Origin of the sequence: Haloferax massiliensis (assembly GCF_001368915.1) — an archaeon.
Classification (GTDB): Archaea; Halobacteriota; Halobacteria; order Halobacteriales; family Haloferacaceae; genus Haloferax; species Haloferax massiliensis.
Window position 1 is genome coordinate 389049 of the sequence record NZ_CSTE01000002.1, and the last position, 114244, is coordinate 503292.

The window sequence follows — 114244 nt, forward strand, 5'->3', positions numbered from 1 at the left end:
CGGTCGAGTACGTCTATCTCGACGGCGTCCGGACCCTCGAAGAGTTCCCCGAGTTCCTCACCGTCGACGACGACTTCCGGGCCGTCTTCGACCGGATGGCTCCGGCGCGGTCGAGCACGTCTCGATAACGTCGGGTCGACGCAGAACCGCTTCGAGAAATCGAGTCGCGTCCTCTCGGTTCCTCGCTCGCTCCCGTCGAAGCCCACCTGCTCTCACCCGCGACGAGCGGGTTTCCCCGCCCATCTCACGGCTCCCGGTGTCGCAAGCCGTTTCCCCGTCGCGGCCGTACTCGCGTTCGATGACTGCCGAGGACGAGGACCCCGGTCCTCCCGACGGAGACGGCGACGGGGACGGCACGTCCCGAGACGTACTCGACCGATTGGCCGGTGCGGCCGACGTATCCGAAGCGCTCGACGTACCCGAGACGTCTCCGGCCGATGCGGACCACCCGAGCGACGCGGCGGACGGCGTCTCGCTCGCGTCGTTCTACGGGGCGCTCGAATCCGAGGGTCGTCCCGTCGCGACCGCCCAGCAGGTCGCGCGCCGTCTCGGGGTCTCGCAGGCGGACGCAATGGACGGACTCGACGCCCTCGCCGACGCGGGGCGGGTCCAGCGGGTGAACGTCGAGACCGACCCGGTCGTCTGGTACCCGACCGAGTGGGGCGAACTCGCCTCGCGCGAGCGGGTCGTCCTCTTTCCGAAGCGCCGCGAGGTCGTCGTCGACAACCCGACCCAGTACACGCGGGCGAGACTCTCGCAGTTCGCGCACCTCGTCGACACCACCGGTGACCGCGAGGGTCGCGGCCGAGGCTACCTCTACCGAATCCGGCAGGAAGACGTGTGGCAGGCCCCCTTCGACGAGGTCGAGTCACTGCTCTCGATGCTCCGGTCGGTCCTCCCCGAGCGGTCGCCGCACCTCGAAGCGTGGGTCGAAGACCAGTGGAAGCGCGCCCACCAGTTCCGCCTCTACTCGCACGAGGAGGGGTACACCGTCCTCGCAGCCGCCACCGAGAGCCTCATGGGCAACGTCGCGCTCCAGAAACTCGACGACGACCACGTCTACGCGCCCATCTCGGACACCGAGGCGTGGGTCAGAGACGAGGAAATCGCGGCGATAAAGCGCATCCTCTACGACGCGGGCTACCCCGTCGAGGACGACCGCGACCTCGAAGAGGGCGAGGAACTCGACGTCGCGCTCGGCGTCGACCTCCGCGACTACCAGCGAGACTGGGTCGACCGCTTCGTCGACCAGCGCGCCGGCGTCCTCGTCGGCCCGCCCGGCGCGGGGAAGACCATCGCCGGTATCGGCGCGCTCGCCGCGGTCGGCGGCGAGACGCTAATTCTCGTTCCGAGCCGCGAACTCGCCCGCCAGTGGCGCGAGGAACTGCGCTCGACGACCGACCTCGACGCCGACCAAATCGGCGAGTACCACGGCGGCGCAAAGGAGATTCGCCCGGTCACCATCGCCACCTACCAGACCGCGGGGATGGACCGCCATCGCTCGCTTTTCGACTCGCGTCGCTGGGGGCTCATCATCTACGACGAGGCCCACCACATCCCGAGTCGCGTCTTCCAACGGAGCGCCGACCTCCAGTCCAAACACCGCCTCGGGCTGTCGGCGACGCCCATCCGCGAGGACGACAAGGAAGCCGAGATTTTCACGCTCATCGGCCCGCCCATCGGCACCGACTGGGACAAACTGTTCGACGCCGGCCACGTTCAGGAGCCGGAAGTCGAGATTCGCTACGTGGGCTGGGGAAGCGACATGGCCAGAAACGAGTGGGCCTCAAGCGACGGCCGCGAGCGGCACATGCTCGCCGCGATGAACCCCGGGAAGATATTCGAGATCCGTCGGCTCCGCGCCCGCCACGCCGACTCGAAGACGCTCGTCTTCGTTGACTACCTCGACCAGGGTGAGGCGATTTCCGAGGCGCTTGAGGTCCCCTTCGTCAGCGGCGAGACCCGCCACCACCGCCGCGAGGCGTACTTCGAGGCGTTCCGCGACGGCGACCTCGACACGCTCGTCATCTCCCGCATCGGCGACGAGGGCATCGACCTCCCGAACGCCGGCCTCGCAATTGTCGCCTCCGGCCTCGGCGGCTCCCGCCGGCAGGGCTCTCAGCGGGCCGGCCGAACCATGCGACCGACGGGGAGCGCGCTCGTCTACGTGCTCGCCACCCGCGGGACCAGCGAGGAGGACTTCGCCCAGCGTCAGATGCAACACCTCGCCGGAAAGGGTATCCGCGTCCGTGAGGTCAGTGCTGACGACCTCGACACTGAGTCGGATGACGGGGTCCCCGACTCAAGCGACGGCGATACTGACCCCGAAGGCGACGAGTCGGCGTCTGCGGACGGCTCCGACTCGGCGACGCCCGACGAGTAACCGAGCCGTCGTCGGGCGCTTCGCCGCCCGGAATGAGAATTCTTAAGTCTACCCGTAGATTGAGATTCTCTTGACCGCTCTTAGCTCAGCCTGGCAGAGCAGCCGACTGTAGATCGGCTTGTCCCCCGTTCAAATCGGGGAGAGCGGATTTCGCTTGCAAAATCCGGTCGAGCCGGTTCGAGTAGCGAGCAACGCGAACGTTGCGAGTGAGTTCAAATCGGGGAGAGCGGATTTCGCTTGCAAAATCCGGTCGAGCCGGTTCGAGTAGCGAGCAACGCGAACGTTGCGAGTGAGTTCAAATCGGGGAGAGCGGATCGCCTTCTTTCGTACTGGTCGGTTCGCTCCCTTAGTCTCGCCCCACAGCGCCCTCTACTCCCGGCCGCCCCACACCGCTTTCTCGACCAGTTCGACGGTCATCGGTCCGTCGACGCGAAGCTGACAGGAGAGCCGCGGATAGCCGAATCTCGCCGCGAGGTCGTCGTGCCAGTGGTCGGCCGTCGGTTCGCCCGAGCGAACCCGGACGCCGCACGTCGCACAGAGACCGCGGCCGCCGCAGTTCACTCGCTTCGTGAGCCGCGCGTACGGCGAGAGTCCGGCGTCGAGAAGCGCGTCGCGGAGGACGGTCCCGCGTTCGACGTCGAGGTCGGTGACGCGGTCGCCGTCGGCGTCTTCATCTCTGGCGTCACAGGCGCGGACCGTGACGGTCGAGCCGGCCGGGTCGCGCTCGGGTCGAGACTCGCGGTCGCTCATCGGTCGGTCGTTCGGGCCGACTCGGCATGGATGTGCCCCTCCGGTCGGTTCCTCGCCCGGCGACTCACTGACGGCTCTTCGGTGAGAACCCGGTCACCTATGTAGAGTCCATACCCGAAGATATCAGTATTATAACGGCTTATGACGGGCGAATCCGTAGGTGAGCGTGATGGTGACCCCCGCGTCCGCTCCGGTGTTGGTGAACGTCCGCGTCGAGATGAACGACCACGAGACGATGACGGTGGAGCTGCACGAGACGAACGAAACGCGCCACCTCGTGGCCTACGAGTCCGAGCGCATCCGCGACACGCTCGCGTCTCTCCCCGAGGGCGCTCGCGTCCCCGTCGAGATGGTGCGCGCCGGCTCGCGCTCGAACGTCTGGAAAGCCGTCGCGCTGCACGGCCGACAGACTTCCCCCGCTGACCAGTCCGCGCGGACGGCCAACTGAGTCGTCCGCGGCCCCCTCTCTGACTGCGCCCTGTTCACCGGAGACGAACCGTCGGTGCTATACTCCTCGCGCGTGTCCCGCACCGCAATGAGCTTCGTCGCCGAGGTGGAAGTCCGGTTCCGCGACCACGACTCGTTCGGACACGTGAACAACGCCGTCTACGCGACCTACTGCGAACAGGCCCGCGTCCGCTTCTTCGAGGAGGTGTTGGGGACGCCGCTTTCCGACCCGCACATCGTCGTCGCGCACCTCGAACTCGACTACCGCGCGCCCATCGAGGGCGTCGGCACCGTCGAGGTGGAAATCGAGGCCGGCGAGCCCGGCGGGAAGAGCTTCCCCATCTACTACACGCTCTCCTACGAGGGCGAGACCGTCGCCACCGGCGAGACGGTCCAAGTCGCCATGGACGACGAGGGCCGCCCGACCCGCGTCCCCGACCAGTGGCGCGAGGCAATCGCCGACCAACCGTAACGCGCGGCTGCGCCACTTCCCTTCTCGCCTCTCGACACGGGCCGCGACCGCTGGGACCCTCGATTCGACCGACGGAGCCGAGACAGGAGAATTAAATACTCTCATGATAATCCTCGGATATGCCTCGGGGAACACTAGAACACGCACGGTCGGCGGACACCGACGACGAGACCCCGCTGTCCCGAGCGGGCGAGCGCGTCCTCCACATCGGGCGCGACCGGCCGATTCGCATCAGCGCCGGCCATCGCCTCCTCCACCACGACGGCAAGTGTAGCCGCCCGCACGGGCACAACTACGAGATTTCGGTCCGCGTCGTCGGCGACCTGACCGACGAGGGCTGGGTCGTCGACAAGGGCGTCGTCACCGACGTCATCGACGAGTGGGACCACCGATTTCTCGTCGAGTCGGGTGACCCGCTCGTCGAGGCGTTCGAGCGCTCTGGCGACGCCGACGGGACAGTTGTCCTCGACGCGCCGCCGACGGCCGAGGTGATGGCCGTCGTCCTCGAAGAGAAACTGCTCGCGGCGCTGCCCGACACCGTCTCCGAGGTATCGGTCTCGGTCAGCGAAACGTCGGAACTCTGCGCCGGCTTCTGATGCCCGTCTCCGACACCGTCGCCCGCGACGACACCGACGCCGAGGGCGACCGCCTCCCGATAAACGAGCTGTTCGCGTCGCTCCAGGGCGAGGGCAAACTCGCCGGCGTTCCGAGCACGTTCGTCCGCACCAGCGGCTGTAACCTCCGCTGTTGGTTCTGCGACTCGTTTCACACCTCGTGGGAGCCGACCCACGCGTGGATGGGCCTCGACGAAATCGTCGCCGAGGTCGAGTCGCTGTCCCCCGAACACGTGGTCGTCACCGGCGGCGAACCCCTCGTCCACGACGAGACCGACGCGCTCCTGTCGGCGCTCGCCGACGACTACCACCTGACCGTCGAGACGAACGGGACGCTCGAAACCGACGCCCCGGTCGACCTCGCGAGCGTCAGCCCCAAACTCGCGTCGTCGACGCCGACGCCCGAGAACGCCCCGGCCGACGTGGACCCCGGCGTCTGGACCGAGCGCCACGAGAACGCCCGCGTCGACCTCGACGCGCTCGCCTCGCTGGTCGAACGCGCGGCGGAGTTCCAACTGAAGTTCGTCGTCACCGGCCGCGGCGACCTCGACGAAATCGAGTCGCTCGTCGCCGACGTGCGCGGCGTCGCCGACCGCGAAGTCCGCGACAGCGACGTGTTGCTCATGCCCGAGGGACAGACCCGCGAGCAACTCGCCCGGACTCGGACCGAGGTCGCCGACCTCGCCGCGGCGTTCGGCTACCGCTACACGCCGCGACTCCACGTCGACCTCTGGAACGACGCGCCCGAGACGTGAGGCACGCCGACCACCCCCGAACCGACTCCGAACGACCTCCGAACGACCTCCGAACTATTCCACGACAACGATGACCTCCGATACCGACACCGACACCGACACCACGTCCGACGAGAAGCGCGCCGTCGTCCTCCTCTCCGGCGGCATGGACAGCGCGACGACCGCCTACGAGGCCAAAGAACGCGGCTACGAACTCTACGCGCTCCACACGTCCTACGGCCAGAAGACCGAGTCGAAAGAGTACGACTGCGCCCGCGCGCTCGCCGACGAACTCGACGCCCGCGACTTCCTCCACATCGAGACGAGCCACCTGAAGCAAATCGGCGCGTCGTCGCTCACCGACGACTCGATGGCCGTCGCCGACGCCGACATGGACGCCGACGAGATTCCGACCTCGTACGTCCCCTTCCGCAACGCCAACCTCCTGTCGATGGCCGTCTCGTACGCCGAGGCGAACGACTGCGACGCCGTCTTCGTCGGCGCGCACTCCGAGGACTACTCGGGCTATCCCGACTGCCGCCCCGAGTTCTTCGACGCCTTCGAGGCCATGGTCGACGTCGGCACGAAGCCCGACACGACCATCTCGCTGGAAGTCCCGTTCGTCCACGACTCCAAGACCGACATCGCCCGCCGCGGCCTCGAACTCGACGTCCCCTTCGAGCACACGTGGTCCTGCTACCGCGCCGAGGAACCGGCCTGCGGCACCTGCGACTCCTGTGCGTTCCGCCTGCAGGCGTTCCAGAACCTCGGCGAGCGCGACCCGATTCCGTACGCCGAGCGACCCGACTACGTGGACGCTGACGCGGACGCGTCGTAGCGCCCCTCTGCCCGCCGCCGACGCGGATTGCGGATTGCGGATTGTCCCCGCCTGTCTCCTCGCGTCCCTTTTTCACCGACCTGCGCGAACTCCGCGCCATGAGCGACGAGAAACGCCGGACTGCCGCCCAGTTCGGAAGCGCCGCCGAGTCGTACTTCGACAGCGAGGTCCACCGTCTCGGCGAGGACCGCGAGACGCTCGCGTCGTGGTGCCGCGGCGCGACCCGCGCGCTCGACGTGGCCACACCGCGGGCGCGATAGCCGATGTCGGGGTCGAGTCGGTCGTCGCGGCCGACGCCGCCCCGGAGATGGTCGCCACCGCGGTCCGCGAGTACCCCGTCGCGGGCGTCGTCGCCGACGCGGAGCGCCTTCCCTTCGCGGACGCGTCCTTCGACGCGGCCGCCTGCCGCATCGCCGCGCACCACTTCCCCGACCCCGAGTCGTTCGTCGCCGAAGTCGCGCGCGTCCTCGACTCCGGCGGTGTCTTCGCCTTCGAGGACAACGTCGCGCCCGAGGACGCATCCCTCGCGGCGTTCCTCAACGGCGTCGAGGTGCTCCGCGACCCGACCCACGTCGAACTCCGCCCGATTTCGCGGTGGCGCGAGTGGTTCGAGGCCGCGGGCCTGTCGGTCGAGGCGGTCGAGACCGCCGCGATACGCCTCGAATTCGACCCGTGGACCGAGCGGACGAACGTCTCGCCCGCGGACCGAGACGAACTCGAACGTCGCTTCCGCGAGGCGTCCGACGAGGCGAAAGAACTGTTCGACGTGGAGTTCGACGGCGACTCCGTCGTCTCGTTCGCCAATCCGAAGGCGCTGATTCGAGCGCGGAAGGAGTAGGTCCGCCGCGTCGGCCCCGCGGCTGACAGGCTGACGCCGACCGGCGTGGACCCACAAACGGTAAGCGGGCCCCCCGCGACGTGGGGGTGTGTCAACGCCCGACTCCGAGGCCCCAATCTCGCCGCTCGCGGGCCTCGGCATCGCCGTCCTCGCGGTCAGCACGAGCGCCATCCTCGTCCGCTGGAGCGCCGCGCCGAGCCTGATAAAGGCCTTTTACCGGGTCCTGTTCACCGTGGCTCTGCTCGCGCCCGTCGCGCTCGTCCGCCACCGCGACGCGCTGGCGACCATCTCGGGGCGCGACCTGCTGGCGGCCGGGGGCGCGGGCGTCGCGCTCGCGGCCCACTTCGCGTCGTGGTTCGAGAGCCTCAACCACACGACGGTCGCCGCGAGCGTCACGCTCGTGCAGTCCCAACCGCTTTTCGTCGCCGTCGGCGCGTGGGCCGTCCTCGACGAGCGCGTGAGCCGCCGCACCGCAATCGGCATCGGCGTCGCGCTCGCTGGCATGGCGCTCATGTCCGTCTCCGACTTCCTCACCGCCAGCGGCGCGCCGCGGCCACTTCTCGGAAACGGGCTCGCGGTCATCGGAGCCGTGACGGCGGCCGCCTACGTCCTCACGGGCCGGAGCGTCCGAAGCAGGGTCTCGCTTGTCCCCTACGTGGTCGTCGTCTACACGGTCTGTGCCGCCGCGCTCCTCGTCGTCGCGGTCGGCCGGGGCGACCCGCTGACGGGCTATCCGCCCCGCGAGTGGCTCCTGTTTCTCGGGATGGCCGTCGGGCCGGGCGTCTTCGGTCACACCGTCATCAACTGGGCGCTCGCCCACCTCGAATCGAGCGTCGTCTCCGTCTCGCTCCTCGGCGAACCCGTCGGCAGTACGATACTCGCGCTCTTTCTCCTCGGTGAGATTCCCACGCTCCCGACGGTTCTCGGCGGGGCTGTCGTCCTCGGCGGCATCTACGTCAGCGCGTCTTGAACGGTGTTTCGGGGCGTTTACCTCCGATTTCGAACTTCGGACCAGAATCGGAAATTTAGTTATCGGTGGTGATAACCGCGTCACAACGCTCATTACGGTGAGCGGTCGCTACACGGTATGGACGACGGGTCGGGGGCAGACGTACGTGTCCTCCACGTCGACGACGAACCCAGTCTGACCGACCTCGTATCGATTTACCTCGAACGCGAGGCCGGCGACGTCGACCTCTCGGTCTCGACGTCGAACTCGGGGGCCGACGCCCTCGAACGACTCCGACAGGAACGACTCGACTGCGTCGTTTCGGACTACGACATGCCGGATATCGACGGACTGGAGTTCCTCCGCGCGGTCCGCTCCGAACACCCCGACCTCCCTTTCATCCTCTTTACCGGCAAGGGCTCCGAGGAGGTCGCCCGCGACGCCTTCCGCGTCGGCGCGACCGACTACATGCAGAAAGACACCGGCACCGACCAGTACACGGTCCTCGCCAACCGCGTCGTCAACGCCGTCTCGCAGTACCGCGCGAAGGCGGCCTCCGAGCGCTACGGCACCGCCATCGAGGTGCTCGACAGCGGCGTCTACTCGCTCGATTCCGCGGGGCGCTTTACCTCCGCCGACGGCGTCTTCTGCGACCTCACCGGCTACGACCGAGAGGCCGTCATCGGTCGGGAGTTCGCCGACCTCGCCGCCGAGTCCGACGACGAGATTCGCGCCGCCTTCGAGCGGGTCGTCGCCCCTGACGCCCCCGACACGGAGCGCTTCGAAACGGTGCTGTCGCCCGGCCCGGCGTACCCGCACGACGACGGCCTCCTCTGTGAGGGCCACCTCGCGCTCCGCCCCACCGAGGACGACGAACCCGCGGTCATCGGGACGCTCCAGGACGTGACCGAGCGCCGCCGGCGACGGAACCGACTGCGCTACGAGACGCGCCTGAAAGACGCCGTCTTGGACACCTCCACGTCGCTGATGAGCGCCGAGACCGACGAAATCGGCACGAAAATCGAGTGGACGCTCCAGTCGGTCGGCGAGGTGGCCGACCTCGACCGCTGTTCGGTCTACCTCTACGACGACGAGACGAACGTCGCCGCCCGGATGCACGACTGGCGCGGCGGCGACCGGCGCGCCCACCCCGAGCGCGTCGCCCTCGAAGACGCCCGCTGGCTGCTCGAACGACTCCACCGCTTCGAGAACGTCCGCCTCCACCGCGTCTCGGACCTCCCGCCCGAGGCGTCGGACACGAAGCGCGTGCTCACCGACGCCGAGACCGGCGGGTTCGTCGCCGTGCCGATGGTGTCGAAGTGGGCGCTCGTCGGCTTCGTCGTCTTCGACGTGGTCGAGTCGAGTCGCTCGTGGACCGACACCGAGGTCGACCTCCTGCGGTCGGTCGGGAACAACGTCACCCACACGCTGGCCCGCCAGCGACGCGAGTGCGAACTCCAGCGGCAGAACGACCGCCTCGAAGAGTTCGCGTCGGTCGTCTCCCACGACCTCCGGAACCCGCTCAACGTCGCCAAGGGGTTCGTCGAACTCGCCCGCGAGGAAGACGACGTGACCTATCTCGACCGCGCACTCGACGGCGTCACTCGGATGGACACGCTTCTCAACGACGTGCTCACACTCGCCAGACAGGGACGAACGGTCGGCGAGACGCGCTCTATCGCCATCGAGAACGTCGCCGAGCGGGCGTGGAAGGCGGTCGACACCGGCGACGACGCGGTGCTCGTCGTCGAGGACGGCCTCGGGTCCACACAGGCAGACCAAGGGCGACTCCAACAGGCGTTCGAGAACCTGTTTCGGAACGCGGTGGAACACGGCGGCCCCTGTCGCGACCCAGGGGACGCGTCGGCAGACGCGTCGAGAAAAGCGGCGGACGCGGCCGACGAACTCGTCGTCCGCGTCGGCCCCACCGAGACCGGCTTCTACGTCGCCGACGACGGCCCCGGAATCCCGGACGACGAGCGCGACACCGTCTTCGAGCACGGCCACACGACCTCCGAGTCCGGCACGGGCTTCGGCCTCTCTATCGTCGAGAGCATCGTCGAGGCCCACGGCTGGGACATCGAGGTGACCGCCCCGGAACCCGACCTCGGCGGCGCGCGCTTCGAGTTCGACATCGGCGGCGTCCGCTCCGAGGTCGAACCGCGCTTTTCGCTCAGCGACGACTGAGCGTCGATTCCGACTCGACTTCCGCTCCTACTCTTCTAGCAGTCGCTTCGTCTCGGCGTGACGCCCGCGGAACATCCCCTCGAAGCCGACGCCGCCGAAGACGCCCGCGAGGTCGCCGAGCGGGCCGAACGGGAGTCGGTACTCGACGCGGTCTTCGAGTATCGTCTCGTCGCCGTCGGCGACGAACCGGTGGGTGTGGACCCACCGCGGGAAGGGGCCGCCGACCATGTCGTCGCGGAACCACGCCGTCGTCTCTCCGGCCTCGCGGTCGAGGATGCGCGAGGTCCACCGCTGGCGCGGGCCGACCCCGAACGGTCGCATCGACATCTCGATTTCCGTCCCGGAAACGAGTTCGTCGGGGTCGTCCTCGCCGTCGGGGCCGCGGACCGACTCGATTTCGAGGTGCATCCACGCCGGGGTGAGCGCCTCCAGTCCGGACGCGTCCGAGTGGAACTCCCAGACGCGTTCGAGCGGGGCGGCGATGCGGGTTCGACGCTGGTAGACCGGCATACCCGACCCTTCGGCCGGAGACGGAAAAGCGGTGCTGGCGGAGCGGGTCGAAAACGGAAGCGAACCGCCGACCGCGGGGGTCGGGGTCGGCGGCCGGTCGGTCGCGCCGCCTCAGAGCGTGAAGCGCGAGACGGTCGTGCCGGCCTTCGTCAGGTCCTCGTGGGTCGCCGCGGCGACCGTCACTTGGTTTTCGCCGTACTCGATGGCGACTTCGACTTCGAACGATTCGCCGTCGGGTTCGACGAGTCGGGTCTCGCCGGGCGTCTTGACCGCGACGACGGCGGCGTCGGTCTGCCCCGAGACGACGAGCTTGTCGCCCTTGAAGCGCGTGCTCACGCGGAGCGACGGTCCGTCCGGGCGGTCGGACTCGACGTACCGCTCGCGGAGGAACGCGGGCGTCTCGACGGGTTCGCCCGCGTCGACGCCGTGGGCGAGGCGGACGTACTGGGCCATCGACCACGCCAGCGGCGTCGCACTGCCGGTGCCCTCGCCGAACTCCCAGTTGTAGTCGGTCGCGTGCTCGCGGTCCCAGACCTGCTCTGCGAGCATGCGGCCGGAGTTGGCGAAGGCGGCCATCGTCCGAAGTAGGTTGTCCGGCGCGAGGTCGCCCTCCTCGGTTCCCGCGAGAAGTTCGTACTCGCCGCGCTCGCCGGTGAAGATGGGCCACAGCCGGCCTTTCCCCTTCGCGTCGACGGACCACGGCGCGCCCTCCTCGTCGCGCTCGCGCTCGCCGTAGCCGTCGCCGTTGTACCGGTAGAACGCCGGGCCGTGCGGCGTGTCGACGCGGATGGTCTCGTCGACCTCCTTCACCGAGTTGCGGATTATCTCGTCGTCGGCGGGCTTGATGCCGAGGCGGGTCAGTTCGAGGAAGCCCGCGTCGATGATTTCGCGCTCGTCGAGCGTCGGCCCGTTGTTCGCGAGCGTCCGCAGGTGTCCGGCGTCGGGTTCGCCGTCGCGGGTGACGCGGACGTAGTACGGCGTGTGCGTGTTGCGGTCGGTGCCGGTCCGCGTCGCGGTCCAGTCGTCGACGCGCTCGGTCCAGTCGTCGGCCAGCGCCAGCCAGACGAGCGCGTCCTCGGAGTGGTCCTCGTCGAGCGCGATGGCCGCCGCACAGCCGAGGCCGGCGATTTCGGCCGCGATGGACGACGGCGAGTAGCCGGCTTCCTCCTCCCAGCGCTCCTGTGCGGTCGGCGGCCCGTTCCGCGCGACGTAGTCCGCGGAGTGCTTGACGTTCTCGTAGCCGTAGCCCACGTCGTCGAAGGTGACGCCGCGCTCGTGGAGCATGTACGCCATCACCTGCGGGAACGAGATGTTGTCCATCTGCTCGCCGCCCCAGCGGGTCCGCCCGTTGAGGTAGGTGTTCTGCGGGATGAAGCCGCGGTCGTCCTGCTGGTAGGTGTAGATGTACTCCAGCGCGTCGATGGCCGTCTCGACGTCGCCGACGGCCTCGAAGACGGTGAACACCTGATAGAGGTCGCGCGACCAGACGAAGTTGTAGCCGTACCCCTTCGGCTCCTCGGCGGCGACGGCCTCGCCCCACGGGACCGACGGCGAGGCGAGCCCCGCGCCGAGGTAGGTCTTGTCCTCGACCGCCCGCAGGCTCATGAGCGCGGTCTTGTACTGCGCGGCGAGGTCGTCGGCGGCGGCGACGGAGCCGGGGAGTTCCTTGTCGGCGAGGAAGTCGGCCCACGAGTCGACGTAGGCCGACCGGGCCGTCTCGTAGCCGCGGGTGAGCGCGCCGGCCGCCTCGCCGAGCGCGGCGGCGGTGTCGGCGTGTTCGGCGAAGCCGAGCGCCAGCGTCTCGCCGAGCTCGTCGCCCGTGCCGATGCGCCCGACGAGCACGACGTTCTCGTCGTCGACGCGCTCTTGGGCGCTCGGGAGCGCGCCCTTCGAGAAGAAGTCCGCGAGGTACCGCGAGCCGGCGACGCCGACGGTCGCCCACTCGAAGCGGCCGGCGGCGGTGAGCGCGATGGCGACGCTGTACTCCCTGCCGTCCCGGTCGATGAGGAGCGGTTCGTGGCCGTCGCCGGCGTCGAACGCGCCGGCGTCGCGGGCGACGAGGTGGTAGCTCCCGAGCTGGCCGAGGCGGATGCCGCGGTCTTTCGTCCCCGTGTTCGCCAGCGCCGTGTCGGCGATGGTGTACAGCTCGTAGTCGTCGCCGTCGATGGACACGAACTGCACGTCCGCGAGCATCGCGTCGTGTTCGGGGTCGAGGACGTACTCGACGGTGAGCTCCCACTCGTGGCCGCGGCCGTCGCCCGTCTCGGTGACGACGTGCCGGAAGACGAGCGCGTCGTCGTCGACGATTTCGGCCCGGCGCTCGACCGTGTCGGCGTGGTCGTCGCGGCGGGTCTCGTTGTGGGTCCGCGCGGTGTACTCGTCGTCCGGGTCGGCGTCGACGACGAGGAAGTCGAGCGTCCGGAGGTTCATCAGGTCGACCCGCGGGAAGCGGACCTCGGTCAGCGCGCCCTCGGTCAGGGTGAACCAGACGCGCGAGGGGTCGTCGGCGTAGTGGTCCGCGACGGTGCCGATGCCGTACTTCTCGCCGGTCGTCCACCGCGGCCGGTTCTCCGGGCCGGTCGGCGCGGGCTTCGGCGCGGGGAGCGCGTCGATGTCGGCGAGGATGGCGGTCGTCTCCATGCGGATGGCGTGGGGCCACCCCAGCGGCGTCGCGCTGTCGAAGCCCCCGTCGTCGAACACCTGCTCTGCGAGGTAGCCCGCGTCGGTCGTGAAGGGGCCGTCGGGCTGGAGCAGTTCGTAGAGGTTCGTCGCGCGCTCGACGAAGCGGCGGCCGTCCTTCCCGAGGCGGTCACAGAGGACGCCGAACTTCGCGGCGGCGTTCGCGCCCCACGCGGTCGAGACGGACCAGACCTTCTCGCCGTCCTGCCCGTCGGCGCGCCAGTAGTCCTCTTCGAACCGGACCAATCCGGCTACGTCGCCGCGGGGGTTCCGATAGAGCCCCTTCAGCGTCGCGGCCATGTGCTTGACGAGCCGGTCGGCGGTCTTCGAGTCGACCTCTCCGACGTCGGCGTAGGCGTCGACGGCGTCGACGAGGGCGAACGTGGACGAGTCGAGGCGGTCGTCGAGGCCGCCGTTCCCGTCGATTCGGAGGGCGTACACCTCTCGCTCGTCGGACCAGAGCTCGTCGAGCCCCTCGCACACCGCGGTCGCCTGCTCGGCGGCGTGCTCCCGGAGGTCGTCGTTCACGGGCGCGGTGGCGACCGTGGCGTACGCTTGGAGGAACGTCGCGGTCGTGTGCGTGAACCGGCCGCTCATGTTCTCCCACGCGTTCTGACAGGGCTTCGGGAGCCCGTCGGATTCGAGACTGCTATCGAGTCCGGAGACGCCCGCCGCGACGGTCGAGCGGATGCGCCCGACGAGTTCGTCGTCGAGTTCGTCGCGGCGCTCGGCGAGGAGCGACGCGAGCGCGGCGACGACGCTCGCCGTCTGGTCGGCCTGATACTCCTCGTCGCCGGTGCCCTCGACGCGGCCGTGCGCCCAGCCCGGAGCGACGGTCCCGTCGACGGCCCAGACGCGGTGGGGCCACGTGCCGTCTTCGAGTTGCGTCTCGCAGTAGAACTCCGCGCTCGTCGCGAGGCGGTCGCCGAGGCCGAGGTCGAAGGCGTCGTCGGCGTGCGCGAGCGCCTGCGTGACCTCGGCGTCGTCGCGGAACCACGTGTAGCCGTAGCCGCCGGAGTGGGCGTAAAACGGGTCGAACTCGGGGCCGGCGATGCGCGCGCCGCTGGGGGCGGTCAGAAGCGACAGCGCCCGGAGGTCGGCGCGGACGATTCGCTCGCGCGGCGTCCCGTCGGGGACGAACACCTCGGCCTGCTCGCGGGCGGCGTCGCGGAGCGCGTCCGCGGTCGCGTGCTGGACCGAACAGTGTCGGAGATCGGCGAGGGCGTCGGTCCGCGCCATCTCGTTGTGGTCCGAAAGCTGGGTGACGAGGGTGGTCCGCGCGGCGCGGCCCTCCTGTTCGAGCGGGGCGCTGACGACCACGTCGCCCGAGAGGTGGGTGTCCTCGTAGCGGTCGAGGACGGCCTCCCGCGGGAAGTCGAAGACGTCGTCGGAGAGAATCTCGTCGAACCGCTCGGGAATCTGGCCGCGAACGTCTGTCAGCCCGGTCGACGCGGTGACGTAGTCGTGTTCGTTCCGGTGGAACACCTCGACCGCTTGGGTGTCGTTCGGGCCGCCGGCCTCGTGGATGAGGCGGCCGACCCGCGTCTCTCGGCCCTCGGGGGCGAAGGTGAGAAACGCGGTCAGGTGGGCGTCGGTGGGAATCGCACCGCGGAGTTCGACGTGGGTCACGTGGGCGCGGCCGAGGGTCAGGTCGTACTGGTGGACGGTGTACTCCCCGGCGTCGTACTCGGTCTCGACGAGGCTCGTCTCCCGGTAGTAGTGCTGCCGCACGGACTCCAGCTCGTCGAACCAGTGCGTCTCGCCGTCCGTCTCGATGCCGAACCGAGAGCGGTCGATGCCGTAGAGGCCCGAAAGAGAAGCGGAGTAGTCCCGGAGGGAGCCGTCGAGGCCGACGTAGACGAGTCGGTCCCCGTGACCCGAAAACGCGCCGTCCGAGGTCTGGCACTCCTCTGGGAAGCGTCCGCCCCGGTCGCGCTTGTATTCGTTTAACGCGGTCCGAAGTCGCATAGAGGTAGACGAGGGTCCCGAACCATAAGTATTGGCCGCCCGTTTGCCATCATTTATGCCTGTAGACCGACGAATTCGGGAGACGCCGGCGCGACTCGGTAGAACCCGTCTCTCACCGGAACGCCGGTCACTTCAGGGGTAAACTCAAAGTCACCCGGCACGTTGATTGTGAGTATGCAACACCCAGGACCGCCGCAGTTCATGGCTGTCGGCGAGTCAGTACAACTCGCACCTCGCGACCCGGACCCCGACGCAGACTACTCGTGGCGGGTTCGGAGCGCGCCGGTCGCAAGCAGTCTCGAACTCGACGAAGACACCGCAGTCGTGCAGTTCACGCCCGACGCGGCCGGGCGGTACGTGGTCGAACTCGACGCGCCCGACGTGACGTACACGCTCACCGTCCGCGTCTTCCCCGGTTCCTACCTGCCCGCCGGCTCGGTCAGGAGCGGCGCGAGCGGGATGAGCGGGATGAGCGGCTACAGCGGACAGAGCGGCTCCGCGCGCCCGACGGGGTCCAGCGGCGGCGCGTCCGGCTCCGGAAGCGGCGCCGGCGACGCCCAGCGGGGACGGGGCGGTCGGCCGCGCATCAGGCTCGACGCGACCGTCGAGGACGGCGTCGTCGTCGTCCGCGCCGACCCGCACCCGAACCCCGACAGCGACACCGACCGCGACGACCTCGTGGTCGAGTTCGTCGTCGACGACCGCGACGAGGTGGACGACGCGGCCGTCGAGACCGACGGCTGGGAGCTCCGCGTCCCGCTTTCGGCGATTGGCGACCGGCTCCGCGTCCACGCCGTCGCCCTCGACGAGACGTACAGCGTCCCCGACACCGTGACCGTCGAACGCGAGGCCATCGCCGACGGCGGGGTCGCCGAGGCGGAGACGGAGGCGGTACGGGCCGACGTGACGGGCCACACTGACGGCTCCGGCGCGCAGGAGGCGTCCGTCTCCGTCTCCCGGCCGAACGACCCGCCGCAGTGGGCCCAAGAGGTGACGCTCTACGAGATTTACGTCCGCGGCTACGCCTCGGACGTCGAGGACGCCGACAACACCTTCGAGGCGCTCGAAACGCGGCTCGACTACCTCGAATCGCTCGGCGTCGACTGCCTGTGGCTCACGCCCGTTCTGGAGAACGACCACGCGCCCCACGGCTACAACATCGTGGATTTCTACGACGTCGCCGAGGACCTCGGCACCCGCGAGGACTACGAGCGGTTCGTCGAGGCCGCCCACGACCGCGGCATGAAGGTGCTTTTCGACCTCGTGCTCAACCACTCCGCGCGCGCCCACCCCTTCTTCGAGGACGCCTACAAGAACCCCGACTCCGAGTACTACGACTGGTACGAGTGGCAGGAGAACGGCGAGCCGGGCACCTACTTCGACTGGGAGTACATCGCCAACTTCGACCACCGGAACCTCGAAGTCCGGCGCTACCTGCTCGACGCGGTGGACATGTGGGCCGAGGTGGTCGACGGCTTTCGCTGTGACATGGCGTGGGCCGTCCCCGACACGTTCTGGCAGGAGATTCGGGACCGCGTGAAGGCGAAAGACCCCGAGTTCCTGCTTCTGGACGAGACCATCCCCTACATCGCCGACTTCCACGAGGGCATGTTCGACATGCACTTCGACACGACGCTGTACTTCACCCTTCGGCAGGTCGGCCGCGGCGACGAACCCGCAGAGCGCGTCCTCGACGCCATCGAACAGCGGACGCAGGTCGGCTTCCCGGACCACGCGTCGTTCATGCTCTACCTCGAAAACCACGACGAGACGCGCTACATCGTCGAGTGCGGCGAGGACGAGGCGCTGGCCGCCGCGGGCGCGCTGTTTACGCTCCCCGGCGTGCCGATGGTCTACGGCGGGCAGGAAATCGGCCAGCGCGGCCGCCGCGACGCCCTCGCGTGGGACCACGCCCGCGACGACGTCCGCGAGCACTACGAGCGACTCATCGAGGTCCGCGACGAGACGCCCGCGCTCCGGCACGACGGGACGTTCCGCCGCATCGACTACGAGGCCGACTCCGACCGCGCGGTCGCGTTCGTCCGCGACCACGACGACGGCTCGTACCTCTGTGCGCTCAACTTCGCGCCCGGCGCGACCACGGTCGACGTCGGCGACCTCGACGTCGACGCGACCGACGTGGTCTCCGGTGACTCGGTCGCCGCCGAGGGCGGCGTCCGCGTCGACGACGTGGTCGTCTGCCCGCTCGCGTAACGTCCGCATACGTCCCGTTTCAACTTCGCGTAGTCCCCCGATTTCGACTCCACCTCCGATTTCGATTCCGTCCGACCCGACCGACCCGATACACCATGAGCACGAACTCCCCCACGCCGACCCTGCACGCCGACCGAACCGACGACCTCGCCTCGTGGCACGAGTCGGTCGTCGAGAGCCGCGACGACGACTTCTCGGCCGCCAAGACGCTGACGACGAAACTCGGCGCGCACCGCCGCGACGAGGTCGTCGAGTTCGGCTTCTGGACGCCGGACCTCGTCGAGGACGGCGTGCCGGAGGCCGCCGTCGAACTGGAACTGCTGACGCCGCCGGCCGACCTCGACCCCGGCGAGACCGACCACCGGCGCGTGACGTTCGACCGCCACCGCGTCCCGACGCGTCGGGTCGGCGAGTACCACTGGGCGGCCGTCGAGGGCGTCCGCGCCGGCACGCGCGACACCCTCGGCGCGCTCTATCGTCTCGTCTACGAGGGCGACGACGGCGAGGAGCGAACGGTTCAGGACCCCGTCGCGTACTCGGTTCCGTTCGGGGCGTTCGCGCCCGCGGAGGTGTACGACCTCGACAGGCTGGACGAGACCCGCGCCGACCGCGCCTACTTCGAGGCGCTCGGCACCGACGACGAGCGGGTGGCCACGACCGACGACGGCGGCCTCCCGCGTATCGACCCCGCGACGAGCATGCTCGAAATCCACCCCGGAACCGCCACGGAACGCGGGTCGCTCGCCGGCCTCGCCGAGGTGTACGAGGGAATCGCCGCGAAACAGCGCGCCGGCGACGACCTCGCCCCGTGGGAGCGCGCCTTCGCCGGCTACGACGGGATTCAGTTGATGCCCGTCGAGCCGTTGACCGAGAACGAGGCGGAACACGACTTCTGGGCGGTCGCCGACGGCTCGGCCGGCGAGGTGACGGTCGACGTCGCCCGCCCGGAGATGATAAACTGGGGCTACGACATCGTCGTCAGCGCCTTCTCCGCGCCGAATCCGGCCGTCCTCGAAACCGGCCGCCCGGACGAACTCGTCGACTTCATCGCCGCCTGCCACGACCTCCCGCGACCGATAAAGGTCGTCTTCGACATCGCGCTCGGCCACGCCGACAACCGCGGCGCGGAACTCCTCTCGGACCGGTACGTCCTCGGCCCGGGGATGTACGGCAAGCACCTCGACTACACCGAACCGACCGCGCGCGCCGTCTTCTTGGAGATGCAAGAGCGCAAGATGGACTTCGGTGCCGACGGCATCCGGGTCGACGGCGCGCAGGACTTCACCTCCCACGACCCCGAGACGGGCGAGATGTACCACGACGACGACTTCCTCGCGGAGATGGACCGCGTGACGCAGGAGGTCGCCGGCACGGAGTACCGGCCGTGGATGGTTTACGAGGACGGGCGGCCGTGGCCGCGCGAGGACTGGGAACTCGCCTCCTCGTACCGGGCGCTCATCGAACAACACCCCCACTCGTTCCAGTGGTCGCCCATCACCTTCGCCCACAACACCCCCGCGCTTCTCACCTTCTGGGCGACGAAGTGGTGGCGCGTCCGCGAGGTCGGCGAGTTCGGCGGCAACTGGCTGACGGGCGTCGCCAACCACGACACTGTCCGCCGGGGGACGCAGATAGACCCGACGGTCGAGTTCAACCAGTCGCCGGTCAACCCCTACCTCGGCGACGACTACCCCGAGACGCTGAGCGAGGCGTACGACAACGCCGCGTCGTCGATGCTGTTCCACTGCTTCCTGCCGGGCGTCCCGATGGACTTCGTCCACGCCAACATGCGCGCGCCGTGGGGGTTCGTCCGCGACACCGACCCGACGTGGAACGTCAAGGTCGTCTCCGACGAGTCGAAGTTCTGCTACTGGCAGGTGCGCGACGAGGACTTCGAGGACGACCGCTTCTTCCGGCGCGTGAAGGACCTCGGCTTCGACTCCCGCGAGGGACTGTTGACCTTCATGAACGCCCTCTCGTCGGCGGTCGGCGCGACCGACTACGACCTCGACGTGATGGCGGCCATGCTCTCGGCGATGGACCAACCGCTCGGCGACGACCTCTCGGCCGCGGACCTCGAAGCCTACGGCTACGCGTGGATGCGCGACGTGCACGACTTCGCGAACCTCGGCCACTGGCGCGACGAACAGGACGACGAGCGGACCGCCTTCCGCCTCGAAACCCGCGAGTTCCGTCACGACCGCCCGTGGCTCCTCGCCGACCTCGATGCCGACGACGACTACTTCACTTACCGCCACCCGACCGACGGGACGGTCCTCTACTACGGCTTCCGAACCGCGCCGGACAGGGGCGACGCGACCGACTCGACCGGTGGCGAACAACTGCTCTTCGCCGCCAACATGGAGGGCGTCCCCGTCGAGGTGTCGCCCGCGACCCTCGCCGACGACGCGGCCGGGGACGCGAACGCGCCGGCCGTCCCGACCGACGGCTGGGAGCCGGCGCTCGTCGCTCCCGGCGTCGAGGAACCAGACGGTTCGACCGCCGCTTCCAATCCGCTCGCGGTCGAACTCGCCAACGGGGCGGCCGTCGTCTGGCGGCGCGACCCGTAGCCGACGGGAGAGAACTCACCACCAGATTCATACTCTCCGAGTGTTTTTGGACGTATGTCCATAGTGAAACTCGGTATATTATCGGATAATATGGGTAATATACTCCTTATCTAGTTCAATTCTCTAAACACTCGGTAAGTGTTTATGGAGAATTGTGGACAGTACTTTTCTATGATGTCTCTGTGCTATCCGCTACATGATGTTCAAACCAATGCAGAAGAACGGTAGGATTGTACACGATTGTGCTCCTATTTCGGAGGTTGCTGTATGGGTCTCGTAAAGATGACCAAGTGGCGAACGCTCCTTCTCGCCACTATCGGGTTCAACTTCTCCTTTCTCATCTGGTTCTCGTTCGCGCCCTTCACGGGGCCGATGGCGGAGGAGTTCGGGCTTTCGCTCGCCGAAATCGGCATCTTGGCGAGCGCGGCAATCTGGCTCGCGCCCTTCGGCCGCATCCTCACCGGCTGGCTCTCGGATAAGTTCGGCGCGCCGGTGGTGTTCGCCATCGTCCTCGGCTACGTCGGGGTGTTCTCGATGGCGAGCGCCTTCGCCGAGAGCTACACCGTGTTCTTCGTCGAGCGCCTCATCGTCGCCACGGCGGGCATCACGTTCGTCATCGGCATCCAGCACGTCTCGGAGTGGTTCGAAGAGGAGAACCTCGGCATGGCCGAGGGCATCTACGCCGGCATCGGGAACGCCGGGGCCGCCGGCGGTGCGCTCATCCTGCCCCGCGTGTTCGGGGCGGACTGGAGCGGCCCGCTGTTCCAGACCAACTGGCGGGCCGCGTTCTTCTACACCGGCATCGTCTCGATTCTGCTCGCGGTCGCCTACTACCTCCTCGGCGAGGCCGCGGCGAACGACGAGCGCCGGCAGGCGACCGCCGACAACGCGACGCTCAAGCAGTGGGTCCACACCGCCACCCGGTACGGGACCGTCGCCCTCGCGCTCGCCTACGTCATGAGCTTCGGCCTCGAACTCTCGATGAACGGCTGGCTCGCGACCTACTACCGCGAGGCGTTCAACACCAACAACCTCGTGCTCGCGAGCACGTTCGCGGCCACGTTCTCCGTCGCGGCCGGCCTGCTCCGTCCCATCGGCGGCTACGTCAGCGACGTGCTGGCGCGCAGGGAGATGGACATCCTGCCCGTGTTCAAGGGTCGCTACCGCGAACAGTGGACGTTCGTGGCGCTGTCGTTCATCGTCGTCTCCATGCTCGTCATGACGCTCGCCGGCCTCTCGGGGACGGTCCTCATCGCGGTGGCCGCCGGCTTCATGGTCGGCATGGCCTGCGCGTTCGCCGAGGGCGCTATCTTCGCGCAGGTCCCCGCGATGTTCCCCAACAGCTCCGGGGCCGTCGCGGGCGTCGTCGGCGGCGTCGGCACCATCGGCGGCATCACCTACCCGCTCGTCTACTCCTCGGTGCTCCTGCCGAACCTGCACGTCGGCTACGCGCTCGTCGCGGCGACGATGGTTCCCATCGTCCTCCTGAACGCGTGGGTCTACCGCCCGCACATCGCGAAGCGCGCGACCGTGGACGGCTTCCTCGGCTCGTCGGGCTCGACCGGCCCGGCCGACGACTGAGCCGCCGACCGCGACGTTTCATTTTTCACCCGACACTCACCGCCCGCGAGCCGCCGGCTCTCGACGCTCGCCTCAGGCGACGCGCGCGTCGGTCTCGACCGAGACGCCGTCGAGGTAGTCGCCGTCGGGGGCGACCCACTCGCCTTCGGTCCCGCAGTCGGTGGTCAGCCGGCAGACGCGCGTCTCCGGCGGCCAGACGACGCGCACCTCGCCGCCCGAGCGCGCGACCGACACGGTCTGTCGGTACGTGACCGTCTCGCCGAAGTCGCCGACGTAGGTCACCGCGAGGTCGACCTCGCTCGCGCCGGGCGGAATCGACAGTCGCTCGGGACCGGCGGCCAGCGGGCGGTTCGTCACGGCCACGCCGTCGGGCGAAAGCGACCACTCGACGGTCAGGTTCTCGGCCGTCGCGGCGTCGTAGCGGGCGTACCCTTCCTCGGTCTCGACGCGGACCGACGCCGTGTTCGCCCCCGCGGGCGCGCCGAGCGTCGTCGTCGCGTCGACCCGCTCGCCAGCGAGCACGTCGAGGCGGGTCAGTTCCGGTTCGACCGACTCGGTTGCTCCGGTCCACGCTCCCCGATAGGTGAATCGATACGGCGTCCGGTTCGTCGCGTCGAGGACCGCGAAGTCCCGTTCGGCCCCGCCGTCGATGGCGTACACCACCGGGCCGTCGAAGCCGGGGTCGTTGCGGAGCGTCTGGAAGGGATGGGCCGACCAGTCGCCGTAGGGGTCGGGGTGGAAGACGAGAACCTTCGTGTCGTTGCCCGCGGCGGCCGGGTCACCGGCGACGCCAATGCCGTCGTCACCGCTCCCGACACCGCCGGCATCGACGCCCGGCACAGACGGGGTCAGCGGCGGCCGTTCGAAGCCGGCGTCGAGGAGCGGTTCGTAGGTCGCCGCGAGGTTCTCCGTTCGGAGCCGGTTTTCGTCGTAGGGGTCCTCGACTGCTCCGACCGTCACGCCGCCGGCGAACAGCGCCGAGACGAGAAGCACCGAGAAGACGACGCCGCGGGCCTCCGAGGCCGAAAAGCGGCGATGGGCCAGTCGGCGGAGGAGTCGAGCGCCGGCGACGACGCCGGCCGCGCCGAACACCGCGAGCGGGACGAGCGCGTCGAAGTGGTAGAACGGGCCGAGGAGGTCGATGAGGCCGTTTCGGAGGCCGTTGTGCGTCCCCCAGAAGGCGGCGTTGCCGACGAGCACCGAGGCGAACACGCCCGCGACGACGCAGGCGAGGGCGTCGTCTGAGAGTTCGGCGAACGCGCGGTCTCGGCCGCCGAGTCCGTGGTGGCGGCGTCTCGCGCTCCCGCGGAGGTTCCGGCCGGTCTTGTGGCCCCACCAGCGGCGGGCGGTGACGCCGAGACCGAACACCGCGGCGACGGTGCCGAGCCAGCCCATCGGCCCCCAGCGCGTCGCGAGCATGTCGAGCGCTTCGACGGCCGTCTCGACGCCCATGGCGGGCGTATAGACGACCTCGTAGCCGAGGATGGCCCGCTCGCCGAAGCCGATGCCGTCCCGCGGAGCGAAGGCGATGTACGGGAACGTGAGCGGGTCGCCCGTCACGACGGCGTTGTACGCGAGCGTCAGGCCGACGAACGCGAGGCCGGGGAGCGCGATGGCGACGTACCGGCGGAAGACGACCCAGCCGGTCCCCGCGCGCCGGGCGGTCGCCAGCGCCCACAGCGAGTGGGCGATGAAGGGCAGCGCGAACAGGACGGCGGTGTACGGCCGGGCGAAGAACGCCGCGCCGACGAGCGCGCCGGCGACGACGGCGTAACCCGAGGAGTCGCGGCGGGCGGCCCGGACGTAGCAGACGGCGAACCCGAGGTTGAGCATCGTCGTCGGCGCGTACGCGAGGAACGTCGCCGAGGTGAGCAGAAACAGCGGCGAGAGGCCGAGCAGGCCCGACGCGACGACGCCGGTCGTCCGGTCGAACGCGTCGGCCGCGAGGATGTAGACCAGCGCGGCGGACGTCGCGGCGACGGCTCCCAACACGAGGTTCGGAAGCCCGAACGCGAGGCCGACCGCGAACAGCGCCGGCACCGCCGGCGAGTACTTCGAGTAGAGTTGGACGCCGCCGGGCGCGCTCGGCGTCTCCTGCACCACGAAGAACCACGGCCTGACGGCCTCGGTCAGTCCCCCGGGATAGAGAAACAGCTTGCCTTCGAGGAGCATCGCGGCCTGCGTGAGGTAGACGCCCTCGTCGTCGTTGACGGTGTGGTACGGAAAGAGGTCGACCGCGAGCCACGTCACGACGAGGCCGACGCAAAGCGAGACGCAGAGCGCGGCGAGTCGCCGCCGCGTCCGGGTACGGTCGATGTCGACGGTGAAATCGAAATCGAACGCGAGGCGGCGGACGGCGGCTCGAACCCGCCCGCCGAGGGGGAGCGACCAGCCGGTGTTCGAGTTCGAGTCTCGCCGACCCATCCTCAGTCCGAGTAGAGGCCGGTCTCGGGGCGCTGTTCGCGCGGGAACCACGCGAGTTCGTGGCCGGCGTCGAGCGTCACCTCGACGCAGCCGTCGGTCGGGACGGTCTCGTCGTGGTTGTGCATACACAGCAGGTTGTCGCCGCCGTGGAGTTCGACCTCGTAGAGGATGGTCGGGCCGAGGTAGCGCTTGCCGACGACCTCGCCGTGGCCGTCGCCGCCGCCGTCGCAGGGATGCGCCGACACGTCGTCGGGGCGGACGAGGATGTCGATGTCGGTGTCGTCGTACTCGGGCGCGAGGCCGTGAATCTGGTCGCGGCCGACCGTCCCGAGTTCGGTCTCGACCACGTCGCCCGCGATGCGCCCCGGCAGGAACCCCGCGTAGCCGAGGAAGCCGGCGACGAACCGCGATTCGGGGTGTTGGAACACCTGCTCGGGCTCGCCCACCTGTTCGAGGTCGCCGTCGTTCATCACGGCCACGCGGTCGGAGATGGACATCGCCTCCTCCTGGTCGTGGGTGACGGAGACGGCCGTCACGCCCGCCTCCTTGAGGATGCGTCGGACCTCCTCGCGCATCTGGACGCGGAGGTCCACGTCGAGGTTCGAGAAGGGTTCGTCGAGGAGCAGGATGGCGGGTTCGGGCGCGAGCGACCGGGCGAGGGCGACCCGCTGTTGCTGGCCGCCGGAGAGTTCGTCGGGGTAGCTCTCGCCTTGGGTCTCCAGTCCCACGAGGTCGAGGAGGTCGGCGACGCGCTCGTCGCGCTCGGACTCACTGAGGTCCTTCAGCCCGAAGGCGATGTTCTCGGCCGCGGTGAGGTGCGGGAACAGCGCGAACTCCTGGAAGACGACGCCGACGCCGCGCTCCTCGGGCGCGCGGAAGGTGTCGCCACCGGAGACGACGTTCCCGTTCAGTCGGACCTCGCCCCCGTCGGGGCGGTCGAGTCCGGCGATGAGCCGGAGCGTCGTCGTCTTCCCACAGCCCGAGGGACCGAGCAGCGTGAGGATTTCGCCCTCCTCGACGCTGAGCGAGAGGTCGTCGATGACCGACTCGGTGCCGTAGGACTTCGAGACGCCGTCGAGTTCGAGGACGCCGGCGGCGTCGGCGTCGTCGGCCTCAGAGCCGGTGGATTCCGTGCGGTTCGAGCGGTCGGTGGTCGAGAGTGTGCTATTTGACATCGTATCCCTCTTGGGTGATGATAACGAGCATCGAGAGCCCGGAGACGAAAAGCAGGATGAACGCGGGCACGACGGCCTGGCCGAAGTAGCCCTGCTCGTAGGCCGTCCAGATGTGCGTCACGAGCGTGCTGAACCCCGAGGGGCGCAGCAGGAGCGTCGCGGGCAGTTCCTTCATCGTGGTCAGGAAGACGAGCGCCGCGCCGCCGAACAGGCCGGGCGCGACGAGGGGAAGCGTCACGTGACGGAACGCCCCCGACGGGGTCTCGCCGAGCGTCCGCGCCGCCTCCGGGAGCGCGGGGTCGACCCGGAGGAACGACGCCCGGAGCGACCCGATGGCCTGCGGGAGAAAACGGATGACGTAGGCGAACACGAGGAGGTAGAGCGTCTGATAGATGGGCGTCGCGTACGAGCTTCCGAAGAAGACGAGCGCCAGCCCGAGGACGACGCCCGGAACCGCGTAGCCGACGTAGGTCGCGCGCTCGAAGACGGAACTGAGCCGCGAGGGGTGCCGCGCGGCGAGATACGCGACGGGAAGGCCGGCGAGCGTCGCCGCGCCAGCGGTCGCCGCCGCGACGAGGACCGAGTTGAACGCGTACTCGGGCTGGAACGCGAGCGACCCGCTCGTCGCGGCGACGCCCTGCGCGAGCCACGTGAAGAGGATGCCGAGCGGGACGACGAGCGCGACGGTGGCGACGAGCGCCGCGAAGCCGAGCGCCGGGTACTTCCACCGGCCGAGCGGCATCGGGCTTCCGGAGCGCCCGCCGGTCGTCGTGCGCTCGTCGCCCCGAATCTTCGATTCGAGGGTCAAGATGAGGAGCGTCACGGCGATGAGTTGGAGCGACAGGAGCGTCGCGGTGTCGCGGCCGAACGTCCCGAACTCCACGTAGATGACGCGGGTGAAGGCGTCGAACCGCATAATCGCCGGCGTGCCGAAGTCCGAGAGGACGTACAGCGCCGTCAGGAGCGAGCCGGCGGCGACCGCGGGGCGAATCTGCGGAATCGTTACCCGCTTGAACGCCTCCCAGCGGCTGTGGTTCAGCGTCCGCGCGGCGTCGATGAGCGTGGTGTCCATCGACTTCAGCGCGGCCCGGGTGGTGATGAACACGTACGGGTACGTGTAGAGCGTCAGCACCAAAACGGCACCGGGTAACCCGTATATCTCCGGGAGCGACTCGACGCCGAGCGGGGCCAAGAGCCGCTGGAACGCGCCTCGCGGGCCGAACGCCGAGACGAACGCGAACGCGCCGATGTAGCTCGGGATGACCAGCGGGAGCGAGACGACGACGGTCCAAAAGCGCCTGAACGGCAGGTCGGTCCGGACGGTGAGATACGCCAGCGGGACGCCGAGCCCGATGCACGCGGCGGTGACGAGCGTGACGAGCACGGCGCTGTTCAGGAACACTTCGACGGTCGTCGGCCGGGTGACGAGCGACACCGCCTCGGCGAACCCCACGTCGAGCGCGGTCTTGACGAGCCACAACAGCGGGACGACGACGGCGGCGGCGACGGCCCCGCTGGCGACGGTCAGACCGAGCGGTTGCTCGTCGTCTCCCCCACCGGTCCCCGTCTGCTGTTCGGTCGCCATGAGTGAGCTACCTCAGAGGACGCCCACCTCACGCAAGAGTTCCACGGTTCCTTCGAGGTCCGAAAGCTGCGTCAGGTCGAGGCCCTCGGGCGGGCTGAGTTCGTCGATGCTCGGCAGTTCGCCGATGGGGTCGACGCCGGAGACCAGCGGGTACTCGTAGGTGGTCCGCGCGAAGTAGTCCTGCGCTTCGGCCGAAAGCAGGTGGCGAACGAAGTTGCTCGCCAGTTCGGCGTCGTCGGTGCTGTCGAGGACGAGCGCGCCCGCGACGTTGAAAATCGACCCGGCGTCGCCCGCGGTGAAGGCGGTCGAAAGCGGCGCGTTCGGTCGTCCGGCGAGGATGCGCTGGATGTAGTAGTGGTTGGCGAAGCCCGCGCCGATTTCGCCGTCGGCGACGGCCTGCGAGACGAGGAACTCGTCGTTGTACTCCGTGACCCCGAGGTCCTGCATCCCCCGCAGCCACTCTCTCGTGGCGTCTTCGCCTTCGAGGACGCGCATCGCCGTGATGAACGCCTGGAACGACGAGTACGTCGGGGCCCAGCCGATGTTGTCGCGGAACGCCTCCGTGTCGGGGAAGGCCATGATGTCGTCGGGGATGCCCGACTCGTCGAACTGGTCGGTGTTGAACGGGACGGTCCGGGCGCGACCGGAGGTCCCGGTCCACTGCCCGTCAGGGTCGTGGAACTCGTCGCGGACGAGGTCGAGCACCTCGCTCGGGAGCTCCTGCGTGCGACCGGCGTCCTTCAGCGCGCCGAGCGAACCCGCGTTGACCGAGAAGAACACGTCCGCGGGGCTGTTCTGCCCCTCGGTCTGAATCTGGTTGACCAGTTCGGCCGCCGAGTTGTACCGCGGGCGGATGGTGAACTCGTCGTAGTACTCCTCGAAAAAGGAGATGAGTTCGCCGACGAGCGCCTGCCCGCGCCCTGAGTAGAGCGTGAGTTCGCCCGAGAGGTCCGGCATCTCCGTGACGGACACGCCGCCGGTGATTTCGCGGTCGCCGAACGGGGAGCGCCCGGACCCGATCTGTCCGACCGACTCGTTGGTACCGGCTTCGGTCGTCGTCTCCGTCTCCTCGTCGCCGCCGGTACACCCGGCGAGCGCGCCGACCCCGAGGGCCGCCGTCGTCGCGATGAACCGGCGGCGACTGTGGCCGCGAAGCTCTCGGTCGCGTTCGTGCATATATGGATTTAGGTCTCCCTAAATCATTTATACCTACCGATTCGCCGAGCGAGGCGGTCGAATCGCGAGAGGGAGCGACGGTGGGTTGTTCGGCGGCGCGCGCCGTCAGCTAGCCGTCGGCCAATCAGTCGTCGGCCGGCGCGGCGGCCCGCGGCGCGGCGAGCGCGTCGAGGCAGTCCAGCCAGTCGCGCATGTGCTCGCCGACGTAGTTGAAGAAGTCGCCGTTGCGGTACTCGGACCAGTCGCCGTCGGCGAGGGCGTCGGCCATCGCCTCGAAGACGCCGGCGTAGCTGTCGGCGTCGTCGCCGACCGCGTCCACGACTTCCCAGAGGTGTTCGTTGAGTTCGAGCCCCGGAACCTCGTTGTTGAGGTCGTCGAACGTCGGCCGCGCGGCCTTGTTGTGCTCGCACAGCGGGTAGCCCGTCACGATGTCCTTCCCGAGCACGTCGGCGGCGCGCTTGAGGAAGACGCCCGACCAGATGTCGTCGAAGCGGCCGACCTCCCACTCGTTGTCGTCCATCGGGAGCTGGTAGAACGCCGGGACGACCTCGCGCTCGAACGCGAGGTTCATCGAGCAGACGGTGAGGTACTGTCCCGGTTCGGCCACGAAATCACCGTCGAAGTCGCCGAAGTCGGTCCGGGTCTGGGCCTGCCCTTCGAGGTCGCCGTCCATCAGGATGCGGACCGCGTCGAGGTCGGGGACGTTCGTCCACAGCCCCTGCGAGGCGACCACGTCGCGGAGTTCGCGCGTCCCGGTCTCGACGGTCTCGTCCATCGCCGAGTAAGGGTAGCCGCGGGGGTACAGCCCGTGTTCGTCGGCGTTCTGGTAGAGGACGTTCACCCAGCGCTCGTCGCTCGACACCGACTCCACCTCGTCGGTGCGGTCGAGGTTCGCCATGTGGCGGCCGAAGAAGTCCCACTCGTCGTGGGGGAGCGTGTCGTCGTCGATGAAGACGCCGTAGTCGAACTCGGAGTGCGCCCACATGTACAGCAGGCCGAAGCTCGTCTGGGCGTGGCTCGCCGCCGGCACGAGGTGCGAGTACTCGGAGATATCACGTTCGTCGTACCACTCCTCGCGGGCCGCCTCGTCGAAGACCGCGCCCGAAACCCCCTCGTCGTCCAGCATCGACGCCATCCCCTCGGTGTCGCAGAAGTCCTCCGTCACGAGGAGGACGAACAACCGGTCGAGGTCGAAACCGTGTGCGCGCGCGTTATCGAAGTACGCCCGCATGCACTCGTACTCCCGGATGGTCGGGACGACGACGCAGATGTCCGCGTTCATTGCTCCTATAGATTTAGGGTTCCCAAAAATAGCTGTTGGTTCGGAATAGCGGCCCTGAAATGCCGGTATCGTGATATTTCACCCGCCGGGTCGGCGGAGGCTGGCGGTTCGCACCGCCCCGCCGGATTCAGGCCCGCGTCCCCGTCAGCGACTCCAACAGCAGGACCGCCGTGTCCTTCGCCAGCGGGTCGTTCGCGTTGCCGCACTGCGGCGACTGCACGCAGGAGGGACAGCCGTCCTCGCAGTCGCAGTCCGAAATCAGGTCGGCGGTCTGGCGCATCAGCCCCTCCACGATGTCGTAGCCGGCGCGCGTGATGCCGACCCCGCCGGGGTGACCGTCGTAGATGAAGATAGTCGACTGGTCGGTGTGAGCGTGGTACGGCGTCGAGAGGCCGCCGATGTCGCCGCGGTCACAGAGGAGTCGGAGCGGAAACAGCGAAATCATCCCGTGTTCCGCGGCGTGGATGCCGCCGTCGAAGCCGTAGTCGCGGCCCTCCGGGCGGTCGCTCGATAGCTCGCGCATCTCCGATTCCACGTCGCCGGGGACGGTGAAGTACAGCGCCTTCGTCCGCAGACTCGTCTCCGGCAGGTCGAGCAGTTGCTGGCCGACGGTCGTCCCGCGTTTCGGGTCGCGGCGCTCGAAGCCCGTTATCTGCTTGCGCATCGTCACCTCGGCGAACCGGACCTCCACGTCGGACCGCGCCGAAAGCGGCTTCGACAGGATGTCCCGCTCGACCGTGATGTGCTTGTCGTGGAGGACGCGGGTGTAGTAGTCCGCCCACGTGGGTTGGAGCCGGGCGACGTCGCGGTCCAAATCCAACTCGGCGACCTCGTACGTCTGACCCTGATGGTGGTAGACCGCGCCGGGGTGGGCGTCCCGAAGCGCGTCGTCGAACGCCAGCGTGGCGATGGTCTCGTCGTTCCGCGAGTCCATCAACTGTATCTCGCGGTCGGTGATGGTTCGGAGGCTCATCGCGTGCTGCGGGCTCTCGCTCCCGTCGTGGGTCCATCGGAGGCCGTCGTCGGTCTCCCGGCGCGCCAGCGTGCCCTCGGCTTCGAGGTCGGAGACGACGCCGGGGAACGACCCGCCGAAGTACGATTCGTCGTCGGTCGAGAGCCAGTTCTCCGCGGCCGCGCAGGCGACGTGGGAGGGGAGGAGATGGTCGTTCTCCGGGTCGGAGACGGCGCGTTCGGGGTCGCCGTCGAAGAACTCCGCGGGGTGGTTCATCAGGTACTGGTCGAGTTGGTCCTCGCCGCCGACGAGGACGACCAACGCGGGCCTGTCGCCGCGACCCGCCCGCCCGGCCTGTTGCCACGCGGACATCCGCGTGCCGGGGTAGCCGTCGATGAGCACCACGTCGAGGCCGCCCACGTCGACGCCGAGTTCGAGCGCGTTGGTGCTCCAGACCCCCGCGATGTCGCCGTCGTGCAGGCCGGCCTCTATCTCCCGTCGCCGGTCGTGGGTCAGCGAGGCCTGATACGCCGCCACCTCGCCTGCGAGCGCGTGTTCGCCGCGACTCCGGAGGTCGCTCGCGCTCTCGGAGGCGTACCGCTCGGCGGCCTGTCGGGCGCGGGTGAACGCCAGCGTCTGGTGGCCGCGCGCCACGAGGTCGACGAAGAGGTTCTTGGTCTCGACGTGACCCGAGCGCCGCCGCCCCGACCCGCCGGCGTCGGGATTGTCGTACTCCGGGGGATTCCAGAGGAGCCAGTCGGTCTCGCCGGTCCCGCTCGCGTCCTCCTCGACGAGCGCGAACGAGTCCTCGCGCTCGCCCGTGATGCGCGCGGCGTGTTCGACGGGGTTGCCGATGGTGGCCGAACAGCAGACGAACTGCGGGTCGGCCCCGAACCGCTCGCAGACGCGCTTGAGCCGCCGAACGAGCAGGGCGACGTGACTCCCGAACACCCCGCGATAGCCGTGGACCTCGTCGATGACGACCGTCTCCAGCGAGGAGAAGAACCACTCCCACAGCCGGTGGGCGTGCGGGAGCAGCGCGTAATGTACCATGTCCGGGTTCGAGAGCAGCACCGTCGGCATCCGCTTTCTCACCTCGCGCTTCTCGGATTTCGACAGCCGGCCGGTGTACTGGTCGACCGAGACGCGACTGCCGAAGCCGAGACCGTGCGCGAGGTCCGACAGCGTGTCGAGTTGGTCGGCGACGAGCGCGTTCTGCGGGCCGAGATAGAGCGTCCGCCCGCCGTGGTCCATCGCCCGCTCGAACGCCGGCACGGTGTACGCGAGGCTCTTGCCGCTCGCGGTCCGCGTCGCCAACACGACGTTGTTCCCGTCGCGGATAGCCCCGACCGCCTCGGCCTGATGCCGGTAAAGCCGGTCGATGCCGCGGTCGTCGAGCGCCGACGCCAACCGCGGTTCGAGGTCCACGTCGGCGAAGGCGGGGTCGCGCGCCTCGAACCGGCGGTGAGACCGAATCTGCCCCTCGTAGTACGGTCTGGTCCGGAGCCACTCGATGAGGTCGTCCACACGCCCACTGCGGACGTGGTCGCCCTAACGCTGTCGCAGGCCGGAACTGATAGCACGCGGCACGCCCGCCGCGCCGCTTTTGTTCTCTGCGTCCCGACGAAAGGTATGAACGAGTCCGCGGACGCCGTGCTCATCTACGACGGCGAATGCGCCTACTGCTCGGTCGCCGCATCGGCGCTGAAGCGCCTCGACGACGTGGCGGCTATCTCGTGGTACGACGACGCGGCGCAGGCGTTCCTCGACGCCCAGTTCGCGGACGTCCCGTTCGCCATGGTGTTCGTCGACCGCCGAGAGCGCCGCGTGTACGCCGGCCGCGCCGCCGCGAAGGAACTCACCGACCGGGCCGGAATGCCCGGCCTCCTCGGCAGTCTCGTCCGCGACAACTACGACCGAATCGCCAAGGTCGTCGGCGCCGCCAGCGGCCGCGGCCGCGACCCCGACGACGTCCACAGCGTCTACGACCTCGACGCCGACGCGGCCGGTCTGTTCTCGGCGCTCCTCGATAACGCCGAAAAGCGACCCGCCGAACTTTCGTAGTCGGGGCGACGTTCGTCACTCGATGACCGCCCCGCGGAACCCGACCGACGTCGCCCCGACAGTCCACTCGCTCGACCCCGCGGCCCTCGGCACCGACGCCGACCCGCTGGCGCTCGATTCCCGGTCGCCCGTCGGGACCTACGCGCTGGTCTTCGACGCGCCCGAGACGACAATCGATGTCGGCGCGCTGGGCGAACACCGCCTCTCGGCGGGAGCCTACGTCTACGTCGGGAGCGCGTTCGGGACGGGCGGTCTCCGTCGCGTTCTCCGCCACCGACGCGTCGCCGCCGGCGACCACGACGCTCGCCACTGGCACGTCGATTACCTCGGCGGCTCCCCCGCCGTCGACCTCGCGCGCGTCGTCTGCGTCACCGACCGCGACGTGGAGTGCGCGGTGGCGACCGAACTCGCGTCGTCGCTCGGTCCGGCGGGCGTCGACGGCTTCGGCTCGTCGGACTGCTCGTGCGACGCGCACCTCGCGCGCGGCGACTCGGTGGAGACGGCGATTCCGCTCGTCGAAGAAGCGTTTCGGAGCAAAATGTGAAGGGGAATGTCTTCCCCTTCTAACGCCCGAACCGGACCGGGCACCCCGGTTCGGACGATAAGCCGGTTGTCAGAGGCACCCCGGCACACCCTTCTACTCCCGCCACACGCTTTACTTCACCCATCGCATCACTCACTCAGCGGATGACTCGAACTATAAAAGCAATTCGCTCATTTATATTCTAACCCTCCTCCCTCCTGCCATTTAAGTAGTAACACGCGCATGAGATTCGACATGGTTCAGCCCGAGGCGAACGAGGTGTTCGACGTGCTCGCGTCGCGGGCAGACGTGCTCGCCGCCGTCGTTCGCCAGCCTCGGACGACGGCGGAACTCGCGGGCGACCTCCCGGTGTCGCGGTCGACGGTCGACCGCGGGCTCCGCGAGCTAGAGCGCGCGGGCTTCGTCGAGACGAAAGACGGCGTCCACCGCCCGACGCTCGCCGGTCGAATGGCGCTCGACACGTACTCGCACTTCGTCGAGTGTCTGGACGACATCGACGCGGCCGCCGCGGTGCTCGACTCGCTCGACTCGGACGTGCCGCTCGCGCCGGCGTTCCTCGACGGCTGTGGGGCCATCGCCGTCGCCGACGGGGGTTCGGGCCCCGCGCTCTCGAAGCTCACGTCGTTCGTCGAGGAGGCCGAGTCGGTGCGCGGGTGCGTCCGCGGGGCGCTCCCCTCGCAGGTCGACGCCTACTACCGGACCGTCGTCCAAAACGGTACCCCGGTCGACCTCGTCGCCACCGACGACGTGGTCCAGCGACTCGTCACCGCCTATCGGCCGCAGCTCGCCGAGGCGTGGTCGGTCGACTCCTTCTCGCTTCAGGCGGTCGAGTCGCTTCCCTACAGCCTCGTCGTCTCCGACCTCCCGGACAGCCCCGTCGCGTTTCTCGTCGCGTACTCCGAGCGCGGCCTCGCGGGAATCATCTACAACGAGTCGCGGCCGGCGGTGGCGTGGGCCAGACGGCGCATCGACGACTGGCGGAACGACGCCGCGCCGCTCCCCCGGCCGTCGGGCGACTGAGTCCCCGCCGCCTGCGGCCGATGTCCCCGAGACCCCAACGACTTACGGGAGCGACCGCGAAGGAGTCCTAATGACGACGACGTTTCCCGGAATCCCCTATCTGGAGTGGATTGTCGACCGGGCGGCCGAGGCCACCCACGACCTCGCGACGAGCGACCTCGGCTCGTCCCGGCGCGGCGACGACCTCGCTCCGCCGGTTCTCGCGGGTCGCTCGGACCCCGAGGACGCGACGCTCGCCGGCCAACTCGCGGAACGCTACGGCGTCTCCGAGTCGTCGGTCCTCGTCACCGCGGGCGCGACGAACGCGAACTTCCTCGCCGCCTGCGCCCTCCTCGACCTCGCGTCCGGCGACGACGAAGACCGCGACGAGGCCGACGCCCCGCGTCCGCAGGTGCTCGTCGAGAAACCCGGCTACCAGCCGCTCGTGGCCACGTCGGAGGCGCTCGGAGCGCGCGTCGACCGCTTCGTCCGCCCGCCGGAGTACGACTACGAACTCGAACCGCACCGCCTCGACGGGGCCTCGACCGACGCCTTCGCCTACGCCATCGTCACCAACCGCCACAACCCGTCGGGCAAACTCACGCCGCGCGCCGAACTCGCCGAGGTCGCGGCCGCCGCGGGCGACGCCGGCGGCTACCTCCTCGTCGACGAGGTGTACGCGCCCTTCGTCGACCCCGCGGTCGACGGCCCCTTCGGCGGCACCACGGCGTCCGGTCTCGACAACACCGTCGTCACCGGGTCGCTGACGAAGTTCTACGGCCTCGGCGGGCTCCGCGTCGGCTGGATTATCGGCCCCGAGGAGGTCGTCGAGCGCGCCCGCTCGGCGTCGATGTACCTGCCCGCGGTCGCCGAGCCGAGCACCAAGCTCGCCCGGCGCGCGCTCCACCACGGCGACGACATCGAGACCGCCGCCCGCGAACACCTCTCGGCGAACCACGACCTGCTGGCGACGTTCGTCGCCGACCGCGACGACCTCGACGGGCGCATCCACGCCGGCGGGACGTTCGCCTTCCTCGACCACGCCTCGGCCGACGGCGACGCGGTCGTCGACGCCGCGTGGGACCGCGGCGTCCTCGTCGTTCCCGGCGGCTTCTTCGACGCGCCGGAGTCGTTCCGCATCTCGCTGGGCGGCGACCCCGAGGCGATGGACGCCGGACTCGACGCCTTCGGCGACGCGCTCGACGACCTCGCCGAGTAACGCGGCGTTTCTTACTGTTCGGTCTTCTCGATGAGCGGGTGCTGGAGGTAGTCGTTGACCTCCACGTCCGCGAGCGACCGGAGGCCGCCGAGGCGGGCCATCCTGCGCAGGCCCAACTCGTCGACGTCCTCCGGCGAGACCGTGAGCACGTGCGCGAGCATCCGGTCGATGCCGAGTCGCCTCGCGGCCATCGCCCGGTGGTGCCCGTCCACGAGCAGCGTCTCGGGACCGTGGGAGACGACGATGAGCGGCTCCGCGAGGCCGTTCTGGAGTTCGTACTTCCGGCCTTCGAGCTCGTCGCCGTACACCTCCCGCTGGGTCGGAATCAGCGAGCCGACCTCGACTTCCCGCTCGCCGACGCCGATGGACGTGTCGTGGGTCCGTTCGAGCATCTCGCGGGTGCTCTGGACCTTCGAGGGCGTCGTCCGCTCGATTTGGCTCCGCACCGCGTCGCCGTTCGAAAAGAGGCCGAGCAACACCCGGTCGTCGTCGACGACGGGGAGGAACTGGTGGCCGGTGCGGAAGATGACGCGCGCGGCGTTCTTCACCGTCATCTCCGGGCGGACGACCACGAGGTCGCGGCTCATCACCGACTCGACCCGCACGTCGCCGTTGACTTCCAACAGGTCTATCGCGCCGACGAACCCGAGGAGGCGGTGCTCGTCGTCGACGACCGGGAGCCCGCCGTACTGCGGGCCGGCCTTGAGTTTGTCGACCACGTCGGTGACCCACGCGCCCGGGCCGACGGTCTCCACGCCGGTCGTCATGTACGCGTCGACGCGCACGTCGTCGAGTTCCATCGGTGTCATGGCATTCCTCGCATCTCGGTCGTCCCGCGGTTGACCGCGGAGCGCCCTAAACGTATCTGCGACGAAAAACGAGGAGCGACGGCGACTGGCGTCGTGCCCGAACCCGGCCGGGGATGCCACACCGCCGAGTCGCCGAGACGCGCCGCGGCGTCCGCGTTACGCGTCGATGGCGCGCGCGAGCACCTCGACGGGGTGCGGCGGGTCGTCGGTCGCGCCGTCCATGTCTTCGAGTTGCGTCCGGCAGGACGCGCCGGGGGCGACGACCACGTCGCCCGGACTCTCGGCCACTTGGCCTTCGAGGATGTTTCCGATGGCCTTCGACATGGAGTAGTGTTCGGCCTCGTAGCCGAACGACCCGGACATCCCGCAACACGTCGAGTCCAGCGGGTCCACCTCGAAGCCGGCGCGGCGGAGGACGCCCACGGCGTGGTGGTCCTTCTTCGTGGACTTCTGGTGGCAGTGTCCGTGATACGTCAGGTAGTCGTCCTGCGGGCGGAACGACAGCGACTCGTCCAGCCGGAACGCGTCGACGTACTCCATGACGCCGTAGGCGTTTTCGGCGACGGCCTCCACGTCGTCGCCTGAGAGCAAGTCGAGGTAGTCCGACTGGAACATCACCGCGTCGGAGGGCTCACAGAGGACGACGTCCCAGCCCTCCTCGACGTACGGTGCGAGCACCTCGACGTTCTGCTCGGCGTCGGCGCGGGCCTTGTCGAGAAAGCCCTTCGAGTGCGGGGGCCGACCGGAGCCGGCGACGCCCTCCGGAATCCGGACGTGGACGTTCGCGGCCTCAAGCGACTTCACGGCGGCCTTGCCGACCTCGGGGTGGTTGTAGTTCGTGTAGGTGTCGGGGAACAACAGCGCCTTGCGGTCGGCCTCCGCCTCCGGGACGCCGGCCCCGCCGCGGCTCTCGAACCAGTCGACGAAGCTCGTCGAGTGGAACGTCGGAAGCGAGCGCTCCTTGGCGATGCCGACGGTCTTCTCCATGAGCGTCCGCGCGCCCGGCACCTTCGTCGCCGCGTTGGCGAGCGGGGCGAACGCCGACCCGAGTTTGGACAGCGAGTCGATGTTGGCGAACAGCTTGTCGCGGAAGCTGGAGCCGTTGCGCTGGTGGTACTCGTGGACGACCTCGGCTTTCATCTTCGCCATGTCGACCTCGCTGGGGCAGTCCTTCGAACAGCCCTTACAGCCGACACAGAGGTCGAGCACCTCGTCGACGAACTCGTCGGTGAACATCTCGTCTTCGGGGAGGCCGCCGCTCATGGCCTGCCGGAGCATGTTGGCGCGGCCGCGGGTCGCCTGAATCTCCTCTTCGGCGGCGCGGAACGTCGGGCACATCACGCCGCCGACGGTGGACTGCTGGCCGCGACAGCCGGCACAGCCGTGGCAGAGTTCGACCATGCCCTCGAACCCGTTGTCGTTGTCCCAGTTCAGCGCCGGTTCGAAGCCGGCGTCGAACTCGTAGTCGGGGGAAAAGCGGAGGTTCTCGGTCATGTCGTGGTCGCCGCAGATGTTCCCCGGATTCAGGAGCCAATCGGGGTCGAACGCGGTCTTGAGGTCGCGGAAGACGTTCCAGAGGTGGTCGCCGTACAGCTTGCGGTTCCACTGGGTCCGCGCGCGGCCATCGCCGTGCTCGCCGGAGACGGAGCCGCCGTACTTGACGACGAGGTCCGTCACCTCGTCGGCGATGGCCTCGAACGTCTCGACGCCCTCGGCCGTCTTCGTGTTGACGAGCGGGCGGATGTGCAGGACGCCCGGCCCCGCGTGGGCGTAGTACGACGCGAAGGTGTCGTGCTCGTCGAGGATGTCCTGGAAGTCGGAGACGTACGCCGGGAGGTTCTCGGCCGGGATGGCGGTGTCCTCGATGTACGCGATGTGCTTTTCGTCGGTCGTCCGCGAGAGGAGAATCGGGAGCCCCGACTTGCGCATCTTCCAGAACTTCGCGCGGGTGTCGGCGTCGTGGGCCTCCATGAAGTCGGTCGCGCGGCGCTCCGTCTCGGTCACCGAGGCCGAGCCCTCGTCGGGGTCGAACTCGGTCCCGTCGGGGTCGATGACGCGGTCTTCGATGAGGTTCGCAACCTTCTGTTTACCGGCCTCGTCGGAGTCGGCGTAGAACTCCACGAGGAGCGTCGAGTCCGTGCCCTCTGGGAGCATCCCGACCACGTCCGCGAACTCGGCGGTATCGCGCGCGAGGTCGAGAAGCACGTCGTCCATCACCTCGACGGCCGCGGGCTCGTGTTCGAGGATGGGCGCGACATCGTGCATCGCGTCGATGACGTCGTCGTAGGTGAGAAGCGCCACCGACGCGGTGTTCGGAATCTCCTCCAGCGAGACGGTCGCCTTCGTCACGATACCGAGCGTTCCTTCGCTCCCGGCGATGAGCCGGCCGAGGTTGACGCGGCCGGCCTCCCAGTCCCCGTCGATGCCGGTATCGTCCGGCGTGCGGCGCTCGCCGCGCATCTCGTCGACGAGCATGTCGAGGTTGTAGCCGGAGACGTTGCGCTTCAGGTCGGGGAAGCGCTCTGCAATCTCGTCGGCCTCCTCGTCGAGTATCCGCGCGATTTCGGCGTAGATGCGCGCTTCGAGGTCGCCGTCGGGGTCGCCGGACTCGCGGAGCTCGTCGACGCTCACCTCGCCGAACGTCGTCACCGTCCCGTCCGCGAGGACGATTTCCAGCTCTTCGATGTAGTAGTCCGTCTTGCCGTACTTCAGCGAGTGCGAGCCGGTGGAGTTGTTGCCGATTGCGCCGCCGAGCGCGGAGCGGTCGCCCCACGCCGGGTCGGGCGCGAACTTCAGGCCGTGGGGTGCGAGCTCCTCGTTGAGCTCGCCGAGGCGGACGCCCGCTTCGGCCGTGGCCGTCCGCGCCTCGGGGTCGATCTCCTCGACGCCGCCCATGTGGCGGACGAGGTCGAGGACGACGGCCTCGCTGACGGTCTGGCCGGCGAGGCTCGTGCCGCCGCCGCGGGGGAGGACGGGAATCTCCCGGCCGGCGCAGTACTCCATCACCGCCGCCACGTCGGCCGTCGAGGTCGGCATGACGACGCCGATGGGGACTTGTTCGTAGGCCGACGCGTCGGTCGCGTACAGCGTTCTCGTGTAGGTGTCGAAGCGCACGTCGCCCTCGACGAGGGATTCGAGGTCGTCGACCAGCCCCGGCCGCTCGACGTCGTCGCTGACGTAGTCGTAATCGCCAGCGAGCGCGGGGTCGGTGGCCGGTTCGTGCGTGTTGGATGCCATTGATTAGCTCTGTCGTATGTCGGTTGGCGTGAACGGATAAAGACACCCGGTGACGGGTGTCGCTCCGGGTCGCGCCCGGGTGGTTTGCGAGTCGGTTCGAGGTTCGAATCGAACCGGACCGAGCCGAGTCAAGTCGAACCGAATCAAGTCGAGTCGAGTCGGGCCGAGGTAGCTCGGCAGGGCCGGGTCGGGGAGCGCCGGCCGCTCAGAACACGCCCGGGAACAGCACGTAGCTGAACAGGAGCGTGAGGACGCCGGTCGCGGTCCCGTAGTACAGAAGCGGGATGAGTTCGAGGCGGATGACGCGGCCCTCCTCGCCGACGAGGCCGACGACCGCGAGCGCGGCGACGACGTTGTGGACGGCGATGAGGTTGCCGATGGCCCCGCCGACCGCCTGCGCGCCCAGCATGACGGTCTTCGGCGTGCCGATCTGGTCGGCGACGCCGTACTGGAAGGTGCCGAACAGGATGTCGGAGACGGTGTTCGACCCCGCGAGGAACGCGCCGAACGCGCCGACGAAGGCGGCGAAGAACGGGTAGACGCCGCCCGCGATGCCGGCCATGCCCTCCGAGAGGACGATGAGCATGCTGTCGGTGCCCGTCGCGTTGCCCGACTGGAGCATGATTTGGACGGTCGCGACCGCGAACAGGAGCGCGATGACCGCCGGCGTGACTTTCTCGACGGTCTCGGCCCACGTGGCTTTGACCTGTTTCGCGTCCATGTCGTGGAGGCCGATGGTGGCGAGGTGGACCACGAGGAACACCGCACCGGGCAGGTAGAGCAACTGGAAGTCGCCGGTCAGCCCCGTGCCCCAGATGTCGGCGTACTCGAAGACGAGGTTCGACGTGAGGAAACTCGTCAGCGGGTCGAACACGCGGGTGACGACGAGCAGCGCCGCGACGAGGACGTACGGCGTCCACGCCTTCCACAGCGACATCTGCTGGACCGCCCCCCCGTCGGCGGCGACCGCGCCGCCGCGCTGGCTCGTCTCGCCGGGTTGGATGTCGCCGACCCAGTGGTCGGGCCACTCGGTCTGCGGCGCGAAGTCCCACTCCTCGTCGGGGTGGAAGAAGCCGGCTTTGAGCGCGGAGACGGTGAGCAGTAGCCCCACCATCGCGCCGACGAGGCCGGGGAACACCGGGCCGAGGAAGTAGGCCGTCAGGAAGTACGGCACCGAGAAGGACGCCCACGCGAACAGCGTGAGAGGAAGCACTGCGAGCGCCGGCCTGATGGAGCGCTCCTCGCCGAAGAAACGCGTCATCATGGCGACGCCGATGAAGGGGAGCAGGATGCCGACGACGACGTGGTTCATCGCCGCGAAGACGGCGATTTCCGACACCCACTGCTCGACGCCCATGCCCTGCGCGTCGAGCGCGTTCGTGATGACCGGCACGTCGTCGAAGATGTCTATCATCCCGATGATGAGCGGCGTGCCGACCGCGCCGAAGGTGATGGCCATGAGGTTCCCCGTCAGCGCGACCACGACGGCCGCGAGCGGCGGGAAGCCGAGGCCAACGAGGAGCGGGCCGACGATTGCCGCGGGCGTGCCGAAGCCGGCGGCCGCCTCGATGAACGAGCCCATGAGGAACACGAGCAGGACGACCTGCACGCGGCGGTCCTCGCTGATGGAGGCGAAGCCGTTGTTGATGGCGTCGAACGCGCCCGTCTGCTTGAGCGTGTACAGGAGCAGAATCGCCCCGAAGACGATGTACAGGATGTTCGAGGCGGTGATGAAGCCGTTGATGGTCGAGGCGATAATCCACTGCGGCGTCATGCCCCAACCGAGGACGCCGGCCCCGATTGCGACGACCCACGCGACGGGCATCGCCCGCGTCGCGGGCCAGTACCGCCCGACCATCAGATAGGCGATGGTGATGAGCGGGAGCAGGGCGATGAGCGCGTCGGTCGCGTTAACCATGCCGCACACCTCCGTAGTTCGTTCCAGCCTGTGCCGTTCCAGATTCGTGCCTGATGCGGTGCATCGTGGAATCCGATACACAACTTTTGTGATATATATCTATCGTTCGTCGCTATTCATGACATATCGGTCGGGGTCGTGTTACTCGGAGTACACAACCCAGTACACTCGTGAATATCCGGACAAATACGCGGTTAACCGGCGAATTCGAGTTTTACATGGTCTATCCTGTCGATTCGCGTTCGGAGCCAATCTTGGAAAACCGATTCTCGAAACGGCCACAACACACGTGTTTCCCGGCCATAATACACGAGTGAATTGGCGATTCACTCGTGTGCAAAGGCTTATGCAGTCGTGTAAACTGGAATTATCATGGACGATGAGTCTCGCGCGCGCTCTCGAAACGAGCACGGACAGTACGTGGGACGCATCTCGCTGGACGCCGTCTTGGACGTGTTCGAGGAGCGCGACGACGCCGCTCGCCCCCTCACCGCCACCGACGTGATGGAGGCGCTCGACTGCTCGCGGCGCACCGCGCACAACAAGCTGAACGAACTCGAAGAACGCGGCGACCTCGCCACCCGGAAGGTCGGCGCTCGGAGCCGGGTGTTCTGGGTTCCGATGCCCGCCCGCGGGGAGTCGACAGCGGGGCGGGCCGCCGACTCGACCGACCCGGCTTCGCCCTCCGAAACCGGGGCCTCGGGCGAGGCCGACGGTCCTGACGACTCGGACGCCCTCGACCACCCGCCCGCGGTCTCGTCCGCCATCGAGCGCGCGGACCTGCCGGGGAGCGGCCCGATGCTCGACGCCCGCCGCGAGGCGCTGTCGGCGGCGTACCAGTACCTCACCGACCACCCGGAGGCGAAGAAGGCGGACTTCCTGCGGGACGTGTACCACGACTACCCCGCCGGCTTCGAGTCGGCCGAGGGCTGGTGGAACGCGATTCAGCCGGCGCTCAAGCAACTGCCGGGCGTCGACCCGCCGGAAGAGCGCGGTCACATCTGGCACTTCCTCGGGGGGTAGTCCGGTTTTCGAACGTCACAGCCACCCTACGAATTTATACACCATCGGGCCACAATTCCGGCAAACGCATCGATGTCAAGCGATTCGCCGTCCGATAGTTCCGTTCCGGGGTGTCCCGTCTCGTGAGCGACGGTCGCCCCGGTTCCGACGCCGACGCGTCCGCGCGGTCGGACGCGCTCGACGAGTCGGACGACTCCGACGCGGACCTCTCGGACCTCTCGGAGTCCGCGCCCTCGACGGAACCGAGCGTCGCCGGCGGCGACGACGTCTACGCCTCCGAAGTCGAGGGAAAGCAGTACCGCGGCACGTGGTATCTCCCGCTTCGCTACGAGGAGTTAGAGGAGTCCGACGACTCGGACGACTACCCCGAGTCGGGCGACGGCGGGTCGTTCCGCCTCGCCGACCTCCCGCGGGTCCCGCGCGTCGGCCACGTCGTCGGCCCCTCGGCAATCATGCTCGGGGCGTCGCTCGGGAGCGGCGAGACGCTCTTTTGGCCCGTGTTGACCGCGCAGTACGGCTGGGCGGTGTTCTGGGCGTTCGTCGTCGGCGTCTTCACGCAGTTCCTCATCAACACGGAACTCCAGCGCTGGACGCTCGCCACGGGCGAGAGCATCTTCCGCGCGTTCGCACGCGTGGGGTCGTACTGGCCGTGGGCGTTCCTCGTCGGCGGCCTCATCAGCCTCGGCTGGCCGGGGTGGGCCGCAGGCGCGGCGCAGGTCGCCACGACGGCGCTCGGACTCGACGGGTCGGTCGCGCTCTTCGGCGCGTCGCTCGCGACGTGGAAACTCGTCGCCGCCGCCCTCATGGGCGTCATCTGGCTCTCGTATCAGGTGTCGTCGGTCATGTACAACGCCGTCGAGGTGTTCCAAATCGGCCTCCTGTTCGTCGCCATCGGCGCGGCCCTGCTCCTCGTCGCCGTCACCGGCTCGTGGGTCGAGTTCGCCGACCTCCCCGCGGCCGCAGGGTCGGTCGGAACGCTCCCCGAGGGACTGGACATCGCGGTCTTCCTCGGCGGCCTCGCCTTCGCCGGCGCGGGCGGCTACCTGAACCTCTCTCAGAGCCTCTGGATGCGGGAGAAGGGCTACGGCATGGGCAACTATCAGGGGCGCGTGAAGAACCCGCTCCGCGGCGACGACCCAGAACCCATCCAGCGCGACGGCTTCGCGTTCCGCCCGACGCTGACGAACCTCCGCCGCTGGCGCGGCTGGTGGCGCGTCGTCCAACTCGAACACCTGCTCACGTTCGTGTTCGGCCTGCTCCTCGTCGCCCCCGCGCTGATGAGCGTCGCCATGCGCTACGCGTCGGGGTCGACCGCCGACGCCATCCAGATGTGGCTCGGCGACGTCGTCCCGCTTCTCGGCCCGGTCGGCTCGTTTCTCGTCTTCGCCGTCCTCTTCGTCGCGCTGTTTACCACCGAGTACGCCATCGTCGAGTCGTTCGTCCGCAACAGCGCCGACGCCCTCTACGAGTCCTACGGCCGCGAGGCCGGCTGGGACCTCCCGAAGCTGTTCTGGCGGCTCCTCACCGCCTTCTGCGTCTGGGGCGTCGTCATCATCTTGCTTTTCTCCTCGCCGTTCGAGGGCCAAGAACCGTTCTTCTTCCTCGTCGTCGGGGCCGCGATGTCCGGCGTGATCATGTGGCCCTACACCGCCCTCGTCCTCGTGATGAACACGACGCGGCTCCCCGAACACGTCCAACCCGGCTGGGCGCGCGTCGTCGGCATGTGGTGGGCGACGGGCTTCTACGGCTACTTCAGCGTCCTCCTCGTCGGGACGTGGCTGACCACCCTCGGCCTCGCGACGTTCCGGACGGTCCCGACGGTCCTCGGCGGCGGAACCGGCGGCTACCTCCTCTGGGCCGGCTACTTCGTCGTGCAGGCCTACGCGGTGACGAAGTCCGCCGCCGGCAAGCGCGAGGCGGCCGGCACAGTCGCCGACGCGGACGAAGCAGTCGGCCGATTCCCCTGATTCGAATCGTTCATAATTAACCGACAGCGTGGCGCTCGAACCCGAAGAACGATTATGTAGAACGCGCTAGCTTCACGTATGTCAACCGGCACGGTTGCGACGTTCGAGGACTCCCTCGAACGACTCGAAGTAGGCTGGACACACGCGTCTCCCGATGGGCTGGCGGACGCGCTCGAAAGCGTCTGTTCGGACCCGACCATCGGCGTGGAACTCCCGTACGACGGGGCCGACCTCCCCGACTGGGTGAACACGGACCCGACCCCCGCGGACCTCCGCGAGGCGAACGCCGGAATCACGACCGCGGGGCTGGGTATCGCGGACTACGGCAGCGTCGTCGTGCAGGGCACGCCCGACGGCATCGAACCGGTGAGCCTGTTCGGCGACCTCCACGTCGCCGTCCTCCGGCGGTCGGACATCGTCCCCGGCATGCCCGAGGCGTTCGACTGGCTGGGCGAGGAATTCCGCACGGGACGCTCCTCGGCCATCATCGCCACCGGCCCCAGCGCCACCGCCGACATGGGCGCGCTGGTGAAAGGAGCGCACGGTCCCAAGGAGGTCCACGTGGTGATTATCGATGAGTGAGGCGCGCGAGGCCAAGGCGGCGAAGATTCGACAGTTGATGGAGACCGAGGGCGACGCCGTCGGCACGAGCACCCGCGGGTTCAACGAGGGTCGCTACCAGTCGGTCCAGTCGCTCGACGACTACGACGGGCTGAAGTCCGAAGCGCGGGCCATCAAGGAAGACGCCATCGAGCGGCTCCCCGAACTCATCGACCAACTGCGCGAGACCGTCGAGTCCAACGGCGGCACGCTCTACATCGCCGACGACGCGGCCGACGCGAACCGGTACATCCGCGAGGTCTGCGAGGACAAGGAGGCAGAGCGCGTCGTCAAGTCGAAGTCGATGACCTCCGAGGAGATAGAGGTCAACGAGGACCTCGAAGCCGCCGACATCGACGTGGTCGAAACCGACCTCGGCGAGTGGGTCCTGCAGGTCGCAGACGAGTCCCCGTCGCACATCGTCGCGCCCGCCATCCACAAGTCGCGGGAGGCCATCGCCGACCTGTTCAACGAGGCGTTCGACCCCGACGAACCCCTCGAAACCGCCGAGGAACTCACCATGTTCGCCCGCGAACAGCTCGGCGAACTCATCGAGGGCGCGGACGTGGGGATGACCGGCGCGAACTTCATCACCGCCGACACCGGGACGATGGCGCTCGTCACCTCCGAGGGTAACGCCCGGAAGACGGCCGTCGTGCCCGACACGCACGTCGCGGTCGCCGGCGTCGAGAAGGTCATTCCGACCGTCGAGGACCTCCGGCCCTTCGTCGAACTCATCGGCAAGTCGGGGACGGGACAGGACATCACCTCCTACATCTCGCTTCTGACGCCGCCGGTCGAGTCGCCGACCGTCGACTTCGACGCACCCGACACGCCGCTTTCGGCGACCGAGACGGACCGCGACTTCCACCTCGTCCTCATCGACAACGGGCGGTTCGACATGCGCGAGGACGACCAACTCCGCGAGACGCTCTACTGCATCCGGTGTTCGGCGTGTTCCAACGTCTGCGCCAACTTCCAGCACGTCGGCGGTCACGCCTTCGGCGGCGAGACGTACTCCGGCGGCATCGGCACCGGCTGGGAGGCCGGCGTCGAGGGCCTCGACAGCGCCGCGGAGTTCAACGACCTCTGTACCGGCTGTAGCCGGTGTACCACCGCCTGCCCGGTCGAAATCGACATCCCGTGGATAAACACGGTCGTCCGCGACAGAATCAACCGCGGCGAGGTCTCCGAACTCGACTGGCTCGTCGAGGGACTCACCCCCGACGAGGAACCCGGCGGCGTCAGCCTCCAGAAGCGCTTCTTCGGTAACTTCGAGACGGCCGCGAAGGTCGGGAGCTTCTTCGCGCCCGTCTCCAACTGGGCCGCCGGACTCGACGTCTCCCGCGACATCATGGAGCGGTTCCTCGGCATCGACGCCCGCCGCGAACTCCCCGAATTCCAGCGCGAGACGCTGAAAGACTGGTTCGAGAGCCGCACCTCTCGGGTCGACGACCCGGTTCGTACCGCCGTGCTCTACCCCGACGTGTACACGAACCACGTGCAGGTCGAACGCGGGAAGGCCGCGGTCCGTACCCTCGAAGCGCTCGGCGTCGACGTTATCGTCCCCGACGTTCGCTCCTCGGGCCGCGCCCCGCTCTCGCAGGGCATGATTGCGACCGCGGAAGACCACGCTCACGACGTGTACGCCGGCCTCGCGGAGCACATCGACGACGGCCGCGACATCGTCGTCATCGAGCCGTCTGACCTCGCGATGTTCCGAACCGAGTACGAGAAGTTCCTGCCCGAGAAGTCCTTCGAGCGCATCTCGGAGGCCAGCTACGAGGTCATGGAGTACGTCTTCGGCCTGCTCGAACACGGCGCGGACGCCGACGCGCTCTCGGCTGGCGCGGGCGAGGGCGTCGCCTACCACAGCCACTGTCAACAGCGGACCCTCGGCCTCGAAGGCCACACCGAGGCCGTCCTCTCGGAGCTCGACTACGACGTCGCCACCTCCGACGTGGAGTGCTGCGGCATGGCCGGGTCGTTCGGCTACAAGTCCGAGTACTACGAACTCAGCGTCGACGTCGGCTCCGAGTTACAGGGGCAGTTCCAGACCGACGAGAACAGGGACCGAACGGTCGTCGCCAGCGGCACCTCCTGTCTGGAACAGCTCGATTCGCTGCTCAGCCGGCCGACGCAACACCCGATTCAACTGGTCGCGCCGCGGCGGTAACGCGCCCCGCTTTCGGCCCCCGCCGCGGCCGTCGTTCGCGGCGACTCTCTCGCCGTCTTCTCAACCGAACAACACGTCTTCGTCCGGTGATTTCTCGCCGGCGTCGGACGCCCGTCTGCCGCGCGTCTGCGCCCCGACTCGCGGGCTACGAACAATTAAGACCCGGCATCCCATGTTGGCGGATATGGACGGGACGCCCGAAGAGATTACGACGCTCGTAGGCCGGGAGGTCTACTCGAACAACGGTGTGTTCGTCGGCGAGGTCGAAGACGTCCGCCTCGACTTGGACCACGAGACGGTCACCGGCCTCGCGCTGACGGCGCTAAACGACGAACTGTTCCGCAACCAGATCGAACCCGGAAAGGGCGTTCTCATCCCGTATCGGTGGGTTCGCGCCGTCGGCGACGTCATCCTCATCAACGACGTCATCGAGCGCCTGAAGAACCCAGAAGAAGACGAAGAGTCGCTCGTCGCCTGACGTTCTAACTCCCGTTTCCGCTCTCGCCACCCTCCACGCCCATCGCACGGAAGAGCTTGCGCTTTACCGCCTCCTCGGTGAGTTGGAGGAGCGTGTCGCGGTTGTCGTCGTTGGACTCGATGCCCGTGAAGATGCCGAGCGGAATCTCGACCGACCCCTGCGTGGAGTGGCCGCCGGCCTCGCCGATGCCGGTGAAGGCGTCGCTCAGAATCTTCCCGATGTTCATGCGGATGTCCTTCGACCGCGCCGCGAGGTAGATGGTGTCGTCGGCGATGCCGAAAACCGCCGTCGTGGTGATTCCCTCAAGATTGAGGAGGTGCTGGGCCGCCTGCGTCAGCGCGTCGCGGTCGCGGATGAACCCCGCGTTCGAGACGAGATGCGACCCCTGCACGTCGCGGTTCTGGATGGCCTCGGCGAGCACGTCCAGCGTCTCCGGCGACATCGACGGCGACTCGACTTTCTCCAGCGTGTCGTGGTCGGCGAAGGGGTAGAGGTACGCCGCCGCGGTCAGGTCCGCGGGCGTCGTGTCGCGCTTGAAGTCGAGCGTTTCGGCGCGGATCCCGTAGAGAAGCGCCGTGGCGACCGCCTGCGACGGGCTGAGGTCGAACTCTTGGATGTACTTCGTGAGAATCGTCGAGGTCGACGAGACGTTCGGCCGCACGTCGGTAAAGCGGGCGTCGATGCCGTCGTCGGGTTCGAAGTGGTCGATAAACACCGTGATGTCGGCGTCGCCGAGGTCGGGCATCCCCGACTTCATGTGGTCGACGAGCGCGACAGCGCCGTACTCTTCGAGCGGTTTCGAGTCGCTCCGCGGGGTGAGTTCGATGCCGAGGATGTTCACGAACGCCCGATTCTCCTGGTGGCCCATGTCGCCCGAGTAGAGGATGTCGGCCTCGACGTCGTACTCGCGGGCGATGGCTTGGAGGGCGACCGCCGAGGCGAGCGAGTCGGGGTCGGGGTTGTCGTGGGTGAGGATGGCCATCCCGTGGTCGGTGTCGCGCAGGATGTCGGCCAGTTGGCGGGCCTTGTATTCGAGCTCGCCGGACTCGACGCTTCGGAGCGCGGAGTCGGCGATGACCTCGGAGGGGTTGATGACCACGTCGGCACCGAGCTTCGTCAGTTCGTCCTCTGAGACGGGGTCGGAGGCGCGGACGACGATGAACTGGTCTTCGTCGCGGTCGCGGATGGTCGAGACGGCGGCCTTGTTGGCCTCGACGTCCGACGAGAGGATGAGAATCACGTCGCGTCCGGTGACGGCGTCGGCGAGCTCCGGGTCGGCGATGTTCGTGGTCTGCGCGTTCAAGTCCTGGTCGCGCAGGGCTTCGACGCGGCTTTCGTCCTTGTCGAGGATGAGGACGTCTTTTCCCTCGTCTGTCAGTTCCTCGGCGACCGCGTGCCCGACGCTCCCGCAGCCGAGTATCGCGTACGTAGACATCGAGGAAATGCTGACCCCTGCACTCATCGTTGCCCGCTACTCCGGCCGGCCGCCACTTAACACCCACCGTTTGTCCGTTGTTTCGCGCGTGTGCGTCCCTGCCGTCGTCGTACAGAAAGGAAAGTCATTTTACCTACCGGCAGTTACGAGAGATTGCAAGGGCCGGTAGCTCAGTTAGGCAGAGCGTCTGACTCTTAATCAGACGGTCGCGTGTTCAAATCGCGTCCGGCCCACTACTTCCTTCCAGACCAACTCCGACAGCCGAGGCGCTCCGTCTATATCACTCGGATAGCTGATAGGTGAGTGGCTTCCCACCCTCGGATGTTTTATGTCCCGCTCCGAACGCTACCGACTATGAACCAGAGCGACAGGACCGAACTGGTCCTCGTCTTCATCACGCTTCTCGTCGCCATCGTCTTCGGACTGGCCACGGGCGTCGAGGACCACTTCGACCCCGGACGGCTCCTTGCGGTTCTCACCCCGGACTTCGGGGTGCTTTTCGGTTCCGACGTCGTCGCCGGCGCGGTGCTCGTAGTGCTGTTCGGCGGCCTCGCGGTCGGCGCGAAACTGCTTTTCGACTCCTGACTACCGCCCGAGTGCGACCCACGAGTTCCCGCGCCCCGGCGACGGCGCGAGTCGAAGCGGGAACTCCGCGCCCGCCGCCGTCGAGGCGAGTCGCGCTCGCAGGTCCGAAGTCGAACACGCCACCACGGTGCGTAGCTCTCCGGTTTCGACCACCCGAACGGTCATCGCACCGTGGTCGTTCATCTCCCGCTCGACCCGAACGAGGCGCGTCTCCGAACCTCTCACCGTCGTCTCTCCACCCACCTGTTCCATGCAATGTGTCACTCGTCCTGAACGATAAAGTTCACTGCCGCTATCTGACGGGCTTTTATCTCGCCGACGGCGACCGCCGGTTCCGGAACTTCTTTTCGCCGGTTGACCGCACACAGCCCATGGACCGCACCCGTCTCAGATTCTGGACGCTGTATCTCACTCGGTTCGCCGGCGGTTTCGGCTTCATCACGCTCGTCACCCTCCTCCCGAAGTACATCAACGAACTCGACCCGAGCGCGGTCGTCGTCCCCGAGTTCGCCCTCGGCGGCCTCGCGCTCGGCGGCTTCTCGCTTTCCCGCGGCTTCGTCATCGGGATGTTCACCACCGGCTTCACGCTCGCCCAGACCGTCGCCGTCGTGCCGCTGTCGTGGGCCGGCGACCGCTACGACAAACGCCTCGTGCTCGCCGGCACGGTCGGTCTCGGCGCGGTCGTCTACGCCGCCTTTCCGCTCGTCGACTCCAGTCTCTCGTTCATCGTCGCGCGGGCCGCACAGGGCGTCGCCGTCACCGGCGCGGGGCTGATGTCGCTCGCGCTCGTCGGCGAACTCGCCCGCGAGGGGACGCGCGCGAACCACATCGGCAAGGCGAACGCCGCCCGCTTCGCGGCCTCCATCCTCGGCAGTATCAGCGCTGGCATCCTCTACGACCTGTTCGGCTTCACGCCCATCTTCATCGTCATCACGATTCTCCTGACCATCGCCGTCGTCGCCATCTGGGTGTTCCTCCCGCCGGACGAGACTCGCGTCCACGGCTTTCCGTTCACGGACCTCGCGCTCAACGAGCGCATCCTGACGATGGCGACGTTCCGCGTCCAGTACGCCGTCGCCGTCACCCTCGTCCGAACGTGGGTGCCCATCTACGCCGGCGTCTCCGCGGCCTCCGGCGGCCTCGAATACGGCGGCATCGCCGTCGCCGCCACCGTCGTCGCCGAGAAGTTCACCAACATGCTCTGTCAGCCCTACACCGGCCGCGTCTCCGACGGGTACGGCCGCGCGCGGTTCGTCTTCGTCGGCGGCGGCCTCTACGGTCTCATCGCGCTCGCCGTTCCCTTCTCGCCGGCAGTCGGCGAGGCGCTCGCGCTCCCCGCGACGTTCCCCCTCCTCGGCCCGCTTTCGCCCGCGTTCCTCCCGCTCGTCGGCCTCGCGGGTCTGCTCGGCGTCGCCGACAGCCTCCGCGAACCGGCCAGCATGGCGCTTTTCGCCGACGAGGGCTCCGGCGGCGCGGGCGTCGCCAGTAGCTTCGGCATCCGCGAACTCCTCTGGCGGCCCGGCAGCGTCGTCGCGCCCCTCCTCGGCGGCTACCTCATGGCCGAAATCGGCATGGAGTGGGTGTTCTTCGTCGGCGGCGCGGCGGCCATCACCGGCGTCCTCGCCTTCCTCGCGGCCCTGACGTGGACCCACGGGACCGACGCGCTCACGGCGTGGTAGGACTTCGCGCTTAATCTCTCGCGGCCCCTCTCTTTCTCATGCCCGACGACGCGCCGCCCGCGACCACCCGCGACCGCCCTGAGACCGAAGCGAGTTACGGCATTCCCGACTCGAAGGGAGGGCTCCTAGAGTGGCGCGTCGTCGAAGCCGCGTTCGCCGACGGCGAGGTGTTCTGGGTCGCGACGACCCGTCCCGACGGCCGACCGCACGCCCGCCCGGTCTGGGGCGTCTGGGTCGACGGCGCGTTCCACTGCGGCGGCGGCGAGCGAACCAGATGGGTCAGAAACCTCGCGCGCGACCCGCGCCTCGCGGTCCACACGGAAAGCGGGACCGACGTGGTCATCCTCGAAGGCGTCGCCGAGCGACTGGACGCGGAGACCGCCGACGAGGCCACGCTCGCCCGCGTCGACGACGCCTACGAGGCGAAGTACGGGATTCGCCACGGGACGCCGGTGTTTCGGATTCGACCCGAGCGCGTGCTGGCGTGGTCCGGATTCCCCGCCGACGCGACGCGGTGGCGGTTCGATTCGGCCTGAGCGCCGCTGTCTCGTTCCGTTCGATTCGTCTGTTTTCCACCACGTTCTTCGCGTGCCTATAAACTCACAAATGAAACTAGGAAATTCTCGGGTTGATGACTCTAGATTCGGTGCGAAGGCTGGACGAGATTGAATTAGTGACGGGAGATTGGTCTCCTGTATGACAAGTAGTGCGAAAACACAAAAAATAAACAGAGCAGCCGCTACCGAACTAGTGACCCGGAGTGAGAAAAGCGTTACCCGAACTCACGCAGGAAGTCGCCCAATGCCCGTACGAACGTTCTCGCCGTGATCACTGGCGGTGACCGGATCGACTCGTCGAGCGCGACCTTGATTAGATAGTCCGTCAGCCGCCACAGATTGTAGATCAGCGTCGACAGCGCGAAGTTGCACAGGCGAAGTCGGTAGTCCGTCGACGACGTCTTCGGCATAAAATCCTTGATCGACTTGTACTGGTTCTCGATATCCCAGCGCCGACTGTACCCGTTCACAACACTCGAGATCTCTTCAGGCTCAACGCGGCCCTGGTTCGTTACGAACACCGCGTACTTGCCGTCGGCTTCGTCGTTCGTACTCGGGGCATAGAGGAACTCCGCCTCGTGATGGATCTCGCCGTCGATTCCGAACGGAACATCGTGCTTGACAGCTTCGTCCGCCGTCGGATGCTCCTGAATATCCTGAATCGCCGCTAAATCATCCTCATACGTCGGCACTGGAGAGAGATACGTGAGTCCACGGTCGTGGACCTCTGCGTACACGCGATTGACGTAGAATCCACGGTCGAACATCACTGTATCCAGATCAACGAACTGCTCCGCCCGGTCGAGCAATCGGCTCACCAGGTCTGCCTTTGAGTACGACGGCGAGTCGTCACGCTCCCACGCAGAGTCCTCTTTGACCGGCTCAATGCCGAGGGCGATCGGCGCGTGGTCACCGACTAGGGTGATGGTGGCGTACTTGTAGCCGTGTTTGTACTCGCCGTCTTTCTTGTACCCGCTCACCATCTTCGGGTAGTCTGGCTTCGCGATGCCTGCTTCCTTGTCCTCCCACGGCCAGACGTGGAATTGCTCGTGCGTGATGTCGATGGCTGCAATCTTCTTACGGGAGTCGAAGGGGTCCTCGCCACGAATCGAGTTGATGATGTTTTCCGTCGCGGCGTTAAACGCCGTCATAATCGCGTCCCGAATCTGGTCGATCTCGGGCATCGAGTCCTCGTCCTCGAAATCTTCGAACGTGAGCTGCCCGTCGGACGCTTCGGGCGTCGCAATCTTCTTGATTGCGCGTAGGAACGTCGAGTCGTCACAGATGAGTTCGTCGTCGGTGAGCCAGCCGTACTCGGCTTCTGAGTGGGCACTGCCGTTGTTCGCGCAGATACTCGCAAACATATCCAGCATTACCTCGTCGGAGTACGTCTTGTGGGCTGCTCGGTGCGTGTCGAACTCAGGGATGACGTGTTTGCGAGCGAGCGTCAGCGTCTTCTGGGCCTTCTCCTTCTTGTACTCATTCGCGCTTTGTGACTCTTCCTCGGTTTCGGCTGGGACTGACGGAACAAGACCTTCCGTGAGGACGTCGTTGTCGAGAGCAACTTGCCGGACGCCAGCAACCGTGCGATTGAGGACTTCCTGGGTATCCTCGCTGAACTGCGCGTGCGTGTACGAGAGTTGTTGCTGGGTGGGCGTATTCGAGAGATCGGTAATGTCGAGGTGGAAGCTCTTGACTAAGCTCGGCTCCCGACCGAGCCGTTGCGCTAATTCGTTCTGTGAGATGCCTCGAATCCCCTTGAACAAGAGCGTACGGAACATTTCGTCGGTTCCAAAGGTCACGCGGTTCTGATCGCGGGCATCCTCAAGGTTGTCGACGGGAATTGATAACTGGCAAATGACGTCCCAGAGGTGGTCTTCACGCTCACAGAGTGTCTCCGCGTGGACAATGATTGAGTCAGCGACAGCCGACGGGTCAGTCGGCATTGAGCCACCTCCAGGGCGAACCACTCCGATTCTGAGTTGTGGTCGATCCAATGCTGGAGTAATTCTGTATAGACGTATCTGCTGAGTAGGAGCAAAGAACAGTATAGAATAGAGTAAAAATGTAGTTGAGCATCGTCGTCGATTATCTGCCCTAAGCTTGTATCGAGAGACATATCAAGGGATATGCGCGCTGTACTTAGAGAATCGGTTGTAGCCACAATTCGATATAGGTCAAAAATCAGTTTGAATCAAATTCCGGTTGGGTTTATAGTGATGTGGGGAGAACAGGGTGTACGATGGGCTTGGACGAACTCGAGGCGTTTCTTCGGAAGAAGGGTGCGGCGGAACTCGTTACAGAGATCGGGACGGGAACAGCGACGTTCAACGCGCTCGTCGACGCGGTTGCGGTAAGTGGATCGACGGTCTCCTCGCGACTCTCAGAAGGCGTTGATCACGACGTGTTCACGGTGAGTCATAGGCCGACCGAGCACGGGACAGAGAAGCGGTATGCACTCACGATTCTTGGGCGTCGGATCTATGATTGGGCAGCGCAGACGGAATTCGAGCGGAAAGTGCGAGAGCTCCGGCGACGTCGCCACGAGCGGGATACAGCATTCGAGCGGATGGTTGGGAAGATCAATCGTGACATGGAACTCCGCAAGATGGTCGCCGATTCGGAACCCGTGGACGACCAGGATGTTGTCCTTCCCGAAGGGGCGTCTTTAGTGCCGAAGATGGCATCAGAAGAGGAACTTCGTGAAGCCAAATACGAACGGATGGAAGCGAATCTCAAGCCACTAGAAGAACTCGAGGACGCCGATGGGACGGGAGAGGACAGCGACTGAGACAAACGATTTATACCGGCTCGGCTATCTCTTGTGAGATCCTCAGCCACAAATGGAACTGTCTCAGCTGACGGTTCAGGGCAGGAAGCACACCAAACAGACCTTCCACCGTCTTATGGCTCATGAGCCACGAGATGGTCTATATTTTAAGTAGTTTATTATGATATCAACTTCTTCTTATAACTCGGAACCTAGTCAACCGAAATAGAGGGAATATTTTCATGTGGCTTTATTGAAATCCTCAATAGCCAACAATTCTTGGCGCTCGACCGCTCAGCACAGGTAAAAACGCATCTGTTGAAGATGAGAGAGGATAACCCCGAAATCAACCACTCACTGATGTAAAATACGACAATGGCCGTTACCTCGCCGCCGGCAAGTCTGGGTTCAAATCCGAATCCTTTGCAACCAGTCAGTCACTTCAGCCCTGACCTCCTCTCTCCGATCCTCCTTGATTGCGAGGTAAACACCATCTCTCTCCAATCCGCCCCTTGTGGAGAAACCCTCCCGTACATCGGCATTGGGACAGCGGTCTTCTATCGTTTGAAAGCTACTCCCGACCCCATACCCCCCATTCGTATTGAAGGGGACCACATTTTTCCCGCCTAAATCGTGTTCTCTCAGAAAGGTCTTCATCGGCGGCGGCAACTGCATATCCCACGTCGGGGCACCGAAAAACACGGTGTCGTACGCCCCGATATCCTCAACTAGGCATTGGAGAGGCGGAGTATAGCCAGCTTCGTTTTCTTCGTCTACCTGGGATACGAGCGTGTCGTAATCTACGGGGTACGGTTCTGCCGGCAAAACTTCGAACAGCTCTCCACCCACTTCTTCCCGAATCATTTCAGCGACAGCCTGGGTGTTTTCCGTACGAGAGAAAAACACGATCAGTACACGATTCTCGTCGGTACTTTGGGGAGTCTCGTCCTCACTTTGGGGAGGTGTATTCTGCTCTTCCGTCTCGGAGCTGCTCCCGTCTAAGCATCCCGCGAGTAAGCCACTTCCTGCCACTGCTGCTGCCCCTAGCAAATTACGCCGACTCGTTCTATCGTTCTCTGACTCGTCCGAGGTGGGTGGGGTATTCTCTCTCATTTTTGGGTGACTGAGGCCTCATTTCACCGAGGCTTTAGTTGGCCTGCGACCCGGGGACGGGAGCCCCAGCAATCGGGAGGGGTTCGTACGGCTCTTCGAGGTATTCGAGATCCGAATCCGACAGGTCGATTTCCAGCGCTTCGACAGCTTGTTCGAGATGTTCGACACTCGTGGTGCCGACAATCGGTGCATCGACAACATCCTGATGGAGCAGCCACGCCAACGAGAGTTGCGCCATCGTCACGCCTTTCTCCGCAGCGAGTTCCTCGACGCGCTCGTTGACAGCCGGGCCACCGCCCATCCGGTACTCCTCGTGTGTCTCGGTGAGCTCTTCACCGCGAGTCGTTGCAGTCATCTCCTCGTGGGGGCGGGTGAGATATCCTTGGGCCAGTGGACTCCACGGGATAACGCCGATGTCTTCTTTCTCGCAGAAGGGGAACATCTCTCGTTCGCCCTCGCGGTAGACGAGGTTGTAGTGGTCCTGCATCGTCACGAACTGTTCGAGATCCAGGTGCTCGCTGGTGTACACCGCCTCGGCGAACTGGTGAGTCCACATCGACGACGCGCCGATGTATCGCACCTTCCCGCGTCGAACTGCGTCATCAAGGGCACGCAGCGTTTGCTCGATGGGTGTCTCGTAGTCCCACCGGTGGATCTGGTAGAGGTCAATGGTATCCATCCCCAGTCGGTCTAGCGAATTCTCCAGTTCCTGTTCGACAGTCTTCCGGGAGAGTCCCGACGCGTTCGGGTGCGGTTCGTCTGCATCGGAGAAGAGGTTCGTGGGGAAGTAGCATTTCGTGGCGACGACCTGTTCGTCGCGGTCGTACTCTCCGAGAACGTCCCCGATGATTTCCTCGGACTCCCCGTTCGAGTACGCATTCGCCGTGTCGAAGAAGTTGATGCCGAGGTCAATCGCGCGTTCGATGATCTCGCGCGAGCCCTCCTCGTCAAGTGTCCAGTCGTGAAGGTCGCTCACGCCGAAACTCATCCCGCCAAGACAGAGGCGACTGACCTTCATTCCGGTCGAACCGAGGGTCGTGTATTCCATCATCGTGCTCAGTTTGAACAAAGGAGGTGAATCGCTTGGGTGTGATGCTAACGAAATACCGCGTTTAAGTACGCGCGTGACCGATGCGTACTGCAACCACGTTGGTCCTGACTAAGGGGATCGCTCCTGTAATCGAGACTTAGGTCTCGCGCTCAGCTTCTCCCAGCCGTTTCACCATTTCAGGGTCTCGGTGGTCGAAGAACTGACTTTCGCCTTCGTCCAGTTCCGAGATCGTCTCCATTTCCTCTGAGGTGAGCTCGAAGTCGAACACGTCGAAATTCTCGGCGATCCGCTCCGTGTGGACTGACTTCGGAATGGCGACGATGTCGCGCTGAATGAACCATCGCAGCGTCACCTGTGCAGCAGATTTCCCGTGGCGGTCCCCAATCGTGGTCAGCACGTCGTGCTCGAAGATGTTGTTCTGGCCTTCGGCGAACGGCCCCCACGACTCGTGTTGGATGTCGTGTTCGTCGAGGAATGCTGCATCCTCGGTTCGCTGGTAGAAGGGATGGGTCTCAATCTGATTCACTGCCGGGACGACATCGTTGTGGACCATGAGGTCCATCACGCGGTCGGGGTGGAAGTTGCTGACCCCAATGGCCCTGATCTTGCCGTCCTCGTAGAGGTCTTCCATGGCCTGCCACGAGCAGTGGACATCTCCGTAGGGCTGATGTATCAGAAACAGGTCGAGGTAGTCGAGGCCTAGTCGGTCCAGCGACCGCTCGAACGCGTCCAACGTAGCCTCGTAGCCGGTGTCCTGCACCCAGAGTTTTGACGTAATGAACACCTCGTCTCGCGGCACGTCGCTCTTCTCGATTGCCCGCCCGACCGCCTCCTCGTTCTCATACGACGCCGCAGTATCGATGAGTCGATACCCTGTTTCGAGGGCTTCCGAAACACTTCGTTCGCACTCGTCGAGGTCCTCGATCTGATACGTGCCGAATCCGAGAATCGGCATCTCCACACCGTTGTTGAGTTCGACTGTCTTCATAGTAGGTCTCTGTCTACTAGATACGAGGGACTACGGGCAGATAGTGACGGCGCTAATTGGAAACCGTGTTTAAGTGCTCGAGACTTTATTGGAACCCACAGAATATGATACGTACGGCACGTGAGATACAGAGAGTGTTGTCAGCACGTGATTTCGGTTCGTTTCGCATATTTAGTTGCGAAACAGCCGTTTAGTAGAGAAGTGCTGATGTACCCTGTTATCCTCGGAATTCACCGCGAACTGGTCTAACGAATCGTCAATCTGGCTGGTACTGCTCGTCAGTAACCCGTTCCATCCACTCAACGACCTCGCCCTCTTGTTGCTCTTGGATGGCGATGTGCCTCATAGCCTTCTCTGGCGTTGCACCGTGCCAGTGTTTCTCGCCCGGCGGGAACCAGACCACGTCACCCGAACGGACTTGCTCTATCGATCCGCCTTCGCTCTGCACGAGGCCGCAACCGGATGTCACGATTAGGGTTTGGCCCAGCGGATGAGTGTGCCACGCAGTGCGAGCACCAGGTTCAAACGTGACGTTCGCCCCAACTGCGCGGGCTTGGTCGTGCGAGTCGAACAATGGATCGATTCGAACGTCACCTGTAAAGTACTCCTCAGGGCCTTCAGTAGAAGGTAGCGAACAGCCCCTCTGAATATCCATTAATTCGTCACCTCTCGTTAAGGTTGTACCTGATCAGTCGGACGGACGAGTACTTCGTTGATGTCCACATGGGCAGGTTGTGAGACGACAAATGTGATCGTCCGAGCGATGTCATCCGGTTGAAGTGGGCGCATCGACTCACCGAGTTTCTCGATCTGCTCTTTGATCTCCTCATCGGCAATGGATTCCGGGAGTTCTGTGGCGACCGATCCTGGCTCGATTGTCGCCACCCGAATTCCCTCCGCCGCAACATCCAGCCGGAGTGAATCGCCGAACATCTTCACACCAGCCTTCGTCGCGTTGTAGTGCGACCCGTTCTCCATCAGGAACCGTCCGACGACCGAGGAGAGATTGACAATGTGGCCACTCTCTTGCTCCAGCATCGTCGGAATGACGGCGTGGGTGAGTTTAACGAGGCCACCGAGATTGACGTCGATTGTCGTCTGAAGGGTCTCTCGATCCACGTCCGCGATGTGACTGAGGGGCATCAATCCTGCGTTGTTCACGAGAATGTCGATGCGACCGTACTCGTCGAGTGTCGCGTCAACGAGTGCGTCGATGTCCTCGTCGTCCGTAATATCGGTCGGGACGACGAGTGCGTCCCCATCTTCCGCTTCAATCTGGCTTTGGAGCTCCTGTAGTTCGTTCTCGCGCCGTGCAGCAACAACAACTCTTGCACCACGGGATGCGAGGGCTTTCGCGGTTGCTTCGCCAATCCCGGACGAGGCACCAGTGACAATCGCAATCTGTCCACCCAGTTCGGAACCAAAGTCGGCTGACATCACTTGAACAGAGGCCCGCGACGGGGGAGACGTTGATGCTATATGGAAAGGGTATTTATGTAGTGGGGACGTCGAGTGAGGAGGTCAGGAGTTGGCGCTCGCCGCGACGGAGGAGCGCGGAGAGAGAGGGTTGTGAGATGCCGAGTTCCTCGGCGAGCTCCTCCGCTGTGACTTGCCGTGTGCTCTCATAGTATCCACGGGAGACGGCGAGCGATAGTGCTTCGCGTTGACGTTCGGTCAATCCATCCTGTAGGAAGTCGTCGGATTCGGAGGAGTTCGGTGTAATAGAGATGAGATCGAGTGAAATTCCATTCTCTTCCAACGTCGTACGGAATTCGGTGAACGTCTCGTGGTCTTTGAACACCTTCGTCTCGCGCCAGCCGTCCGGCGTTATGATCGTTGATTTCATCTTGGCGACTCCAGAGCGACCATCGTCGAGCGAAGCAAACGGCGTATCCGCAAGTTCAACATGGAGTTCGTAGACGGCTTCACCGTCTGTTTCTCCAAGTGGGGTAATTTCTTTGACCTCTTCGAGAGTTTCGAGATCTTCCGCGGAGACCTCATTTGCAGTGTCTATTTCGACAACAAAGGTTTGGATATTAGGTTGGAGGCAGAGCGCGTGCGTACAGGTGATCTCGTCCGGCTGGAGTTCCGTTGTGATACTAACGAGTGGAAGGGACGACGACCGGAGGAAAAATTCCGCTGTGACGGTCATAACGCAGGAGTACGAGCTACGATGAGTTAACAGTCCGGATTATCGGAGTGCACTACTATCGGTACCGAAGTAGACCTGTTGGTGCTGAACAAGTCCTTATCATTGAGTAGTTTGTTCCCCTCACAGTAGGTGCCGAACCAGTTAACGGATTCGCGCTCTGTATGCAGCAGGGCCGCGAGAGCATGTTACCGATTGAGGGTTTCAACAGATCCGTGCTCCTGTGTTTGGAGCGCCGAAGAGAGAAGCTGACGCTCACCTCGCCTGAGGAGTCTCGATAACGAGGGTTGTGAGATGCCGAGCTCCTCAGCAAGTTCCTCGGTCGATGTCTGGCGCGGGCTCTCATAGTAGCCACGGGAGAGCGCGAGTGTCAACGCCTCGTGTTGCCGTTCAGTCAACCCAAACGGGAGGGCGTCGTCAGATGCAGCGGAAGTGGAGGTCATCGAGATGAGATCGAGCGAGAGGCCGTAGTTCTCACAACGGGTCCGGGACTCCATGAACGCATCGCGGTCCTTGTACACTTTCTTCTCGTACCACCCGTCCGGTGTGACGACGGTCGGTTCGAGCTTTGCTGCTACAGAACTGCCCCCGTTGAATACCTGCGAGATCGAGTCGGCAAGATCAATGGTAAGGTTGTGGACTGTTTGCTCGCCCGCGTAGCCAATCGTTGTCGCCTCTGAAACTTCGTTTAGGGCTTCCAAGTCGGCTTCTGAGACGTTGACCTCTGAATCTATTTTGACGATGAACATCCGGGCGTCCTGTTCGAAACAGAGTCCGTGAACGCACTCAATTTGGTCTGGCGGGAGTCTCTCAGTGATACTGACCAATGGGAGAGAAGGTGAACTAAGACAAAACTCAGTCGTAATTGTCATACATGGACTTATGCTTCACCGGTAGTTAACGTTCGGGGCTCCCGAGTTTACAGGGACTCCTCCAGCAGGAGATGGTCTGGGCAATACCCCACCTTCCTCTAGAACAAATCAGTCGATCCGACGCTCGGCGCGTTGAGTACAGCATCAGCGACCCCGCAATGACTGAACCGTCTCACGGTTCATGAACGCTGAGGCGGTTCAGAAAGAACACTGCATTGTATCCCTGATTACTCTTGAGTCCGGTAAACCGAGGTTCACTCGCTGTCTCGGCGTCGTTCGGCGATGTTACTCTTGAGTATGGAGTGAGCACCCCCTCTCGCTACGCACTGGAGTAGCTCGAAATATGATCTAAGTGTTGCCCAGTTGGTGGTTTGTAGAAATCCAAACGCAGAATCTGTGTTTCCACCGCAAATCGGATTTCATATCGCGCCATTTGATTTATTAGTGCGAGAGGCCGGTTCTGGTACTCCCTCGGCCGTTCTCACGCTCCGACACGCGGGCCTAGGGTCATTATCGTGTCACTCGTATCACACCGTATGGACCATCTCGAAACCCCGGCGGTACACCGGTTGCTCACCTCCCCCGCCGGCCGACTGCTGACCTCGCGCCCGTTCGAGGCGTTCAAAACCCGTTCGCTCCCCCGCGAGTTCGGCGCCGTCCGCGCTCGCGCCGCGGCCGACGTGGCGCTCTCGGAGGGGCCCGAAGCGTACCTCCGCGAGGTCGGCGCGCCGCCCGCGCCGCACCTCCACGACCGAATCGAACGCGCTCTCGCGCAGTACGCCCGCCTCCGCGGCGCGTACGACGAGACGATGGAGCGTTGGGAGCGCGTCTTCTGGGGCGACGAGGAATCGACGCCCGACGAGCGCGTCGCCGTCGAGCGCGAGCGCCGCGAGGTGTCGGAACGGCGGGCCAAACCGACCGACATCTTCGGCTTCCTCCCGAAGGAACACCTCGTGCCGCCGGTGAAGTTCGAGACGCCGTCGCCCGAGGACGCGCGGACCCGCTGGCACCACGAGCTCGCCGAACCCGAGCGACTGTACGGCTTCGCCGAGTCCAGCGCGGCCGAGGAGTTCCCCCGCGTCGAGCGCTCCGCGACCGTCCGCGGGCCGGGAACCGTCGAGTACCTGCTTCGCTTCCGGTCGCCCTCGCCGCACCTCAGCGACCGGGCGACCGCGCGGGTGTACGAGCCCGCCGACGCCACCGACGCCGACCTACCGACGCTCGTCTTTCACTCCGGGTGGGGGACGTTCGACGACCAGCTCACCTACTGGCCCGAAGAGGAGTACGTCGGCCGCGCGCTCGCCCCCGAGGGCTACCGGGTCGTCCTCCCCGACGCGCCGTGGCACGGCCGCCGCGAGCTACTCGGCCGGTACAGCGGCGAGCCCTACATCGCCAGCGCGCCCGTCGGCCTGTTCACGCTCTACTCGGCGGCCGCGCTGGAGACCGCCGTCCTCACCGACTGGGCGCGGACCGAGGGCGCGCCGGTCGTCGGCGTCGGCGGCGTCAGCCTCGGTGGAACCGTCGCGCTCCACGTCGGCGGCCGGTGCGGCGACTGGCCCGAGTCGATGCACCCCGACCTGCTGTTCCCCGCGGGGATGCCCGGCGCAATCGACCAGACGCTCCTCGCCGGCGGCCTCACGAAACTGCTCGACATCGACGACGCGCTCGACGCGGCCGGCTGGACCGGCGCGGCGCTCCACGAGTTCGCGCCGCTTTTGAACCCGCCGAAAGACCCGTGTCTCGCGCCCGAACGCGTCTTCCCGCTCGTCGGGACCCGCGACGAGATGGCTCCCGCCTCGACGGCCCGCGCGCTCCTCGACGAGTGGGGCGTCCCGAGGCCGAACCGCCGCGAGTGGGACTGCGGACATTTCGGCGTGCTCGCGAACCTCATCAGAGACGAGTCGTTCCGAACGACGGTCCGACGAGAGTTGGACGCGGCGGCGCGGAACCGCCGGAACAGAGAATCAGTTACCGCCTGACGGCCGCGTTCCTCACTCCGCGTCGGCGAGGAAGTCGGGTTCGGGGCGCTTTTCGTCGTACTCGCTGTGGAGGTGGTCGCGGAATTCCTCGACGCTCACGTCCTTGGCCTCGCGTTCCTTGCGGTCGCGGACGGAGATGGTCTCGGCTTCTTCCTCGTCGCCGCCGACGATGACCATGTACGGGACGCGGTCGGTCTGGGCCTCCCGAATCTTCCGGCCGAGCGTCCACGAGCGGTCCTCGATGTCGACGCGGAAGTCGCCGAGTTCGTACTGGAGCTTCTTCGCGTACCCCAGCTGGTCGTCCGAGATGGGCAGGATGCGGACCTGCTCGGGCGCGAGCCAGAACGGGAACTTGCCGTTGAAGTGCTCGATGAGCACCATGAAGAAGCGCTCGTAACTGCCGTAGAGCGCGCGGTGAATCATCACCGGCTGGTGGTCCTCGTTGTCCTCGCCCGTGTACGTCAGGTCGAAGCGGTCGGGCATGTTGAAGTCGAGCTGGACCGTCGGGCCGTCCCACTTGCGACCGAGGGCGTCCTTGAACGCGAAGTCGATTTTCGGGCCGTAGAACGCGCCGTCGCCGGCCTCGATGCCGTAGTCGATGCCGCTGTCGTCGAGGACCGCGCGGAGCTGCGTCTCGGCCTGCTCCCAGATTTCGTCGCTCCCGACGGACTTCTCCGGGCGCGTCGCGAGCGCGACTTCGGCGTCCAGTCCGAACGTGTCGAACACCGTCAGGATGTTGTCGATGATGAGGTTGATTTCGTCTTCTATCTGGTCGGGGCGGACGAACAGGTGGCCGTCGTCGATGGTAAAGGACCAGACGCGCGAGAGGCCCGATAGCTCGCCGCGCTGTTCCTTCCGGTAGACCTTCCCGTCCTCGAAGTAGCGCACCGGCAGGTCGCGGTACGACCACGACTGCTGGTCGAAGATGGTCGCGTGGCCGGGGCAGTTCATCGGCTTCAGACCGTACTCCTCGTCGTTCACGTCGAGGAGGAACATGTCGTCGACGTAGTTCTCGTAGTGGCCCGACTTCTTCCACAGCTCCGTCCGGAACAGGTGGGGCGTCTCGACGGGGTCGTAGCCCGCGTCGAGGTTGAGCTGTTTCGCGTAGTCCGCGAGCTCGTCGAGGATGCGCTTGCCGTTCGGCTGGTACAGCGGCAGGCCCGGCCCCGTCGTCTCGTCGATGGCGAACAGGTTCAGCTCCTGGCCGAGCTTTCGGTGGTCGCGCTCCTTTGCCTCCTCGCGCATGTCGAGGAACTCTTCGAGGTCGGACTCGGACTCGAACGCCGTCCCGTACACCCGCGTCAGCGTGTCGTTCTCCTCGTCGCCGCGCCAGTAGGCCGCGGAGATGTTCAGGAGCTTGACCGCGCCGATTTCGCCCGTCGATTCGACGTGCGGGCCCTTACAGAGGTCCTCGAACTCGCCTTGCTGGTAGAACGAGAGTTCGTCGTCGCCGGCGGCTTCGTCTTCGAGGATATCGCGCTTGTAGGGGTTGTCGGCGTACTTTTCGAGGGCCTCCTCGCGGTCGACGAGGACGCGCTCGATGTCGAGGTCATCCTCGATGATGTCGCGCATCTCGTCTTCGATGGCTTCGAGGTCCTCCTGTTCGAGGTCGACGCTCGTCACGTCGTAGTAGAAGCCGTCGTCCGTCCACGGGCCGATGGTCAGTTTGGCCTCGGGGTGGAGCCGCTGGAGGGCCTGTGCGAAGACGTGGGCCGCCGAGTGGCGGAGCACGTCGAGATACTCGTCGGACTGGTCGGTGACGATGACGAGGTCCGCGCCGTCGTGGAGCGGCGTCTCCTTGTCCACGAGTTCGCCATCGACGACGCCGGCGACGGTGTCCTTGCCGAGGCCGGGGCCGATTGCGAACGCGGCGTCTCGCACCGTCGCACCCTCCTCGACGGAGAGTTCCGTCCCGTCGGGGAGGATGACAGCGATTTCACTCATACGCGCACGGAACGGACGGGGGAGAATAAGTGTTGTTGAGACGAGCGCGAGCGACGCCCGCTCGCGCCCGATTTCGTGCGATTTGCTAGCACGGATGTTGTGGCGTCGTCGGCCCGACGCGGTCCCCTCTCCCGCGGTCGCGCCCTCGTCGTCGGCCCGCCGTTTCGACCCAAAGTACCAATTGGGTCGCACGCGGACCCTGTGGGTATGCGACTTTCTCGACAGAGCGGGGTGTTCATGCACGTCACCTCGGTCCCGGGACCCCACGGCATCGGCGACCTCGGCGACGGCGCGCGCGCCTTCGTCGACTTCCTCGCCGACGCCGAACAGTCGATGTGGCAGTTCTGCCCCCTCGGGCCGACCGAGCCGGCCATGGCGAACTCGCCGTACCAATCGACCTCCTCGTTCGCCGGCAATCCGCTTCTCATCGACCTCACCGACCTCGTAGACCGCGGGTGGCTCACCGACGACGACCTCGAACCCGTCCCCGAGTTCGACCCCCACGCCGTCGATTACGAGCGCGTCGGCGAGTACAAGCGCTCGCGGCTCCGCACCGCCTTCGACCGCTTCGAGGCCGAGGCCACCGAAGACGACCGCGCCGCCTTCGACGCCTTCCGCGAGCGCGAGGCCGGCTGGCTCGAAGACTACGCACTGTTCGCCGCCCTGAAAGACGAGTTCCGGCGGGCGTGGATAGACTGGCCGACCGAGCTGAAGACCCGCGACCCCGGCGCGCTCGCCGACGCCCGCGCGGAGTACGCCGACGAGATTCGCTACCGCGAGTTCGTCCAGTTCTGCTTCGACGAGCAGTGGAGCGCCCTCGCCGACTACGCCGACGAGAAGGGCGTCACCCTCGTCGGCGACCTCCCCATCTACGTCGCGCTCGACAGCGCCGACGTGTGGGCCGCCCCCGAGGCGTTCGACCTCACCGAGTCGAACGAACCCGCCGTGGTCGCCGGCGTCCCGCCGAACCCGGACGACTCCGGCCAGCGCTGGGGCAACCCGCTGTACGACTGGGAGACGCTCCGCGAGGACGGCTACGGCTGGTGGCTCGACCGCCTCCGCCGGCTGTTCGACCTCGTGGACGTGACCCGCATCGACCACTTCAAGGGCTTCGACGAGTTCTGGGCCATCGACGCCGACTCGGACGACCCCGGCGACGGCGAGTGGCGCGACGCGCCCGGCCACGACTTCTTCGAGACGGTCGAGCGCGAACTCGGCGACCTCCCCTTCATCGTCGAGGACCTCGGCTTTCTCGACCCCTCGCTCGTCGACCTCCGCGACCGGTTCGCCTTCCCCGGCATGCGCGTCCCGCAGTACGCCGACTGGTGCCGCGAGGGCGACATGTACCAGCCGATGCACTACCCGGAGAACTCGGTGGCCTACACCTCGACCCACGACACCGACACGTTCGTCGGCTACTACCGCGACCTCGACGACCGCACCCGCGACTGCCTCCACTACAACATCGGCGCGGACGGCTCGGAGATTCACTGGTCTATCATCGACGCCGTCTGGAACTCCGCGTCCGTCCTCGCGTTCACGACGACGCAGGACCTCCTCGGACTCGACTCGCACGCCCGGTTCAACACCCCCGGCACGCAGACCGGCAACTGGGAGTGGCGCGTCACCCGCGAGGGCCTCGACGGCGCCGTCGCCGACCGCCTCGCGGACCTCACGGACCTCCACATCCGCAACTGAGGCCGTCGCCGCCCCTCGCCTCGGTTCGACTACACCTTTTTGGGTCGCCCACCCGACGGCCACGGTATGTCTCGCCGCCTCGGTCTCGGCGCGTTCGCCGCCGGACTCCTCGCCGCGGTCGTCTCGGCGCTCGTCCGCGCGACGACCCCGCTTTCGGACTTCGACGTGCCCAACGCCGACCTGCTCCTCTCGACGGGGCTGTCGGCCGCCGCGGTCGCGCTCGTCGCCTACGGCGTCTACCGCTTTCTCGCCGCGTTCCTCGTCGCGCGCATCGCGGACCGCCGCCGCGCCCACGACGTTCGGAACGTCCTGCGACTCGGGGTCGGCGGCGTGGCGCTCGTCGGCGTCCTCGGCGCGTTCACCGAACAGTGGCTCGGCGTGTTGGTCTCCTTCGGCGTCATCGGATTCGCCGTCACCTTCGCGCTCCAACAGCCGATTCTCTCCTTTATCGGCTGGTTCTACATCCTCGTGAGCCGCCCCTACGCGGTCGGCGACCGCGTCAACATCGGCTCCGTCTCCGGCGACGTCGCCGAGGTCGGCTTCCTCGTCACGACGCTCTGGGAGACCGGCGGCCCCCTCGCGTCGAACCAGCCGACCGGCCGGACCGTCACCGTCCCGAACTCGCTGGTCCTCTCCTCGGAGGTCGTCAACTACGGCGCGCTGTTCGACCGCGTCTGGACTGAGGTGCCGGTGCAGGTGTCCTACGAGACGGACCTCCCGTTCGTCCGTCAACTCCTCTTGGAGGTGGCCGACGAGGCGCTCGGCGACGACATGGACGCCGCGATGAAGCGCTACCGGGACAGACTCGCCGAGTCGCCGCTGGACCTCGACGTGGCCGACGGCCCGACCGTCAACGTCGCGCAGGAGGAGTCGTGGGTCGTCTTCCGACTCCGCGTGCTCGTCCCGCCGACCCGCGCCCAGCGCGTCAAAAACCGGCTGTACGAGCGCATTCTCGACCGTCTGGGCGACCACCCCGACCGCGTCAGTTTCCCGGTGAGCCGCAACCGCTGACGCGACGCGACCTGAGATGGTGCGCCGTGGGTCGCCGCCTCGCCCGCCGGCATCGAAACCCGCAAATCCCCCGCGCCCAACGTCGAAGCGATGGAGACGGGTGTCATCGACCTCGCGAGCCTCGACGGAGCGTTCGACCTCCAATCGACGCTGGAGAGCGGCCAGTCGTACCTCTGGGACCGCCCCGACGGCCGGATGTACGAGCGCGACGCGGCCCACGGCGGCGACGCGTGGTACCAGACGGTCGTCCCGCCGCTCGACGGCGTCTCCGACCAGTCGGCCGTCGTCAGGGTGCGCCAGTCCGACGGCGGACTGGAGTGGGAGTCCAACCTCGACGCCGTCCCGCTTTTGACCCACCTGCTCCGCCTCGACGACGACCTCGACGCCATCGTCTCGGAGATGCCCGACGACCCGCTCTTTCGGCGGGCCTACGAGGCGTATCCGGGCATGCGGCTCGTCCGCGACCCGCCGTTCGGCTGTCTCGTCTCCTTTATCTGCTCGGCGCAGATGCGCGTCTCCCGAATCTTCGGGATGCAGTCGCGGCTCAGAGAGAGCTACGGCGAGCGCGTCGAGTTCGACGGCGAGACGTACTTCGCGTACCCGACGCCCGAGCGACTGGCCGAGGCCACGGAGGAGGAACTGCGCGACCTCAGCCTCGGCTACCGCGCGCCGTACGTCCGGCGGACGGCCGAGATGGTCGCCACGGGCGAGGCGACGCCCGCCGAGGCCCGCGGCCGCGACTACGAGGACGCCCGCGACTTCCTGACGACGTTCGTCGGCGTCGGCGACAAGGTCGCGGACTGCGTCCTCCTGTTCTCGCTCGACTACCTCGAAGCCGTCCCGCTCGACACGTGGATTCGGTCGGCCATCGAGGAGCACTACCCCGACTGCGACCGGGGGAACTACGCGGATACCTCGCGGGCCATCCGCGAGCGCCTCGGCGGCCGCTACGCCGGCTACACCCAGACGTACGTCTTCCACTACCTCCGCTCAGGCGGGGAGTGAGCGCCGCGAGACGGCGTGGCAAGAAGGTTGATACCCTTCGGCACACTACCTCCTCGTACCCATGGACTGCAGAGTCGTCGTCGAGGCCGCGGTCCCGGTGTACGACGTAGAAACCGTCGACGAGGCGATTCGCATCGCCATCTCGAAGACCGGGGAGATGCTCAATCCCGACCTGAAGTACGTCGAGATTAGCATGGGCGCTCGGACCTCGCCCGGCGGCGAGGAACTCCAACCCGCCTTCATCGCCGCGGACGAGGCGCTCGTCGCCCTCGAACTGGAGATGACGGTGTTCAACGTCGAACAGGAGGAACACGCCTCGCGCATCGCCCGGAAGGAGATCGGCCAACGCCTCGAAAACATCCCGCTGAAGGTGCTGTCGGTCGAACGAGTCGACGACGAGTCCGTCGAGACGGACGGCGAGGGCGACACCCGCGCCGAAACCGGGGCGTCGGACGCCGACGAAACGCTCGTCGACTTCGACGACCTCGTCGACGACCACTGAGGCGTCGGCGGGCCGCCGCCTCAGTCCCGCCCGCTGTTTCTGCCCGTACTGAACTCATCCACCGCTTCGACGCGGCGGTCGCTCGGAAGCGTCGTCGTCCGCGAGAGCACGGCGCAGTCGCTCTGAGGTGTAGGGTCGCAGAGGAGAACGCGTTTCTTGTCTCGGTTCAGTCGGCTTGCGGTGCGAGCGGCTCTGGTTCGGCCTCGCGCATCGCTCCGGTGATTCCTTTCGCCAGTTTAAACACGGCTGCTTTGTGGTCCGTCTTGGACTTGTGGATGGATGTCGGTCGTACGCCGAGTTCGTTGTACTCGACGAGACTGATTTCCTCGTCCTCCCAGGCCTCAATCTGGGTGTGGACTTCTGCGAGCAGACCGTGCAGGTGGATGAGTTCCTGCTTCTTCATGAGCAACCACGGCTTGAGACCGGAGGGATATAGTATTATCTTGAGTCACGTTAGCATCCGACTCCCTTAAACCGCCGATTATGGGTGTCTCAGGGAAAATTTCGTATTCGTCAGTTTGCAATTCGTTTGTTGTTTCGCCCGTCGATAGTGAGCCTCGGCGGAATCTCACGAGCAGTTTATATAGCTATGTAGCTCGCGCGCCGAACGGCGGCCGCGCGCGCCGGGGGTCGTGAGAATTTTACGCCGGCGCGCGCGTACTGTCGCGCATGGACTACGACGACCAACTGGACCGCGCGCTCTCGGAGTCGTCGGACGTGGCGGAAGGCGGCGACCGCTTCAGCGTCCCGGAGCCGACGGTCCGACAGGAGGGGAGCGTCACGGTCTACGAGAACTTCGCGGCGACCCACGACCGGCTCGCTCGCGAGGCGACGCACGTCCTGAAGTTCTTCCAGACGGAACTGGGAACGAGCGCCCAGATCGACGACCGGGGTCGAGCGCGCTTTACCGGCGAGTTCAGACAGCGTCGCATCGCCGACGCGCTCGACGAGTACGTCGAGTCGTTCGTTCGCTGTAGCGAGTGCGGGTCGCCCGACACGAAACTCGTCACGGAGCAGGGCGCAGAAGTGCTGAAGTGCGACGCGTGCGGTGCGCTCTCGGCGATTCCCGACATCTGAAAAACGAACGCCCGGCGGGTCGCTCCCGTTCGGGAGACGGCCCCGCCGTCACGCCTCGCTATTCGAACTGCTTGAGCGTCTGGAGGTCGCGTTCCGTCCGCATGAACTCGGCCGTGCGACGCGTCGCGCCGCAGCCCTGACACGAGTAGTTGTCGCGGTGAGCGGGGAGTTCGGTCGGATTCGTCTCCCAGTCCTTTCCACATTCGGGGCACAAGAGTCGGACGAACGCTTCAACCATACCCCGTATATCCTCCGGGAGCGCGGATAAATGTTGTTACGGGCTGGCACGGGCGAGAAAAAGTGCGGGCCACCGGAGTCACCGGGACCACAGAGCGCTTACGCGAACAGGGTGCCGTCTTGGACTTCGAGCAGCTCCTTGTAGCGGTTGCGGATGGTGACCTCGGAGATGTCCGCGACCGTCGAGACCTCGCTTTGGGTCACCTTCTCGTTGGTGAGGAGGGCGGCGGCGTAGACGGCGGCGGCGGCGAGGCCGACCGGCGACTTGCCGGAGTGCACGCCCGTCTCCTTCGCGTCGCGGAGGAGCTGTCGGGCCTGCCGCTCGGCCTCGTCGGAGAGACCGAGTTCGCTGGCGAACCGCGGGACGTACTGCTCGGGGTCGGCGGGCTTGATTTCGAGCTTCAGCTCGCGGACGATGTAGCGGTACGTCCGGGTCAACTCCATCTTGTCGACGCGGGAGACCTTCTCCAACTCGTCGAGCGAGCGCGGGGTGCCGGCCATCCGGGCCGAGGCGTACAGCGCCGCGGTGGCGACGCCCTCGATGGAGCGGCCGGGCAGCAGGTCGTCGTTGAGCGCGCGGCGGTAGATGACCGAGGCGGTCTCCCGGACGTTCTCGGGGAGACCGAGGGCCGAGGCCATGCGGTCGATTTCGCCGAGCGCCTGCTTGAGGTTGCGCTCCTTGGAGTCGCGGGTGCGGAACCGCTCGTTCCACGTGCGAAGTCGCTGCATCTGCTCGCGCTGGCGCGGCGAGAGGGACTTCCCGTAGGCGTCTTTGTTCTGCCAGCCGATGTTGGTCGACAGCCCCTTGTCGTGCATCATCTTGGTCGTGGGCGCGCCGACGCGGGACTTGCTGTCGCGCTCGGCGGAGTCGAACGCGCGCCACTCGGGACCGCGGTCGACCACGGTGTCCTCGACGACGAGGCCGCAGTCTTCGCAGATCGTCTCGCCGTGCTCCTCGTCGGTGACGAGGTGACCGCTGCACTCGGGGCAGACCTGCTTTTCGTCTCGCTGCGATTCGTCTCGCTCCGACTCTCGGGACCGGGCGTCCCGGGTCTTTGCGTCGGCACTGTAGGTTCGGGTGGTTATGGTGTCGCTCATGGTGGGGTGGAAGGCGCGGATACGTCTCGGCCGGGAAGACCACAGAAGACGAAAGAATAATCCGGCTTGGACGGGGCCTTACCAACAGTAAGTTCGAAAGTCTTATAAATGTTTCGCTGACCCCGTGTGGATGAATCGCACGATGTGGCCGCTTTGTCGTCATTGAGCCGACGGGAATCGACGGGTCGGCGTGAGTAATCGGGTAGTATATCTCTTTCGTCGCTCAGAGCCAGCCCTCCCGCCGGAAGTAGACGAGCAGGACCACGGAGACGAGCGCCATCCCGAGCATCGTCGCCGGGTAGCCGTAGGCCCAGCCGAGTTCGGGCATGTTGAACGCCGACGCGCCGGGGTCGAAGTTCATGCCGTAGACGCCGACGACGAGCGTGAGCGGGAGGATGATGGTCGCGACGACGGTGAGCGTCTTCATCACCTCGTTCGTCGACTGCGAGAGGGTGTTGAGGTAGATGTCCCGCGCGCCGCGCGCGAGGTCGCGGTACGTCTCCGTGAGGTCGACCAACTCGACGAGGTGGTCGTACACGTCGCGGTAGTACTTCTCCGTCACCTCGCGGACGTAGTCGGGGTCGCCGCGGGCGAGCACGCCGACGGCCTCCCGCGTCGGCCACACGGTCTTCCGGAACGAAAGCAGGTCGCGCCGGACCGCGTTCAGTCCTTCGAGCACCTCCGGGTCCGGTCCTTCGAGGATGATGTCCTCGATGAGTTCTATCTCCTCGCCGACCTCGTCCAACAGCCCGAAGTACTCGTCGACGATGCGGTCGATGACGCGGTAGGCGACGAAGTCCGGCCCGAACCTGAGCATCCGCGGTTCCTCTCGTTCGATGGCGTTCCACACGTAGTTTATCGGCTCCAACTCCCGGCGCGTCAGCGTCACGAGCCAGTCGTCGCCGAAGCAGAGCCCCACGGGTCTGGTCTGGACCTCCTCTTCGAACACCTGTTCGCCCGCGCGGAGCGTCGCCACCCGAACGACGACGAACGTGTACTCGTCGTACTCCTCGACTTTCGGCCGGGCGTCGTTCCGCACGTCCTCGACCGAAAGCGGGTGGACGCCGAACGCCTCGGCGACGCGGTCGAACTCCTCGGCTGCGGTCGCGCGAACCCACGTGGTTCCGTCGGCGTCGCGCGCCGCGTCCAGCGCGGTCTCCTCGTAGGCCGACACGCCGTCGTCGCGGTAGACGAGCGCCGAAATCACCGCACGTCACCCCCGATGGCCCAGAGCGTGATGCCGACCATGACGGCCGTCACGGAGAACGCTCGTCCCGGATAGGTGACGAGCGTCCCGAGGCCGTAGCCGACGACGCCGAGCGCCGTCACCGCGATGCCTGCGGTCCGTACGCGAGTCATGGACTCACCGACCCGCGGCGACGAGAAAAAGGCACCCCCGAGGCGACCCCGCGAGCCACCGTCGGCGGTTCACCCGTGCGGCCTACGCCTCAGACGGGTGTTCGACCGAGCGAATCAGTTCGAGAACGTTCTCCTCCTCGCCGTCGAGTTGCTGTGGGTACAGCCCCATCGCGACGATGAAGTCCTCGTTGTGCCGAACCTTCGTCACGTGGACGTACACGTCGACCTCGTCCCCGCCGAACCGCGCGGTGGCGCTGTACTTCGTGACGTTGGTCGTCTGTCCGAGCATCTGGACGTTCCGCGAACTGACGGGGTCGACGTCGCTGAGGCCCTGATACCGGTTGTCGACGAGGCGGATGAGGTCGTCGTTCGAGTAGTCGCCGATGGGGCTCCGCGGCTGGCCCGCGACCTCGACGGCGGGCGTCGAGATGACGCTGAACGAGCCGAGTCTGGCCTCGCCGAAGAAGCCGAGGTCAAGCGTCTTCTCGTAGGTCGTGATGTGGTTGCTGGCGGCGATTTTGCGCTCCTGTCCGCCGAACGAGAGCGTCCGGTTCACCGCGAACGTCTCGGTCCCGTTCGTCTCGTAGCCGGCGTTCGCGGCGACCGTCGCGTCGGCCGCGGCGGGTTCAGATTCGAACGTCAGCGTCTCCTCGCCGGTCAGAAAGCCGATACAGCCGCTCGTGAACACGAGCGCGGCGAGCGCGAGCACCGCGACTACGCGTCTGGAACTCATTGCTCCGCCATTTCCCCTCACCGGGCATAAGTTCGGTGGCCGGGCGGTTCGGTCTTCGGCGCGGTTCGCGATGCGGCCCGCGGAGCGGTCTGCGGGTTTCGCCTCAGTCGTCGAGGTCCCGCGACTCGTTTTCGCGGCGAATCACGCGACCGCTGTAGAGGTAGTAGGCGGGCGCGACGAACGGGAGCGCGAACGCCGCGCCGAACCAGAGATGCCGCGACGCGCCCCAGTCGATGCCCTGTCCGCGGAGCGACCTGATGTCGGCGCGGACGAGCCCCGCGTAGAAAATGTGCGTGACGAGGTAGACCGCGAACGCCGGTTCCGGCCCGATGTACAGCGAGACGGCGGTGAAGATGACGAACCCGATGACGTAGATGACCGGCAGCACCCCGCGGTAGCGGCCGCGCGCCGGGCGCTGTTTCCGCTGCCGCTCGCGCTCGACCGCCGTCCCGCGGCGGTACTCGTCGGTGCTCATGTCGCTACGGTGTGGCCCGCGGGGAAAAAGTGGTTCGCTCAGCCGAGGTACTTGGCGTCGACCTCGTGCGGGCCGGCGTCCGTCGGGAGCGCGACCGTCTCTCGGAGGTGCTCGCGGACCGCCGAGCGCCACGCACGGACCGCCTCGGTGTGGCGCTCGTGGTGGGCTTCGACCTCGTACGGTTCCGGGCGGGTCTCGTCGACCTCGGGATACGCGGGGGCGTCGTCGGCGACGAAGACCCGAGGGTCGAGGTGTATCGGCTCGGGGTCGGCGTAGTCCGAGGCCTCGCCGCCGGTGCGGTGAATCCGCGCCCGCATCCGCCCGTAGAACGGCGGGGTGACCCGGAGGACGACGGGGTCGTCGCCCCGTCGGTTCGCTTCGAGGGCGGTCACGAGGTCGTCGGTCGTGACTGCGAGCGAGCGGACGGCGGTCGGGTCGGACGACCCGCGCGCGTCGTTCAATCTCCGACGCGTCCGCGGGTCGTCACCGACGTGGGCCGCAGTTCGCCGCTGCACTCCGGACAGGTCGAGCGGTACGACGCGGCGCTCACGGTCGTTTGACACTCACGACAGACGTACGAAGCGCGTTCCATCGAACATTCGTACGAGATATGGTGTGTTAAAACTTACCACGAATAAGGAGTCACGCCCGCGGGTCCGTGTCCTTTTACCCGGACGGGGCGCAATCCGCCAGTATGACAGACGCATGGTTCGCCGGCGCGGACCCCGACGACCCCGAATCCGGGGCGACGCGAGTCCGAACGGGCCGCGCCCCCGCCCCCGCCGACTGGCCGGCCGAGGCCGTCGACGCCGGGTTCGCCGCCGACGAGACCGACTACTACGCCAAACTCCGCTCGGCGACGCTCACCGCCGCCGGCGAGGCCGTCGCGGAGCGCGAGCGCGCCGACGACGTGCAGCTCGCCCACGCCGTGCGCGCGATGGACGACGCCGAACGGACCGCGAACGAACTCGCCGAGCGGGTCGTCGAGTGGGCCGGCACGCTCTACGAGGACGTCCCGCGCGGCCTCGACGGCGTCCGCGACATCGCCGCCCGAGACCCCAAGACCGCCGCCGAAGAGCGCGTCGTCTCCTACGCCACCCGCGCGGTGGACCTGCTCGACGAGCGCGACGACCTCCGGTCGTTCATCGAGGAGCGCGCGCCCACGGCCGCGCCGAACCTCGCCGAGATGGCCGGTCCCGTCCTCGCGGCGCGGCTCATCGCACTGGCGGGCGGTCTCGAACCCCTCGCCAAGAAGCCGAGCGGCACGGTCCAAGTGCTCGGGGCCGAAGACGCCCTGTTCGCGCACCTGAAGGGCCGCGCCACGTCGCCCAAACACGGCGTCATCTTCACCCACGAGTACGTCCGTGGGACGCGCCCGCAGGACCGCGGGTCGGCCGCCCGCGCGTTCGCCGGGAAGCTCTCTATCGCCGCGCGCATCGACCACTACTCGGGCGACTACCGGCCGGACCTGCACGCCGAACTCGCCGACCGGATGGAGACGATTCGCGCCCGCGCCGACGCGGAGGCCGACGAATGAGCGACGACAGTTCCGCGGCCGACGCCGGTGCCGATGCCGACCTTCCCGACGGCGTCGAACGCCGGACGTTCGGCGGCCGCGAGCGCCTCTCGACCGAGGGCGCACAGGTCTACGGCGAACCCGTCGACGCCGACGGCTGGCGCGCGTGGGACGCCGGGCGCTCGAAGCTCGGCGCGATGCTCGAACTCGGCATGGACACGGGCCTCGTCGGCGGCGAGTCGGTGCTCTACCTCGGGGCGGCCTCGGGGACGACCGTCTCGCACGTCGCCGACTTCGCCGGGCCGACCTACGCCGTGGAGTTCGCCCCGCGCCCCGTCCGCGACCTCGTCGGCGTCGCCGAGGACCGCGACAACCTCTTTCCGCTGTTGAAGGACGCGCGCGACCCCGAGTCCTACGCTCACGTGGTCGAATCCGGCATCGATTGCCTCGTCATGGACGTGGCGACCCGCGGGCAGGCGACCGTCGCCGTCCGCAACCGACAGTTCCTCGCGGACGACGGCCGACTCCTGATGGCCGTCAAGGCGCGGAGCGAGGACGTGACCGCCGACCCGGACGACGTGTTCGACGGCGTGCTCGCCGAACTCGACTCGGCGTACGAACTCCTCGAAACCGCCCGCCTCGACCGCTTTCACGCGGACCACCTCGGCATCGTCGCCCGGCCGAAGTAGGTCGCCGGCGGCGGTTCCGTCATCGCACCGTCCGACGACTGTGTCCCGAGACGTGATTTCCGAGCGTCACTAGCTCCCGAATCGCTCGCCCGCGGTCGTGCGACGCGTTCGCCGGCTCCCACGGTGTTTTTAATTCGGCGCAACTTACGCCGTTGCGATGGAACTAGGGTCGGCGGATGCCTTCGACCGAATGGGGACGCTCGGCGTCGAAGAGGAATTCTACATCGTCGATGCCGACGGCCGCCCCACCTCGGGTATCGACGACTTAGTCTACGGTCCGGAGCCTCCGGAACCGCTCGCAGGGCGGCTCGACCACGAGCTGTTCAAGTTCACTATCGAGACGCAGACGCCGCTCATCGAGGCCCCCGACGAGGCCGGCTCGGCCGTCGAGACGGTCCGCGAGGCGCTCGTCGACCACGCCGCTGACCACGGCTACCGCATCGCCGCGGCCGGGCTCCACCCCGCCGCCAAGTGGCGCGAACTCGACCACGCGACCAAACCCCGGTATCAGGCGCAACTCGACCGGATTCAGTATCCGCAACACCGGAACACGACCGCCGGCCTCCACGTCCACGTCGGCGTCGACGACGCGGACAAGGCCGTCTGGGTCGCCAACGAACTCCGCTGGTATCTCGCGCCGCTTCTGGCGCTCTCCGCGAACTCCCCGTTCTGGAACGGCTTCGACACCGGCCTCGCCTCCGCCCGCGCCAAGGTGTTCGAGAACCTCCCGAACACCGGCATGCCGACCGCCTTCGACGACTTCGAGGACTTCCAGCGCTTCGAGCGCCGAATGGTCGAGTACGGCTCGATAGACGACCGGGGCGAACTCTGGTACGACGTGCGCCCCCACACCGGCCACGGGACAGTCGAAATCCGCACCCCCGACGCCCAGACCGACCCCGAGCGCGTCGCCGACTTCGTCGAGTACGTCCACGCCCTCGTGTTGGACCTCGCCGACCGCTACGAGTCCGGCGAGTCGGGGACGCCGGTCCGCCGCGAACTCCTCGACGAGAACAAGTGGCGCGCGACCCGCTACGGTCGTGACACCGACTTCATCGCCCCCGACTCCGAGGGCGTCGTGAGCCTCGAATCGTTCGTCGAACGCGAGTCCGACCGCCTCGGCGTCGACGGCCTCCGGTCGCTTCTCGACGCCGAATCCGGAACCGCCGTCCAGCGACGGATTCACGAGGAATCCGGGCTCGACGCCCTGTGCGAACACTTGACGCTGGACTGAGTCGCACGCCGACGCGCGACAGGAAACATTTTTTAGCGCCCCAGTTTTGACCTTTGCCGTAGCACAAATGTCTGCGGACCAGAGCACAGAGGGGAGCGCGGAGTCGACGGACGAAGACAACTCGGGCGGCGCGGCCGACTGCGCCGTCTCCGAGTTCGACGACGGGTTGGTGGACCTGCTCGCGTGGATTCTCGACACCGAGACCCGCGCGCGAATCTACGTCCACCTCCGACAGCACCCACACTCGACGAGCGAGGAAGTCGCCGAGGGGACCGGCCTCTACCCCAGTACGGTTCGGGAGGCGCTGGCCGAACTCGCCGACGACGAGACGGTCGAGCGCCGCAAGCGGAAGAGTTCCGGCGCGGGCAACAACCCCTACGAGTACGTCGCCATCGCTCCGAGCGACCTCGTGAAGGGCGTCACCGGACAGGTGCAGGCGCAGTTGAACGCCGTGTTCAACCTCGACCGACACCTCGGAACCGACCGCACCGACGAGACCGAACCGGTCACGATTACGGTCCGCGAGGAGTAGCCCCGCGGTCTCCCGGCTTCTACGGTGGTTCGCCCGGCTTCGTAGCCCCCCGCTCACCCCGCGCGTTGGCCCGTTAGGCTAACCCGACCCGCTTAAGTCGCGCCGCGCCTACCGCGAGAGTATGCACGTCGCGCTGGGCGGGACGTTCGACCCTGTCCACGATGGACATCTCGCGCTGTTCGAACGGGCGTTCGAATTGGGTGATGTCACGGTCGGACTCACGAGCGACGAACTCGCGCCGAAGACGCGACACGTCGACCGCTACGTCCGGCCCTTCGACGACCGCAAGGCGGACCTCGAAGCCGAACTCCGGCCGCTCGCCGAGGCGTACGACCGCGAGTTCGAGGTCCGCGAACTCGACAGACCGACCGGCATCGCGACCGAGCCCGGATTCGACGTCCTCATCGTCTCGCCCGAGACGCGACGCGGCGGCGAGCGCGTCAACGAGATTCGAGAGGAGAAGGGCCTCGAACCCCTCCGTATCGAGGTCGTCGAGCACGTCCCCGCCGAGGACGGCGACCGCATCTCCTCGACGCGAATCGTCTCCGGGGAGATAGACCGCCACGGCAACGTCACGCCCGACCGCGAGGGCCGCGGCCGGACGCCCCCCAGCGACGAATAGTTTTCACGCCCACGGTCGTACTGTCGCCCATGCGACACCCGCTTTTCGCCAGCTTCGCCGTCGGCGTCGTCGCCGCGGTCCTCGTCGGTATCGCCGTCACCGAGATGGCCGCTCGGTGGGTCTTCTTCTCGCTTTTCGTCGGTATCCCGGCCGGTCTCGTCGCCGGCGTCCTCGCCACCGCGGTGACCTACGCGGTCTTGACTCGCCGGATGGCACCGTCGAACTCTCCAGAGTGAGCGCCTCCCAACTACCAACTCGGCGGTCGGAAGCCGGCCTCTCGGAGGAGGTCCTTCCAGCGCTGTTGGATGCTGAGCCGCGACACGTCCATCGACTCGGCGACGGCGGTCTGGGAGCGTTCTTCGCCGGCGATGAGCGCCCCGGCGTAGAGGCTGGCGGCGGCGACGGCCCGCTTCGAACGCTCCTCGTCGGGCAACTGCGTGAGAAACATGTCCGAGGCGTACGAGCGGGCCTCGCTGCCGAGTTCGAGGCCGTCGGCGGCGGCGTCGATGCGGGCCAGCCACTCCCGGTTGTCTCGTTGGTCTCGGGCGCTGTACATGGTCGTCGTTGCGGCCGCGGGGGCATAATCCTCGCGGCGGGCGCTCGTGACGTTTATATATCGTTGCGGGAAATGTGCGGTCGAAGGGCGCGTGTCGCCCGACTGCGCGCGGGTAGCCAAGTGGCCAAAGGCGCAGCGCTTAGGACGCTGTCTCGTAGGAGTCCGCCGGTTCGAATCCGGTCCCGCGCATCCGCGGCTTCGCCGCGTCTTGCGATTTTCACTTCGGCAGGAGACCCTACATGGAAGACCTGCCAATCACGCTCTCGCGCTGTAACGTTTTCACCAACGGGGAGTTGGACACCGAACGCCCCATCCCGGTGGTACCAAAATCGCACGACGGCGTACTGAACGAGAAGCAACTCGTGGACTACAAAGACAGGAGAGTCCGATTCCTATCATGGCTGTTGAAGGTTGGAAAGCACCCAGAGAAGGCCGAAGGGTACTCGCCGTACACCGTTTACTCGACGGCGTACCGAACCGCGCGCTTCGACCTGTGGCTCTGGGAGCAGAAGAACGAGTACACGTACCCGCCTCAATCCGATGACGCCGCCGCCTACATGGACTGGTTAGCGTTCTCCGACCAGAGTCAAGTGATGAAGGGGAAGGCACAGGAAGGCCTCCAGCACCTCTCGAAGTGGCTCCACCACGAGTACGGTTACGACGAGTGGGAGTTCGAGTACACCTTCGACGGCTCCGGCGGCAACCACCAGCCGCAGGACTTCCTCACGCGCGAGGAACGCCGCGCCATCCGACAGGCGGCCCTCAACGAGGGGAACATCCCGGCCTACGACTCCCTCACCGCGGAGGAGCGGAACGGGTGGAAACTCTACATCTCCAACGCCCTTGGCAAGCCCTACGACGAAGTGACGCGCGAGGACTGGAACGAGGTGAACGGGTGGGAAATCACCTCCCTCGTCTGGACCAGTCTCGACGCCGGTCTCCGTCCCAACGAGGTCCGCAACGCTCGGACGGAGTGGGTGGACACGAGGAACGGCGTTCTCCGTATCCCGAAAGACGAGTCCTCGAAGAACGAGGGTAACTGGACCGTCAGCCTCACGGAGCGGACCGCGACGGCGCTGTCTCGCTGGCTGGACGAGCGCGAGCAGTACAAACGGTACGAGGACACCGACACGCTCTGGCTGACGAGCCACGGGAATCCTCACGGCTCCAGCAGCCTTCGGAGGCTCCTTCACCGACTCTGCGACCAAGCGGGCATCGAGACCGCGAATCGAAAGATGTCGTGGTACACGATTCGCCACTCGGTCGGGACGTACATGACCAAAGAGCGGGACCTCGCCGCGGCGAAAGCCCAACTCCGCCACAAGAACCCCATGACGACGATGAAGTACGACCAAGTGCCGGTCGAGGACCGCCGTAACGCCCTCGACAGGATGGGGTAAAATCCGATGACGCCGCAGACAAACCCTCACCGGAACGCCGAGAAGGTCGTCAAGTGCCCCGTGGACGGTTGTGAGGCCGAGAAGTTGAGCCGCGGGATGCACCTTCACGTCCTTCGGAGCGCGGGAAACGGACACGGTCCACAGGGGGAAGTCCCCGAACATCTCGACTTCGAGAATCTGGAGGAGGTCGGGACGCGAGAGGTCGAAGTCAACTACCCCGAGGAACGGAAGACCGAGTCAGTCGCTCGGCTCTGCCCGTACTGCGGGAAACCGTTCAAGGGAAAGAACGGGGTGCTGATTCACCTCGGGCAGGTAGAAGGCCGGAAGAACCACCCTGCCAACGCCTCCGAGGTCCACGAGCCGGGGGACTTCCCTGTGGTCGAACTCGATGAGGTCGAGAACGTCGTCGCCGTCGTTGAGGGACGGATACCGTCTTCGGCGGGGAACTGGCCTTACGAGGAGAGCGTCCCGGTCGAACGGGTCTACCGCCTCATCGCGGAGTTGCTGGCCGAGGGCCACCCCGAGACCGCAGCACGAGCGCGAAGCCTACTGCTCACCGACGAGTGACTGAGAACTCGTTCTGAAACGACGGACGGGTGCGTGGGAATCCACGCACCTATCCTCCGTTCGTCCTACCGGATACGGCGGGACACAACCGAGGGTCGGAGACCCCCGGATTGGATGTCTCGTCGTTCGCATTAAGTCCGAGCAACGACTCTTTGCCTTCCGTCCTTCACTCTGCTACTGTTGGACCACATTAGACCACCCCCGAAAATGTAGTGATTTTTGCCCTCAGTACGCGATAAAACTTACAATCAATTATGCGTCCGCCCGATTGCTGGCGTAACAACCATTAGAAGTAACGAGACCGGCGAAAGAAGTCGAGAGGAGGGAGAGTTAACGCAGATGGATTTTGAAGAATTTAAACCAAAACACCCGATAGGTTGACCACACGTCAAAATTGGTTTAGAGCAGGAAATCATCGCATCCTGCCGACTCTCTCCAAACGAAAATCACCGAAGCCCTGTGCGGCCACGAGAGCGGTTCTTTCACGTGAGATGATGGGAACCACTTACCATTTGTTCAACGCGATTCTGGGGCCTGACAGACGTGTTAGATTGGATTCTGCTCGTGTGGCGAAGCCCGTGTTTTTCAGTAGGGGCGAAATGGGGGTCTTTTGCTGTCCAACTCGGTCTGTCTATCGTCGTCTCACTCAGGGGTCGTACTCGTTGAGAAGCGGGTTTCAATTCGTGGTACTGGAAGGCGAGGTCATCGGATAGAAACACAACAGAGACAATCAAAGACAATAGGGTAGAAACTCGTTCATCGGATGGTCACTCAAGGGGGGACTACAGGGGGGCTACTACTACAGGGTATCAACTCGTTGTTCCTATCCGATGAGGGCCGCCTTTAGAGTACGTTAGTGTAAACACGTCTTTCTCTACAGTATTGAACAACGTGCTGTAAGAACGGTATTGAAACACGGGGCAGTCCACGAGGGGAAACCCTACGGGGTACTACTACGGGGATGTGTGCTACAGACTTGACACACCTGTTCCGGGGCCTTCGGCAATCGAGCCGCCGACCGAGGCGCGAGAGAACTCTTGCTTGACGTAATCACTCGTCCAATCCCGCGTCACCACGTGAGTGTTATCCTTCGATACGGACAGAATTAATTAGAAAACACCGTTTGTTTTGTGTTTTTGTGATTGGGTATACTTTTGTCAATTTTTACTTTTACCCCCGTTTCGCCCTTTCTGCCGTTCGATAAGAGGATTACAAATTGCCACCGTCCATGAGGGTGGGAATTCCGCCCGTAAGAAAAGGACAAATTTGGGTTGACTGGCTACCCTGTACAGGGTACGTTTCCCGAAAGCAACAGTCCACTACGAGAGACCTACGCCGCCCTCATCGGCTGACTGCCGAGTGCCAAACGAGCGAGGAGCAACGTAGACGCCGGGGTATCCCGAAATCAGGGAAATTGAGAGACTTTTCAAGTTGACTCTCAGCAACTCGACTACTTTTATGAAGGCCTATTGAGTTGAGGCCGCTAATGGCAGACCCTTCGGCTCTACACGACTCTCTCCAAGCCATCGCCGGACAGGTCGATGGCGACATGAGCGAGCGTGATGTTGAAAACCTCTTTCTGGAACACGGGTTCTACGACGCGCTTGACTACGAGGGAACGGGCACGGACATCCGTAGCGAGTTCACGCTTCCAGATGACCGGCGACCCGACTACATCACACTCGACTCCAACGAAGCGGTCACGGCGGTCTACGAGTTCAAGACGACTGGTCGAGACCTCCCGCCCCACGAGTCGCAACTATTCCACTACATGGACTACCTCCGCTCGGAGTTCGGAGTGCTGACCAATGGGGAACAACTGCGTCTCTATCGCCGGGGTCAGAACTCTCCGATTCTGATTGTCTCGCTCGACTCGGCGACGGAAAGTGACGCCCGAGACCTCGCCAGTTCGCTCCAGAAACGAGAGTTCGACCTCACGAACCCTGACCACGTGAATCGGTTCCTGTCCGAACTCGACCCGATTCCGCTCAACGAGGAGGCGGAACTCGGGCAGGCTCACTTCTTCGACACCTTCCGGCTTGAAGAAGGAAGCCCCTTCGCCGACCTCGTCACAGGGATGATGGACCTGCTCCACGAACTCAGAGACGACGAGGAGGCCAAGTTCGTCAAAGGGGCGTACGACTTCTGGGAAGCGACCTACGCGAGCGAGCCGGACGAGGTTCCGGCCTCTTGGGACCCGTTCATCGACGGGAAGCAGTCCCTCCGTGATTTCATGTTCTGCTTGGAGAGCGGTCACGCGGTCCTCGCGCGGCTGCTTCTGGCGAAGGCGACCGAGGACCACCAGTTTTTCGCCGGTACGGGGTACGACGGGATGGAGGACTACTTCCGTGGACTACAGGGATTCAGCGACTCAATCAACCTCGACGCGTTTCCGGTTGCCGCGGACAACCTCATCGACGACATGCAGGAGCAGTTAGTCGAAGGACTGTTCCAAGACGACATCTTCGTGTGGTGGACCGACGGCTACGCGGAACAACTCTCCCGATTGCACGAGTCAGGGGCGAATCAGTTCAAGGCCGTGGCCGAGGGGACGGGGTCGGTCGAACGAATCAGCGCGGCCACTCGGGACCGATTCAGCCGGGCGGTCGCCGAAGTGTTCCTCAGCATCCTTCGGTTCGATTTCTCCCACGTCGAAGGCGACTTGCTCGGCGACCTCTACCAGCGGTACTTCGACCCGGAGACGCGGAAGGCGCTCGGGGAGTTCTACACGCCCCAACCGGTCGTTGACTACATCATGGACGGCGTCGGCTACGACCGCGGCGTCTCGAACAGACGACTCATCGACCCTTCCTGTGGGTCCGGGACGTTCCTCGTGGAAGCCGTTGAGCGGTACATCGCCGACGTTGAACGCTACGAGGACGACCCCGACTGGCAGGACAAACTCCGCGACCTCTGTACCCGCCCGCGCATCGTCGGTCTCGACATCCACCCGTTCGCCGTGCTGATGGCTCAGATTCGGTTCGTGGTCGCCATCCTCCCCGCCTACCGAAAGGCGAAACAGGCGAACTCCAACTTTACCCTGCGACGGCTTCCGATTTACCGGACGGATTCCCTTCGGAACGAGCGCAAACTCTCCGGGGTGGATTTGGGGACCGGAGACGCGGAGACGTGGCAGTCGCCCCTCGATGCGTGGGACGAGGACGAGAAGGAGGTCAAAGTCCCGGTCCCGCTCCCGGTCGAAGTGGACGAGGAAGACGGGGTCGAAACCGAGGACGGCTTCCTCGTTCGCCGCGTCCGTATGCCGCTCTACACGACGATTCGAGCGGAGACGAGCGTGAAGAACTTCGGGGAGTATTTCGCGGCCCTGCAAGGCGTGCTTGACACCGTCAAAGACCACATGGCCCAGTTCGGTGATACCTCCGACTGGGATTGGACCTACGGCGGTGGCCTCGAACCGCGAATCAACCGGTACACCTCCCAAGAGTACGACGGGTTGGAGGAGTTCTTCGAGGAGTACGTCAACGACATGCTGGAGAACGTCCGCTACCTCAAAGAGGAACACAACGACGGGCGGCTGTTCAAGATGTTCGAGGACACCGTATTGGCTCTCGTCGTCAAGAACTACATGGAATACGACTACGTGGTGGGCAATCCCCCGTACGTCCGAATCCAGAACCTCCCGGACAAGCAGAAGGCCATGATGAGCCGTCTGTACGACGCCACGACGGGGAACTACGACATCTACTGTCCCTTCTACGAGCGCGGTCTCGACTGGCTGAGAGACGACACGGGGCGACTCGGATACATCACTCCGAATCAGTTCATGGTCACGGACTACGGCGAGGGTCTACGGAAGGTGATGCTCGAAGACAGCCGCATCAAGGAAGTGTACGACTTCCGTGACTCCGGCGTCTTCGAGGACGCGACCAACTACCCCGCCATCGTGATTCTTGAGGACGAATCCGATGAGGCCGCCCGTGAGGAGAACCAGATTCGGTGTGTTCGGGTGAAGGCGAACACGGACGATGGTGACGACCGCGAACTGGACGAGGCCATCATCGAGTCGGTACGCGACCACCGCGGCGAGCCGGGCCACTCTGACGAGTTCATCGACGTGTTCGACTTCCCGCAGGCGGAGTTAGACGAGGGGTACTGGTCGTTGATGCCGCCCGAGGAATTACAGGTCACTAAGAAGTTAGAGTCAAACAGCACCGATAGTTTTGGAGCAATAACTGATGCTATCTTTGCTGGGACACAGACGAGCGCAAACAAGGTCTATTTAGTCAAACCAGTCAACGCGAACCGAATTGAGCCAGAGGACGGTGGAGATACTGTCAGAGTTGTTCCAACAGGGGAGAATCGAGAATACGAAATCGAGACAGACCTACTCTGTCCGTGGTTAAAAGGCAAGGACGTTGGGCGCTGGCGTGGGGAGTGGTCAGGCCTTCACGTTATTCTTCCCCACTATGTAGAAGGAGAGGGGGAAGACGCGACCACAAGGGCGTACGATGCCGAGTATTTACAAGAGGAACTTCCGCTGACGTGGGAGTATTTCCAAGCACATCGGGAGAAGTTGGAAGGCCGTGAGAGTGGCCGTATGGAAGGTCGGGAAGACTGGTATGCCTTCATCTACCCAAAGAGTCACGAACGATTCGAGAAGCCGAAAATTATCGGCGCTCACATCTCAGAAAATGCTCGGTTCATGATAGATAGCGAGGGGATGTGGTACTTCAAAACCGCCTATGGAATCGAGTTGGACGGCCCGTACCGTGACCTCACCGAGGAGATGGCCTGTCAACTCAACTCGAAAGCCCTCGACTTCTACTTCAAGCACATCACGACGGTCAAGATGGGTGGATTCTACGAGTACCGTTCACAGTACGTCGAAAAACTACCCTGTGTGACCGACGACACCGCGGGCGTCTTCGGACTGATGCGCGAGACAGCCGGGGAGATTGTGGACACCATCGACCTCGACAGCAAGACCGACCGCTTTCCGGAGGCGTACCTCGGAGACTACGACGGCGAATTCGACTACATCACCTACGAGTGGCAGACTCGCCGCTACCCGGTGAGTGCCGACGTGCAGGGGGATGTTGAGGGTGATTTCACGGTACAGGCCGGACGCTCCGACACCATCAACGACCCTGCGATGTACTCCGAGGACCGCGAGGCCCGGAAGATGCGAGCGGAGTACGTCCGCGCGGCTGTGGACGGTCGGAACGTCAAGAGCGGCGAGGAGACGACCATCCCGATACCCCGGAGTGACGCAGGTGTGGGGACGCTTCTCGACAGACTTGACGCGGACCGCAGCCGAGTTGCGGAGACAGACATCGAGGCATTGGAGGCCGAGATTGATGAGGCTGTGTACGACCTATTCGACCTTGATGAGGAGGAGCGAGAAATTGTTGAAGGGTATCTGGAAGTGTTCTGAGATTAGTTAGAATTCGTTATGTTCTCCAGAAGATACTTATAGCGACATCCCCTCTTCTGAGACGTCTCCAGCGGGAAAACACGGGAGACCCAGAAAACGATGCCGGACACATACATCCCAGTTCTCCGTAACAAGCAGAACGAGCGTGACGTAATCCAATACTTCGGTGGTTTCTCTCACTTCGAGGGGAGCAACAAAAACAGGCTATCCCTTCATCCGTTAGTCGAAATCACCGACGATGACGACCTCGACAATCTCAAGCCGTTTCAAGACGCTGGCGAGTTGGTCCTCGTGGACCTGCCCGTATACCAAGCCGAGCGTAGTTCCGACTTCGGCGACGCGATAGAGTCAACGATTGAGGAGTACGGAAGCCGCAGAGCGTTCTATTTAGAGAACGCTGACCGGATTGACCTGCCCGTGGTTTCTGGATACATAGACGAGACCGTCGATTATGGTGTCCACGGGCTGTTACAGGGTGCGCTCAGCGACACGTATCCCGCTATAACCCACCGGCTAATGGTTCGCATGACTGGGTCGCTATCCGAGGAGCAACGAGAGTCGCTTCGGAAATTGGCGGACTCCCTGCGACCTTCGGATAGAGTTCTATTTGACGTAGTTGATGTCGGTTATACCGAGGAACTTCTTGCCGACCTCAGATTCCTTTCAGAGGTTTTCACAGGTAACGAACGGGCCGTTCTCAGCATCTTCGACCCCTTCAACGATGAGCGCGAGAATCGAAGCCCCCACGTTGCTGACGAATTAGGGATTCGGGGTTTCGGCGATTTCGCCATCAATGTTCGATACCCCGGTGGCGGGGGAAGAGGCGAAACCGTCACGATACGGCACTATCACCCGAATCACTCTTTCGTGGAGGAGTTCGAGGGTAACACGTACGAAGAGGCCTCAAATGAACTGACTGGATGGGACCTTTGGCGTACTACCCATTGCGATTACTGTCGAGACGCTAAGCGGCTCAGCAAGGGCGACCCCAGCACGTGGAAGCGGATTCGGATGGGTCACTACATGACCTCTGTTCTTAGAAACGAAATTTGACTCAAAATGCAGTCAAAATCGACCCAACAACGCGAGCCGACTTACCAAAATGCGCACTCGAAAGGCGCGCTCGTGTGCTAACCCGGACCCGCCCCAACGCCCCGGCCCTCATCGGCTTAGTGTACGAAGGAGCATTTCAAAGGTCGCTCAGAACAAGTCGTCTGTTGTCTCTGCTTCGCGGAGTTTGCCGAGCGTTGTGTACCGCAATCCTTGTGGATACTTCGTCTCGAACGGAATCGCGTCTTCCAGTTCGTGAAGTGAGCCAGATTTGAACTTGATGACCATTTTGTCCTCCGCAATCTTCGCTCCGTCCTTGTAATCTCGCGGGTCACGCTCCAACCCCGCTTCATCTGGTTCTATCAATTCTTTCACTTTGGCGAAGTAACGTACTTCTCGTACGTCTCCCGTCACGTACATGGCCACGTAGTCGAACTCACTCCCAACTCGAACGAATCCCCACCCTTCGTTTTCCATGAGGAACGGAAGGCCAGATTCCTTAGTTGGAAACACCGCGACTTTTGCATCAGCATCGCCTTCGATTTCCTGACGGGAGATTTTCCCCGCGACGTGATTTTTAATCGGTTCGAGTATGTCGGGGTTGTTCGTCCCGGTCGGCGAGTTGACCGGCGGGTCATCGGGTTCTGACGGTGGGTTCTCACTCACGAACCGGCGCTGCTCACGGAGGGCCGAGACGAGACTCTGTACGAACTCCTGTGACTGTTCGTCGAGGTCCATCGGAAACTCTCCGACTTCCGATTCAACAGTCCTTGAGACGGCTTCGGCGACCTCCTGTTCCTTCTCTATGAGGCTGCGGATAACTCTGTTAGTTTGGGCTACCTGTTCAGCAATCTCGTCCGCTTTCCCCGACCGAATCGACTCCTTCGAGAGTAGGTCTAACACGCCCGGATTTTCTGTGAGGTCTTCGAGGTCGAAGCGTACGACTGAGACTTCCTCTCCGTTTTTCGTTTGCCGCCCTTTGGTTAGCACTTCAAATTCCCTCCCGTTCGTGAGTATGCCCCAGTCAACGTCGAGTTCCTGCCTCATGTAACTCTTCAACTGTCGAACCTCGCTGTTGGTGAGGTCTGAGCGTACGGGCTTCGCTTCAACAAATACTACAGGAGAATCCCCGACGAGGAGGGCGTAATCAACGTGAGTGCTGCCGCTGGCCATCGGAATTGTGTACTCCAGTTCGACTTCCGTAGAATACAGGTCCCATCCGAGAAGTTCGAGAAACGGTTGGACGAGGCGCACCTTCGTGTTCTGTTCGTCCATTTGGGGAGAGGTCTCAATGAGTTGTAATGACCTCTGGACGTATTCATCGACCTCGTCCTGTTTCATGGTCAGAGTTTATCAAGGGTTTACAATTAATGTGATGGGTTTCGATTGTTTGAGTTAGCATCGGCAGCCTCATCGGATTGGTGAGAAAGGTAACAGCGACTGGGGCTGTCTCGTAGAAGCACTTTTAGCACTTGCCGTTTAGTTACGTACTGTCGAAGTGGAAATTGGGGATAGCCACCCAAAGTGCCGGGTAACGGCCCGAGGCGCTTAGGACGCTGTGGTGTAGACCTTCGCAGGTTCGAACCCTGTCCCGCGCACTAAGCGAACGAAGTGAGCGAGGGAGCAGACAGGTTCGAACCCTACGAGACGAGCACAGCGAGTCTCGGCCCGGTTCGAACCCTGTCCCGCGCGCCTGCCGTTGAAACTCTCGTTGAAGATTTCTTCACCGCCGACTGCGACAGCGACGCACCCTGTGAATCCGGCCTCTGGATAGAGTGACAGTCGGGTCTCGGGTGTCGGGTCAGTACGTTCCCCCGCCGCGACCCCGTACTCCGCGTTTAAAGACCCCGCATACGTTCGGAGGAAACCTTACCGTCGTGGTGTCCAATTCGCGGACGAATGCCTGCGCAGTCACTCTACGCTCGCATCGGCGGCCGCGAGGCCGTCGAAGCAGTCGTCTCGGACTTCTACGACCGCGTCCTCGCCGACGACTCGGTCGCGCACTACTTCGACGACATCGACATGGTCGAACAGCGCGCCCACCAGGTCAAGTTCATCAGCGCCGTCGCGGGCGGTCCCGTCGAGTACGACGGGGCCGATATGCGGGCGGCCCACGACCACCTCGACCTCTCGGGCGAGGACTTCGACGCCATCGCCGAACACCTCGCGGCCGCGCTCAACGAAAACGGCGTCGCCCCGGACGACGCCGACGCGATTCTCGACGAGGTCGCCGCGCTCAGAGCGCCGATTCTGGGGCGATAGGTCCCGTTCGACCCCTCTTCGGGGAGAATCAGTCGCCGGTCTCGACCGGTCGAATCGCGCACGCCACGCGTCAGACGCGACACAACCCTTTTTCTCACCCGGTGTGTCTCTCCACCAATGGCGGCGTTATCCGAATTATTGGGCGACCTCGTGGCGGACGTCGATGGGCTGTTTCTGTTCACGCCGAGCCACTCCCACTACGAGCAGTTCGCCGAGACGGACGTTCCGACGGTGGTCATCGCGCCGGAGAACACGGTCGAAGCCGAGACGTTCGTGGAACTGCCCCTGCAGTTCCAGAACGTCAAGGACCGCATCCGCTTCGGCGTCGAGGGCGCGATGGAACAGAGCATCGTCGAGGCCGGCGACACCATCGCCTGCAACGTCGGCGTCTTCGGCGGCGACCTCGACTCGCTCGTCCGCGTTCGCGTCGACGAGAACATGCGGTCGGGCATCTACGACCTCTTCGCGAACTCCCGGGCGGACCCGGGCGTCATCCGCGACGTGTTCGAGGTGGCCATCGAACTGGGCAAGAAGGGCCAGAAGGGCGAACCCGTCGGCGCGCTGTTCATCGTCGGCGACGCGGGCAAGGTGATGAACAAGTCCCGGCCGCTTTCGTACAACCCCTTCGAGAAGTCCCACGTCTACGTCGGCGACCCCATCGTCAACGTGATGCTCAAGGAGTTCTCGCGGCTCGACGGCGCGTTCGTCATCTCCGACTCGGGCAAAATCGTCTCGGCGTACCGCTACCTCGAACCCTCGGCGGAGGGCGTCGACATCCCGAAGGGGCTGGGCGCGCGCCACATGGCCGGCGGCGCTATCACCCGCGACACCAACGCCACGGCCATCGTCCTCTCGGAGTCCGACGGCCTCGTTCGGGCGTTCAAGGGCGGCAAAATGATTCTCGAAATCGACCCGGAGGCGTACTGAGATGCCGGGGTCCGCTTCGGCGTCCCTCGTCCACTCGTCGGTCGGTCCCGCGTCAGCGCCCACGGTCGCACCCGAATCCGCATCCGCATCTGTCTCTGTGTCTGCGCCCGTCGTCCCGCTCCAGACGGTCGGCGGCGTCGTCGACGACATCGTTCGAATCGCCGGGATTCGGTTTCTCGGCGTGCTCACCATCCTGCTTTTCGGCTTGGTGCTCGCGTACGTCGCGGGGACGCTCGTCCACCGACTCCTCGTCAGCGTCGGCGTTCCGGAGGCCATCGAGGGCACGGCCTTCGAGCGGACCGCCCGCGACTTCGAGACCTCGACGGTCGAAATCCTGTCGTGGCTGACGCGGTACTTCGTCCTCGGAATCAGTGTCTTCGCCGCGCTGTCGTTCGCCGGCGTCAACTACGCCGACCGGTTCTGGGGCCTCGTCATCGCCATCCTCCCGCAACTGTTCATCGCCATTCTGGTCCTCATCACCGGGGTCGTCGTCGGCGACAAGGTCGAACTCCTCGTCGCCGAGCGGTTCCGCGCGGTCAAACTCCCGCAGGTGAATCTCCTCCCCGCGCTCGCCAAGTACACCGTCTTCTTTCTCGCCACGCTGGTCGCGCTCTCGCAGGTCGGCGTCGCCACGCTCGCGCTCATCGTCCTCCTCGGGGCGTACCTGCTCGGCCTCATCGTCTTCAGCGCCGTCGCCTTCCGGGACCTGCTTCGCTCGGGCGCGGCGGGGACGTACCTCCTTTTCACCCAGCCGTACAGCATCGGCGACGAAATCGTCGTCGGCGAGGTCCGCGGCGTCGTCCAGGAGTTCGATATGTTCGTCACCCACGTCGAAGCCGAGGAGACGGAGTTCGTCGTGCCGAACGCGCGCGTCCTCAACAAGGGCGTCGGCCGCGTCCGCAGGTGACCCGAACGCCCACCGCCCCGCGAGAAGTCGCTCGCTCGTCGCCCTAACGGCCACCTGACGGCGACGACGAGTCGGTCACTCCCCGTCCCCGTCGGCCTCGCCGCCGGACATCGGTCTCGCGGGCACCCCGGCGACCGTTTCGCCCGCGGGCACGTCGCGCGTGACGAGCGAGTTCGCCGCGACCTGCGCGCCCTCGCCGATGCGGACGCCCGGGAGGACGGTCGCCTTCGCGCCTATCATGGCGCGCTCGCCGACGACGACCTCGCCGGTCCGGTACTCGTCCTGCAGGAACTCGTGACAGAGGATGACCGCGTCGTAGCCGACGATGGCGTCGTCCTCGACGGTGACGAGCTCCGGCCAGAACACGTCGGGCGTCGCTTCGAGGCCCCACGAGACGCCCCTTCCGACGGTCACACCGATGCGTCGGAGCGCCCAGTTTCTGACTCGGAGCGACGGCGCGATGCGGGCGACGAGGACGAACACGTAGTTGAGCATCACGCGCCAGACGGGTTTGGCGTCGGTCCAGTACTGGAGCGAATTCCGCGGGCCGGGCGTCGGGTGGTGCTGGATTCGGTCGTGTCGGCGGCCCTCTGCGTCCGCCGGTGCGGCATCGTCGTCGGTCACGTCAGTCGATTGGACCGCGGGGGTAAAAGCGCCCTCGGCGCGGGGCCGACGAGAGAAATAGCGAACCGGTCCCGCGGGACCGCTCCCGGCTTACTCGCCGCGGAGTTCGGCCATGTGGTCGATGCGGCGCTGGACGAGCGCCGCCGTGCCGATGTCGTGGCGGATGTGGAAGCCCTCGCCGGCGTCGGCGAGCGCGTCCTCGGCGAGTTCCTCCGCCGCGGCGATGCTGTCGGCGACGCCGACCACGGCGAACGACCGCGAGGTCGTCGTGTACAGGCCGTCCTCGCGGTCGTCGACGCTCGCGTAGAACAGCAGGGCGTCGGCGTCCTCGTCCACCTCGACCGTGATTTCCGCGCCGGCCTCGGGGTCCGTCGGGTAGCCCTCGGGGACGGCGTACTTACAGACCGTGGCGGCCTCGGCGAAGTCGAGTTCGGGGAGCGACTCGCCCTCGCGGGCGGCCGTGAGCACGTCGATGAAGGGCGTTTCGAGGACCGGAAGCGTGTTCATCGCCTCGGGGTCGCCGAAGCGGGCGTTGAACTCGATGACCTTCGGGCCCTCGGTCGTGAGCATGAACTGGCCGTAGAGGATGCCCTTGTACTCCGGGAGCGCCTCGACGACGGCCTCGATGACCTCGACGGCGGCCTCGTAGTCGCCGTCGGCCATGAACGGCAGGGAGGGCGTCACGTCGGTGTAGCTTCCCATGCCGCCGGTGTTCGGTCCCTCGTCGCCCTCGTAGGCGCGCTTGTGGTCCTGTACGGCGGGGCTGACCCGGAACTCGCCGTCGGCGACGAACGCCTGAATCGTGAACTCCTCGCCGACGAGGCGCTCTTCGAGGACGACGCGCTCGTAGTCCGAGTCGCGGAGGTACGCCTTCGCCTCCTCGGGCGTCACCTGGTCGCCGATGACCTTCACGCCCTTGCCGCCGGTGAGGCCCGCGGGCTTGACCGCGAGGTCGCCGTCGTAGTCGTCGATGTAGTCGCAGGCGGCCTCCATGTCGTCGAAGGTGGCGAAGTCGGGGTTGCCCGGAATCTCCTCGTCGCGCATGAACTGCCGTTGGAACGCCTTGTCCGTCTCGATGCGCGCCTCGGCCGCCTGCGGGCCGAACGTGTAGACGCCGGCGTCGTCGAGGGCGTCGGCGACGCCGGCCGCGAGGCCGGACTCGGGACCGACGACCGCGAGCGTCGCGCCGACCGACTCGGCGTAGGCGACGATGTCCTCGGCGTCGGTCTCCGAAATAGTCTCGAAGCCCTCGGCGAGGGCGGCGATGCCGGGGTTTCGGTTGCTGGCGCAGGCGTACAGGTCGCAGTCGGGGGCCAGCGCGCGGGCAATCGCGTGCTCGCGGCCGCCGCCGCCGACGAGAAGGACGGTCTCGCTCATGGTCGCATACCCTGCGCACGGGAGTGTAAAGATTGCTCTTTATCGCCGACGAAATAGGCACGATTGTGGTTATGTCCGGTCGCCAACGAGGGTGACTCGCTGTCCGGCCCACGCCCCGCGCCGGCCACGACGGCCGTCTCCACGCCGCTTTAGTTCCCGGAGCGCCGACCTCGACGCATGTCCGACCCGGTGGGACGCAACCGACTCGACGAGGAGCAGAGCCCGTACCTCCGCCAGCACGCCGACAACCCGGTCAACTGGCAGCCGTGGGACGAGACGGCGCTCGACGCCGCCCGCGAGGCGGACAAGCCCATCTTCCTCTCGGTCGGCTACTCGGCGTGCCACTGGTGTCACGTCATGGCCGACGAGAGCTTCTCGGACCCCGACATCGCCGAGGTGCTCAACGAACACTTCGTCCCGGTGAAAGTCGACCGCGAGGAGCGCCCCGACCTCGACCGCATCTACCAGACCATCTGCCAGCTCGTCACCGGCGGCGGCGGGTGGCCGCTTTCCGTCTGGCTCACGCCCGAGGGCAAGCCCTTCTTCGTCGGCACGTACTTCCCGCCGGAACCCCGCCGCGGCGCGCCGGGCTTCCGCGACTTGGTCGAGAGCTTCGCCGAGTCGTGGCGGACCGACCGCGACGAGATAGAGAACCGCGCCGAGCAGTGGACGAGCGCCATCACCGACCGACTGGAGGAGACGCCCGACGTGGCCGGCGAGGCCCCCGGTTCGGAGGTGCTCGATAGCACCGTGCAGGCCGCGCTCCGCGGCGCTGACCGCGACCACGGCGGCTTCGGCGGCGACGGTCCGAAGTTCCCCCAACCCGGCCGCATCGACGCCCTGCTCCGCGGCTACGCCGTCTCCGGCCGCCGCGAGGCGCTCGACGTGGCGCGGCAGAGCCTCGACGCGATGGCCAACGGCGGCCTCCGCGACCACCTCGGCGGCGGCTTCCACCGCTACTGCGTCGACCGCGAGTGGACCGTCCCGCACTTCGAGAAGATGCTGTACGACCAGGCCGGCCTCGCCGCCCGGTACCTCGACGCCGCGCGACTCACCAGCAACGAGTCGTACGCGACCGTCGCCGCCGAGACGTTCGAGTTCGTCCGCCGCGAACTCTCCCACGACGACGGCGGCTTCTTCGCCACGCTCGACGCCCAGTCCGGCGGCGAGGAGGGCACGTTCTACGTCTGGACGCCCGACGACGTGCGCGGTCTCCTCCCCGAACTCGACGCCGACCTGTTTTGCGACCGCTACGGCGTCACGCCCGGCGGCAACTTCGAGAACAAGACGACCGTCCTGAACGTCTCAGCGACGACCGCCGAACTCGCCGACGAGTACGACCTCGACGAGTCCGAGGTGGAAGCCCGCCTCGAAGAGGCTCGAACGGCCCTGTTCGCCGCCCGCGAGGGACGCGAGCGCCCCGCCCGCGACGAGAAGGTGCTCGCCGGCTGGAACGGCCTGATGATTTCGGCGTTCGCGCAGGGGTCGACCGTCCTCGAAGACGACTCGCTCGCGGCCGACGCCCGCCGCGCCCTCGACTTCGTGCGCGAACGGCTCTGGGACGACGAGACCGAGACGCTCTCGCGGCGCGTGATGAACGGCGAGGTCAAAGGCGACGGCTACCTCGAAGACTACGCCTTCCTCGCGCGCGGCGCGTTCGACCTCTATCAGGCGACCGGCGACCTCGCGCCGCTCTCGTTCGCGCTCGACCTCGCGCGGGCGACCCGCCGCGAGTTCTACGACGCCGACGCGGGCACGCTCTACTTCACTCCCGAGAGCGGCGAATCGCTCGTCACCCGCCCGCAGGAGCCGACCGACCAGTCCACGCCGTCGAGTCTCGGCGTCGCCACGTCGCTGTTCTTGGACCTCGAACAGTTCGCACCCGAGGACGGCTTCGGCGACGTCGCGGACGCGATCCTCGGGTCGTTCGCCAACCGCGTCCGCGGCAGTCCGCTCGAACACGTCTCGCTCGCGCTCGCCGCCGAGAAGGCCGCAAGCGGCGTCCCCGAACTCACCGTCGCGGCCGACGAGATGCCCGACGAGTGGCGCGCCACACTCGCTTCGCGGTATCTCCCCGGCCTCGTCGTCTCCCGTCGCCCCGGCACCGACGAGGAACTCGACGCGTGGCTGGACGAACTCGGACTCGACGAGGCCCCGCCAATCTGGGCCGGTCGCGAGGCGGCCGACGGCGAACCCACCGTCTACGCCTGCGAGAACTTCACCTGCTCCGCGCCGACCCGCGACCTCGACGAGGCGCTGGCGTGGTTCACGGCGGGCGACGCGGGCGCGGGCGACGACAACTAAGCAGGCCCCCCGACTCAGAGCCGCGTCCCGTCGTACCGCCGCCGCAACGACCGCACCGTGTTTGCGACTCGCTCGGCGCGCTCGGGAGTCACGCACGGGACGACTTTCTCACCCGTCGGCGTGTCGAAGACGAGCGTCGTTCCGTCGACGACGTCGAGACGGCGCGCCGAGAGCGCAGAACAGTGGGTTCGACTCCGCCATCCGTCCAGCGTCGATTGCACGATAGCCGTGGTTTCGAAGCGGTAGGCGTGGTCGTCGGTCTCCCAACGTTCGTGGACTGTCGACGCCGCGAACAGACCGACTCGGTCAGCGAGCAGGTCCCGAATCGACGCCACGGCCGCCTCGGGGAGCGGCGGCGACTCGCCCCAGAGCATCGATTCGTGGGGAATCGTTACGAGCAGTTCGTCGCCGCGCTCGTCGAGGAGCGCGAGGCGAAACACGAAGTTCTCCCCGACCATCGTCGTCGCGGCGTCGAGAAGCGCGAACAGCGCGTCCTCGCCGTCGCGGTCGAGAGAGAAGACGCGGGTCCCGTCGTCCGGGCGCTCGGGGTCGAGCGCGTCGACGGTTGCGAGCGCATCGGCGCATCGCTCGATACCGTCTTCTCCGAACGCTCCGTGCTCTCCGTCGAGACAGCTCTCGTCGAGTTCCGCCCGAACCGCGCTTGCGACGGGGACGGCTTCGGAGAACACCGGGACGAGGTCGCGGCGGTAGTCGTCGCTGTCGAGGAGATAGTGCCGCGGTTCGTCCCCGTCGTCCGGGCGCTCACCCGCGTCTCCACCGCGCTTCTCAGGCACCTTCCGACTCCCGCGACAACTGCGCTCGTCGCATCGCATCGGCGTACCCGCGGGTGTCGTATCACGGTTTCGGCGGGCTCGATTGACGCAGGGGATTCGACTGTGTGGGCGGATTAGTGGGTTCGAGAAAACGAAAAACCGGAGTCGGCGCTCAGTTCGAGAGCCGCTCTGCGAGGTAGGCCGCAATCGGAACGTCTTCTTCCTCCACGAAGCGAGCGACCTCCTCGCCGTCGCGTTCGACGACGACCGTCGGGATGAGTTCGATGTCGTACTCCTCGACGAGCGGGCCGACCTTCGAGCCGTCGTCGGCCTTCTCGACGGGGTAGTGGTCGATTCGCTCGGCGGGGACGCCGGCGGCGTCGAGCGCCGCCGCGAAGTCGGGAAGCTGTCCGCGGCAGTCGCCGCACCAGTCGCCGCCCCAGACCTTGAACGTGTAGTCTTCGCCCGCGAGGGCGTCGACCACGTCGGGGTACGAGGCCGCGTCCCACGCGGGGTTCGGTTGCATCGTTTCGAGCGTCTCGGCTTCAGCCATGACAGGGCGTACCGGCCGCGCGGATTTAACGGGTGCGCTCGCGGCGGGGCTCGCCGTCCGCGCGCGGAGCTGTCTCTCCCTGAGACGGTGGCCGTATCGTCCGCCTCCGCCAGTCGTTTAGTGTCGCACCGTCAACGGAGGGTCGATGGACGACAGTATCCTCGACGCTATCGGGTCGCCGCTGGTCCGCGTCGACTCCCCCGAGGGGGCGACGGTCGCGGCGAAGATAGAGTCGAAGAACCCGGGCGGGTCGGCGAAGGACCGCCCCGCGCTGGCGATGGTCGAGGCGGCCGAGGAGGCCGGCGACATCTCGCCGGGCGACCACCTCGTCGAACCCACGTCCGGGAACACCGGTATCGGACTCGCCGTCGTCGCGGCGGCGAAGGGCTACGACCTGACTATCGTCATGCCGGACTCGATGTCGCCCGAGCGCCGCGAAATCATGCGCGCCTACGGGGCGACCATCGAACTCGTCGAGGGCGACATCTCCACCGCGAAAGAGCGCGCCGACGAACTCGAAGCCGAGGGCATGTTTCAGCTCCGGCAGTTCGAGAACCCGGCGAACCCGGAGGCGCACTACCGGACGACCGCCGAGGAGATTCTCGAACAGGTCGGCGACCGCCGCATCGACGCCCTCGTCGCCGGTATCGGCACCGGCGGCACGATTTCGGGTAACGGCCGCCGCCTCGTCGAGGAGTTCCCCTCGATGCGCGTCGTCGGCGTCGAACCCGCCGAGAGCGCCGTCCTCTCGGGCCGCGAGGTCGGCGACAACGACTTTCAGGGGATGGGGCCGGGCTTCGTCAGCCCCAACCTCGACACCGACCTCATCGACGACGTGGAAATCGTCGAACTCGCCGACGCCGAGGCCGAGTGTCGCCGCCTCGCCCGCGAGGAGGGCATCCTCGTCGGCCAGTCGTCCGGCGCGTCGCTCCTCGCGGCCAAGCGCGTCGCAGAGCGACTCGCCGACCCCGAGGCCGACGAGGAAGACCAACCGCTCGTCGTGACCGTCTTCTGGGACTCCGGCGAGCGCTACATGTCGACCGGGATGTTCGACGCCGAGGAATAGCGGTCCAGAGCGGCTTTTCGCCGGTCGCCTCGCTTACCGACCGAACTCGTCTTCCGCGACTCTGACGACGAGCGTTCGCTCCACGTCTCTGAGGTCGTAGTCGGGCACCGAGCCGTCGACGCGCGTCACGTACATCGGCTCGACGAGGCGGCCCTCTTCGACGCCGTAGATGGCGAGGTGGTCTCCGGTGTCTTCGGGCTGGACCTTCCCGTCTCGAATCTGTCGGGCGAGGTCGCGGGAGAGCCACTCGTCGGCCGAGACGGAGGGCTCGCGGACCAGAGAGAAGTCGGCGAACCGGACGAGATACCAGTTGAGGTCGTTGAGAAGCGAGACGGCCGCGCCGAGGCTCACCGTGTCGACCGCGAGCGAGTTGTCGAACGGTTCGGAGATGTCGTAGGTCGAAAGCGCCGCGCGCGCGGTGTCGCGCGACAGCAGTTCGTACTGGAGGTGGACGTCCTCCGCGCCGACGAGACAGACCTGCGTCACGTCGAGAGGGAGGGACCGGACTCGGTAAAGCGGTTCCGGTACTCAGGCGGTCGATTCCCACTCGGCGGCGCAGGACTCGTCGCAGAAGACGAGGCGCTCGCGTTCGAGGGTTATCTTCCCGGGCTTGTCGATGTCCCGTTCGAGGAGGACCTGATAGTGGGGTTCGCTCAGGTCGACGCGGGCGTGACACGCCGCGCAGCGCTCGACGGTGTCGCTCCAGTCGGTCCGCGACGCCCGGTGGCTGACGCGCCACTCGGGGCCGGAGTGTCCGCGACCGGGACGCGATGTTTTCGACATGGGAGAACCCTAGCGCTCACGGTAAATAAAGCCATTTTTGTGCGATTGTTCATTCGAAACGGTCCTAAACAGTCGCCTATTCGTGACTATGGTTGTCGTTTGCACGGTTCGTGTGTGCTCCGGTATCGCACCCCGATGGGTCGGGCGGCGACCGTCCTCGGGTCCCTCGTCGGCGACCCCCACCTCGCGCTTCCACGCTCACTCGCCGTCCGGCGAGACGACCACCCGCTCCCGGGCGGCCTCCACCGCGAGGTCGAACAGGTCGTCGGGTTCCGCGGCCTCGACGGCCGACAGCGAGGCGTTCGTCTCGGGGAAACTCGGCGCGACGCGCTCGCACCCGACGGGGAGCGTCGAGTCGTCGTAGGTGCCGAGGTCGCGGGCGGCCGCGACGATGTCGGTCTTGTCGCGGGTCAAAAGCGGGCGGTGGACGGGGTAGTCGACCGCGGCCTCGGTGACGGCGAGGTTCTCGCCGGTCTGGCTCGACTTCTGGCCGAGCGACTCCCCGGTCACGACGGAGTGGGCGTGTTCGTCGGTGGCGACCTCGGCGGCGATGGCGAGCATCGCGCGCCGCAGCGAGAGCATCCGGGTGTCCTCGACGGTGTCCATCAGGCGGTCGACCACGTCGCCGGCGGGGACGACGTGGACCCGCATGTCCGCGTTCGGGGCGCGGCGGGCGATGGTCCGAACCGTCTCGATGGCCCGCGCGCGGTGGTCAGCGCCGCCGTAGTCGCCCAAGTCCACGTAGACGGGGACGATTTCGCAGCCGCGGCGCATCAGCTCCCACGTCGCCACCGGCGAGTCGATGCCGCCGGAGACGAGCGAGACGGCCCGTCCCTGCGTCCCGAGCGGCAGTCCGCCCGGGCCGTCGAACCGCCGCACGGAGAGATACGCCGTCTCCTCGCGGCACTCTATTCGGTAGGTTCGGTCGGGCTCGTCGAGGTCGACGGGCGCGCCGGTCGCCTCGACGACGGCGCTCCCGGCCTCGCGTTCGAGGTCCGAACTGGCGAAGTCGTGCTGGTCGGCGTCGCCGACGCGGTCGGCGTCGACGGCGAACGCCGCCCCGTCGGGGTGGTCGGACGCGAGGCCGCGGCAGACCGCGACGATGTCGTCGAGTGTGGGGTCGCAGGCGACGCAGGGGCGCGCCCAGACGACGCCCGGCACCTCGGCGCAGGCGGCCGCGACGGCCTCGGCGTCGGCCGCGTCGCGGACGAGCAGGCGGGACCACTCCCGCTCGACGCGGCCCGAGAGCGAGCGGTCGTCGAGGACCGCCTGGAGGTTCGTCCGCAGTCTTTCCTCCATCTTCGCCCGGACGCTCGAACTCTTCGTGCCCACCTCGCCGTAGCCGACGAGGACGACGTGCGCCGTCTGATTCACGGTCGACGTTCTCCGCGGGCACCCTTCAGCGTCTCGTTTCGGGGGGCGTCCGTACCCGGCTCGGCACGGCTCGCTCGACCGCTATTAGTGTTATATATCTGTAAATAGTACAATTTACCGAACCGTAGACAGACGGCGAAACAATATAAACCGCTTAATAGATTTCACGCCGTTTCTGTTTCGTACGATCGCCGACCGCCCGCGGCCGCTCTCGACGAACAACTGCCGCCACTTCGATGCCCACTCGATGCCAATGATCGACGAGTCGCCAGCCGACATCGACCTCGCCGACCCGCAGTACTACCTCAACCGCGAGCTGAGCGAGCTGGCGTTCCAGTCTCGCGTGCTCAACGAGGCCCTCGACGACCGGAACCCGCTTCTCGAACGGGTCCGCTTTCTCTCCATCTTCACGAAGAACTTAGACGAGTTCTTCATGAAGCGCGTCGGCGGGCTGAAACAGCAGATAGACGCCGGCGTGACCGAGCGGACGACCGACGGCCGGACGCCCCGCGAGCAGTGGGAGGAGGCCATCGACAAGGCCCGACCCATGTTCGAGCGACAGGCCGCGTGCTACCGCGAGGAGATTCGCCCCGCGCTCGCCGACGCGGGAATCCGCATCTGCGACTACGACGAGCTGACGCCCGCCCAGCGCGCGGAGATGCGCGACTACTTCGAACTCTCGGTGTTGCCGACGCTCACCCCGCTGTCGTTCGACCCGGCCCATCCGTTCCCGTTCATCTCGAACCTCTCGCTTTCGCTCGCGGTCGTCACCCGCGACGACGACGGCGACCAGACGTTCACGCGCGTGAAGATTCCGCAGAACCGCCCCCGACTCGTCGAGGTCGACACCGACGGCGACGAGGTCCGGTACGTCCTCCTTGAGGAGGTCATCCGCGCCAACCTCGACCTCCTGTTCCCGAACGTCGAGGTCGTGGACACCGCGGTGTTCAAACTCACCCGGAACGCCGAGGTCCGCCGCAACGAGGAGGTCGCCGAAGACCTCATCGACATGATAGAGGAGGTGCTCGAACAGCGCCGCTTCGCCACCGTCGTCCGCCTCGAAATCGAGGCCGACGCGCCCGAGGCGGCGCGGGACCTCCTCGTCGAGCAGTTGGACCTCGACGACCGCGAGGTGTTCGAACTCCGCGGGCCGCTCGACTACCGCGAGCTGATGGACCTCGCGGACCTCGACCGCCCGGACCTCTCGTTGGAGTCGTGGACGCCCCAGCCGCACCCGCGGTTTTCGGCCCTCGGCCCCACCGACGCGGGAATCGGTTCGGGCGGGGCTTCTCCCGAGGCGGCCGGGGAGGGCGGCGACACCGTCTTCGACGAGATTCGCCGCAAGGACGTGCTGTTGCACCACCCCTACCACTCGTTCGGCGACACCGTCCAACAGTTCCTCGACGCGGCCGCCACCGACCCCGACGTGCTGGCCATCAAGGCCGCCATCTACCGGACGGCCTCGGACTCGAAGGTAATCGAGGCGCTCATCGACGCCGCCGACAACGGCAAGCAGGTCGCGGCGATGGTCGAACTCAAAGCGCGGTTCGACGAGCAGAACAACCTCGAATGGGTGCGGCGGCTCGAAGAGGAGGGCATCCACGTCGCCTACGGCACCATCGGCCTCAAGACGCACACGAAGACCGCGCTCGTCGTCCGCGAGGAGGAAGACGGCGTCCGCCTCTACTCCCACGTCGCCACCGGCAACTACCACTCCGGGACCGCGAAGGGCTACGTCGACCTCGGCGTTCTCACCGCCGACCGCGACATCGGACAGGACCTCGTGAAGGTGTTCAACTTCTTCACCGGCCCCTCCTTGGACGAGGAGTTCCGGAAGCTCCTCATCGCGCCCGTGACGATGCGAAGCGAGTTCACGAAGTGCATCCGCCGGGAGGCCGAACACGCCCGCGCCGGCCGCGACGCCCGCATCGTCGCCAAGATGAACGCCCTCGAAGACCCCGTCATCGTCGAGGAACTGTACGAGGCGTCGATGGCCGGCGTCGATATCGGCCTGCTCGTCCGCGACATCTGTCGGCTCCGCCCCGGGCTGGAGGGCGTCTCGGAGACCGTCACGGTCCGGAGCGTCGTGGACCGCTTCCTCGAACACTCCCGCATCTTCTACTTCGAGAACGCGGGCGACCCGGACTACTACGTCGGCTCGGCGGACTGGATGACCCGCAACCTCGACAAGCGCGTGGAGGCCGTCGCGCCCGTCGAGGACCCGGACATCCGCGAGCAGCTGCGGTTCGTCCTCGAACTCGGCTTCGCCGACAACCGGAAGGCGTGGGAGATGAACGCCGACGGCACCTACGACCAGCGCGCCCCCGGCGACGGCCACGAGATTAGCATGCAGCGGATTCTGATGGATCAGACGCTCGCGGCGTCGAACACGCCCGGCGTCCACCGCGGTATCTCGGCGTCGCACCCGGACGTGCCCGAGACGCTTCTCGTCGAGTCCGACCCGTCCGTGATGGCTCCCCGTGACGGGTCCGAGAAGCACGTTGCCGCCGGTTCCGACCCCGTCGGCGAGGCGGATGCGGGCGCGCCGAAGAACGGCGACCCGCGGCACGTCCTCGACAGTTTCCCCGAGAAGTGGTACGTGCCGAGCAGTCGGCACTACGAGTACGCGGTTCGGACGCCGGACGGCGACCGCGACTACCGGAAGACCGCCGAAGCGGCCGCGCGGCTGGTCGAGAAGTACTACGGCGAGAAGTAATCGTCCGCCCTCGCGGGCGGCGCGGTCTTTTCTGCGACCGCCGACGCGACGCCTCAGAACGTGCTGAGTTCGCCCTCGATGGTCCGGCGGGTGATGTCGGTCACGTCCGCGAGTTCGCGGTCGATGATGGCGACCACCTCGTCTTCGATGTCGGCGACGGTGACGCCCTCGTCCGTGATGACCTTCGCGTCGGCGACGTGCGGTTCGTCGATGGGGCGGCCGATCTGCGACAGCAGGCGGACCTGCAGGTCGCGGATGCCGTCGACCTCGGCGACGACCGTCTCGGCGATGTGGGTCGAAAGCAGGTTGTAAATCTTCCCGATGTGGTTGACGGGGTTCTTGCCGGAGGTCGCTTCCATGCTCATCGGGCGGTTCGGCGTGATGAGACCGTTGGCGCGGTTACCGCGGCCGACGGAGCCGTCGTCGCCCTGCTCGGCGGACGTGCCGGTCGTCGTGAGGTAGATGGAGCCCTCGTCGTAGTCGTCGGCGGTGTTGACCTCGACGTTGACCTCGCGGTCGGTGTAGTCGGTGGCGAGGTCGGTGACGAACTCGCGCACGTCGTCGACGGCGGCGACGTAGTCGTCGATGTCGTCGAGGTGTTTGTCGACCATCGCGGCGGCGACGGTCACGTCGATGACGTCGCCCTCGCGCTTGCCCATGAGCTTGATGTCCTGTCCGAGTTCGGGGTGGTCGTCGCCGTAGGCCGCGCCGTTGAGGGCGCGCTCGGCTTCGAGGACGATGCGCTCCGTCTCGGTCAGGGGGGCGTGGCCGACGCCGAAGCTCGTGTCGTTGGCCATCGGGACCTGCTGAGTCTCCTCGCCGAACACGTCCTGGAGGTCGCCGGAGCCCTCGCCGAGCTTCACGTCGACGATGATGTCCGTGCCCACGTCGAGCCCGGGGATGTTCTCGTTGAGGTACTCCCGGGCGGCGCGGAGCGCCGTCGAGTCGACGGGAATCTTCTCGCCGTCGTACTCCTTCGTGGCGCGGCCGACGATGAGGAGATAGATGGGCTCGATGACCTCGCCGCCGCCGAAGGCGGGCGCGGCCGTGCCGGCGACGAGTTGCGTCTCGTCAGTGTTGTAGTGAAGCACCTTGCCGACGCGGTCGAGATAGAGGTTCGAGAGGGCGCGGGAGACGCTCTCGGCGATGCCGTCGGAGATGGAGTCAGGGTGCCCGATGCCCTTTCGCTCGACGATTTCGACCTCCTGGTCCTCGACCGCGCGCTTGTCGGCGGATTCGAGGCGGATATTTCGGTCGCTCATTGGCGGGACGTACCCGGCGGGCGGTTCTATAACTTGCGGAAACCTTTGGCCACAATCGTATTACTTGAGAGTATGCTCGGGCAGTATCTGCCGAGAGCGCGGACGACCGAGAGCCGTCTGCCCGCCTACTCCTCGGGCGCGCCGAGCAGCATTCCGAGGTAGGAGGTCCGAATCTGGTCGTCGGGGTCGAGACCGAGCTCCCGGAGGACGGCGAACGCCCCCTCGCGGGCGTCGTCGACGCCGGATTCGACCTCGACTTCGACCTCGACGAACTCGCCGAGTCCGGACACCGAGTCGAGCGAGACGGTGTAGCCGTCGAGGGCGAACCGCTCGCGCTCTTTCTCGACGGTCGCGGCGGGTTCGAAGCCGACGGCCTCGCAGATGTCGTCCATCGTCTCGCCGTCGTCGACGCCCGTCTCGTACTCCCGGCGGGTCTTCGACGACTCGTCGACGAGCGGTCCCTTGTAGGTGACGACGGTCTCCTCGTCGGCGAGTTCGCCGCCCTCGTAGCGCGATTCGCGCCGGAGGCGCAGCGCCTCGTCGGTCTCGGCGAAATCTCGGTGCGGGGCGTCGTAGTAGGTGTCCGTCTGGGCGACGCGGTTGACCCGTTCGGCCTCGGCCGCGTCGAGTCGCTCGCGAACCGCGTCGTGGTCCGCGCGGACCTTGACCTCGACTTCGTACATGCTCTCACGGGCGCGTCCGGGGGGCAAAAACGTCGGTGACTCGCGTCGGCGACCCCTCAGTACTGTGGCATTTGTTATCTTTTATCATGTAAGAACCCGTAGTATGACGGGAGTATGAGCCAAGAGACGCCGAACCCGGCTACCGCGGTTGGACAGCACGTCGGCGAGACCGCCGACTACGAAATCACGGGCCGCGTCGTCCTCACCGCGATGGCGAGCGGGTTCGTCGGGACGGTGTTGATGCTGCCCGTCCTCGTCGGCATCCCCGAACTCTTCGGCCTCTTTACGACCGAACCGATTACGCGATTCGCCGGGATGGCGAGGTTCTTCGGTTACGAACCGACGCTCGCCCTCGGGGCCTTCCTCTTCGGCATCGGCGGCGTGGTCGTCCTCCCGGTGACGTTCGTCGTCGTCGGCGCGTTCCTCCCGCCGGAGTCGCCGGAGTACCTCCGCGGCGTGTCGTTCGCGACGCTCTACTGGGTCGGCTTCGTGCCGGCGTTCTGGCCGCCCGCCGACGCGTTCGTCGTCGCCTCGTTCCTCGTGTTCTCGCTTCTGGCCCACTGGGTGTACGGCCTCTCGCTCGGCTACCTGCTCGACCTGTTCGCGGATATCCCGCAACACGAGGTCTGAGCGCCGGCGGGGGCGCGGCCGCTGTTGTCCGCCGTCGTCCGCACCTCTCGCCGCCACATGCGTCTCTTTGGCCTTTCGTTCGGCGTCTGTCGTCTCCCGCTTCCACCGTCCGCACTCGCGCCGTTCTCCCCGCCTCGCCGTGAACGACCGGAACCGGCCGCTCGACACCGTTCGAACCCGATAGCTCCGAAACAATAATCATCACGAACGTTAATTATCTTATTTGGGTGGTGTTATCAATGGTCACGGATCTCGTACTGACGGCCGCGTTCCCGCTCCAGTCGGGGTTAGTCCCGCGGGGGACCCGCGAGTTCGTCTTCGAAAGCATCTTCGAGGTGTTCCTGCTTTTGGGGACGCTCGTCGGGGTCGTCGTCGTCGGGTACATGCTCTACAACGCGTACAGGTATCGCTCCGGTTCCGGAAACGGTCACGTCGACGACGAGAACCGGCTCGTCCTCGGGGAGCTCCCGTCGGGGAGCGGCGGGGGCCGGAAGCTGTTCACCTCGTTTTTCATGAGCATGGTCATCGTCGTCTCGCTGGTCTCGTGGACGTACCTGACGCTCCTGTACGTCGAGGACGGTCCCGCGGACGACGACTCGCTCGACGTGGCCGTCGAGGGCTATCAGTTCGGCTGGCGTTTTACCTACCCGAACGGCCACACCACCGACGGCGTGCTCCGGGTCCCCGCCGACCGGCCCGTCCAACTGACGATTACCACGGCGGACGTGTTCCACAACTTCGGCATCACGGAGTTACGCGTCAAGTCCGACGCCATCCCCGGTCAGGAGACGGAGACGTGGTTCACCGCCGACGAACCGGGGACCTACACCGCGCAGTGTTACGAGCTCTGCGGCGTGGGCCACTCCTACATGTCCGCCGAGGTCATCGTGATGCCGCCCGACGAGTACGAGGCGTGGTACGCGAACACGACCGCGGAGAACGCGACCGCCGATAACGCGACCACGGACAGCGCGACCGCGAACGAGTCGAACCTCCGACCGGCGGTGGTTCCATGACCGACGCGTCTCCCGAGCGGGACGCCGCGGCCGACGGCGGCCACGAGGTCGCCCACGGCGGCGACGACCACGGCCACGACTTCCCCGGCACGGGGAGCATCAAGCGCTGGTTCGTCACGACGAACCACAAGGACGTTGGCATCCTCTACATCGTCACGTCGCTTTTCTTCCTCGTTCTCGGCGGCGTCCTCGCGTGGCTGATGCGCGTCCAACTGCTCGCCCCGCGCGCGCTCGGCGAGGGTATTCTCGCGCCCGTCGCGTACAATCAGGCCGTCTCGGCCCACGGGCTGTTGATGGTGTTCTGGTTCCTCTCGCCGTTCGCGTTCGGCTTCGCCAACTACGTCGTCCCGCTCCAACTCGGCGCGAAGGACCTCGCGTTCCCGCGGCTCAACGCGCTGTCGTACTGGCTGTATCTGTTCTCGGGCATCCTGTTCGGCGTCTCGTTCTTCCAAGGCGGCACCTTCTCCGGCGGGTGGACGATGTACGCCCCGCTGAACGTTCCGACGTTCACGCCGGACGTGGGGGCGTCGACGGCCGTCTTGGCGCTCGTGCTGTTCGTCGCCTCCGTCACCGTCTCGTCGGTCAACTTCCTGACGACGATGCACCGGATGCGCGCCGAGGGGCTGACGCTCCGGAACCTCCCGCTGTTCAGCTGGACGATTCTCCTGACGGCCTGGATGATGCTGTTCGCCTTCGCGGCGCTTCTGGCGGCGCTGTTGGTGCTGTCGTCGGACCGCCTGCTCGGGACGACCTACTTCGCCATGGAGTCGCCGGCGGGGGCGCTCCTGTGGACGCACCTGTTTTGGTTCTTCGGTCACCCCGAGGTGTACATCGTCTTCTTCCCGGCGCTCGGCGTCATGGCCGAGGTGTTCCAGACGTTCACCGGCCGCCGCATCGTCGGCCGCAAGTGGTTCATCCTCGCGATGGTGCTCGTCGCCATCCAGAGCTTCGCCGTCTGGATGCACCACATGTTCCTGACGAGCATCAACCTGCAGGTGAAGACGCTGTTCATGATAACCACCATCGGCATCTCCCTGCCGTTCGACCTGATGGTGTTCGCGCTCATCTACACGATGCTGAAGGGGAAGATTCGCTTTACGACCCCGTTTCTGTTCGTCTTCGGGGCGCTCCTGTTGTTCATCGTCGGCGGCATCACCGGCGTCTTCCTCGGCGCGGTCGTCCTCGACTACGAGTTCCGCGGCACCTACTGGGTCGTCGCCCACTTCCACTACGTGATGGTCGGCGGGGTGACGGCGCTCGTCGGCGGCCTCTACTACTGGTTCCCGAAGATGACCGGCCGGATGTACGACGAGTTCCTCGGCAAACTCCACTTCGCCGTCTACTTCGTCGGCTTCAACCTGCTGTACTTCCCGCTTTTCGTCGCGTGGGAGACGCCCCGCCGCGTGTTCGACTACGCGCCCGAACTCGCGCCGTGGCACCAACTCGCCACCGTCGGCGGGTTCGTCCTCGGGCTGTCGTTTCTCATCATGTTCTATAACCTGTTCAAGAGCGCCTTCGTCGGCGACCCCGCGCCCGACAACCCGTGGGAGTACGCGACGACGGCCGAGTGGGCCGTCTCGTCGCCGCCGCCGCTTGAGAACTTCGACGGGACGCCGACCTACCGAAACGGTCACCTCGAATTCCTCGACATCGGCGAGGTCGAACCGAGCGAGGACCGGTCCGGCGGACCGACCGGCGCGGCCGTCTCCGACGGCGGCGTCACCGCCTCGGCGACGACTCCGGTCTCGACCGCGCTCTCGACGGCCGAAGCGACCGAAGTCGAGGGGCCGAGCCACGCGAGCATCTGGCCGTTCGTCCTCTCCGCCGGCGCGTTCCTCGTCCTCCTCGGCCTCTCGCCGCTTCAGGACGCCGCGTTCCCCGAGGGGATGGTCGGGGCCGCCTACGCGACCACGACCGTCGCGGGCGGCGTCGTCACCCTCGGGTCGCTCGTCGCCATGGGGCTCGAACCGTTCCACGGCCCGGTCTTCGAGGAGGGCGAGGCGTGGCCCTTCGCCGGCATCGACAACGGCAAGGTCGGGATGTGGATATTCCTCGCGTCCGACGTGGTGCTGTTCGGGGGCTTCATCGGAGCCTACGTGTTCACCCGCGTCGCCTTCGGCTGGACCGGCTGGGAGCCGATTCCGCCGGACCCGATTCCGGGGCTCGTGAACACCTACATCCTGCTCACGAGCAGTTTCACGGTCGTCCTCGCGCTCGTCGCGGCCGAGAAGCAACACAAGTGGGGCGTCGTGACGAGCCTCGGGGCCACGTTCGTCCTCGGCGTCGGCTTCCTCGTCAACAAGGGACTGGAGTGGCAACACCTGTTCCACGAGGGGCTGTGGCTCTCGACGAACGTCCGCGCCTCGACGTTCTTCCTCACGACCGGCCTGCACGCCGCCCACGTCATCGCGGGCCTCGTCGTCGCACTGTACCTGACCGCGCGCGCCTGGCGGGGCGCGTACCTCGAAGACAGCCGATCGGTGGAGTACTTCGGCCTCTACTGGCACTTCGTCGACATCGTCTGGCTGTTCCTGTTCCCGCTGTTCTACATCCTGTGAGGTGACAGAAATGGTATCCACGAAACTCTATACGGCGATTTACGCGGTGTTGTTCGTCTCGGCGACCGTCCAAGTGCTGGTCGAGTTCGCCGGACTGAGCTACTGGCTGGCCTTCGGTGTCATCCTCGTCCTGTCGGCCGCCAAGGCGGTGTTGGTCGCGGCGTACTTCCAGCACCTCCGGTTCGAGCCGCGCTCGCTGACGTATCTGGTCGGCATCGGCCTCGCGGCCGCGCTGGCGCTCACGCTCGCGGCGTCGTACTCGCTCCTGTGACCGTGCGAGCCGACTCCCGTTCCCGCTGGCGCTCCCGCGAAACCCTCGTCGCGGTCGGCTACGCGCTCCTGTTTTCGGCCCCCGTCGGCGTCGGCGTGACCGTCATGATGACTCGCGTCGCCCCCGGGGGACTCACCGACCCGCTCGTCGTCGGCCCCGGTCTCGTGCTCGCGGTGGCCGTCTTCGTGCTCGTCGTCGCCGCCGCGACGACCGGCGAGAACGCGGCCTGACTGGGCGCTGTCGTTTCCGTTTTGTGGCTCTGTCGAATCTCTCAGAACCTGACAGAATCCGTGTGACACGGAAAGAGGGTGTACTCAGCGAAGTATCCGGGATAACGGGGAGCGTCACGAGAGATGGTCTGGTCGGTAACTAGGGTAGAGCCAACCTGAACGACCGGTATCCGGCCGTGTGGAGAAGATTCATTGCTTCGTCGTCCGTGACCGCAATCTGTGTCTGAACAGCCCTCCAACACTGAACCATCCTTTGGACTGGTCGTCCAGACCATCTTTGTTCTCGCGATGGTAATCGGCATCCCCTCGGCGTTTGCGCTCGGCGGACGGCTCCGCTCTCTCGCCCTCGCGGCTGTAAGCACCTTGCTGCTCGTGGGCTTCCTCGTCGTCGGTTACCGTCACGCGCGCCGACGGAAGTCCCTTCACCAACATGTCGCGTTCTTGGCGGTCTGGTTCGGCGGTATCGTTCTGGCGGACCGCCTTGCCCGCGTGGCGAGCGGTCGCCTTCCGGAGCCGGGACCCTACCTCATGGCAGTGGGCGTCACCCTCGGCGCGCTCTGGCTCGGTTCGCGATTCGCCTACGGTGGCGCACTCACGCAAGCGCTGTTTGGGTCAGACTGAGATCTCACGACAGGCGTGTACAGGTCAGTCGAGCTGGAATCACTCGCAACGTACTCACTCCGTGGCGTATTCGCGCACGCTATTCAGCACGGCCACAGCAAACTATCAGTAACTGAGGACTTCAACAACGTCTCGTTTCTCCTCTCCCGCACTCGCACGTACCTTCTTTGACCTCGGTGTGGTAACATCACGCATGAATCAGAATACCGTCGCACTCGCGGCCGCCTTCGGAGCCGTCGTGGTCGGACTCGCGGTCCTCCTCGGCTCGGAGGCGGTTGGCGCAAGCGAATCGTTCGTCGTGGTCGGCGGCGTCGTCGCGCAGGCCGGCGTCGCCGTCCTCACCGGGGTCGTGATGCGCCTGCCCGACCCGCACGAGGGAGAACACGGCGGGGACAGCGGTCACGCCTGAATGACTCGCGCTGCGCTCACAGACTGAAGCCGACGACTGCGAGCAGGAACAGCGCCGTGAAGACCACGCCGAGCGCGCCCGCAACCTTCAGATGGTAGACGAATAGGTCTTCGTCCTCTGCCTCGACCGCGGCCTCGTACGCCGCTTTTTCGCCGTCGCGCAGTCCCTCGTGGGCGTCGCCGACGTGGAGGTCTCGGAGTCGCTCCCGTCGGAACGGGCGGTCGCAGTAGGGACACGTCGCGGCCGCGGTCTCGCCGTCGGGGACGGCGGTTTCGGGGACGACGACCGGTTCTTGGCGGCTCATCCGGCGACACCCCCGACCGCCGGTTGGGCGACGACCCACAGGCTCGCCATCGTGTAGCCGACCGTGACGGCGACGAAGGGGTACTCGCTCCGGAGCGGTTGCAGCCGACCCGGAAAGAGGTCGAACGCGCGGGCGTGGGCCACCCACACCGAAAGCAGGTGGCCGAGGACGACGAACGCCAACTGGAGGCCGCCGAACCACGCCGGAACGACCAGCACCGAGGGGTTCGCGGGCGGCGACAGCGGCGAGGCCGCGACCGCGACAAACGCGGGCGCGAGTCCGACGACGTAGCCGAGGAAGTGCGCGAGGTGGTAGCCGGCGGCGATAGGAACCAACGCGGGCGCGAACCAGCCGGCGACGAAGCCGACGGTCACGTACGTGTCGGCGGTTCCGCGGGCGACGCTCGCGGCCAGTCGGTAGCCGCCGACGAAGACGAGAAAGCCCGCGACGATTCCGACGAGGTTCGCGAGCCACGCGGGGGCCGGAGCCGCGGCGTCGAGGACGCGCCCCCACGCGACGGTGACGACGAGGCCGTCGAACGTCGTCACCCAGAGGAGCGCGACGACGAACGCCACGTCGTCGGCACCGAGTCGCTCGCGGGTGCGCGCCAGCCCCGCGCCGGGAATCGAAATCGAGAGGCCGCCGCCGTCGATTCGTCGGACCGGCGCGAGCAGGCCGTACAGTCGGAACACCCGCGCGACCGGGTCGGCGCGGCGGAACCACGCGTCGCCGTAGACGAGCGCGCCGCCGACAGTGAGGAGGCTGTAGACGACGACCACGACCGCGAGCGCCCGCGGGTCCGCCGCGAGCGGGCTGACGACCTCCAGCCAGACGAGTCCGAGGAGACCGACGACGCTCGGCCACGACCCGAGTCGGTCGGGGTACGGCCGCGGCAGCCCCCACCTCCCCTCGAATCGACTTCGAAGCGCCGCACCGAGCGTCCGCCACGGGTTCACGAGCGGCCACGCGTTCCCGACGAGGTAGGTGGCCATCGTGAATCCGGCCCACCAGCCGACCCAGACGAGCAGGACGCCGAGGTTGGCGATGCCGACGGGCGGCCCGAACAGTCCGAAGGCGACGACGAGCGCGAGCGCGGCAATGCCGAGGAGCCTGAGCGCGGCTTCCGCGGCTTCGACGCCGACGCCCCCGGCGATCCTTCCGACTCGAACGCCAGCGCGCCCGAAGGCGTCGAGCGTCTCGTCGTCGGTGACGAACGCCGACAGCAGGAACGAGACGCAGACGACGCCGCCGCCGGAGACGACGACGAGCCAGAACGGGGCCGGAACCGAGCGGAGCGACCCGGCCAGCGAGCCGGCGTGCGCGAGCGCAGGAGTCGAACAGACGGCGGACGCGACCGCGAGCGCGACTGTCCAGACGGCTCCGCGTCGAGCCGCGGCGCGGACCTCTCCTCCCTCGGCGCGGCGGCTCATCGTCGCGTCCGCCCCGCAAGCGACGGACCGACCGCGAGCAGGGCCACGGCGGCGACGAACACCAGCGTCGAGATGTCGACCGAGAGCGCCCGGAGCGCGCTCACGACGCCGGTTCCGCCGGCCGCGCCCGCGGCGAGACCGCCGACGAGCGGGACGGTACAGCCGACACACGAAACGAGTCCGAGCGCCCCCGAAAGCGCGCTCTTCGCGGCGTCGAGGGCGGCGGCGTAGACGAGGTACGCGAGCGCGAGGTAGCCGGCCACGCGGTACGGGACGAACGTCGCCGAAACGACTTCGCCGGCGTAGCCGACCCGCGGCCCCCATCCGGGCGCGGCGAGCGAGAACTGCCAGCCGGTCGGGCGATGCGCGGCGGCGTGGCCGTGGCTCCCGCCGAGAAGCGCGGCGAAGTCCACGGACACCAGTCCGGCCAGCGACGCGAGGACGACGAAGTACGCGGCGGCGACCGCGCCGGCGACGAGTCGCGCCCGACGGCTCGCCCGCGGCGGGTCGGTCCAGAGGACGGCCGCCGCGCCGACGGTTATCCAGACGAGCGGGTACAACAGGTACCGGAGGCTCTCGACGCGCTCCGGCGAGGCGGAGAAATACGCCCCGACGGCGAGCGCCTCGACCCAGCAGAGCGCCGCGAGCCACCACAACCGCGGCGCGTGGCGGGGGTCGAGTCGCCCCGCGTACGAGGTCGCCATCTCAGAGGAGGCCCACCAACCTGAGCACGATGCCGACGACGAACAGCAGGCCGAGCACCCACGACCCGAGAAGCGCCGCCTGCGACCGCGCCAGTCCCCGCCCGCGTGCAGCGTGATACGTGCCGTAAAAGAGGTACGCGACGACGACGGTGAGCGTCCCGGCGACGAGGACCGGTCCCGCGGCGTCCGACACGCCCTCGGGGATGGCGCTGCCGCCGACGAACAGCACCGCCACCGCGCCGAACCCGAGCGCCGCGAGGAGGAACACGACCGACAGCACCGTCGGGTCGTCGGCCCACCGGCGGGCGGCGCTTCCCCCGCTCCCCGCCGACCCGCCACCGGTCGGCGTCGGAACGCTCGTGACGGAGTAGTGTCGCCAGCCGCGACCGGTCAGAAACACGGTCAGCGCCAGCAGTACGACGCCGAGGACGAACCCGAGGAACAAGCCGGTCTGTGCCATGTGAACACGCCTCGTTTTCTATAACTATTGACAATGATATAAGCGATTCGACCCCACAGCGGCCCTCGGGGTCGAGTTCCCGGCGGTCGGCCGCCTCGAACGCGCCGCGACGGCGAAACGTGATTCTTAAGGGTCGCACGAGTCACGTAGCGTGTATGAGCGACGAACAGCAGGCGGAGGCCGAGCAGGTCGATGAAGAGGTCGAGTCCGGTATTCAGGACGGCGACTTCGTTCGCCTCGCGTACACGGTGCGAACGATCGAGGACGGCGACGTCGTCGACACGACGGACAAAGAAGTGGCCGAAGAGGCCGAGATCGACGTCGAGGGCTACGAGTTCGAGCCCCGCGTCGTCATCGTCGGCGCCGGCCACGTCTTCCCCGAGGTCGACGACGCCCTCATCGGTGCCGAGGCGGGCGACGAGGGCACCGTCGAGATTCCGGCGGTCGACGCCTTCGGCGAGTACGACGAGGACGAAGTGCGCACGGTCAGCGCCAACAAGATCGACGAGGACGACCGCTACCCCGGCGCGCAGGTCACCATCGACGGCGAGCAGGGTCGTCTGGAGACCATCATCGGCGGTCGCGCCCGCGTCAACTTCAACCACCCCCTCGCCGGCGAGGACCTCGAATACGAGTACGAAGTGCTCGAACTCGTCGACGACCGCGAGGAGCAGGCCTCCGGCCTCCTCGGCATGTACCTTCAGCAGGCCCCCGAAGTCTGGATTCAGACGGACGAGGTCGAAGAGGAGCAGGTCGTCGA

At 66.2% G+C, this 114244-nt stretch carries 102 protein-coding genes, 3 tRNA genes and 1 pseudogene (2 of these 106 only partly in view); 59 read left to right on the forward strand and 47 right to left on the reverse strand.

All coding sequences use genetic code 11. The annotated features are described in order from the left end of the window. The 3 genes from BN996_RS06065 to BN996_RS06075 form a co-directional block, all read left to right on the forward strand. On the forward strand, positions 1-128 hold the final stretch of the coding sequence (locus BN996_RS06065) for a hypothetical protein (protein WP_042664402.1). It extends 355 nt beyond the left edge of the window; only the last 128 of its 483 coding nucleotides appear in the window; its start codon lies off the left edge, out of view; it ends in the stop codon at positions 126-128. 170 nt (positions 129-298) lie between these two features. Beyond that, positions 299-2383, forward strand: a complete 2085-nt coding sequence (locus BN996_RS06070) for a DEAD/DEAH box helicase (protein WP_089777615.1) — start codon at positions 299-301, stop codon at positions 2381-2383. Positions 2384-2457: 74 nt separating this feature from the next. Next, positions 2458-2531: transfer RNA gene (locus BN996_RS06075), tRNA-Tyr, on the forward strand. 221 nt (positions 2532-2752) lie between these two features. On the opposite strand, the gene BN996_RS06080 is transcribed toward BN996_RS06075, so the two are convergent. After that, positions 2753-3133, reverse strand: coding sequence for a 2Fe-2S iron-sulfur cluster-binding protein (locus BN996_RS06080; protein ID WP_089777616.1), 381 nt, complete (start codon positions 3131-3133; stop codon positions 2753-2755). Between the two features lie 169 nt (positions 3134-3302). Between BN996_RS06080 and BN996_RS06085 the strand changes: the two genes are divergently transcribed. The 8 genes and pseudogenes from BN996_RS06085 (at position 3303) to BN996_RS06120 (ending at position 10212) form a co-directional block, all read left to right on the forward strand. Beyond that, entirely contained in the window at positions 3303-3581 is a 279-nt protein-coding gene (locus BN996_RS06085) for a DUF7999 family protein (protein WP_089777617.1), read from the forward strand. Between the two features lie 87 nt (positions 3582-3668). Next, a complete protein-coding gene (locus BN996_RS06090) occupies positions 3669-4052 on the forward strand; it encodes an acyl-CoA thioesterase (RefSeq protein WP_089777618.1) in 384 nt (127 codons plus the stop codon). A gap of 119 nt (positions 4053-4171) precedes the next feature. After that, a complete protein-coding gene (locus BN996_RS06095; RefSeq protein WP_089777619.1) occupies positions 4172-4648 on the forward strand; it encodes a 6-pyruvoyl trahydropterin synthase family protein in 477 nt (158 codons plus the stop codon). After that, positions 4648-5421: a 7-carboxy-7-deazaguanine synthase QueE gene (locus BN996_RS06100; RefSeq protein ID WP_089777620.1), complete on the forward strand. Its 774-nt coding sequence runs from the start codon at positions 4648-4650 to the stop codon at positions 5419-5421. Before BN996_RS06095 ends, BN996_RS06100 begins: the two co-directional genes overlap by 1 nt. A 70-nt stretch (positions 5422-5491) precedes the next feature. Further along, complete coding sequence (gene queC, locus BN996_RS06105) at positions 5492-6238, forward strand: 7-cyano-7-deazaguanine synthase QueC (protein ID WP_089777621.1); 747 nt, start codon at positions 5492-5494, stop codon at positions 6236-6238. Between the two features lie 98 nt (positions 6239-6336). Beyond that, positions 6337-7076: pseudogene (locus BN996_RS06110) on the forward strand (class I SAM-dependent methyltransferase). An 88-nt stretch (positions 7077-7164) separates the two neighbouring features. Beyond that, positions 7165-8046: a DMT family transporter gene (locus tag BN996_RS06115; protein WP_089777622.1), complete on the forward strand. Its 882-nt coding sequence runs from the start codon at positions 7165-7167 to the stop codon at positions 8044-8046. Positions 8047-8163: 117 nt separating this feature from the next. Further along, the gene (locus BN996_RS06120; protein ID WP_089777623.1) at positions 8164-10212 is read left to right on the forward strand and encodes a response regulator; all 2049 of its coding nucleotides are present in this window, start codon (positions 8164-8166) and stop codon (positions 10210-10212) included. A 27-nt stretch (positions 10213-10239) separates the two neighbouring features. Here BN996_RS06120 and BN996_RS06125 read toward each other — a convergent pair whose 3' ends face one another. Next, positions 10240-10722, reverse strand: a complete 483-nt coding sequence (locus tag BN996_RS06125; RefSeq protein WP_089777624.1) for an SRPBCC family protein — start codon at positions 10720-10722, stop codon at positions 10240-10242. A gap of 111 nt (positions 10723-10833) precedes the next feature. Further along, entirely contained in the window at positions 10834-15369 is a 4536-nt protein-coding gene (locus BN996_RS06130; protein ID WP_089777625.1) for a DUF7997 domain-containing protein, read from the reverse strand. A 174-nt stretch (positions 15370-15543) separates the two neighbouring features. On the opposite strand from BN996_RS06130, the gene malA reads away from it, so the two are divergent. From malA to BN996_RS06145, 3 genes are all read left to right on the forward strand, one after another. Beyond that, complete coding sequence (malA, locus tag BN996_RS06135) at positions 15544-17583, forward strand: alpha-amylase MalA (RefSeq protein WP_275040264.1); 2040 nt, start codon at positions 15544-15546, stop codon at positions 17581-17583. A gap of 95 nt (positions 17584-17678) precedes the next feature. After that, positions 17679-20153, forward strand: a complete 2475-nt coding sequence (gene gghA, locus BN996_RS06140; protein WP_089777626.1) for a glucosylglycerol hydrolase — start codon at positions 17679-17681, stop codon at positions 20151-20153. A gap of 282 nt (positions 20154-20435) precedes the next feature. Next, the gene (locus BN996_RS06145; RefSeq protein WP_193310944.1) at positions 20436-21734 is read left to right on the forward strand and encodes an MFS transporter; all 1299 of its coding nucleotides are present in this window, start codon (positions 20436-20438) and stop codon (positions 21732-21734) included. Between the two features lie 72 nt (positions 21735-21806). On the opposite strand, the gene BN996_RS06150 is transcribed toward BN996_RS06145, so the two are convergent. From BN996_RS06150 to BN996_RS06175, 6 genes are all read right to left on the reverse strand, one after another. Further along, on the reverse strand, positions 21807-24158 hold the full coding sequence (locus BN996_RS06150; protein WP_089777628.1) for a DUF7846 domain-containing protein: 2352 nt from the start codon (positions 24156-24158) through the stop codon (positions 21807-21809). A gap of 2 nt (positions 24159-24160) precedes the next feature. Further along, the gene (locus BN996_RS06155) at positions 24161-25333 is read right to left on the reverse strand and encodes an ABC transporter ATP-binding protein (RefSeq protein ID WP_089777629.1); all 1173 of its coding nucleotides are present in this window, start codon (positions 25331-25333) and stop codon (positions 24161-24163) included. Beyond that, positions 25323-26918 carry an ABC transporter permease gene (locus tag BN996_RS06160; RefSeq protein ID WP_089777630.1) on the reverse strand — a complete coding sequence of 532 codons (1596 nt, stop codon included), beginning with the start codon at positions 26916-26918 and terminating at the stop codon, positions 25323-25325. Before BN996_RS06160 ends, BN996_RS06155 begins: the two co-directional genes overlap by 11 nt. A 12-nt stretch (positions 26919-26930) precedes the next feature. Next, positions 26931-28094, reverse strand: a complete 1164-nt coding sequence (locus BN996_RS06165) for an iron ABC transporter substrate-binding protein (RefSeq protein ID WP_089777631.1) — start codon at positions 28092-28094, stop codon at positions 26931-26933. A 124-nt stretch (positions 28095-28218) separates the two neighbouring features. Continuing rightward, positions 28219-29376 (reverse strand): alpha-1 4-glucan-protein synthase, encoded by a 1158-nt coding sequence (locus BN996_RS06170; protein ID WP_089777632.1) that lies wholly within the window; start codon positions 29374-29376, stop codon positions 28219-28221. 127 nt (positions 29377-29503) lie between these two features. Beyond that, positions 29504-31855 carry a DEAD/DEAH box helicase gene (locus BN996_RS06175; RefSeq protein ID WP_089777633.1) on the reverse strand — a complete coding sequence of 784 codons (2352 nt, stop codon included), beginning with the start codon at positions 31853-31855 and terminating at the stop codon, positions 29504-29506. A 105-nt stretch (positions 31856-31960) separates the two neighbouring features. Between BN996_RS06175 and BN996_RS06180 the strand changes: the two genes are divergently transcribed. From BN996_RS06180 to BN996_RS06195, 4 genes are all read left to right on the forward strand, one after another. Further along, complete coding sequence (locus BN996_RS06180) at positions 31961-32392, forward strand: thiol-disulfide oxidoreductase DCC family protein (protein ID WP_089777634.1); 432 nt, start codon at positions 31961-31963, stop codon at positions 32390-32392. Between the two features lie 22 nt (positions 32393-32414). Next, the gene (locus tag BN996_RS06185) at positions 32415-32936 is read left to right on the forward strand and encodes a GIY-YIG nuclease family protein (RefSeq protein ID WP_089777635.1); all 522 of its coding nucleotides are present in this window, start codon (positions 32415-32417) and stop codon (positions 32934-32936) included. A 222-nt stretch (positions 32937-33158) separates the two neighbouring features. Beyond that, positions 33159-33956 (forward strand): helix-turn-helix transcriptional regulator, encoded by a 798-nt coding sequence (locus BN996_RS06190; protein WP_089777636.1) that lies wholly within the window; start codon positions 33159-33161, stop codon positions 33954-33956. Between the two features lie 70 nt (positions 33957-34026). Next, positions 34027-35154, forward strand: a complete 1128-nt coding sequence (locus tag BN996_RS06195; RefSeq protein ID WP_089777637.1) for a pyridoxal phosphate-dependent aminotransferase — start codon at positions 34027-34029, stop codon at positions 35152-35154. An 11-nt stretch (positions 35155-35165) separates the two neighbouring features. Here BN996_RS06195 and BN996_RS06200 read toward each other — a convergent pair whose 3' ends face one another. From BN996_RS06200 to BN996_RS06210, 3 genes are all read right to left on the reverse strand, one after another. Then, positions 35166-35954: a CBS domain-containing protein gene (locus BN996_RS06200; RefSeq protein ID WP_089777638.1), complete on the reverse strand. Its 789-nt coding sequence runs from the start codon at positions 35952-35954 to the stop codon at positions 35166-35168. Between the two features lie 165 nt (positions 35955-36119). Further along, positions 36120-39200 carry an FAD-binding and (Fe-S)-binding domain-containing protein gene (locus BN996_RS06205; RefSeq protein ID WP_089777639.1) on the reverse strand — a complete coding sequence of 1027 codons (3081 nt, stop codon included), beginning with the start codon at positions 39198-39200 and terminating at the stop codon, positions 36120-36122. A gap of 205 nt (positions 39201-39405) precedes the next feature. Further along, positions 39406-41118 carry an L-lactate permease gene (locus tag BN996_RS06210; RefSeq protein ID WP_089777640.1) on the reverse strand — a complete coding sequence of 571 codons (1713 nt, stop codon included), beginning with the start codon at positions 41116-41118 and terminating at the stop codon, positions 39406-39408. Positions 41119-41490: 372 nt separating this feature from the next. On the opposite strand from BN996_RS06210, the gene BN996_RS06215 reads away from it, so the two are divergent. The 5 genes from BN996_RS06215 to BN996_RS06235 all read left to right on the forward strand — a co-directional run bounded on the left by BN996_RS06215 (position 41491) and on the right by BN996_RS06235 (position 47362). Beyond that, on the forward strand, positions 41491-42141 hold the full coding sequence (locus tag BN996_RS06215) for a helix-turn-helix domain-containing protein (protein WP_089777641.1): 651 nt from the start codon (positions 41491-41493) through the stop codon (positions 42139-42141). 122 nt (positions 42142-42263) lie between these two features. Then, positions 42264-44108, forward strand: a complete 1845-nt coding sequence (locus BN996_RS06220; protein ID WP_089779847.1) for an Nramp family divalent metal transporter — start codon at positions 42264-42266, stop codon at positions 44106-44108. A 78-nt stretch (positions 44109-44186) separates the two neighbouring features. After that, complete coding sequence (locus BN996_RS06225) at positions 44187-44690, forward strand: LutC/YkgG family protein (protein WP_089777642.1); 504 nt, start codon at positions 44187-44189, stop codon at positions 44688-44690. After that, positions 44683-46884: an LUD domain-containing protein gene (locus BN996_RS06230; protein ID WP_089777643.1), complete on the forward strand. Its 2202-nt coding sequence runs from the start codon at positions 44683-44685 to the stop codon at positions 46882-46884. Before BN996_RS06225 ends, BN996_RS06230 begins: the two co-directional genes overlap by 8 nt. A gap of 184 nt (positions 46885-47068) precedes the next feature. Further along, complete coding sequence (locus tag BN996_RS06235; protein WP_004041580.1) at positions 47069-47362, forward strand: PRC-barrel domain-containing protein; 294 nt, start codon at positions 47069-47071, stop codon at positions 47360-47362. 4 nt (positions 47363-47366) lie between these two features. Here the strand turns inward: BN996_RS06235 and BN996_RS06240 are convergent, their stop codons facing one another. Continuing rightward, complete coding sequence (locus tag BN996_RS06240; protein ID WP_004970563.1) at positions 47367-48824, reverse strand: DHH family phosphoesterase; 1458 nt, start codon at positions 48822-48824, stop codon at positions 47367-47369. Between the two features lie 132 nt (positions 48825-48956). Between BN996_RS06240 and BN996_RS06245 the strand changes: the two genes are divergently transcribed. Together BN996_RS06245 and BN996_RS06250 are read left to right on the forward strand one after the other, a co-directional pair. Then, a tRNA-Lys gene (locus BN996_RS06245) sits at positions 48957-49030 on the forward strand. A gap of 121 nt (positions 49031-49151) precedes the next feature. After that, complete coding sequence (locus tag BN996_RS06250) at positions 49152-49382, forward strand: hypothetical protein (RefSeq protein ID WP_089777644.1); 231 nt, start codon at positions 49152-49154, stop codon at positions 49380-49382. On the opposite strand, the gene BN996_RS06255 is transcribed toward BN996_RS06250, so the two are convergent. After that, positions 49383-49634, reverse strand: a complete 252-nt coding sequence (locus tag BN996_RS06255) for a DUF7999 family protein (protein WP_089777645.1) — start codon at positions 49632-49634, stop codon at positions 49383-49385. It abuts the gene before it with no gap. Positions 49635-49753: 119 nt separating this feature from the next. Between BN996_RS06255 and BN996_RS06260 the strand changes: the two genes are divergently transcribed. Both BN996_RS06260 and BN996_RS06265 read left to right on the forward strand, forming a co-directional pair. Continuing rightward, positions 49754-51061 (forward strand): MFS transporter, encoded by a 1308-nt coding sequence (locus BN996_RS06260; RefSeq protein WP_089777646.1) that lies wholly within the window; start codon positions 49754-49756, stop codon positions 51059-51061. Between the two features lie 38 nt (positions 51062-51099). Further along, positions 51100-51597 (forward strand): pyridoxamine 5'-phosphate oxidase family protein, encoded by a 498-nt coding sequence (locus BN996_RS06265; RefSeq protein ID WP_089777647.1) that lies wholly within the window; start codon positions 51100-51102, stop codon positions 51595-51597. 236 nt (positions 51598-51833) lie between these two features. On the opposite strand, the gene BN996_RS06270 is transcribed toward BN996_RS06265, so the two are convergent. Then, positions 51834-53564: a transposase gene (locus BN996_RS06270; protein WP_089777648.1), complete on the reverse strand. Its 1731-nt coding sequence runs from the start codon at positions 53562-53564 to the stop codon at positions 51834-51836. A gap of 296 nt (positions 53565-53860) precedes the next feature. Here BN996_RS06270 and BN996_RS06275 point away from each other — a divergent pair, with 296 nt between their 5' ends. Next, positions 53861-54409: a hypothetical protein gene (locus tag BN996_RS06275; RefSeq protein ID WP_089777649.1), complete on the forward strand. Its 549-nt coding sequence runs from the start codon at positions 53861-53863 to the stop codon at positions 54407-54409. A 387-nt stretch (positions 54410-54796) separates the two neighbouring features. Here BN996_RS06275 and BN996_RS06280 read toward each other — a convergent pair whose 3' ends face one another. From BN996_RS06280 to BN996_RS06310, 7 genes are all read right to left on the reverse strand, one after another. Then, on the reverse strand, positions 54797-55420 hold the full coding sequence (locus tag BN996_RS06280) for a flavodoxin (RefSeq protein ID WP_089777650.1): 624 nt from the start codon (positions 55418-55420) through the stop codon (positions 54797-54799). A gap of 115 nt (positions 55421-55535) precedes the next feature. Continuing rightward, positions 55536-56549 carry an aldo/keto reductase gene (locus BN996_RS06285; protein WP_089779849.1) on the reverse strand — a complete coding sequence of 338 codons (1014 nt, stop codon included), beginning with the start codon at positions 56547-56549 and terminating at the stop codon, positions 55536-55538. 139 nt (positions 56550-56688) lie between these two features. Continuing rightward, entirely contained in the window at positions 56689-57540 is an 852-nt protein-coding gene (locus BN996_RS06290) for an aldo/keto reductase (protein WP_089777651.1), read from the reverse strand. 256 nt (positions 57541-57796) lie between these two features. Next, a complete protein-coding gene (locus tag BN996_RS06295) occupies positions 57797-58195 on the reverse strand; it encodes a (R)-mandelonitrile lyase (RefSeq protein WP_089777652.1) in 399 nt (132 codons plus the stop codon). 17 nt (positions 58196-58212) lie between these two features. Next, entirely contained in the window at positions 58213-58977 is a 765-nt protein-coding gene (locus BN996_RS06300) for an SDR family oxidoreductase (protein ID WP_089777653.1), read from the reverse strand. A 55-nt stretch (positions 58978-59032) separates the two neighbouring features. Beyond that, on the reverse strand, positions 59033-59692 hold the full coding sequence (locus tag BN996_RS06305) for a helix-turn-helix domain-containing protein (protein WP_089777654.1): 660 nt from the start codon (positions 59690-59692) through the stop codon (positions 59033-59035). Between the two features lie 185 nt (positions 59693-59877). Then, on the reverse strand, positions 59878-60438 hold the full coding sequence (locus BN996_RS06310) for a helix-turn-helix domain-containing protein (RefSeq protein ID WP_089779851.1): 561 nt from the start codon (positions 60436-60438) through the stop codon (positions 59878-59880). 659 nt (positions 60439-61097) lie between these two features. On the opposite strand from BN996_RS06310, the gene BN996_RS06315 reads away from it, so the two are divergent. Continuing rightward, on the forward strand, positions 61098-62540 hold the full coding sequence (locus BN996_RS06315) for an alpha/beta hydrolase family protein (protein ID WP_089777655.1): 1443 nt from the start codon (positions 61098-61100) through the stop codon (positions 62538-62540). A gap of 12 nt (positions 62541-62552) precedes the next feature. Here BN996_RS06315 and thrS read toward each other — a convergent pair whose 3' ends face one another. Next, positions 62553-64484: a threonine--tRNA ligase gene (gene thrS / locus BN996_RS06320; protein ID WP_089777656.1), complete on the reverse strand. Its 1932-nt coding sequence runs from the start codon at positions 64482-64484 to the stop codon at positions 62553-62555. A gap of 207 nt (positions 64485-64691) precedes the next feature. Here thrS and malQ point away from each other — a divergent pair, with 207 nt between their 5' ends. The 4 genes from malQ to BN996_RS06340 all read left to right on the forward strand — a co-directional run bounded on the left by malQ (position 64692) and on the right by BN996_RS06340 (position 68700). Beyond that, positions 64692-66182 carry a 4-alpha-glucanotransferase gene (malQ, locus tag BN996_RS06325; RefSeq protein WP_089777657.1) on the forward strand — a complete coding sequence of 497 codons (1491 nt, stop codon included), beginning with the start codon at positions 64692-64694 and terminating at the stop codon, positions 66180-66182. A 66-nt stretch (positions 66183-66248) separates the two neighbouring features. Further along, complete coding sequence (locus BN996_RS06330) at positions 66249-67193, forward strand: mechanosensitive ion channel family protein (protein ID WP_089777658.1); 945 nt, start codon at positions 66249-66251, stop codon at positions 67191-67193. Between the two features lie 90 nt (positions 67194-67283). After that, positions 67284-68198: a DNA-3-methyladenine glycosylase family protein gene (locus BN996_RS06335; protein ID WP_089777659.1), complete on the forward strand. Its 915-nt coding sequence runs from the start codon at positions 67284-67286 to the stop codon at positions 68196-68198. Between the two features lie 61 nt (positions 68199-68259). Then, positions 68260-68700: a DUF555 domain-containing protein gene (locus tag BN996_RS06340; protein WP_089777660.1), complete on the forward strand. Its 441-nt coding sequence runs from the start codon at positions 68260-68262 to the stop codon at positions 68698-68700. Positions 68701-68866: 166 nt separating this feature from the next. Here the strand turns inward: BN996_RS06340 and BN996_RS06345 are convergent, their stop codons facing one another. Beyond that, on the reverse strand, positions 68867-69103 hold the full coding sequence (locus BN996_RS06345) for a UPF0058 family protein (RefSeq protein ID WP_004041569.1): 237 nt from the start codon (positions 69101-69103) through the stop codon (positions 68867-68869). A gap of 266 nt (positions 69104-69369) precedes the next feature. Between BN996_RS06345 and BN996_RS06350 the strand changes: the two genes are divergently transcribed. Next, positions 69370-69777 (forward strand): translation initiation factor IF-2 subunit beta, encoded by a 408-nt coding sequence (locus tag BN996_RS06350; protein WP_089777661.1) that lies wholly within the window; start codon positions 69370-69372, stop codon positions 69775-69777. Positions 69778-69835: 58 nt separating this feature from the next. Here BN996_RS06350 and BN996_RS06355 read toward each other — a convergent pair whose 3' ends face one another. From BN996_RS06355 to BN996_RS20785, 8 genes are all read right to left on the reverse strand, one after another. After that, positions 69836-70015 carry a DUF7836 family putative zinc-binding protein gene (locus BN996_RS06355; RefSeq protein ID WP_008574529.1) on the reverse strand — a complete coding sequence of 60 codons (180 nt, stop codon included), beginning with the start codon at positions 70013-70015 and terminating at the stop codon, positions 69836-69838. A gap of 98 nt (positions 70016-70113) precedes the next feature. Continuing rightward, positions 70114-71112, reverse strand: a complete 999-nt coding sequence (locus BN996_RS06360; RefSeq protein ID WP_089777662.1) for a transcription initiation factor IIB — start codon at positions 71110-71112, stop codon at positions 70114-70116. A gap of 223 nt (positions 71113-71335) precedes the next feature. After that, positions 71336-72319, reverse strand: coding sequence for a magnesium/cobalt transporter CorA (gene corA, locus BN996_RS06365; protein ID WP_089777663.1), 984 nt, complete (start codon positions 72317-72319; stop codon positions 71336-71338). Next, positions 72316-72471, reverse strand: a complete 156-nt coding sequence (locus BN996_RS20045; RefSeq protein WP_167344110.1) for a hypothetical protein — start codon at positions 72469-72471, stop codon at positions 72316-72318. The genes corA and BN996_RS20045 overlap by 4 nt, the downstream gene beginning before the upstream one ends. Positions 72472-72553: 82 nt before the next feature. Continuing rightward, positions 72554-73180, reverse strand: a complete 627-nt coding sequence (locus tag BN996_RS06370; RefSeq protein WP_193310945.1) for a DUF6517 family protein — start codon at positions 73178-73180, stop codon at positions 72554-72556. 127 nt (positions 73181-73307) lie between these two features. Then, a complete protein-coding gene (locus BN996_RS06375) occupies positions 73308-73679 on the reverse strand; it encodes a hypothetical protein (protein WP_089777665.1) in 372 nt (123 codons plus the stop codon). Positions 73680-73717: 38 nt separating this feature from the next. Then, entirely contained in the window at positions 73718-74140 is a 423-nt protein-coding gene (locus BN996_RS06380) for a DUF8009 family protein (protein ID WP_089777666.1), read from the reverse strand. Continuing rightward, positions 74137-74271: a rubrerythrin-like domain-containing protein gene (locus BN996_RS20785; RefSeq protein WP_139043109.1), complete on the reverse strand. Its 135-nt coding sequence runs from the start codon at positions 74269-74271 to the stop codon at positions 74137-74139. The genes BN996_RS06380 and BN996_RS20785 overlap by 4 nt, the downstream gene beginning before the upstream one ends. A gap of 102 nt (positions 74272-74373) precedes the next feature. On the opposite strand from BN996_RS20785, the gene BN996_RS06385 reads away from it, so the two are divergent. The 6 genes from BN996_RS06385 (at position 74374) to BN996_RS06410 (ending at position 78508) form a co-directional block, all read left to right on the forward strand. Further along, complete coding sequence (locus tag BN996_RS06385) at positions 74374-75216, forward strand: NOP5/NOP56 family protein (RefSeq protein WP_089777667.1); 843 nt, start codon at positions 74374-74376, stop codon at positions 75214-75216. Continuing rightward, complete coding sequence (locus BN996_RS06390; protein ID WP_089777668.1) at positions 75213-75884, forward strand: fibrillarin-like rRNA/tRNA 2'-O-methyltransferase; 672 nt, start codon at positions 75213-75215, stop codon at positions 75882-75884. The genes BN996_RS06385 and BN996_RS06390 overlap by 4 nt, the downstream gene beginning before the upstream one ends. A gap of 157 nt (positions 75885-76041) precedes the next feature. Continuing rightward, positions 76042-77118: a glutamate--cysteine ligase gene (locus BN996_RS06395; RefSeq protein WP_089777669.1), complete on the forward strand. Its 1077-nt coding sequence runs from the start codon at positions 76042-76044 to the stop codon at positions 77116-77118. Between the two features lie 67 nt (positions 77119-77185). Continuing rightward, positions 77186-77650: a winged helix-turn-helix domain-containing protein gene (locus BN996_RS06400; RefSeq protein WP_089777670.1), complete on the forward strand. Its 465-nt coding sequence runs from the start codon at positions 77186-77188 to the stop codon at positions 77648-77650. Positions 77651-77771: 121 nt separating this feature from the next. Then, positions 77772-78272 carry a phosphopantetheine adenylyltransferase gene (locus BN996_RS06405; RefSeq protein WP_089777671.1) on the forward strand — a complete coding sequence of 167 codons (501 nt, stop codon included), beginning with the start codon at positions 77772-77774 and terminating at the stop codon, positions 78270-78272. Positions 78273-78301: 29 nt separating this feature from the next. Beyond that, the gene (locus tag BN996_RS06410) at positions 78302-78508 is read left to right on the forward strand and encodes a DUF8147 domain-containing protein (protein WP_089777672.1); all 207 of its coding nucleotides are present in this window, start codon (positions 78302-78304) and stop codon (positions 78506-78508) included. An 11-nt stretch (positions 78509-78519) separates the two neighbouring features. Here BN996_RS06410 and BN996_RS06415 read toward each other — a convergent pair whose 3' ends face one another. Next, positions 78520-78828: a cyclin family protein gene (locus tag BN996_RS06415; protein ID WP_089777673.1), complete on the reverse strand. Its 309-nt coding sequence runs from the start codon at positions 78826-78828 to the stop codon at positions 78520-78522. Between the two features lie 106 nt (positions 78829-78934). Here BN996_RS06415 and BN996_RS06420 point away from each other — a divergent pair. The 5 genes from BN996_RS06420 to BN996_RS06440 all read left to right on the forward strand — a co-directional run bounded on the left by BN996_RS06420 (position 78935) and on the right by BN996_RS06440 (position 87243). Further along, a tRNA-Leu gene (locus BN996_RS06420) sits at positions 78935-79017 on the forward strand. 50 nt (positions 79018-79067) lie between these two features. Then, a complete protein-coding gene (locus BN996_RS06425; RefSeq protein ID WP_089777674.1) occupies positions 79068-80228 on the forward strand; it encodes a tyrosine-type recombinase/integrase in 1161 nt (386 codons plus the stop codon). A 6-nt stretch (positions 80229-80234) separates the two neighbouring features. Further along, positions 80235-80795, forward strand: a complete 561-nt coding sequence (locus BN996_RS06430; protein WP_089777675.1) for a hypothetical protein — start codon at positions 80235-80237, stop codon at positions 80793-80795. A 1486-nt stretch (positions 80796-82281) separates the two neighbouring features. Continuing rightward, positions 82282-86190 carry an Eco57I restriction-modification methylase domain-containing protein gene (locus tag BN996_RS06435; protein WP_089777676.1) on the forward strand — a complete coding sequence of 1303 codons (3909 nt, stop codon included), beginning with the start codon at positions 82282-82284 and terminating at the stop codon, positions 86188-86190. Positions 86191-86289: 99 nt separating this feature from the next. Continuing rightward, positions 86290-87243 carry a hypothetical protein gene (locus BN996_RS06440; protein WP_089777677.1) on the forward strand — a complete coding sequence of 318 codons (954 nt, stop codon included), beginning with the start codon at positions 86290-86292 and terminating at the stop codon, positions 87241-87243. 147 nt (positions 87244-87390) lie between these two features. Here BN996_RS06440 and BN996_RS06445 read toward each other — a convergent pair whose 3' ends face one another. Then, on the reverse strand, positions 87391-88581 hold the full coding sequence (locus tag BN996_RS06445) for a type I restriction enzyme HsdR N-terminal domain-containing protein (protein ID WP_089777678.1): 1191 nt from the start codon (positions 88579-88581) through the stop codon (positions 87391-87393). A 558-nt stretch (positions 88582-89139) separates the two neighbouring features. Here BN996_RS06445 and BN996_RS06450 point away from each other — a divergent pair. The 3 genes from BN996_RS06450 to BN996_RS06460 all read left to right on the forward strand — a co-directional run bounded on the left by BN996_RS06450 (position 89140) and on the right by BN996_RS06460 (position 91336). Further along, on the forward strand, positions 89140-89502 hold the full coding sequence (locus BN996_RS06450) for a group I truncated hemoglobin (protein ID WP_089777679.1): 363 nt from the start codon (positions 89140-89142) through the stop codon (positions 89500-89502). A 117-nt stretch (positions 89503-89619) separates the two neighbouring features. Continuing rightward, positions 89620-90429, forward strand: a complete 810-nt coding sequence (gene dacZ / locus BN996_RS06455) for a diadenylate cyclase (RefSeq protein WP_004976646.1) — start codon at positions 89620-89622, stop codon at positions 90427-90429. A 1-nt stretch (position 90430) separates the two neighbouring features. Further along, positions 90431-91336, forward strand: coding sequence for a mechanosensitive ion channel family protein (locus BN996_RS06460; protein ID WP_089777680.1), 906 nt, complete (start codon positions 90431-90433; stop codon positions 91334-91336). 75 nt (positions 91337-91411) lie between these two features. Here BN996_RS06460 and BN996_RS06465 read toward each other — a convergent pair whose 3' ends face one another. Together BN996_RS06465 and purD are read right to left on the reverse strand one after the other, a co-directional pair. Beyond that, positions 91412-91960 (reverse strand): acyltransferase, encoded by a 549-nt coding sequence (locus BN996_RS06465; protein ID WP_089777681.1) that lies wholly within the window; start codon positions 91958-91960, stop codon positions 91412-91414. Positions 91961-92050: 90 nt separating this feature from the next. Then, a complete protein-coding gene (purD, locus tag BN996_RS06470) occupies positions 92051-93337 on the reverse strand; it encodes a phosphoribosylamine--glycine ligase (RefSeq protein ID WP_089777682.1) in 1287 nt (428 codons plus the stop codon). Between the two features lie 177 nt (positions 93338-93514). Here purD and BN996_RS06475 point away from each other — a divergent pair, with 177 nt between their 5' ends. Further along, the gene (locus BN996_RS06475; RefSeq protein WP_089777683.1) at positions 93515-95641 is read left to right on the forward strand and encodes a thioredoxin domain-containing protein; all 2127 of its coding nucleotides are present in this window, start codon (positions 93515-93517) and stop codon (positions 95639-95641) included. A gap of 14 nt (positions 95642-95655) precedes the next feature. Here the strand turns inward: BN996_RS06475 and BN996_RS06480 are convergent, their stop codons facing one another. Both BN996_RS06480 and BN996_RS06485 read right to left on the reverse strand, forming a co-directional pair. Continuing rightward, entirely contained in the window at positions 95656-96435 is a 780-nt protein-coding gene (locus tag BN996_RS06480; protein ID WP_089777684.1) for a hypothetical protein, read from the reverse strand. 151 nt (positions 96436-96586) lie between these two features. Further along, on the reverse strand, positions 96587-96967 hold the full coding sequence (locus BN996_RS06485) for a thioredoxin family protein (protein WP_089777685.1): 381 nt from the start codon (positions 96965-96967) through the stop codon (positions 96587-96589). A gap of 145 nt (positions 96968-97112) precedes the next feature. Here BN996_RS06485 and BN996_RS06490 point away from each other — a divergent pair, with 145 nt between their 5' ends. Next, positions 97113-98033, forward strand: coding sequence for a PLP-dependent cysteine synthase family protein (locus BN996_RS06490; RefSeq protein WP_089777686.1), 921 nt, complete (start codon positions 97113-97115; stop codon positions 98031-98033). A 33-nt stretch (positions 98034-98066) separates the two neighbouring features. Here the strand turns inward: BN996_RS06490 and BN996_RS06495 are convergent, their stop codons facing one another. The 3 genes from BN996_RS06495 to thiI all read right to left on the reverse strand — a co-directional run bounded on the left by BN996_RS06495 (position 98067) and on the right by thiI (position 100190). Continuing rightward, entirely contained in the window at positions 98067-98519 is a 453-nt protein-coding gene (locus tag BN996_RS06495) for a DUF5804 family protein (protein WP_089777687.1), read from the reverse strand. A gap of 42 nt (positions 98520-98561) precedes the next feature. Continuing rightward, complete coding sequence (locus BN996_RS06500; RefSeq protein ID WP_089777688.1) at positions 98562-98816, reverse strand: hypothetical protein; 255 nt, start codon at positions 98814-98816, stop codon at positions 98562-98564. A gap of 198 nt (positions 98817-99014) precedes the next feature. Next, entirely contained in the window at positions 99015-100190 is a 1176-nt protein-coding gene (gene thiI, locus BN996_RS06505) for a tRNA uracil 4-sulfurtransferase ThiI (protein ID WP_089777689.1), read from the reverse strand. Between the two features lie 253 nt (positions 100191-100443). Here thiI and ppk1 point away from each other — a divergent pair, with 253 nt between their 5' ends. Next, entirely contained in the window at positions 100444-102906 is a 2463-nt protein-coding gene (ppk1, locus tag BN996_RS06510) for a polyphosphate kinase 1 (protein WP_089777690.1), read from the forward strand. Between the two features lie 53 nt (positions 102907-102959). Here ppk1 and BN996_RS06515 read toward each other — a convergent pair whose 3' ends face one another. Both BN996_RS06515 and cyaB read right to left on the reverse strand, forming a co-directional pair. After that, positions 102960-104168, reverse strand: a complete 1209-nt coding sequence (locus tag BN996_RS06515; RefSeq protein WP_089777691.1) for a methionine adenosyltransferase — start codon at positions 104166-104168, stop codon at positions 102960-102962. 125 nt (positions 104169-104293) lie between these two features. After that, on the reverse strand, positions 104294-104851 hold the full coding sequence (cyaB, locus tag BN996_RS06520) for a class IV adenylate cyclase (protein WP_089777692.1): 558 nt from the start codon (positions 104849-104851) through the stop codon (positions 104294-104296). Between the two features lie 114 nt (positions 104852-104965). On the opposite strand from cyaB, the gene BN996_RS06525 reads away from it, so the two are divergent. The 7 genes from BN996_RS06525 (at position 104966) to BN996_RS06555 (ending at position 110586) form a co-directional block, all read left to right on the forward strand. Beyond that, the gene (locus BN996_RS06525) at positions 104966-105481 is read left to right on the forward strand and encodes a DUF6789 family protein (protein ID WP_089777693.1); all 516 of its coding nucleotides are present in this window, start codon (positions 104966-104968) and stop codon (positions 105479-105481) included. 239 nt (positions 105482-105720) lie between these two features. Then, complete coding sequence (gene coxB / locus BN996_RS06530) at positions 105721-106497, forward strand: cytochrome c oxidase subunit II (RefSeq protein WP_089777694.1); 777 nt, start codon at positions 105721-105723, stop codon at positions 106495-106497. Further along, complete coding sequence (locus BN996_RS06535; RefSeq protein ID WP_089777695.1) at positions 106494-109055, forward strand: cbb3-type cytochrome c oxidase subunit I; 2562 nt, start codon at positions 106494-106496, stop codon at positions 109053-109055. Before coxB ends, BN996_RS06535 begins: the two co-directional genes overlap by 4 nt. A gap of 10 nt (positions 109056-109065) precedes the next feature. Then, positions 109066-109326 carry a cytochrome C oxidase subunit IV family protein gene (locus BN996_RS06540; protein WP_007274417.1) on the forward strand — a complete coding sequence of 87 codons (261 nt, stop codon included), beginning with the start codon at positions 109066-109068 and terminating at the stop codon, positions 109324-109326. Next, positions 109323-109556 (forward strand): hypothetical protein, encoded by a 234-nt coding sequence (locus BN996_RS06545; protein WP_089777696.1) that lies wholly within the window; start codon positions 109323-109325, stop codon positions 109554-109556. The genes BN996_RS06540 and BN996_RS06545 overlap by 4 nt, the downstream gene beginning before the upstream one ends. A 219-nt stretch (positions 109557-109775) precedes the next feature. Beyond that, positions 109776-110177: a hypothetical protein gene (locus tag BN996_RS06550; protein ID WP_089777697.1), complete on the forward strand. Its 402-nt coding sequence runs from the start codon at positions 109776-109778 to the stop codon at positions 110175-110177. A 193-nt stretch (positions 110178-110370) separates the two neighbouring features. Next, the gene (locus BN996_RS06555) at positions 110371-110586 is read left to right on the forward strand and encodes a hypothetical protein (protein ID WP_089777698.1); all 216 of its coding nucleotides are present in this window, start codon (positions 110371-110373) and stop codon (positions 110584-110586) included. A gap of 16 nt (positions 110587-110602) precedes the next feature. Here the strand turns inward: BN996_RS06555 and BN996_RS06560 are convergent, their stop codons facing one another. From BN996_RS06560 to BN996_RS06575, 4 genes are read right to left on the reverse strand one after another with little or no spacing between them, the layout of a single operon-like run. Next, positions 110603-110890, reverse strand: a complete 288-nt coding sequence (locus BN996_RS06560; protein WP_089777699.1) for a DUF7410 domain-containing protein — start codon at positions 110888-110890, stop codon at positions 110603-110605. Further along, the gene (locus BN996_RS06565; RefSeq protein WP_089777700.1) at positions 110887-112320 is read right to left on the reverse strand and encodes a hypothetical protein; all 1434 of its coding nucleotides are present in this window, start codon (positions 112318-112320) and stop codon (positions 110887-110889) included. Before BN996_RS06565 ends, BN996_RS06560 begins: the two co-directional genes overlap by 4 nt. Further along, positions 112317-113024: a DUF7546 family protein gene (locus BN996_RS06570; protein WP_089777701.1), complete on the reverse strand. Its 708-nt coding sequence runs from the start codon at positions 113022-113024 to the stop codon at positions 112317-112319. Before BN996_RS06570 ends, BN996_RS06565 begins: the two co-directional genes overlap by 4 nt. Before the next feature lies 1 nt (position 113025). Further along, positions 113026-113484 carry a hypothetical protein gene (locus tag BN996_RS06575; protein ID WP_089777702.1) on the reverse strand — a complete coding sequence of 153 codons (459 nt, stop codon included), beginning with the start codon at positions 113482-113484 and terminating at the stop codon, positions 113026-113028. Between the two features lie 155 nt (positions 113485-113639). On the opposite strand from BN996_RS06575, the gene BN996_RS06580 reads away from it, so the two are divergent. Next, positions 113640-114244, forward strand: the 5' portion of a protein-coding gene (locus BN996_RS06580; protein WP_089777703.1) for an FKBP-type peptidyl-prolyl cis-trans isomerase. 325 nt of this gene lie beyond the right edge of the window; 605 of the gene's 930 nt are visible here — the first part of the coding sequence; the start codon lies at positions 113640-113642; its stop codon lies beyond the right edge, outside the window.

What these genes read in the sequence shown, in the direction of transcription:
- queC (WP_089777621.1), top strand. Translation starts at nt 5,492, where the DNA reads ATGACCTCCGATACCGACACCGACACCGACACCACGTCCGACGAGAAG.
- BN996_RS20785 (WP_139043109.1), bottom strand. Translation starts at nt 74,271, where the DNA reads ATGGAACGCGCTTCGTACGTCTGTCGTGAGTGTCAAACGACCGTGAGC.
- malA (WP_275040264.1), top strand. Translation starts at nt 15,544, where the DNA reads ATGCAACACCCAGGACCGCCGCAGTTCATGGCTGTCGGCGAGTCAGTA.
- BN996_RS06415 (WP_089777673.1), bottom strand. Translation starts at nt 78,828, where the DNA reads ATGTACAGCGCCCGAGACCAACGAGACAACCGGGAGTGGCTGGCCCGC.
- BN996_RS06195 (WP_089777637.1), top strand. Translation starts at nt 34,027, where the DNA reads ATGACGACGACGTTTCCCGGAATCCCCTATCTGGAGTGGATTGTCGAC.
- BN996_RS06360 (WP_089777662.1), bottom strand. Translation starts at nt 71,112, where the DNA reads ATGAGCGACACCATAACCACCCGAACCTACAGTGCCGACGCAAAGACC.
- BN996_RS06295 (WP_089777652.1), bottom strand. Translation starts at nt 58,195, where the DNA reads ATGGATATTCAGAGGGGCTGTTCGCTACCTTCTACTGAAGGCCCTGAG.
- BN996_RS06230 (WP_089777643.1), top strand. Translation starts at nt 44,683, where the DNA reads ATGAGTGAGGCGCGCGAGGCCAAGGCGGCGAAGATTCGACAGTTGATG.
- BN996_RS06490 (WP_089777686.1), top strand. Translation starts at nt 97,113, where the DNA reads ATGGACGACAGTATCCTCGACGCTATCGGGTCGCCGCTGGTCCGCGTC.
- BN996_RS06200 (WP_089777638.1), bottom strand. Translation starts at nt 35,954, where the DNA reads ATGGAACTCGACGACGTGCGCGTCGACGCGTACATGACGACCGGCGTG.
- BN996_RS06300 (WP_089777653.1), bottom strand. Translation starts at nt 58,977, where the DNA reads ATGTCAGCCGACTTTGGTTCCGAACTGGGTGGACAGATTGCGATTGTC.
- BN996_RS06180 (WP_089777634.1), top strand. Translation starts at nt 31,961, where the DNA reads ATGAACGAGTCCGCGGACGCCGTGCTCATCTACGACGGCGAATGCGCC.
- BN996_RS06155 (WP_089777629.1), bottom strand. Translation starts at nt 25,333, where the DNA reads ATGTCAAATAGCACACTCTCGACCACCGACCGCTCGAACCGCACGGAA.
- BN996_RS06260 (WP_089777646.1), top strand. Translation starts at nt 49,754, where the DNA reads ATGGACCGCACCCGTCTCAGATTCTGGACGCTGTATCTCACTCGGTTC.
- BN996_RS06165 (WP_089777631.1), bottom strand. Translation starts at nt 28,094, where the DNA reads ATGCACGAACGCGACCGAGAGCTTCGCGGCCACAGTCGCCGCCGGTTC.
- BN996_RS06070 (WP_089777615.1), top strand. Translation starts at nt 299, where the DNA reads ATGACTGCCGAGGACGAGGACCCCGGTCCTCCCGACGGAGACGGCGAC.
- cyaB (WP_089777692.1), bottom strand. Translation starts at nt 104,851, where the DNA reads ATGTACGAAGTCGAGGTCAAGGTCCGCGCGGACCACGACGCGGTTCGC.
- BN996_RS06515 (WP_089777691.1), bottom strand. Translation starts at nt 104,168, where the DNA reads ATGAGCGACCGAAATATCCGCCTCGAATCCGCCGACAAGCGCGCGGTC.
- BN996_RS06425 (WP_089777674.1), top strand. Translation starts at nt 79,068, where the DNA reads ATGGAAGACCTGCCAATCACGCTCTCGCGCTGTAACGTTTTCACCAAC.
- ppk1 (WP_089777690.1), top strand. Translation starts at nt 100,444, where the DNA reads ATGATCGACGAGTCGCCAGCCGACATCGACCTCGCCGACCCGCAGTAC.
- BN996_RS06265 (WP_089777647.1), top strand. Translation starts at nt 51,100, where the DNA reads ATGCCCGACGACGCGCCGCCCGCGACCACCCGCGACCGCCCTGAGACC.
- gghA (WP_089777626.1), top strand. Translation starts at nt 17,679, where the DNA reads ATGAGCACGAACTCCCCCACGCCGACCCTGCACGCCGACCGAACCGAC.
- BN996_RS06100 (WP_089777620.1), top strand. Translation starts at nt 4,648, where the DNA reads ATGCCCGTCTCCGACACCGTCGCCCGCGACGACACCGACGCCGAGGGC.
- BN996_RS06535 (WP_089777695.1), top strand. Translation starts at nt 106,494, where the DNA reads ATGACCGACGCGTCTCCCGAGCGGGACGCCGCGGCCGACGGCGGCCAC.
- BN996_RS06410 (WP_089777672.1), top strand. Translation starts at nt 78,302, where the DNA reads ATGCGACACCCGCTTTTCGCCAGCTTCGCCGTCGGCGTCGTCGCCGCG.
- BN996_RS06450 (WP_089777679.1), top strand. Translation starts at nt 89,140, where the DNA reads ATGCCTGCGCAGTCACTCTACGCTCGCATCGGCGGCCGCGAGGCCGTC.
- BN996_RS06430 (WP_089777675.1), top strand. Translation starts at nt 80,235, where the DNA reads ATGACGCCGCAGACAAACCCTCACCGGAACGCCGAGAAGGTCGTCAAG.
- BN996_RS06460 (WP_089777680.1), top strand. Translation starts at nt 90,431, where the DNA reads ATGCCGGGGTCCGCTTCGGCGTCCCTCGTCCACTCGTCGGTCGGTCCC.
- BN996_RS06445 (WP_089777678.1), bottom strand. Translation starts at nt 88,581, where the DNA reads ATGAAACAGGACGAGGTCGATGAATACGTCCAGAGGTCATTACAACTC.
- BN996_RS06285 (WP_089779849.1), bottom strand. Translation starts at nt 56,549, where the DNA reads ATGGAATACACGACCCTCGGTTCGACCGGAATGAAGGTCAGTCGCCTC.
- BN996_RS06375 (WP_089777665.1), bottom strand. Translation starts at nt 73,679, where the DNA reads ATGAGCACCGACGAGTACCGCCGCGGGACGGCGGTCGAGCGCGAGCGG.
- BN996_RS06335 (WP_089777659.1), top strand. Translation starts at nt 67,284, where the DNA reads ATGGAGACGGGTGTCATCGACCTCGCGAGCCTCGACGGAGCGTTCGAC.
- BN996_RS06555 (WP_089777698.1), top strand. Translation starts at nt 110,371, where the DNA reads ATGAATCAGAATACCGTCGCACTCGCGGCCGCCTTCGGAGCCGTCGTG.
- BN996_RS06570 (WP_089777701.1), bottom strand. Translation starts at nt 113,024, where the DNA reads ATGGCGACCTCGTACGCGGGGCGACTCGACCCCCGCCACGCGCCGCGG.
- BN996_RS06130 (WP_089777625.1), bottom strand. Translation starts at nt 15,369, where the DNA reads ATGCGACTTCGGACCGCGTTAAACGAATACAAGCGCGACCGGGGCGGA.
- BN996_RS06385 (WP_089777667.1), top strand. Translation starts at nt 74,374, where the DNA reads ATGACAGACGCATGGTTCGCCGGCGCGGACCCCGACGACCCCGAATCC.
- BN996_RS06090 (WP_089777618.1), top strand. Translation starts at nt 3,669, where the DNA reads ATGAGCTTCGTCGCCGAGGTGGAAGTCCGGTTCCGCGACCACGACTCG.
- BN996_RS06235 (WP_004041580.1), top strand. Translation starts at nt 47,069, where the DNA reads ATGGACGGGACGCCCGAAGAGATTACGACGCTCGTAGGCCGGGAGGTC.
- BN996_RS06305 (WP_089777654.1), bottom strand. Translation starts at nt 59,692, where the DNA reads ATGACCGTCACAGCGGAATTTTTCCTCCGGTCGTCGTCCCTTCCACTC.
- BN996_RS20045 (WP_167344110.1), bottom strand. Translation starts at nt 72,471, where the DNA reads ATGACTCGCGTACGGACCGCAGGCATCGCGGTGACGGCGCTCGGCGTC.
- dacZ (WP_004976646.1), top strand. Translation starts at nt 89,620, where the DNA reads ATGGCGGCGTTATCCGAATTATTGGGCGACCTCGTGGCGGACGTCGAT.
- BN996_RS06345 (WP_004041569.1), bottom strand. Translation starts at nt 69,103, where the DNA reads ATGAAGAAGCAGGAACTCATCCACCTGCACGGTCTGCTCGCAGAAGTC.
- coxB (WP_089777694.1), top strand. Translation starts at nt 105,721, where the DNA reads ATGGTCACGGATCTCGTACTGACGGCCGCGTTCCCGCTCCAGTCGGGG.
- BN996_RS06095 (WP_089777619.1), top strand. Translation starts at nt 4,172, where the DNA reads ATGCCTCGGGGAACACTAGAACACGCACGGTCGGCGGACACCGACGAC.
- BN996_RS06435 (WP_089777676.1), top strand. Translation starts at nt 82,282, where the DNA reads ATGGCAGACCCTTCGGCTCTACACGACTCTCTCCAAGCCATCGCCGGA.
- BN996_RS06290 (WP_089777651.1), bottom strand. Translation starts at nt 57,540, where the DNA reads ATGAAGACAGTCGAACTCAACAACGGTGTGGAGATGCCGATTCTCGGA.
- BN996_RS06440 (WP_089777677.1), top strand. Translation starts at nt 86,290, where the DNA reads ATGCCGGACACATACATCCCAGTTCTCCGTAACAAGCAGAACGAGCGT.
- BN996_RS06340 (WP_089777660.1), top strand. Translation starts at nt 68,260, where the DNA reads ATGGACTGCAGAGTCGTCGTCGAGGCCGCGGTCCCGGTGTACGACGTA.
- BN996_RS06190 (WP_089777636.1), top strand. Translation starts at nt 33,159, where the DNA reads ATGAGATTCGACATGGTTCAGCCCGAGGCGAACGAGGTGTTCGACGTG.
- BN996_RS06330 (WP_089777658.1), top strand. Translation starts at nt 66,249, where the DNA reads ATGTCTCGCCGCCTCGGTCTCGGCGCGTTCGCCGCCGGACTCCTCGCC.
- BN996_RS06085 (WP_089777617.1), top strand. Translation starts at nt 3,303, where the DNA reads ATGGTGACCCCCGCGTCCGCTCCGGTGTTGGTGAACGTCCGCGTCGAG.
- BN996_RS06275 (WP_089777649.1), top strand. Translation starts at nt 53,861, where the DNA reads ATGGGCTTGGACGAACTCGAGGCGTTTCTTCGGAAGAAGGGTGCGGCG.
- BN996_RS06540 (WP_007274417.1), top strand. Translation starts at nt 109,066, where the DNA reads ATGGTATCCACGAAACTCTATACGGCGATTTACGCGGTGTTGTTCGTC.
- BN996_RS06255 (WP_089777645.1), bottom strand. Translation starts at nt 49,634, where the DNA reads ATGGAACAGGTGGGTGGAGAGACGACGGTGAGAGGTTCGGAGACGCGC.
- BN996_RS06210 (WP_089777640.1), bottom strand. Translation starts at nt 41,118, where the DNA reads ATGGTTAACGCGACCGACGCGCTCATCGCCCTGCTCCCGCTCATCACC.
- BN996_RS06150 (WP_089777628.1), bottom strand. Translation starts at nt 24,158, where the DNA reads ATGGGTCGGCGAGACTCGAACTCGAACACCGGCTGGTCGCTCCCCCTC.
- BN996_RS06525 (WP_089777693.1), top strand. Translation starts at nt 104,966, where the DNA reads ATGAGCCAAGAGACGCCGAACCCGGCTACCGCGGTTGGACAGCACGTC.
- BN996_RS06405 (WP_089777671.1), top strand. Translation starts at nt 77,772, where the DNA reads ATGCACGTCGCGCTGGGCGGGACGTTCGACCCTGTCCACGATGGACAT.
- BN996_RS06395 (WP_089777669.1), top strand. Translation starts at nt 76,042, where the DNA reads ATGGAACTAGGGTCGGCGGATGCCTTCGACCGAATGGGGACGCTCGGC.
- BN996_RS06310 (WP_089779851.1), bottom strand. Translation starts at nt 60,438, where the DNA reads ATGTTCATCGTCAAAATAGATTCAGAGGTCAACGTCTCAGAAGCCGAC.
- BN996_RS06145 (WP_193310944.1), top strand. Translation starts at nt 20,436, where the DNA reads ATGACCAAGTGGCGAACGCTCCTTCTCGCCACTATCGGGTTCAACTTC.
- BN996_RS06170 (WP_089777632.1), bottom strand. Translation starts at nt 29,376, where the DNA reads ATGAACGCGGACATCTGCGTCGTCGTCCCGACCATCCGGGAGTACGAG.
- BN996_RS06485 (WP_089777685.1), bottom strand. Translation starts at nt 96,967, where the DNA reads ATGGCTGAAGCCGAGACGCTCGAAACGATGCAACCGAACCCCGCGTGG.
- BN996_RS06560 (WP_089777699.1), bottom strand. Translation starts at nt 110,890, where the DNA reads ATGAGCCGCCAAGAACCGGTCGTCGTCCCCGAAACCGCCGTCCCCGAC.
- purD (WP_089777682.1), bottom strand. Translation starts at nt 93,337, where the DNA reads ATGAGCGAGACCGTCCTTCTCGTCGGCGGCGGCGGCCGCGAGCACGCG.
- malQ (WP_089777657.1), top strand. Translation starts at nt 64,692, where the DNA reads ATGCGACTTTCTCGACAGAGCGGGGTGTTCATGCACGTCACCTCGGTC.
- thrS (WP_089777656.1), bottom strand. Translation starts at nt 64,484, where the DNA reads ATGAGTGAAATCGCTGTCATCCTCCCCGACGGGACGGAACTCTCCGTC.
- BN996_RS06575 (WP_089777702.1), bottom strand. Translation starts at nt 113,484, where the DNA reads ATGGCACAGACCGGCTTGTTCCTCGGGTTCGTCCTCGGCGTCGTACTG.
- BN996_RS06250 (WP_089777644.1), top strand. Translation starts at nt 49,152, where the DNA reads ATGAACCAGAGCGACAGGACCGAACTGGTCCTCGTCTTCATCACGCTT.
- BN996_RS06400 (WP_089777670.1), top strand. Translation starts at nt 77,186, where the DNA reads ATGTCTGCGGACCAGAGCACAGAGGGGAGCGCGGAGTCGACGGACGAA.
- BN996_RS06240 (WP_004970563.1), bottom strand. Translation starts at nt 48,824, where the DNA reads ATGAGTGCAGGGGTCAGCATTTCCTCGATGTCTACGTACGCGATACTC.
- BN996_RS06225 (WP_089777642.1), top strand. Translation starts at nt 44,187, where the DNA reads ATGTCAACCGGCACGGTTGCGACGTTCGAGGACTCCCTCGAACGACTC.
- BN996_RS06120 (WP_089777623.1), top strand. Translation starts at nt 8,164, where the DNA reads ATGGACGACGGGTCGGGGGCAGACGTACGTGTCCTCCACGTCGACGAC.
- BN996_RS06565 (WP_089777700.1), bottom strand. Translation starts at nt 112,320, where the DNA reads ATGAGCCGCCGCGCCGAGGGAGGAGAGGTCCGCGCCGCGGCTCGACGC.
- BN996_RS06160 (WP_089777630.1), bottom strand. Translation starts at nt 26,918, where the DNA reads ATGGCGACCGAACAGCAGACGGGGACCGGTGGGGGAGACGACGAGCAA.
- BN996_RS06315 (WP_089777655.1), top strand. Translation starts at nt 61,098, where the DNA reads ATGGACCATCTCGAAACCCCGGCGGTACACCGGTTGCTCACCTCCCCC.
- BN996_RS06355 (WP_008574529.1), bottom strand. Translation starts at nt 70,015, where the DNA reads ATGGTTGAAGCGTTCGTCCGACTCTTGTGCCCCGAATGTGGAAAGGAC.
- BN996_RS06475 (WP_089777683.1), top strand. Translation starts at nt 93,515, where the DNA reads ATGTCCGACCCGGTGGGACGCAACCGACTCGACGAGGAGCAGAGCCCG.
- BN996_RS06350 (WP_089777661.1), top strand. Translation starts at nt 69,370, where the DNA reads ATGGACTACGACGACCAACTGGACCGCGCGCTCTCGGAGTCGTCGGAC.
- BN996_RS06205 (WP_089777639.1), bottom strand. Translation starts at nt 39,200, where the DNA reads ATGGCATCCAACACGCACGAACCGGCCACCGACCCCGCGCTCGCTGGC.
- BN996_RS06125 (WP_089777624.1), bottom strand. Translation starts at nt 10,722, where the DNA reads ATGCCGGTCTACCAGCGTCGAACCCGCATCGCCGCCCCGCTCGAACGC.
- BN996_RS06215 (WP_089777641.1), top strand. Translation starts at nt 41,491, where the DNA reads ATGGACGATGAGTCTCGCGCGCGCTCTCGAAACGAGCACGGACAGTAC.
- BN996_RS06270 (WP_089777648.1), bottom strand. Translation starts at nt 53,564, where the DNA reads ATGCCGACTGACCCGTCGGCTGTCGCTGACTCAATCATTGTCCACGCG.
- BN996_RS06500 (WP_089777688.1), bottom strand. Translation starts at nt 98,816, where the DNA reads ATGTCGAAAACATCGCGTCCCGGTCGCGGACACTCCGGCCCCGAGTGG.
- BN996_RS06185 (WP_089777635.1), top strand. Translation starts at nt 32,415, where the DNA reads ATGACCGCCCCGCGGAACCCGACCGACGTCGCCCCGACAGTCCACTCG.
- BN996_RS06080 (WP_089777616.1), bottom strand. Translation starts at nt 3,133, where the DNA reads ATGAGCGACCGCGAGTCTCGACCCGAGCGCGACCCGGCCGGCTCGACC.
- BN996_RS06390 (WP_089777668.1), top strand. Translation starts at nt 75,213, where the DNA reads ATGAGCGACGACAGTTCCGCGGCCGACGCCGGTGCCGATGCCGACCTT.